This window comes from Advenella sp. FME57, from assembly GCF_014897675.1.
Classification (GTDB): Bacteria; Pseudomonadota; Gammaproteobacteria; order Burkholderiales; family Burkholderiaceae_B; genus Advenella.
Genome location: NZ_JABUXU010000002.1, coordinates 1 through 115,343, shown reverse-complemented (window position 1 = coordinate 115,343; position 115,343 = coordinate 1). Strand labels below are relative to the sequence as shown.

The window sequence follows — 115,343 nt, the reverse complement described above, 5'->3', positions numbered from 1 at the left end:
TTGCCTGATACTCCCGGTCACCGCATGCACCCCGTTCTCTGGTGCAGGCATCAATTCTCAGACCGGCCTTTCGGGAACACGCCAACCAAAACCTGACCCATTTACTGCAAGTGACTCATCGGCCGGCAGCACCAGCCCACCTGCTCCCGCATTCACGACATTTGGCAGCAGGCCTGCTGCCTGGCGCGCCGTCATTGACGGACCTTTGTTGCAGATAGAGCTGTCTGCGGTCGAACTGGTCACGCTCACGGCCGAACGGTTTAACGACAAACGTGGCATCAATGTCATTGCGACGGATTACACAGTCAAACAGCAAAACAGACGTCGCAAAAACAAGGTCAATCTGACGATCAACAGAAAACCCTGTGTAAATGCCCAGGGCGCCTACGACCTGAGCGCCATACTATTTTATAAGAAGAGGAAATATACCGGTTGCGCGGTCGCCGGCACATCCGGCACAGAACATTGACACGCTGCAATGCCGCAGGGCTTGGCGTTTGATCCGCATCCATGCCATCAGCCGTGTTGTTGCTGAAAATGCGGAAGCCGAGCAATGAATCCGGTCTCGTTCTATTGATGATTGATGGCTTCGCTTTGCTGCCTGCTACCACGCATCGTGTCCGACCTGAACAGGCGCCGCCTGGCGGTGCGCAGGTTTATCACAACCACATCTGTAATAAACCTGGCGCTCACCGCGTGACTACTGCTGTTCGTGGATCTCTACGCGGCGGTTTTGCGCACGCCCCGCTTCAGTGGTATTGTCGGCCACTGGCGCCTGCGTGCCCTGACCTTCGGTTTGGATCTGCTGCGCCGGCACACCGCGCAGGATCAGATAGGCTTTGACCGATTCCGCCCGACGTTTCGACAACGCTTCATTACCGGACTCGCTACCGGACTCATCCGCAAAACCAACCAGCCGCACCGATTTTCCACTCTCTTCCAATTGCTGCGCATACTGGTCAAGACCATCGTGGAAACGGCTGTCGACCTGTGCGCTACCAGAAGCAAATTGCACCTGAGGCAGCGTTGCTGGCGCGGCCGCGGCATCGGGCGCCACGGCTCCGGCCTGGACGCCGTCCGTAACGGGCTCGACGGCAACGGGAGTTTGGTCAGCACTGTCGGCTGTTGTTGTAGTGATGTCGGTCTGCGCTGCGCTGGCGCTTTCAGAACTGTCCTGTTCCGCTGCGCCAAATGTCGTGGTTTTACCAGAAGACTCCGTGGTCGTTGCAGACGGTGCTGCCCCGTCGCTGGCTGGCGCGATGCCGGACTGGGTATCGGCAGGTTCATCAGCATTTGCTTCTTGCGGCTGCGCTGGCTTGGACTGGTCGCCTGACGAATCGGGCCCGGCAAAGGTTGTGGTTTTGCCAGTGGCGCCCGCCGGTTCAGGTGTTGTAGCAGCAGGCGGTGTGTCCGGCTTGTCTGCAATGGGCGCGGGCTCGGCGAAAGTTGTTGTCTTGCCCGGTGCGGCATCATCAGTTGTGGTGCTGTCAGTTGTGGCGTCGCTTGTTGCAGCAGTATCAGTTGCGGCACTGCTTGATCCGGCTTGTTCGACCGTTGCGCTGGATGCCTCCGGCGCAGTGGTGGTCGTCGCCTCGTCCTCTGCTGCTGACGCTGGCTCCTGATCAGACTTGGTCTTGTCTGCGCCTGTCGCCTCTGTCTTGGCATTGTCTGTATTGACCTCTGGCGCAGACGACGTGGCTTTTTGCTCGGTCGTCTGAACAGCAGAACTGGCGGCATCTGCACTTGCGGCACCGGTAGATGCTTCGGACTGCGCTTCGGGCTCCATGGTGTCGCTGGCCTGGCCATAGGTCGGGCCATTAGTCGAATCGTTACTCGCCGTATCGGCGGCAGACTCGGACGCAGGCGTTGCTGCCGCATCCGGCTGGACGCTGCCTGTTGCCGGTACGACCGCCTGCCCGCTAGCAGATTGGGACTGCTCGCTTGCTGGCTGCTCGCTAGCCGGCGGGACAGTCTCTGTGCTCTCTGTGCTCTCTGTGCTCTCTGTGCTCTCTGTGCTCTCTGTGCTCTCTGTGCTCTCTGTGCTCTCTGTGCTCTCTGTGCTCTCTGTGGCAGCCGGCGCTGCGGATTTGTCCGCGTTCTCGGCCTGCGTGCTTTCCGGTTTTGTGCTGTCTGCCTGCATGCTATCTGTCTGCGCGCCCTCGGCGGCAGCTGGTGCTTCCGATTGCGTCGAATCCGGGGCAGGGAAATTGGCTGAAGGCGTTGTAGCGGCTCCCGGTTCTGTAGCCTTGCCATCATCGCCGGTCGTGGCAGCAGGAGTGTCAGCTTGCGGGTTGGCTGGCGTTGCAGCGGGAGCCGTTACCGCATCAGGTGCAGGCGCGTCGGTTGCAGACTGTTGCTGGTCTGCCGGTTTGGCGTTTTCGGTCTCTGTCGTATCCGATTGCGTGCAGCTCTTGACCCAGGCGGCACCAGCCAGCACCACGGCCAGCGTCAGCACCCATTTGAACCAGCCATTTGCTGGTTTTTCATTTGCCATTGTGTCCTGTGCCGACCCGTGCTTGCCGTTTTGCGACGAGGCAGCGGCATTGGCGTCCACGGCGGCCAGCGCATCCGGTCCGAACAGGCCTTCCAGGCTGTCTTCACCGAGCGCAGCAAGCGCCGGCGCATCCAGCTGGGCGCTCACGTGCGGCGCCTGGGCGGCCAGCAACACCGGCAGGCTTTGTGCCGGCGCGCTTTCAGTCGTAATATTGTTCTTCAGAAAGGATAGTACAAACGGCACGACAATAGACAATAGCGATCCAACAGCCTTGGTATCCAGGCCGGTTGTCACTTCCAGATGGGTAGTCACCGCTACCTGTTGCGGTCCCAGTATGGTTGCCTGCTCGCTTTCGCCTAGCGTCACAATCTGTGCGAACTGATCGTTGGTCAGCACCGTCGGCGACAGGGCGCTGGAGGTCAGGTTTGTCTGGGTCTGGCTGTTTTGAATGTGAGCTGCCAAGGCTTGCGCACCCTCGGGCTTGCCCGCCTGCCGCGCCATCGCACCGATCACCATTGCGACAGCCTTGTCGTAAGCGGTGGTCGCCTGCTGGCGGGAAATATCCAGATAACCGGAAACCTGCGCAATCAGGCTGTCACGAATCGGGCCATTAAAGAACTGACTGAAATCGACACTCATGGAATCCTCATACCTTTACTGGAACTGAACGGGCCGCTAGCCGGGCGCTTGCGGTTCCATAGTATCACTTTATTCAGCGTCAATTAAGTATGTTGACTTGACCCGGCAGGACAGGCCGAGCGATATCCGGCAAAGGCATTTGTCTGCCTGCTTGCACAGCCGCAAAAAATGCGTCCAAGCCCCGCGCCGAATCATCGAAAATGCATTGTTGGCCTTAGCCTTCAGCTCGCGCAGCCTTCTGGCGATGATAACGCAGCGTTCCGGCATGGAGCACGCGATCGTCGGGCAAAATCTGATCCGGCGTATAGGTGGATTGATTAATGATGCGTGCATATATCGGATCGAAATCTATCTGCGCCAGTTCGAAAAGATCATCCAGTTCGTTGATGACAAAATAGCTTTTCTGCAGATCGTCGATACGATAATCCGTACGCATGACCCGTTCCAGGTCAAAGCCGATGCGGTTGGGCGAATCATCTTCCAGACAGTACTGGCTTTCGGTAAATGAAGAGCTGATGCCTGCGCCATAGATGCGTATGCCATCCTTTTGCTGGACCAGGCCGAACTCAATGGTGTACCAGTACAGGCGAGAGATGAATGGCAGAATGCCGTGCTCGAGTGCTTTTAACCCGCCCTGGCCATAGGCCTGCATAAAGTCTGCAATGGCCGGGTTCATCAACATGGGCGCATGCCCGAAAATATCATGGAATACGTCTGGCTCCTGCAAGTAATCCAGCTTGTCTTTTGAGCGGATGAACTGGCCTGCCGGAAAGCGACGGTTGGCAATATGAGTGAAAAACACGTCATCGGGCACCAGGCCGGGGACAGCCACGATCTGCCATCCGGTGTGCTTCATCAGCAGATCGTTCACGCGACGAAAATCAGGAATTTCATCTGCGGTAATGGGCATTTGCTTCATGCAATCCAGATACTGGTCGCACACACGCCCGGGCAGCAATTTGCTTTGCCGTTCATAAAGCGTTTTCCAGACGCCATGCTCCTCTTGCGTATAGGCTTGCCAGTTTTGATCGATGGTCCAGTCAGCCGACGGCGCACTCGCCTGCGGATCGGCGCAACCGTGTTTTTCTACGGGACTCAAATTTAGCGTTTTCATAAGGTGTCTCCAGATGTCACTATTATTTGGAAACAATATCACGCACATCAAATCAGGGTGAATTCATGCTGAACTTTGGAAAATAACGCAATTTTTCATTTTTTATTTCTATTTTTATAGAATTTATTTTATTTTCTATTTCGAAATAAGGCCGCCCAGTACAGAAAATGCCAAGGCCAACGCGTAAGACCTGTCCGCAGTACACGGACAAGGTGGCAAAGCATGCCGCCACAGCCCACGGGGCAGCCTGTTGGTGCCATCCTCTACTGCGTATATCGAACGCCGCCGGACAAATGTCAGAGCGCATCAATTGCCTGGGCCAGTTTGACATCTCTTTCTGTCAAGCCATCGGCATCGTGCGTCGTCAGGCGAATATCCACCTTGTTGTAAACATTGCTCCATTCCGGATGGTGGTTCGCCTGTTCGGCCAGCAAAGCGACTTTTGTCATGAAGCCGAAGGCCTGGACAAACGAGTCAAAAGTAAATTGTCGACGCAACGCTTTGCCATCTTCATCCAGCCCCCACCCATCGAGCGAGGCCAGCGCAATGCCAATATCTGCGTCATTCAATGGTGTCATGACAAGCTCCTGTTGCCATCTGCATCCTGATGGCTTGATCGTTGATAAACTGTTTTTTCTTATAGTAATGCAAAGCGCCGGTCGCAACAAGAAGCCGGCCAGACCCACTTGCTCCCCCCGACTTGCGACCCCGCTCTCCCCCATTTGCAACCGCACTTTCTTGCCGGTATTACGCCTCATGTTGCCTCTGGTCACGCGACTGACGTTATCATCGTATGAAAGTAATAATGCAAAGGAACACCGATCATGGATGAACAGGTTCTGGGGGCCATGCAAAAGTGGCCCAATGTGCCGGCGGTATATGGCTGGCTGTCGCTCAATGCCCAGGGCGACTGGCTGCTGCATACCAACGGCGGTGCGCGCGAGGGACAAAGCGGCGAAAAAATTGCCAATGAACAGATCCGCCTTTTCATGAACCGCAACTACGCGACAAACGAGGCTGGCGAATGGTTCTTCCAGAACGGCCCGCAACGGGTATTTGTCGATCTTGCCTGCGCTCCCTATATTGTCCGCCTGGCCGACGATATGCAAACGCTGCTCACCCATAACGAACTGCCCGTCACCCGGATCAGCCAATGGCTGCTCGATGGGCAGGGCCGACTGTATATGCAGACCGAACACGGTGCAGCAATGCTGGTTGGCCGCGACATGGGCCTGTTGAGCACCCGCCTGCAGGTCATGCCCGAGGCCGGCACGCTGGCGGCACCAATACCGCTGGATCAGAATCATTTGCAAGCGCTGCAAGACGGCAGCACCTTGCGGGTGTCCCTGGACGGCACGGCCGATTGGACGGCGCCCATGCAATGGCTGGAAAGCGCACATATTCCGGCAAGACTGGGCTTTGCTCGTGAGCCGGCAGCCGGCTGATGCTTTTTGCCAATAATCGGGCATTATTGTTTACACTATGCCTGAATCCATCGCACCAGAAAAAACACCATGACGTTACCCAGCGCTTTGCACTATTTTCCTGCCCCCACGACCCAGGCTTTCTGCAGCCAGTGTGGCAATCCGCTGACGCGTCTGGTTCCGCCTGATGATAATCGCCAACGCGACGTCTGCAATCATTGCGGCGCCGTCCATTATCGCAACCCGTTGATCGTAGTTGGTACCGTTCCGATCTGGAACGATCAGATCCTGCTGTGCCGCCGGGCCATTGAGCCTCGTTACGACACCTGGACCCTGCCGGCAGGCTTTATGGAACTATCGGAGACGACCAGCCAGGGTGCCTTGCGCGAGACCGACGAGGAAGCCGGTGCAGATATCAGGCTGGGCAGCCTGTTTACCGTCCTGGATGTGCCGCGCGTCAATCAGGTGCATATGTATTTTCTTGCAACGGTCACAAGCGATCGCCTGAACCCGGGGCCCGAATCGCTGGAAGCCAGGTTTTTCAACCTGGATGAAATACCCTGGGATGAACTGTCGTTTCGCACCGTTACCCACACCTTGAAGGTCTACCTGCAGGACCGGGCCAGCGGCGTATTTACGACGCATTATCACAGCATAGAATAAGCAGTTGCACCCGGGTTCTTCGCCATTATGATTACACTGCCCTGCCTTGACAACGGCGAGCCATTCCCTCCGGCCTGCCAGGCATTGAAAGAGCCCGATGGCCTGCTGGCGTTTGGCGGTGATCTGTCCACGTCCCGCCTGTTGCAAGCCTACAGACTGGGTATTTTCCCCTGGTATTCGGCCGACCAGCCGGTACTGTGGTGGTCTCCTTCTGCGCGCATGGTGCTGCAGTGCGATGCCTTCAGGATTTCGCCAAGCCTGGGCAAGCTGCTCAAGCGCGTTGCCCGTCACGAGCGCCAGCAAGACGCCGCCATCAAGGTAACGACCGACACGTGCTTCGAAGCGGTGATGCGCGCCTGTGCGGCACCGCGCGGCGTGCAAGCCGGCACCTGGATTACAGATGAAATGATCGCTGCGTATACGCAATTGCATCGCCAGGGCTATGCCCATTCAATTGAAACCTGGCAGGACGGGCGGCTGGCCGGCGGTCTGTACGGCATTGGCATCGGCCGCATGTTTTATGGAGAATCCATGTTCTCCACCAGCAGCAACACCTCCAAAATCGCCCTGGCCTGGCTGGTGCGTTTTCTCAAAGCCAATCAGGTAACCTGGATCGACTGCCAGCAGGATACGCCCCATCTGGCCAGTATGGGCGCGCGCCCCCAGCCGCGGGCGGCGTTTCTACGCCATGTGTCAGAGGCAGTCAGCCAGCCAGCCGTGCTCTGGCCCGCTGGCCAGATGCTTGGTGACGGAACTATCGTTCCCCCGATGTGAGCAAATACATTTTTAAGGTATAGTTGGCAAAAACGCCCCACAGCCGGTAACCAGCCATGAGCGATATCCACGATCCATCCTTCAACGTCCTGCAGTTTTATCTGACCGCGCCCTATTCCTGCAGCTATCTGGACGGAAAAATGGCGCGCTCACAGGTCGTCGTGCCCGGGCACCTGATTCGCCCGCCGGTTTATGCCCAGCTGCTGCGCAATGGCTTTCGCCGCAGTGGCCTGTTTACCTACCGCCCCCGCTGCGACCAATGCCGCGCCTGTATTTCAGTCAGAATAAACTGCGCGCAGTTCGCGCCCAACCGCACCCAGCGCCGCATTCTGAAACGCCACGACAATTTGCGGGCCAGCATCCGCCCCCTGGAATGGGACGAAAGTCATTTTGACCTGTATAAGAAATACCAGGCTTCGCGCCACGCCGGTGGCGGCATGGACGACGACAGCGCCGAACAATATGAAGAGTTTCTGCTGACCAGCCGCATCGACTCGCAACTGGTGCAGTTCCATGACGAGGACCAGGTGCTCAGAATGGTGTCCATCATCGATGTGACCGATGACGGGTTATCCTCCGTATACACGTTTTACGATCCCGATTATGCTGGCAGCCTGGGTACGTATGGCATTTTGTGGCAAATCGGTCATTGCAAAGACCGGGGCCTGCCGTGGTTGTATCTGGGCTATTGGATCGCTCAAAGCCGCAAAATGGCGTACAAAATCAATTTCCGGCCTATCGAGCTTTATATTAACCACCGATGGATCGACAGTGCAAACATTGACCTGTCTGAACTATCCTCTTTTTGATTCGCCATGTCACTTGCCTATCGCCTTTATCCGCTGATCCGCCCGGTCCTGTTTTCCATGGACCCTGAACGGGCGCACGAACGTACCCTGGAAGGCTTGAACAAATTACATCAATGGGGCCTGCTGAAAAAGGTACTCGATGCCAGGCCCAGTGCCCCCTTGCGCATGCTGGGCCTGAATGTGCCCAACCCGGTCGGGCTGGCCGCCGGCCTGGACAAAAACGGCGCCTATATTGACGCGCTAAGCCATATGGGTTTCGGCTTCATAGAGGTAGGTACAGTAACGCCCAAGGCGCAACCGGGCAATCCAAAACCGCGCATGTTTCGCCTACCGCAAGCCAACGCCCTGATCAATCGCCTGGGTTTCAATAACCAGGGGCTGGAAGCCTTCCTGGCCAATGTGGCCCGCAGCGAATGGAAAAAACGCGGCGGCATTCTGGGCCTGAATATCGGGAAAAATGTGGCCACCCCTATAGAACAGGCAGCCGATGACTATCTGCTGGGGCTAGCCGGCGTATACGCGCACGCCGATTATGTGACCGTTAACATATCGTCGCCCAATACCCAGAACCTGCGCGCCCTGCAACAGGTAGACGAACTGACCGGTTTGCTGACCGCGTTACGCGAAAAACGCAAGGAACTGGCCGATAAACACGGGCGGGCCGTGCCCGTTGTGGTAAAAATCGCGCCCGATCTGGACGCCAACCAGATCGCCACCATTGCCGGGCTATTGTCGCAATACGAGATTGATGGCGTCATTGCCACCAATACAACCTTGTCACGCAAAGGCGTCAACGGGCTGTCCCATGCCAAGGAAAAAGGCGGCTTATCCGGCATGCCTGTGCATGAAGCATCACTCAAAGTCATTCGGGGTCTGCGGCGGGAACTGGCTGCCGACTATCCCATTATCGGCGTGGGCGGCATTATGGAAGGCGCTCAGGCAGCAGAAAAAGTGCAGGCGGGGGCCAATGCCATTCAGCTCTACACGGGACTGATCTATCGGGGTCCCGTGCTGGTGGACGAATGCGTCAGGGCAATTGCACAGATAAGCCAGCCCGGCGCAGCCTGACTGCTTTTCGAACATCCTTTTCGAATACGCAAAAAAATAGCCCCTCACAGTGAAAGGGCTATTTTTTCATCCCGGGCGCCGCCGAAGCGCTCGCCCGTTATTGGCGCAGATTAAGCCTGGCGGCGAGCAGTTGAACGGCTTGCCGTTGCTGCAGCTTTGGTGGCTGTCTCTGTTGCCTTGATGGTTGCATTGGTTGCCGCAGAGATATTGGACTCAGCAACTTCAGCAGCCTGCTTGGCAGCTTTGTTCATTGAATCATAGGCAGTAGATACCGTTGCCAGTGATGATTTCATCAACGCAACAGCACTTTCAGAACCTGTAGGCGCGTTTTTGGCCAGTTGGTCAATGGCTTCGGAAACCTGTTGCTGACCTTCGGCAACTTGCGCTTCTGTCAGTTTGATCAGTTCATTGTTGACGCCAGAAACGATGTCATACACGTGTTTGGTGTATGCGACGGCTTTTTCTGAGTTGGGCTGGGCCAGTGAAGACACGTAAGCAGCAGCTTCTTGTGGGTCTTTCAGTCCAGCAACTTGCTGAGTTTGTTCTGCAACTTCACCCAATGTCGCTTTGATTACTTTCAGGTTCAGGTCAACCAGCTTTTCAAAGCCGCTGAACAGGGAACTCTGAACGGCAACAGCCGCGTTCATTGTAGATTTTTGACGATCAAGAATTTGTTGTGGAATGGCGCTCATGATGATATATCCTCGGTAGATAGTACAGTGTTAAGTTACACAGGGCCTGGTGCTCGTGCACGATAGGTATCTGCTAAAACAGTTTGCTGCATCGGCGGCAATGTTCTTTTCACTTCCCGGGCTACGACCACCCACCCTTTTTATTGTTGCATTGCACAATTAAAATTATACACGTCATTTTCAGCAGGTCAAGCATTTTTTGTGCAATGCAACAAAATCCGCTTTGTCCATCTGTCAAACTGCGATACTTGATTGAATATTATATGAATGTTATGACTGCACCATGACACGCAAGAGATGCCTGACGGGATGTTCAAGTAGGCGTCATCGTCATGCTACAGGCTATTCGTAACCCAGGGCGGCAGATATTTTTGCTGCAGTGCCTACCAACATTTCCACCCATTCTTCCTGCAGACGCTCTGCCGGCGCGGAAATGGAAAGCCCGGCCACCAGTTTGCCCGAATCGTCGTAGATCCCGGCAGAGATGCAACGTACGCCCAGCTCGAGTTCTTCGTTATCACGGGCGTAGCCATGGCGACGTACAAAGCTCAAGTCGCGCTCAAGGCGATCCAGATCAGTCAGGCTGTTGCGGGTGTTGCCCGATAAGCCCGTGCGCGTAGCGTAAGCACGCACATAACGGGCGTCGGACGAAGCCAGAAAGAGTTTACCGACAGAGGTCAGGTGCAGTGGCGCCCGCCCGCCAATGGCCCGCACAACCTGCATGCCCGAGCGTTCGCTCCAGGCGCGATCAATATAGACAATGTCATCGCCCTGCTGGATGGACAGGTTCACGGTCTGCCCTGTCAGATGGTGCAGGGTTTGCAGATGATCGTGCGCCACATCGCGCACATTCAGCCGATCCTTGACCAGCGCACCCAGCTCCAGAAGCCGGATACCCAATTGATACATGCCGTTGTTGACACGCTCGACGTAGCGACCGACCGCCAGATCGTTCAGTATGCGATGGGCAGTTGAGGCGTGCAGCGCCGTAAGTGCCGCGATGTCCTTCAGGGAAACTGGATGCGGCTGGTCTGCCAGCACATCCAGCACTTTCATTGTGCGTTCCAGGACCTGGATACTGATGCCGGAGACAGCATTCGTCTTGTCGGAATCGGACGCAGCCTGCGTAGTTAAGAGCCGGTTAGCCATGATGGAGGGATTCAAAATATTGCGGTGCAATATATTTTATATCATATTGTGAAAAATGAAAACCCGACAATGTCGGATTTTCTTTCGAATACGACAATAAGGCCCTTTATACGGGTTTGTCCGCATGAAAACGGCCGCCCACGCGCAAGATCTCACCTTTCAAATAATCGAACGCTGCAGTGGCGGCCGGCTCTTCGCCTTTGACACCCAGATCGATATAAGCGCCCGCGCCCTTGCCCATGGTCGGCAGGCTGAAAGTGCTGATGCCGGCCCAATTCGTTTCGATATGCTCTAACGCCGGCGTGATCCGCGATTCGGGAACACCGTAGGCCAGGATGTTGTGCGAGACCAGTTGGCTCAGGTGCTGATAATCCGCATAACGGTTATCCAGGGTCCACTCGACCATGGGCCAGGCCATTTCCGGGAATCCCGGGACAAAAGTATGGTCCTGGATGAAAAAGCCCGGAATGCGATTATAGGGATTGGGCACAATCTGGGCGCCAACCGGGAACACCCCCATGGCCAGCCGGCGCTGGTTCTCTGGCGAGCCAGGATCATGCGTACCGCGCCCTTCCAACGCAAGTTGCTCAAAGCGTTCGGTGATCAGCCTTTCGGCTTCCGGATGCAGGGCCAGCGACACACCCAGCGCCTGCGCGACCGCCGTGCGGGTTTTGTCATCGGGCGTAGCGCCAATGCCGCCACTGGAAAAAACAATATCATTCGACGCGAAACTGCGTTTGTATGCAGCAATCAGGGTTTCAAGATCGTCCGGCAGGAATTCGGCGCGCGACAGTTGCATGCCTCGCGCGGCAAGCAACTCGATGATTTTGGACAGATGCTTGTCCTGACGCCGGCCGGAGAGGATTTCGTCTCCCACAATGATCAAACTGATTTTACGTGCTGCCTTATCGTTCATAATGCTCATCCTGTTGTTGGCCCGTCTCGGGATGACGCTATTCTAACGCTAAAGATTGGACTGTGACGACAATAGCGCCGGGCTGTTTCGACGTTGTTCGGCCAGTGCAGCCAGCCCATGGTGCGCATAGACCAGGGACGTAAAAACGGGCAATACAATCCAGGTCAGGGGAATCAGGTTGACCGTTGCACAGATTGTGCCGATCAGCCATCCGCCACCGCGCCGGCCGGCGATAATCTGCGCTCGCTCCTGCCGCGTGGCATGTTCGACCAGCGCATCAAACCGCAACATATGGGTAAATGCATAAGCCCACCAGAATACATGCAGCAGCACGGCGACCGGTGGGATAAGCCACAGCGGCAGCGTAATGACCCAGCCAACGATAAAAACCAGCATCACTTTGGTCGAATTCATCAGGCTTGAAACAAAGACCTGACCGCCGCGGCGATCCAGTTCCGGATAATCGGTGCGCGCCACATGGCCTACCACCATGGGCATGACCAGCACAGCGGCAATCAGCAGACCAATACTGCTGCCTATAGTGACCATGATCACAAACACCAGAATATGAACCAGATAGATAGTCATGGAAAGCAGCCCGACGCCAGCCATCCCGCTTTCGATGCCAGTCATCATTTCCGACTGCGTGACAAACAGATTCAACCAATCGGCCACCGGCTCCCACAGGAACCGCGCAAAAAACAGCATGACGATCAGCGCGGCGGCAAACGGCAGCAGCAGCGCCAGCAACATGCGTGGCTGCAGCTGTGAGACCATTGCACGTCCGAAAGCGCGGCCGACGCCTTCGTATGGCGATGGCACGCTTTCTGATTGCTGTCCGAATGGTGTACTATTTTGCATAACTTTCCCTTTTGCGCGATGGCGTAAATGGTTTCAGATCCAACCGTTACCTGTTACTTATTACTCGTTACCCGTCACCCGTTACTCATTTGCAGACCCATATGTTCATTCAAACCCCCGGCCAGCATGTTCCCCAGTTGCTCCAGGCGCTGGACAATCCCGACACATGGCTTATTGCCTGTTATTGCGCAGCCTGGTGCGATACTTGCGGCGACTACCACGAAGCCTTCCAGGCCATGAGTGAACGCTACCCCCAGCATCTGTTCCTGTGGATCGACGTTGAAGACAATCCCGAACTGCTGGATGATCTGGACGTTGAGAACTTCCCTACCCTGCTGATTCAGACCGACGGGCAAACCCGGTTTTTCGGTACCATGCTGCCCTACATCAGTCACCTGGAACGCATGCTGCAGGCCGTGGGCGACGATCCCGACACACGCGCCGACGGGCCGGCCGATATGCGCACGCTGTTGACCGCCTCGGCCTGAGACAAGGTCAGCCGAGCCAGGCGCAAGGCCAGGCAACACAGCGACAGCCGCGCAGCACCATCGATGCCCGCTTGCCGCAACCTTGATTTAAACAGGAATGTGGGAGTCGTGAGCCGCGGTTTCAAGTATTTGAACGCGGCTGAAACATGAGTTTGCCGATTAGTTTTCGGTATTGGGACGGCCGCCCAGCAAAACGGCCAGCATGGGTTTGGGACCATGGCCTTCAGCACGCCGATTTACCGAAGTATCGGATTCGATATTTTGCTTGGTCGGCTCGTAAGGGCGAAAGAAAAAGTCGTCAATGGGCGTAGCCCGGGCGGCAGGAAATGTTTTCTTGTAACGTTCGGGCTTGCCGGTTGTGGTCCGCGCCGGGTGATGTCCGCGTGCCAGAAAAACGCTGGGGATGGACAGTACGCCCCTTGGCACCGGCGTTTTGATCAGCTTTTCGATATCTTCCAGCAGGCGTTCTTCGGTTTGTGTGTAAAAGGCGATGGCCTCGCCCTTTGCGCCTGCCCTGCCGGTGCGGCCGATGCGGTGGACATAGTCTTCGGCGTTATACGGCAGGTCCATATTGATTACGCAAGGCAATCCGACCACGTCCAGCCCCCTGGCCGCCACATCGGTTGCCACCAGGACGGCAATCTCGCCAGACTTGAAGCCCTCAAGCGCCTTGATGCGCTCGGCCTGGGAGCGGTCGCCGTGAATGGACTCGGCATTGATGCCTTCACTGACCAGTTCCCGGGCGACACGGCTGGCGCCGATTTTGGTATTGACAAAAACAATGACCTGGCTCAGGTTGCGCGATTTAAGCGTATACAGCACCGCTGCTTTCTTTTCGTTTGGTGCAACCGGGTAGGCGATCTGCGTGACGGTTTCGGCCGTGGCATTGCGCGGCGCCACATTGATTTCCACAGGATTGTTCAGGAAATTGCGCGCCAGCTTGCGAATATCGTTACTGAACGTCGCCGAAAACAACAGGCTTTGGCGTGGTTTGGGCAGCAATCTGACGATCCGCTCCAGATCTGGCAGAAAACCCATATCCAGCATGCGGTCGGCTTCATCCAGCACCAGCACGCTGACCTGGCTCAGACTGACGTTTTTCTGTTCGATATGGTCCAGCAGCCGTCCCGGCGTGGCGATCAGCAGCTCACAGCCCTTGCGCAATTGGTCGCGTTGGGCATTCATATCTACCCCACCAAAAACAACAGCCACGCGCAAGGGTGAGCTGTGGCTGTAGCGTTTAACGCTTTCTGCGACCTGATCGGCCAGTTCGCGCGTGGGCGCCAGGATCAGGGCGCGTACCGGATGGCGGGCTGGCGACATGCTGCTGTTGGCCATGGGCATCAGCCGGTGCAGCAACGGCAACGTAAATGCCGCTGTTTTGCCGGTGCCGGTCTGGGCCGCGCCCATGATATCGCGCCCGTCCATAATCAGCGGCATGGCCTGTTCCTGGATGGGCGTTGGCTTGGTATAGCCACTGGCCATCACCGCCTTTAGCAGATCGGGGTGCAGGCCGACCTCGGTAAAGGATTCAAAGGTAGTGGTTTTGCCGGAGGTAGTCTTATTGGCGTCGGTCATTAAGTGTATGTGAAGGAACTGAAAATTGCGGCAAGCCGCGAAAACGTCATTTTACTCTACTCATGTACCCATCTATGCCCATCGGCCCGGAAATAGGGAGAAAGCCTTAGAAAATCCAGCGTAAAAGCCACAAGACGACCATACCGACAGCAATCATGAAAAGAATATTACGCACTCGCAAAAAAGCCAGCGCAGCGACGAGCGCCGCAAAAAACTCGGCCCCGACCTGCGGCCACTGCCCCACAGTCCAGGGCAACAGGCTAGGCACGATAATAGCCGTCAAGGCGGCAACCGGGGCGTAGCGCAGGCCACGGCTCACGGTCTTGCTCAAGGGGAAATACTGGCCCAGCATGAGGTAGCCAGCCCGGGTCAGCAGGCTACCAATGCCCAGCAGCACAATGATAAGCGCTATATAGGTGTCACTCATGTGCGTATTCCTTTGCTCATGGCTTTCTCGGACAGGATGCCGGCAGCGATCCCGGCCACAATGGCGATGAACAGCCCCATGCGCAGCGGCAGCGCCTGGCCCAGCCAGGCCACCGCACCGGCGACCAGCACAGTCACCAGCATGGGCCGGCCCTTGATGAGCGGGATGACAACGGCCATCAGCGTCAGTACTCCCGCAAACTCCAGTGACCATTCACGCGGCACGCGATCGCCGATCAGCACACCGGCCAGGGTACTTAACTGCCACGCTGCCGCAATCGCGGTCCCCATGGACAGATAGGTCCATACATATACCGTGCGCCGTTTCTGGCGGACATGACGGAACAGGCTGACAAACACCACATAATTGATATCGGTCAGCAGATACCCGAGCACCAGCCGCTTGAAATGGGAATATCGTTCGAAAAACGGATAAAGCGTCGCGCCGAATATGACAAACCGGATATTGACGATGAAGCCGGCCAGAAATACCATCCATACCGGGGCGCCAGCGGCCATCAGCGGCAACGCCGTGAGCTGAGCCGAACCGGCATACACCCACAGCGACATGATCATGGCCTGCCAGAAGGACAAGCCGTAATTGACCATGGCCACCCCGGACACGAACCCCCATGCGGACAACGCCAGCAGATGAGGAGCGACAGCCCGCATCCCCAGCTGGACGGCCTGTCGGCGCGCCAGCCGGTGCGCGTCGCTGGCGGCAGGCAAAACCCGCGCTAAAAGAGTAAACGGGGAAAACAAAATAGTTCCTTGTGCTGTACAATACGCTGTGCGACGGCGTATGAACGGATGCCCGGTAGCGGCGTAGACAATGAAGATATGTTGGGAATTCTAGCAAAAGCAACGCGCTCATCCTCATTGCACCCACCCCAGGGCAGAAATATAATACGTCAGCACCAATCGGCCAGAGCAAAGTGACGCTGCGCGGCAACACTCGGGCTGTTTACCATCAAATACACGTGCGCGCCGTTTGTACAGCGCGCATAACATGTCTTTCCGCATTTTTAGGAAGTAACTGATGTCTGCACAAGTACAAACGGCACCCATCGAGGTGTCTGCAAGCGATCTGCCTGTTTATTGCCCTGGCCCGAATGCCCCGACCTGGAGCCTGCATCCACGCGTTTTTCTGGAGGTAAGCAAAACCGGCTCGGCAGCCTGCCCTTATTGCGGCACCGTATACCGCCTCAAAGAAGGTGAGAAAGTGCATGGGCACTAAAAGCACTGCTGCGCCCAAGCGCGCGGTCTTCGCCAGCCCCGAGGAGGTCGAACAGGCCTTCTATGAAGCGCTGCGCCTGGGAGATGTCATGCGTGTCATGCATACCTGGGCCGATGATGAAGAAACCGTTTGCATTCATCCGGGCGGCGAGCGCCTGACGGGCACCAGCGCCATCCAGGCTTCCTGGCAGGAGCTGCTCAATAGCGGCCCGCTCCATATTCATGCCCATCATCCCGTGGTTATTACCTACGGCATGACCGTCATACATATTATGATCGAGGAAGTTCAGGCCAATACCCCGCGGGGCAATCGGGAACTGCTGTTTTATGCAACCAATGTGTACCATAAAGGTCGCACCGGCTGGCATATGGTTCATCATCATTCAGCCCCCGCCCCCTCTGACGTTCTGCTATCGGAAATGCACGACATTCCCAACGTGCTGCATTAATCCACCTGCAACACCGTCCTGTCGGGCGCACCCGCGATCGCAAAGGACAAGAATAACGCCTCTCACCCCTGGCCCGGCCATGCTTGCCTGCCTGAAATTTCATGTGCCTGACTCAACGGAATCACTGGACCTGCTGTGACTGCCCGACTCAAACTTGACGCCTGCCCTTCCCCGAACTGGCAATGTGAAGGCCATATCCAGACGATTGCCGCCATGCAGTGGGGACGCCGACCCCAACAGCGGTTCGTACGCCAGCGACTGGATACACCCGATGGTGATTTTCTGGATATCGACTGGGCCGGACCACAAGCGCATACCCATTGCGAATTCAATGGTCGGGCACTGGTCATTTTTCACGGACTGGAAGGCAGCAGCCAAAGCCATTACGCCCAGGCTATTGGCGCGTATTTTGTTGAACGCGGATGGATGGTTGCCGTGGCGCATTTTCGCGGCTGCTCGGGCGAGCCAAACCTGCGGGCCCGTTCTTATTTTTCCGGCGACTCCCAGGATATTGACTTCATCCTGAGCCAGATACGCCGCCAGTTACCCCAGGCGCAATGGCATGCAGCGGGCATTTCCCTGGGAGGCAACGCCCTGCTCAAATATACAGGGGAACAAGGCCAACATCTGAGCTGGCTCAATGCTGTAGCAGGCATTTCCGTACCGGTAGATCTGGTGGCCACCGGCATGCGGTTGCAAACCAGCCTGATGGGTCGCTATGTGTACACCCCTCATTTTCTGGCCTCCATGCGCGGCAAAATACAGCAAAAAGCCAGCGCCTTCCCGGACGCCGTCAACTGGAACAAAGCGCTGCAGGCACGCACGCTGCTAGAGTTCGATGACGCCTATACTGGGCCTGTGCACGGTTATCGCAGCGCACTGGATTACTGGTCGCGCTGTTCAAGCCAATATTATCTGCAGGATATTCGCGTACCGACGCTGCTATTGATTGCGCGCAATGATCCCTTTATTCCCGAAGCCAGCCTGCCCGGCCCTGCCCAGGGCAGCGATCACGTGCTGCTGCACTACCCATGCAGTGGCGGCCACGCCGGCTTTGCCAGCGGTTCGGGACGCGGCGAGCTGACCTGGCTGCCGCGCCGAATCGAACAGTTTTTTACGCAGAACCAATAAGGTCCTCGTGCGAGCCGTCTTGCCGCTACGCAACGCACCAACCCGGTAAGGACTGGCATTGAGTGCGCGTCGTGTATTGCCACGATCAGCACCGTCTCATCAGACAACGCGCCACAGCCCGCGTCACACGGTCCTGAGCTGCTGCTGCGCCAGGCGCATCTCACGCATCTGCCTGCCGGTTTTCTGACGCCCCTTGGCAGATAGGCGCATCATGGTGCTCAGGGCAAACAGCAGGCCGAAGGTTTCGACCATCGCCGCCGGAATCCACATGGTCAGGCCCCCAATACTCTGATCGGTTATCGCAGACATGGGCAGCGCCCGTCCACAAAGATCGAAGAGCGGATAGATATCGGTAGTAGTAAATGTGATGACTGCCCCCACGATCATTTGCGGCAACATGGTGATGATGGGCGACAGAATGCGCGCGCCCGGCGAGAGCACAGCCGGGGAGCCCGAAGCAATCGTCCATTGAAAGAAACGGCCGACCCATGTCTTGGCCGTGAGCATAGGCGCGACATAAGGGCGACGATCCAGGATCAGGTTCCAGTACATGAACCCACTGACCACAACCGACCAGTTCATGAGCCGGTACAGGCGCCAGTCGAGCATGGAGTAAAACTGGATGGTCGGCAACAGCCAGAACAACACCAGAAAGACGAACAGGAACGGGACCAGGATTTTATTGGTCAGCACACCGGTGATGAATCTGCCGGAAAAACTGCGACGATAATCGCGCAGCCAGACGCGCGCGCGCAGGGGAAGACCGGCACGCATCACCTGCCCGGGATAGGCGCCCATAATGAGCAAGGGGCCCAGGTGATGCAATACAAGATGCTGAATGCGGTGAATGAAAAACATGCGCTCGGCATAATAGTCAACATGCGTATGCAGCGACAGATAAAGCACCACAAAACCTGACCAGAACAGAAGCTGTCGCGCAAGCGTGACGCGATGCACGCGTGTGCCGCGCACAAACAGCCAGCCGGCAAGGAGAAACAGGGCAATCAGCGTAGGAGAAAACTCCCAGGGGGCAAGCCAATGCATCAAGTCCAGATCCATCGAATAAAACCTCTTGAAGATGTCGGCGCCGTATCATAAACGGCATCCCGGTCACTAGCAGGTCATGTGCAGGCAGGTGACGTGCGCCACAACCATGGACAGGGTGAACATGGAAACCATGCCTGCAATCAGCAAATTGAGCAGCGCCATCAGCCCTGGCGGCACACCCGACGGTTTGCGCCGCACCTGATTGACATTATAGAGCGCGTCGAATTTTTCATCGGCGCGCAGACAGTAAACAGCCGACTCAATGAAACCTGCCCAAAGCGGGATGAACAGGAAGAAAAACGGAATGGAGTCCCACCACACGGGCTGGGTGAACGACCATGCCAGCATTGCCAGACTGAACAGCGTAATGACAGGTGCAATGGGGCGCTTCAGATACCAGCCCTGCAGACTCAGCACGCCAAAAAAACAGGCCAGAAACCCGGCAACAGTTTTGGAACGAAAATGGTTTGCAGGCCTGGCCCGCCACAACTGATTCAACATTTCTGATTCAACATTTGCACTATGTCAGGCACGCTGCCAACTTTGAAGGCTATATTGTACGACAGGCGGGCTCACAGGTGCGTGTGCCGGATTTTTTCAGGCAAAAGGGTAAAATAGCGGCATGGAAAATGTTGACTTCGATATTGCAATCATCGGCGCCGGCCCCGTAGGGCTGGCGCTGGCTTGTGCCCTGGACAAACTGCCCGGCATCAGGCCAACGGTCGCCCTGTTCCAGGCCGACCATCCGGTCATGCATAACCCGGCCCGCGACACGCGCGTGCTTGCTCTCAATCACGGCAGCCGGGTCTTTCTGGAGCAATTGCAGGGTTGGCCCGGCCAATACGCTGCCATTGAAACCGTGCATGTCTCGCAAAAGGGCCGCCTGGGGCGAACGCTCATTACCCACACCGATTTTGACGTTGCTGCGCTAGGCTATGTGGTTCCCTATCGCGCGATTCACGCCAGCCTGCAGCAGGAGGTGAACGTCGGTCACACCTTGCGCCTGGCCGGCGCGCCGGCCACTGTCGCCAATGAACCAGACAGCGCCACAGCCAGCGTCAGCCAGAACGGTAAAACCTATCGGGCGCGCATTGTCGTGCAATGCGATGGCGCAAAGCCGGACACGCAACTGCGCGACTACAACCAGCATGCCATCATTACGTCCGCCCGCGCCGCCCTGCCCAGACCAGGCTGGGCCTGGGAGCGGTTTACCTGCGAAGGCCCGCTGGCGGTCCTGCCGCACCCGGTCTTTGCCGATGCCCAGTCGATCGTCTGGTGCACCAGCCCGGCGCGCGCCCGCGAACTGCTGACAGCAGACGACGCCAGCTTTTCCCGGGCACTCACCGACCACTTCGGTGACCGCCTGGGGCCCTTTTCCGTGCTGGAGTCGCGTCATATTTTCCCTCTGGCCCTCAGCGTTAGCAAGAACACCGTAAACGGCCGCATTGTGACCATAGGCAATGCGGCCCAGGCGCTGCATCCGGTGGCGGGCCAGGGGCTTAATCTCGGGCTGCGCGACGTTGCGGGGCTGTTGCGAGCACTGCAACCGTGGCTCATCGACCCTGCCCAGGATCCCCAGCCGGCATTGGCCGTCTTTGCTGGGGCGCGTCGTGCTGATCGCGGCATCACCCGTCAACTGACCGATTTCATGCCACGTATTTTCACCACCGGCAACCCGCTAATCGAACATGCCTGCGGGTTATCTTTGCTGGCGCTGGACCTGGCCAAACCGTTGCGGCGACCGCTGGCCCGCCACCTGTTGCAGGGTTATCGTAACTAGGCCAGCGGCTTTGCCGGCCCCGCGGGCCAACCTTGGTTAAAATGTGTCCATGCAAATTGGTAACTGGTCCCTTCCCAATCCTGTTTTTGTTGCTCCCATGGCGGGCGTGACCGACAGGCCTTTTCGTCAGCTGTGCAAGCAGTTGGGGGCCGGCTATGCCGTATCGGAAATGGCTGCAAGCAATCCGGCATTGTGGGAAAGCGTCAAGACATCCAGAAGGCTGAATCATGATGGCGAGATCGACCCGATCGCGGTACAAATCGCCGGTGCCGATCCGGCCATGCTTGCCGAGGCTGCCCTATTTAATATTGGCAAGGGGGCACGCATCATCGACATCAATATGGGATGCCCCGTAAAGAAAGTATGCCATGTCGCCTCGGGTTCGGCGCTGCTGCGCGACGAAGATCTGGTGGCGCGCATTCTGGAGGCGGTCGTGGCTGCCTGCCGGCCCTTTGACGTGCCGGTCACGCTCAAGACACGCACCGGTTGGGACCGGCAAAATCGCAATGCCTTGCGCATTGCCCGGCTGGCGGAAAACGCGGGCATTGCTGCGCTGACCCTGCACGGCCGAACCCGCTGTGATCTGTATACCGGTCAGGCCGAATACGATACGATCGCCGCAGTCAAGGCTGCCATTGGCATTCCGGTGATCGCCAACGGCGATATCACCGATCCGGTCAAGGCACGGTATGTGCTGGATTACACCGGCGCCGATGCCATTATGGTGGGCCGCGCCGCTCAGGGCAATCCGTGGATATTTCGCGAAATCAATCACTATCTGCAAACCGGAACCTTTCTGCCGCCGCCATCGTGGGAACATATGCGCGATGTGCTGCTTGCCCATCTTGACCATCACTATGGGTTCTATGGTGAATACACCGGCGTGCGCACCGCCCGCAAACATATCGGCTGGTATATAAGCAGTCTTCCGGATGCAGAATTGTTTCGGCAACAAATGAATCGCCTCGAAAGTTGTCAGGAGCAGTACAATGCAGTCAATCAGTGGTTCACCAAGCTGGTCAATGAATCGGCACCGCGGGTTCCACAAGCTGCAGTCCATTAAGTCAGAACAACAAGAACTTCCCCAATACCGCCACTATGAACAACACACAAGACCTTCAGGAATGTGTACGCACAAACCTTGAACTTTATTTTAAAGAACTGGGCGACGGCGAAGCCGGCAACCTTTGGAACATGGTCACAAGTTGCGTAGAGAAGCCGCTGCTTGAAGTGGTCATGCTCAAGGCCGGACATAACCAGTCGCGCGCTGCAGACATGCTGGGCATTACCCGCAACACGCTGCGCAAGAAACTGATTTCTCATCATTTACTGTAATTATTCTCTCATGACTATCAAGACCGCTTTGCTTTCCGTATCGGATAAAACCGGTATCGTGGACTTCGCCCGTGCGCTTCACGGCCGGGGTGTAAAACTTCTGTCAACAGGTGGCACCGCGGCGCTACTGAAAAAAGAAGGGCTGGACGTAACCGAGGTTGCAGAACATACCCAGTCTCCCGAAATTCTGGATGGCCGGGTCAAGACCCTGCACCCGCGCATCCATGGCGGGCTGCTGGCGCGACGCGACAGCCAGACGCACCTGGACACACTGAAAACGCACAATATCGATCCGATCGATCTGTTGGTGGTCAACCTGTACCCCTTTCGCGAAACCATCGCCAAGGCCGGCTGCACCTTTGCCGATGCCGTTGAAAATATCGATATCGGCGGACCGGCCATGTTGCGCGCAGCTGCCAAGAATCACGGCACGCGCGAAGGTGGCGTAACCGTTGTGATTGACCCGTCCGATTACGAAGCCGTGTTGCGCGAGCTTGACGAACAGGGCGGCACGTCATACGGATTGCGTCTGTCCCTGGCGAAAAAAGTGTATGCACATACCGCTGCCTATGATGGCGCCATTGCCAACTATCTGAGCGCGATTACCGAGGCCGAGCCTGAACAGGAAAACGAACCTGCCCGCCAAAGCTGGCCTGAGAACCTGACCATTCAATTGCGTCAACATCAGGCGCTGCGTTATGGCGAGAATCCGCATCAGTCCGCCGCGTTCTATCTGGACGCAAGCGTGCCGGCCGGTGTACTGGGCAACTATGTCCAATTGCAGGGCAAAGAACTGTCCTATAACAATATTGCCGATGCCGACGCAGCCTGGGAGTGCGTGCGCACCTTCGCAGCGCCCGCCTGCGTGATCGTCAAGCACGCCAACCCCTGCGGCGTTTCCGTCGCCGAAGACGCGGCCGGCGCCTATCGCAAGGCATTTAAGACCGATCCGACGTCTGCGTTTGGCGGCATCATCGCCTTCAACCGCATCGTAGATGCAGCGACCGCACAGGCCGTCAGCGAACAGTTCGTCGAGGTTCTGCTTGCACCCGAATACACGCCCGATGCGCTGGTCTTGCTGGCCAGCAAGAAAAATGTCCGCGTCCTGACCGTTGCCCTGGGCGATGGTCAGAACGCCTTTGACGTCAAACGTGTTGGCGGCGGCTGGCTGGTACAGAATCCCGATCACAAACCGCTGGCAGCGGCCGACTGCAAAGTTGTCACACGCAAGCAGCCTACAGCGCAGCAGATGAATGATCTGCTGTTTGCCTGGAATGTGGCTCAGTTCGTCAAATCCAACGCCATTGTCTTCTGCCGTGAAGGCATGACTTACGGCGTAGGCGCCGGCCAGATGAGCCGTATCGACTCTGCCCGCATCGCCTCGATCAAGGCCGAAAACGCCGGTCTGTCGCTGCAGAATACGGCAGCCGCATCCGATGCTTTCTTCCCGTTTCGCGACGGGCTTGATGTCATCGTCAAGGCGGGCGCCGATTGCGTCATTCAACCCGGCGGCAGCATGCGTGATGATGAAGTGATCGCCGCAGCCGACGAGCACGGCATTGCCATGGTACTGACAGGCACCCGGCACTTCCGTCACTAATTGCAGTTGTCATAAAGCCCCGGCCCGTGCCGGGGGCAACTCCAGGGAGTCATTGATGTTGCGGATTCTTGGCATTGACCCGGGCCTGCGTCGCACCGGTTTTGGTGTGATAGACGCTGCCGGCATGCGCATCTCCTACGTGGGCAGCGGCACCATTGTGGTCCCCTCGGATATCCCCCTACACGAACGCCTTAAAGTCATCCTCGATAGCATACGCGAGGTGGTCGATACCTATTCTCCCACCGAATCCGCGCTTGAAAAAGTCTTTGTCAACACCAACCCGGCCTCGACCCTGCTGCTGGGCCAGGCCCGTGGCGCAGCCATGTGCGCGCTGGCGGATCGGCACCTGGATGTGACTGAATACACCGCTCTGCAAATAAAAAAGGCAGTGGTCGGTAACGGCCATGCGCAAAAAGAGCAAGTCCAGCATATGGTGCAACGCCTGCTGACGCTCAACAACCTGCCCGCCCCGGATCCGGCTGACGCACTGGCCTGCGCCATCTGCCACGCGCACGCCGTGCCGCTGGCGTCGCGCTTGGCCGATCAGGATGCACTGCTGGGTGCCCGGCGTGGTCGAAGCCGCCTGCGCGCTGGCCGGCTGATAGATTAACAACGACAGCAACGCAAAGGGCGTTTTGCCAGCACCTTGCCGTGACAGGACCGTTTCAGGGGCGCACTCCCGTTTATCGCTCACCGCCTCTGTCCTGGTCCTTATATGTTGATATCTGCAAAACGTTGCACTATGACACTTATGAAAAAATCACAGCACTCGTAGCGCGAACCCACTGCACAACGACTGGTGTATCAGAAGCATGACAGCATTCTGATGTCGCTCGAACCAGCGGGGCGATCGATCGCCCTCGCCTGCGATGGTAGTGCTGATAACTGCCCGCAACGTTTGCCAAGCGTACTTGAGTAATCACTCTGTTTTTCAAGCGGGAGGCGACAAGGTTGTGTACCATAGCTCTTTGACTTTTTCTGATGATCCCTGCATAAAACAGGGTCTGTGGAGTTCCTGATGATCGGACGACTGACCGGCCTGCTGATTGAAAAACAACCACCGGGCCTGTGCCTGGATGTCAATGGCGTGGGCTACGATATCGATGTGCCCATGAGCACTTTCTATGACTTGCCCGAAGCGGGCGCCAAGGTCACGCTATACACCCATCTGGCCATCCGCGACGACGCGCATGTCCTTTATGGTTTTCTGCGACAGGACGAACGCGCCACCTTCCGGGCCCTGATCAAGGTCACCGGCATTGGCGCACGCACTGCCCTGGCGGTGCTCTCGGGCATGAGCAGCGCCGATCTGTCGGCAGCGATCGCCCAGCAGGACACCGCCCTGCTCACCCGGATACCGGGCATTGGCAAAAAAACGGCGGAACGCCTGCTGCTGGAGCTACGCGGCAAGCTCGATGCCGTTGCACCAGCCACGCCTGCGGCCACCAGTCAGAACGATGTGCTTAACGCGTTGCTGGCGCTTGGTTATTCCGATCGAGAAGCGCGAGCGACGGTCAAATCGTTGCCGGCTGATCTGGGCGTTTCCGAAGGCATCCGCGCCGCGCTCAAAGTACTGTCCAGCTAAGTATTGCCAACATGGCGTGCCATAAAGCCGCCATGATGGCGTCCTCAAAACCGTACATACAACTGCCCATAAGCGCAGCCCATAGACATCACTCATAGACGCCGGCATGAGAGACCACTGCCCCAGGTCGATGCCGTACCGGCACGATATCGACCCGCAAAGATAACCCTGCACATGATTACGCTGTCCTATACTGTATGCGATTACGCTGGTGCTGAACGCATGGGCGTGCGCCGTTGTTTTCCCCTGTGCCGTGTCCCAGCACGCTGACACCAACCGCGACCATTGACAGCCACCCAGCGGCCAGATTCCCTAGGGTTTGCACTAGTCGCAATCGAATTGCACTGTGCGCCGCAAATATTGCCGTAAAGTTACCCGATAATTTTATTTCGACCTATAACACCCACTTTGGGGGACAATATTATGCGCGCTCACTGGATCAAGAAAACCCTGGCAACCAGCCTGCTGTCAGCCGTTGTCATGGCGCCAGCCATGGCAGAACAAACACTGAAAATGGCCTATGCCCTGTCCAAGACTTCACACTATGGTGTCGCAGCAGATGCCTTTGAACAATCCCTTGGCAAAAGCACCAGTGGTCAGTTCAAAGTTCAGCAGTTTCCCAATAGCGCCCTGGGCGGCGAACGGGAAGTAATCGAAGGACTGCAGCTGGGCACCATTGACGCCGCCGTTGTGTCAACCGGAGCGACACTCAATTTCGTTCCTGAAACGGGGGTCATTGATATCCCTTTTCTGTTTCGCGACCTGGATCACGCCCGCAAAGTGCTGGACGGCCCGATCGGCCAGAAGCTGCTGGCCGATTTCCCGGCCAAAGGCCTGATCGCGCTTGCGTGGGGTGAGCAGGGCTTCCGCCACCTGACCAACAACGTGCGTGCAGTCAAAACGCCGGCTGATCTGAAGGGTTTGAAAATTCGCACAACGGAAAATCCGATCCACATAACGGCCTTCCGAAAGATCGGCATGCTGCCTACCCCCATGGCCTGGCCGGAAGTTGCCACCGCCTTGCAGCAAGGCACCATTGATGGCCAGGAAAACCCGATTTCCGTGATCGTATCGGCCAAACTGTCGCAGATGCAAAAACACCTGTCGCTGACAGCACACGTCTACGGTCCTGCCCTGATCCTGGTCTCTCCCTCGGTTTATGAAGGTCTGTCCGATGAAGACAAGGCCAAATTCAAAGAGGCCGGCCTGGCCGCAGCCAAAGCCATGCGTGCATTTGTCGACGACGTGGAAACCAGTGGCGTTGAAACACTGAAAAAAGAAGGCATGCAGGTGCAAGACAAGGTTGATCACGATGCCTTTGTCAAGGCGGTGGAGCCGGTCTATCCCGAGTTCTACAAAAAATTCGGCAAGGAACTGGTCGAATCCATCCGCAATACCAAGTGATTCTTTGCTTGATCACGGAGGCCTGAATGAACGCATTGACACGCTTGCTGGACAGTACCCTGTTTCGTCTAATTTCCATCATTGCCCAGCTATTTCTGGTGTCAGCAGTTTGCGCCTCTTTTTACCAGGTGATCGCGCGCTTTATCCTGCAGGAACCATCGGACTGGAGTGAGGGCTGGACCCGCACTGCCATGATCTGGCTGGTTCTGCTGGGCGTGGTGCTGGCCTGTCGGCAGGGCGCCATGCTCAAAGTGGAAATGCTTCATTCCTTGCTCAAAGATCCCTGGCAACGCCGTCTGGAGCATCTGGTCATGCTCATTATGGCAGTCTTTTTCGGATTGATGACCTGGATCGGCGTGCTCATGACCTATCGGGTGCGCTTTCAGACCATTCCAAGCCTGGGCATCTCCATTTCCTGGATTTATGCCGCCATTCCTGTCGGGATGGCGCTGGCCTTGCTGGCTGTCATTGTCCATTGGGCCAATGCCAGAAAAGAGTCCCAGGAAGAAGATCTGACGCTGCTGTAACGATCCTGGCCGTGATTCGGGGCCTGCATCCCGTAGCGGCCTGTCCGCAGGTACGTATAAACGGGCGCCTTCCCGGGCCCGGGTCCCGATACTGAATCGCAACATGATGTTGTTGTACCTCGGCTGGTGTTGCAGGCCATGACCGGTTTTTTGCTCCGCCCACATTTCCACCGCCTTCGAGACAGATTATGTCGCAATTGATGATTTTATCCATGCTGGTCTGTTTTGCACTGACCATCCCGGTCGCCGTTTCCATCGGGCTGGCCAGTCTGCTCGGCGTATATGTAGCCGGTATCAATTGGCTGGTGATTGCCCAGCAGATCTTTGCCTCGCTGGATAAATACCCTCTGGTGGCCATTCCTTTCTTTATTCTTGCCGGCAACCTGATGGAGGCCGGCGGCATTTCGGACCGACTGGTCAATTTTGCCAAGAGCCTGGTCGGTTCGGTACAGGGCGGGCTGGCCATGGCATGTATTATTACATGCATGATTTTTGCCGCAGTGGCCGGCTCCAGCGTGGCCACCACATTTGCGGTAGGCGCGATCCTTATACCAGCCATGGTACGCCACGGCTACCCCAAGCCGTTCTCGGCTTCGCTGCAGGCAACAGCCGCCGAACTGGGCGTGATCATCCCGCCTTCCATTCCCATGATTCTGTTTGCGGTCTCCACCGACACCTCGGTGGGCGAGCTGTTCATCGGCGGCATCCTCCCGGGCGTACTGATTGGCGCAGGGCTGATGCTGTATGTCTGGATTTATGCCAAACGTCATGGCTATGGCAAGCAGGATGCCGATGGGCGCTTACCCATATTCAAAGCTTTCCAGCAGTCGTTCCTGGCGCTGCTGATGCCGGTCATTATTCTGGGCGGTATCTATGGAGGCATATTCACGCCGACCGAAGCATCAGTGGTTGCCGTAGTATATGCGCTGATCGTTGGCACCCTGGTCTATCGCCGTATTTCATTTGGCATATTGACCGAAACACTGCACCGGACCGTTATTTCCACGGCGATTATTATGTTTGTCATTGCCAACGCCGGCCTGTTCGGATTCCTGCTCAATCGCGCCGGTGTACCGAATATGCTGGGCGAATGGCTTGGCCACATATTTACCGACAAAGTCGCTTTTCTGCTGGGCGTCAACGCCGCCCTGTTCATAATCGGCATGTTCATTGAAACCTCCGCATCCATTGTGGTGCTGGCGCCGTTACTGCTGCCAGTGGCCCAGCAATTTGGGATAGATCCGACGCATTTTGGCATTATCATGGTGGTCAATCTTGCCCTGGGCATGATTACGCCACCATTCGGCGTCAACCTGTTTGCCGCATGCGCCGTGGCAAAGCTGCCCATAGAACGACTGTTCAAGTCATTGATTCCGTTTGTCGGCGTCATTTTTCTGTGTCTGATCCTGATTACCTACGTGCCGTGGATCTCCCTGGTTCTGCGTGATCTGGCATACCGTTAACGAGATACCGCCAAGGATCGATCATCCCGGGCAGCGCAGCCCGGCGAATCAGGTAAAATAGGCCCAGACCCTCAGTCTTCAAGAAGATACCGCTGCCCCATGGCCATTCAAAACGACGCGCTCACCAGCGCTGCCCCTCGCATTGTCTCTCCGGAGCCCATGACCCCGAACGAAGAGTCCATTGAGCGCGCCCTGCGCCCCAAGGCATTGGACGAATATGTCGGCCAGGTCCGGGTGCGGGAACAACTGGAAATTTTCATTTCGGCTGCGCGCATGCGCAAGGAAGCGCTGGACCACGTGCTGCTGTTCGGCCCGCCCGGTCTGGGAAAAACCACGCTGGCCCACATCATTGCGCGGGAAATGGGTTCACAGCTGCGGCAGACATCCGGCCCCGTGCTGGAGCGACCCGGCGATCTGGCAGCCATGCTGACCAATCTGGAAAAAAACGACGTCCTGTTCATTGACGAAATTCACCGGCTTTCACCTGTTGTGGAAGAAATTCTGTACCCCGCACTGGAAGACTTCCAAATTGACATCATGATTGGCGAAGGCCCGGCCGCGCGCAGTGTCAAAATCGACTTGCAGCCGTTCACACTGGTGGGCGCCACGACCCGTGCAGGCATGCTGACCAATCCGCTACGCGATCGCTTCGGCATCGTCTCGCGCCTGGAATTCTATAACACCGAAGAATTGGCCCGCATTGTTTCACGCAGCGCCCATCTGCTCAATGCCGGCATCACGCCTGAGGGCGCCCACGAGATCGCGCGCCGTTCGCGCGGCACCCCGCGCATTGTCAACCGGTTGCTGCGCCGCGTGCGCGACTATGCCGACGTGCGCTCCAACGGTGTCATTGACAATGCCGCGGCAACGGCAGCCCTGGCCATGCTCGACGTCGATCCGATGGGGCTGGACCTGATGGATCGCAAGATTCTGGAAACCATTGTGCATAAATTTGATGGCGGACCGGTCGGCATTGACAATCTGTCGGCGGCCGTGGGCGAAGAGCGCGATACGATTGAAGATGTGATCGAGCCCTACCTGATCCAGCAGGGATACATTCAGCGCACATCCAAGGGGCGCGTGGCGACCCTGACTACCTGGCAGCATCTGGGTTGCACGCCGCCGGAAGGCCCGACCAAGCCGCTGTTCTGAACACCGGGACCGAGACCACCGGGGCTGCAACAGCCCCGGTCCTGCCGCGCAGCCTACCTCTCAGGTTATGCCTTCGTTTCAGCCTCCACTACTCTTGGTGATCTGCTAAGCCATGTTAATCTACCAGCGGCGTGGATTAACGCCAAAACGCCTTTTGAATGCCGTGGAAAAATTGCTGCTGTGCCGGTAACCGGCAAGCATGGCCACTTTTTCCACCGATTCGCCCTGCTCCAGATAGCGCTGCGCCATCTGCAACCGATATTCCTTGACGCATGCCATGATAGACGTATTGAATTTCAGTTGAAATTTCTTTCTGAGCGCACTCTCGCCCATGCCGGTAAATTGCGACATTGAGCGTATGGTGTGCAATTGCCAAGGCTCCCTGTGAATGTATTCGCGCAGCGCGCCCAGTCGCTCATGGTCCTGTCGGCTCAGTCTGTCATTGTTCTGCCATTCTGCCGGCGCGCTGGGCGCCGCCCTGACCCTGGCCAGCAATTGCAGGCCCAACGCCTCGTAAATCAACGAACTGACACTGTCGTCCTGCGCCATCTGCAATTGCAAGCGCACGTTGTCCAGAAACGCATCATCCTGTTCGGCTACCGCAAACGTGGGCGGTGCCGCATCCAGTATGGGTAGCAGTCTTTCGGTATAGGCGTTCTGCTCAATCTGCGTCTGGTCCACCAGCACATCCAGCGCCGCCAGCCGCATCCCAGGCAGGTAATGGGTCTGCATGCGCTCATTGCGATAGCTGGTGTTGATACCGCAAGCCGGTCCCACGGTTTGCAAGGGCGAACGTTCGCGCCCGATGCGCAACTGGCCGTTGAGCAGCATGGCAAAAGAATACGCCTCCTGCACGCGGGACTGGGCGTGATAGGGCACCAGAAAATGCATATCGGTATGCAGCAGCGTCACGCCCTGGCACAGCGCGTATTCGCGCACCTGCCCGTAAGCCAGGGTCTCCTGGTGGCGGCTCGGATCCTGCACAATGGCCTCGGGCAGGTAATGCGTTACCCCGTGCTGCTCGCCATATTGCACAAAATCGGCATACGTAAAGGTTCTGGTCATTGATTTGGGTACTCGTGTGTAGACAATTTTGCAACAAAAAAACTGTGCTTTCTAACATATTTAATATGAATTATGACATTATTTCTATAATTAACGAATTATAAATAACAATCATTCTTATTTGTGTTGCTTATTGTCTTTAAGGATATTTTTCTATCATGACCCCGTCCATGGTTCGCTTTTCAGCGGTACCTCGCACTCTGTATGCCGCAGTACTCGCTGTACTCTCTGTTTCCGGCGCCCATGCCCAGACGCAGCAGGAGCAGGTCAAAACGACGCCAGTCGCCCAATTGGGTATTATTCGTGCGACCAGCGACGCGACTTCAACCGAACCCACCATTGGTTTTCAATCTACGGTCAGCCGTGCGGCCAGCCGGGCCGACATGGACTGGATCGAAACACCGCACTCGGTTTCATCTCTGACACGGGATCGTATTGATGCCATTGGCGCTTCCACTGGAACCGATGCGCTGCGCTATACGCCCGGGGCCTTTACCGGGCTGGTGGGCGGCGCTACCCGCTACGATTACATCAGCCTGCGCGGCTTCAACGAAAACAGCACCGACAACCTGAATCTGGATGGGCAAAAGGTACTGAGCGACTCGGGCACCTATAGCTCGGTACAGATTGATCCATACACCCTGGAGCGTATCGACGTTTATCGCGGCCCCACAAGCGTACTGTACGGTCGCAACTCACCGGGCGGCCTGGTCTCCTACAGTTCAAAACGGCCGCTGGATGAGCCGTACCACGAAATCACAGCCGGCATCGGCAATATGGGGCAAACCCATCTTGGCTTTGACATGACCGGCCCGATAGACAAGGAAGGCAACGCTGCCTATCGCATAGTGGGCATCACACGCAACAGCAAGACCCAGTTCGACAACAACCGGGTCGAACGTTATACGTTGGCGCCGTCCCTGAAATTCAAACTGGGTGAAAACAGCCGCCTGCTGTTGCAGGGCTACTTCCAGAAAGACCCCAGCACTGGTTTTCATAGCGGCTTTCCGGCAGATGCAACAATCAATACCGATCATAATGGCCGCCGCATTTCCCCGGAATTCTCGGATGATGATGAAGGCGGAAAATTCAGCCGCACGCTGTCCATGCTGGGCTACCAGTTCGAACATGACTTCACGCCGAATCTGACATTCAAGAACTCGTTCCGGATGACCAGCCTGAAGTCCAAAATGGCCCAGTTCTATGGTTATGGCTGGTACGATGAAAACTCGCTGAACCGGTACTATTCCGGCGGCTATGAAGAACTCGAAGCCCACCAGTTCGACACCAGCCTGACGGCGGTGTTTCATACTGGCGCGGCCGCACATGAAGTGATCGCCGGCTTTGACTATCAGCATCGCAATGCCAGTGGTCAGTGGGATTCAGGCACGGCCAACCCGCTTGATGCGTTTGATCCGGTCTATGGAAACCCGGGTTTGAATATCAACTACAGCGAACCGTTTGACCGTACGCTGGAACAATTCGGCATGTATTTGCAGGACACAGTCCGCTATGGCGCGCTGACCGGCCTGTTCAGCATTCGTCATGATATTGTGGATCTGGACAACCGCAATTCCCTGCTCAATACCAAATCCGGCTACAAGGGCAGCAACACCACGTTTCGCGCCGGCTTAAGCTACGCCTTTGACAACGGCATTTCGCCATACGCCAGTTACAGCGAGTCTTTCAACCCCAACGGCTACACCGACATCAACAATCAGGTGCTGCCGCCAACCGAAGCCAGGCAATATGAAGCGGGCGTAAAATATCAGCCGACCGAACATGTCATGCTGTCTGCCGCCTACTATGACCTGAAACAGGAAAACGTCGCAGCACGGCATTCTTCGGCTACCAGTTACTACGTGCCGCTGGGCGTGGTGCATTCGCGTGGCATCGAGCTGGAAGCCAACGCCAATATCACCGACAACTTCACCGTCATGGCCAGCTATACCATGAACAACATGAAGCTGAAAAAAGGCGACAATGCCGGCAACCGGCCATTTCAGGCACCCAAGCAAATGGCCAGCCTATGGGGCCGCTACAGCATGAACAACGGGCTGGCCCTATCGGCAGGCGTTCGTTATGTTGGCAAGAGCTGGGCGGACAATGAAAACACAGTGCGGGTTCCCGCATATACCCTGCTTGACCTGGGTGCAGAATATGACCTTGGCCGCATGAATTCGAATCTGAAAGGGGCCACCGTGCGCCTGAATGTGAACAACGTCACCGATAAGACCTATGTGGCATCATGCGCCACCACCAACTTCTGCTACTATGGGGAAAAACGCAATATCAAGGCGACCTTCAGCTACAAATGGTAATCCAGGAAGACATCTCCTTCTATGAGCAATTGCAACAGGCACTTGGGCGCCTGTTGCCCGTTTCAACAACGCCGCTGTGCGGCCCCGCCGACCTGACCTTTGGCCAGGTGCGGCAGGATGTATTGCAATTGCTATTTGACGACGTAGCGCGGCTTCATCCCGAGGCCGGTCGCCACTATTGGAACGCCCATACCTGGCGCACCTGCATGTGGGTGCCTGTGTATACAACCATTCTTGCCTACGAACATCATCGCTGCCTGGTCGATTCTCGCCGGCTGCAGCTGCACTTTTCCGAAGGCCTGGCCCAACAGGCCTATTTACCCGAAGACGCAATTACGCTGAATATTGCGGATGAAACAGAGCCGGCCGCTACGCTGGCCGACAGTCTGGAACAGGTTCGCCTGGCCTTGTGCAATATCACGCCAGTGGCCGCCAAGCTGGCGGGGCGCCATACCGCAGACAGCGTGCTGGCTGCATTGCTGCTGTACTACCATGATCTGCCGCAATACAGCACTGCCCATATTCGTGCCCGTGGCCATGTCTGGCTGCAGGCTATCGGCCTGCCGGCAGAAAGTGGTTATCTGGATATTGATATGAGCCGCTACAGCCTGCCGGACCGGCTGTCGCTGAACCGTCGCGTCTGCTGCCAATACTTTCGCTGTCCGAATGCCAAACTGTGCAGCAATTGCCCCAAGATCCCCATGGAAGAGCGCCTGCCGCTATTGGCCAGCGAATGGGCAGAACACGATCGCGCGCACGCACAGGCAGCGTCAGAAACCTAAATTGCCGCAGACTGCGGCATTACTTTTGGTTATTTCTCGTTGTTTCTTTACGATTACTGTCATGCAGTGCCAGGCACGGATCCGGCAAGCGGCCACTCATTGCGATGTCCCCTTTACCAATGTCCCTTTACCAATGTCCCATTAACAACGTCCTTTACCGGTACACTTCTATCCGCGTGCCTTTGCCCGCATTCCTTTATTCGAGCTCGTCCAGGAACGTCAGTATCGCCTCGCCATAGGTATCCAGCTTGTGCTGCCCGACGCCATTGACGGCCGCCAAGTCGCTGAGTGTGCTCGGTTCCAGTTCGGCAATTTGCGCCAGCGTATCGTCCTTGAAAATCACGTAGGCCGGCACGCCGTGTTCCTTGGCAATATCACGCCGCCATTGCCGCAAGCTTTCAAATCGCGATTGCGCTGCCGCCGACAGCACGCGAACTTCGCGCTTACCACGGGGCATGATATTGCGCGATCGTGCCGCAGCGCGGGCAGACTCCTTGCGCATCATCAGCACCTGCTCGCCCTTGAGTACGCTGCGGCTTTTTTCGGTCAACGCCAGCGTCCCGTAACCATCACCATCGACCGTGACAACATTGGCCGCCATCAGCTGTCGCAACACACTGCGCCAGCCCTGCTCGGAAATATCCTCGCCAATACCGAAGACAGACAGGGTGTCATGCGAATGCTGCGCCACCTTATCGGTACGCTTGCCGCGCAGAATATCAATCAGATGCCCTGCCCCGTAACGCTGATCGCGTTCGCGATGCAGGCGATAAATAGCAGACAGAATCTTCTGGGCTGCCACGGTGCCATCCCAGGTTTGCGGCGGCGTCAGACAGACATCGCAATTGCCGCAGGGCTCTGATTGCTGCCCGAAATAGGCCAGCAAACGGGTGCGCCGACACTGCACGGTTTCGCACAGGGCCAGCATGCCATCCAGTTGCGCCCCCGAGCGACGCTTGAAAAATTCATCGCCCGTGGAGTCGTCAATCATTTTACGTTGCTGCACCACATCCTGCAGCCCATAGGCCATCCAGGCGGTGGCCGGCAAGCCATCCCGACCTGCCCTGCCGGTTTCCTGATAATAGCCTTCGACCGATTTGGGCAGATCGATATGTGCTACGAAACGCACATCGGGCTTGTTGATACCCATGCCAAATGCAATCGTAGCAACCATGACCACGCCGTCGTCCCGCAAAAAGCGTGCCTGTCGCTGCGCCCGCAACTCTGCCGGCAGGCCCGCATGATAGGCCATCGCGTCAATGCCCTCCCGACAGAGAAACTCTGCCGTGTCTTCGGTTTTATTGCGCGATAAGCAATACACGATACCCGAATCGCCCGCATGCTCTTCGCGAATAAAGCCCAGCAGCTGGCGGCGCACGTCATTTTTTTCGACAATGACATATCTGATATTGGGACGGTCAAATCCTGCCACGAAATGCCGTGCCTGCGTCAGGCCCAGCCGTTGTGCAATTTCATCGCGAGTCTGTGGCGTCGCTGTGGCGGTCAGCGCAATGCGGGGCACATCTGGCCATTGTTCCTGCAGGCGGGACAGGCCCAGGTATTCAGGACGGAAATCATGCCCCCATTGCGAGACGCAATGGGCTTCATCAATCGCAAACAGGGCAATGCGCCCCCGTTCCAGCAGGCGCATGCAGCGGTCGGTCAAGAGGCGTTCGGGGGCGACATAGAGAAAATCCAGTTCGCCACGCGCAAACGCGTTTTCCACCTCGCGAATGGTCTCCCATTCCTGGCTGGAGTTCAGAAAGGCCGCGCGTGCGCCCAGCTCGCGCAGGGCATCGACCTGGTCCTGCATCAGCGCAATAAGCGGAGAGACCACGATGGCGGTTCCCGGGCGGATAAGCGCAGGCACCTGATAGCACAGCGATTTGCCGGCGCCGGTTGGCATAAGCACGAGCGCATCGTGGCCTGCGACCAGATGTTCAACAATGGCCTGCTGCTCGCCACGAAAGGAATCGTAACCAAAAACACGTTTCAGGACAGACAGCGGGGTGGTGGAATCAGACACTAGAAATGAGACACAAAAAATATAAGCCGGTAATTAACTGACAAAGGTTTAAGCCGCAGCGACCATGGGTCCGCTGTCCGGCACAGGTATAAAGCTATTATAATCGTTATACCGCTACGGAGAGTTCGATATGAAAATCACACATGTGCTAACAGGGGCTATCGGTTGCCTACTTGCCGTTGCTGCGCAATCTGCGCTGGCAAAAATCCCGGTGTATGTCTTTGGCAATACGCCCAATGACCCGATCGGTACCTACATCACGGCGCAGATCCGCAACCAAATTGCCAGCTCGCCCACGCTTACCCTGGTCAACGATATGAACCAGGCGGTCGCCCGCTTAAATCTGCAAAGCGCAGACCCCACGCGCGAGGGCCGATTTACCGCCATTGCAGAAAATGTGGACATCGTCAATGCCGCCTCGCCCATCAATCCCTGGCTAAACATCCAGCAGCACATCCGTATCTGCCTGTCTGAATCCAGCGGCAGCTGCGCCACCACCATTGTAAATGACCTGACCTCCGTGGCCCTGCAATATGGCCCGCCCTTGCAGCAAAAGCTGGGCAGATAGGCGCGACAGTCAGCCGACAGGCTGACTTCACGGCCCTCCCAGACGCGGCCTCATGAGTCCAGATGCCGCGCAATTGCTATACCAGTTCTCTGTTGCCCTTGCGCCAGACAAGGACAGCGATATACTGTTGCATCGAATCGAACATCACAGGACCTGCGGGTCCGCAAGCGAATCACACCATGAATATTGGCATTGCCGGCGCCGGGCTGTTGGGGCGCATCCTCGCCTTGGTGCTCTCACGCCAGGGACACCAGGTTTCCGTATTTGACCCCGCCACGTCCGCACAGGCACGGGTAGCGGCCGGCTGGACTGCCGCCGGCATGCTCAGTCCCATTGCCGAACTCGAAAGCGGCGATGCAGACGTATTCGACATGGGCTTGCGCTCCATCGAGCTGTGGTCGGCACTGGTTCCCACGCTGCGCCTGCCGGTGCAATTTCATGTGCGGGGCAGCCTGCTGGTTGCGCATCGCGGCGATGAAGGGGCGGCAACGCGCCTGACCTCGCTGCTGGATGCCAAAGCGCCGCAACATGCGCGCCCGCAAATGCTCACACGCGATCAGTTGCAGTCACTGGAACCTTCGATCCAGGGCCCCAGCCACGCCTGGATGCTGCAAGGCGAAGGACAGATCCATACGGTCCAGGCCATGCAGGCGCTGGCCGAATCTGCTGACAACACCACCTGGCACTGGGGTACCCCGGTGATCAGCTTGAAACCCGGGAAGTTGCAGACAGCGCAAGGCGTGCATGCATTCGACTGGGTATTCGATGTGCGCGGCACCGGCGCCCGGGAGCGTCCTCACGCCAACAGCCATCAACTGAACTGTCGCAATGTGCGTGGCGTACGGGGTGAAATTTTCTGGCTGCAGGCCAGTGGCCTGACCCTTAGCCGGCCTGTTCGCCTGCTGCATCCGCGTTACCGTGTGTACATCGTGCCGCGCGCACCCGATACGGTTGTGGTGGGCGCCAGCGAAATCGAGAGCGAAGACCGCTCGCCGGTATCGCTGCGCAGCACCGTGGAATTGCTGACGGCCGCTCACAGTGTGCTGCCCGAGCTGGCCGAGGCGCGCCTGATCCACACCGAGGTCAATTTGCGGCCTGCCCTGCTAGACAATCTACCCCGTATCGAGAACGAACAGGGCCTGACACGCATCAATGGATTGTTCCGTCATGGTTGGCTGATTGCGCCCGCCGTCTTGGAAAAGGCCCTACAATCAATATTTGAACCCGATTTCAATCTGATTCAAACAGCATGAGCACTCTTCACATTTCCGTCAACGGAACCAAACACAACATCGCCAGCGGCACCACGCTGGCCCAGCTGATTGCGCATTTGCAAAGCACGGCCGGCCAGGCCGATGACCCCGCCGCCGTTGCCACTGCGGTCAATGAAGTTTTTATTCCCCGACCCAAGCGCGGCGACACCGTATTGTCCGAGGGCGATCAGGTATTTACTTTCAGCCCTATCACCGGCGGCTAACCCAGCTGCATCACGATTATGAAACCATTTGCTATCGCAGACACATTGCTGGAGAGTCGCTTCTTTCTGGGCACCGCGGGCTACCCGTCGCCCAAAGTATTGCAGGACGCAATCACTGCCTCGGGGGCCGCGGTCATTACCGTCGGGCTCAAGCGGCAGCTGACGCCCTCGGCAAGCGGCGGCGCCGGTGCGGCGCTGGACAATTCCTTTTTTCAGATGCTCAAAGACTCCGGCCTGCATCTGCTGCCCAATACCGCAGGCTGCAAAACGGGGCGTGAAGCGATTACGCTGGCGCAGATGGCGCGGGAAATTTTTGGAACGCACTGGATCAAACTGGAAGTGATCGGCGACGACTACACGCTGCAGCCCGATCCGATCGAATTGATTGGCGCGGCCGAAGAACTGGCCAAAGACGGTTTTGAAGTGTTTCCCTATTGCACGGACGATCTGGTGACCTGCCGTCGCCTGCTGGATGTCGGCTGCCGGCTGTTGATGCCCTGGGGAGCACCTATCGGCTCCGGGCAGGGTCTGACCAACCCGCATGGGCTACGCATCCTGCGTGCACGCCTGCCGGATGTCCCGCTCATTGTCGACGCCGGTATCGGCTCGCCCATGGACGCGGTGCAAGCCATGCAAATGGGCTACGATGCCGTCCTGCTTAACTCGGCCGTATCCCAGGCCCATGATCCGGTGAAAATGGCAGAAGCATTCAAACTGGCCGTGCAGGCCGGACGCATGGGCTTTGAGGCAGGCATCATGGCCAGGCAAGACATGGCTGTTCCTTCCACACAAGTCACCGGCCGGCCGTTTCTACTGTAACCGCGCCGATTATATCGGCAGCGCCAACAGCGCCGCCCCATAGGCCGCCATCCCGGCCAGTACTGCAAACCCCGCATTGCGGGTAAGCCGGGCGCACACGCCTGCCGCGACCAGACCGCAAAAATAACTCAGCACGCTGGTGGCGCCGGTGGCCTGCTGCAAGTCGGAGTACACCACGACCACAGTCATGGATACCAGCAGCGCCGGCCCCAGAATAACAAACCGGCCCGAGGCCAGGCGGCCAAAAATAGTCGACTTGCGCATCAGCACAAATGGCAAGGCACGCGTCAGCCAGGTCACCACGGCCATGACGACGATGGCCAGCCAGAATTCAGTCTGTCCCATGAGGTTCTCCATCCCTGTCTTTATGCTGTGCGCCACCATCGCTTGCGGCAGCAGCCTGGTCGCCGGGTACATAGCACAACCAGGCACTGACCGTTCCGGCCAGGATGGCAGGCGTTGCTCCGAAGTAGATAAGAAACAGCAAGGTCATCACAGACGCAATCAATAGTGCGCGCAGCATGGGACGTTTCACGCTAAGCAGTGCCAGCGAAAAAAACAGGGCCACAAGGGCAAAGCGCAATATCTGATCGACCTGCGGAAACTGGGCGGTCAGACCGGACCCGGCGACCAGCCCGATAATTGTCCCGCCAATCCAGGCCAGCCACGCGGTCAGGCCCAGCCCGACATACCAGGCAAATTGCGCATTGGCCGGCTGACGTCCCATCGCATGAAAAGCGGTAGCGAACACTTCATCGGTCAGCAAAAAGGCGGCCTGCAAACGCTTGTGCAAGGTATGTGGCAACCATTTGGCGATGAGCGGACCGTAGAGCAGATGGCGCGCGTTGAGTAATGAAACCATGGCGACGATGCCGGGCAGCGGTGTGCCCAGTTTGATGGCGGCAAGGATGAAAAACTGCGAAGCGCCCGCATAGACAAATACCGAGATAAGCACTGTTTCCCAGAACGACAGGCCCACGCCCTTGGCCGCGATCCCGTATGCCATGGCCACCGGCACATAACCGAGCAGCACCGGCACACCAGCCCGAACCCCCCGCCAACCATTGTTTAACACTGACATTCTGAGCGCCTCTCCTCTATCAGATCGCTATTACATCACAGGTATCGGGCTAAAATCCTGCGGTGACCTCAGGCTGCCGCAAATGGCCGACAACAATGCGGCCGGCGGCAAATGCGGGCAATAGCTTGTCAAGCAAAAACCGAACCGTGCGCGCACGATTCAAATGCAACAGCATGTAGACATGGCCGGCACACAGGACGTATCCGGAAGGCCTAGCGGTGCCGGCAGCCGCCGTACCGCGCGAGTTGGCAGGCGGCGCCACGCGTGGCGTAAAGCGACGGCAAGCAGTTTAGTTTTTATTTTCGGCCGCTACATAACTGAGTGTCCCAGCCAGCGATGCAACAGCCGGGTGGTCCAGTGGATGGCTTATCCCTTCTTCAACGGGCACAGATGGATAATCGAAAGGACTCACGCCTTCCAGGCATGCAACGTTCACGCTGATCTGCGACGGATCTGAGCGCCTTCGATGGTGGGTATAGATGCCGCAGCGCGAGCAAAAATAGTGCTCTGCAGTCATGGTATTGAACTGATAACGCGTGAGCCATTGCCCGCCGGACTCGTAGGCAATATCGCCAAGACCGGCCGTGACCACAACGGCCCCTCGCATAGCGCAATAGGAACAATTGCAGCGCCTGACATTGCGCAGCCCGTCTGCGATCAATACGGTAAACCGGACTGCACCACAATGACAGGCGCCGTTAAGCTTGATACCGTCATTCAATGCCCTCTCCTTTTTTCAAAGTTTTTCCGGATCACCCGTTGCGATCAGGTTCTGGCGTTGCGCAACGACGGCCGGCCAGCCGGCCCGTCTGCGAGGAGATAGCCGGCCGACGCATGACAGAAAAATCAGTCCAGCAAGCTACGCAGGACATATTGCATGATCCCGCCGTGACGATAGTAGGCTGCCTCGCTGGGCGTATCAATGCGCACGATCGCCTCGAACTGCACGCCATCGGCCTGCACCCGCACGGTTGCGGGTGTGATGTCCTGGTTCAATGTCACGATACCGGTAATGTCAAAGGTTTCTTTTCCTGTCAGGCCGAGCGTTGCCGCATTCTGTCCCTCTGGAAACTGCAGCGGCAGCACGCCCATGCCCAGCAAATTCGATCGGTGAATTCGCTCATACGATTCAGCAATCACAGCCCGCACGCCCAGCAATGCAGTCCCCTTTGCCGCCCAGTCGCGCGACGATCCCGAGCCGTATTCCTTGCCGGCAAGAATGACCAGGGGGATGCCCTTGTCGATATAGGATCGTGATGCGTCGAAAATGGTCGTCACCGGTTCGTCACTGCGCGTAAAGTCCCGAGTAAAGCCGCCTTCGGTGCCCGGAGCCAGTTGATTGCGAAGGCGTACATTGGCGAACGTGCCGCGTATCATGACCTCATGGTTGCCACGCCGCGACCCATACGAGTTGAAGTCTTTGGGATCCACGCCATGCTCAGTCAGGTAGGCTGCGGCCGGCGAGGTTTTAGCAATGGAGCCGGCCGGACTGATATGGTCCGTGGTGACCGAATCACCCAGCATGGCCAGTACCCGCGCGCCCTGTATGTCCGAGACCGGTTCCGGATGGCGCGGCATATTGTCGAAGTATGGCGGTTTGCGCGCATAGGTAGAGGCCTCGTTCCAGTCGAACCGCTCGCCTTCAGGCGTCGACAAAGCCCGCCAGCGTTCATCACCGGCAAAGACATCAGCGTAGCCTGCGGTGTACATGTCGGACATGATGGCGCCATCCACCACTTCCTGCACTTGCGCAGCTGTTGGCCAGATATCACGCAGATAAACATCTTTCCCGTCACTGCCCTGACCCAGCGGCTCGTTAAACAGATCAATGTCCATGGTGCCGGCCAGCGCATAAGCCACCACCAGCGGCGGCGACATCAGATAGTTCATCTTGACTTCAGCGTGGATGCGGCCTTCAAAATTCCGGTTGCCAGACAACACTGACACCACCGAGAGATCATGATCTGTGACCGCTTGGCTCACTTCGGGAATAAGCGGACCGGAGTTGCCGATACAGGTTGTGCATCCATACCCCACCAGGTTGAATCCCAATGCGTCAAGGTAGCGCGTCAAACCGGCGCGCTCGTAATAGTCGGTCACGACTCGGGAACCCGGAGCAAGACTGGTCTTGACCCAGGGCTTGCGCTGCAGGCCTTTTTCAACCGCCCGTTTAGCCAGCATCGCCGCCGCGATCATGACCGTCGGATTGGACGTGTTGGTACAGGACGTAATAGCGGCAATCACCACCGAGCCGTGATCGATCTGGCCTTGCGTGCCGTCGCCAAACGTGATGGGAATCGGCGCGCGCGGCTGGCTGTCGTCTGTCGATGCTTGTTCTACATGATCGGTGGGCAGGGCCGAAGACGATTGGGACTCCTCATGGGCCGGCGGATCCGATGCTGGAAAAGATTGATCGACAACCTTGTCATAGCCGTGAGGTTTCTGCTCCGGTTCCCCGATAGACGAGGCGAGCGCCCCGTGAAATGCCGGTTTCGCATCTGACAGCGCGATGCGATCTTGCGGGCGCATCGGACCGGCGATGGAGGGGACCACCTGCGACAAGTCCAGCTCCAGTTTTTCTGAATAGCGTGGTTCGGCTTGCGGATCATGCCAGAGTCCCTGCGCCTTGGCGTAGGCTTCGACCAGTGCAATCTGCTCCTCGGAGCGGCCCGTAAACGCAAGATAACGCAGGGTTTCTGCGTCAATGGGGAAAATGGAAATTGTCGAGCCATACTCCGGGCTCATATTGCCGATGGTCGCCCGGTTGGCCAGGGGCACCGCCGCAACACCAGGCCCATAAAACTCAACGAACTTGCCAACGACGCGATGCTTGCGCAACATTTCTGTAATCGTCAACACAAGATCGGTGGCGGTCGTTCCTTCTGGTAACGTTCCGGTAAGCTTAAAACCGACCACGCGCGGAATCAGCATGGAAATGGGCTGGCCCAGCATGGCCGCTTCGGCTTCGATTCCGCCCACGCCCCACGCAACAACACCCAGACCGTTGACCATCGGCGTATGGGAGTCGGTCCCAACACAGGTATCCGGATAGGCCACTTTCATACCATCGTCATCGGCGGTGAAGACCACGCGCGACAAGTGTTCCAAATTGACCTGATGAACAATGCCGGTGCCGGGGGGCACGACTTTGAAGGCCTGAAAAGCCTGTTGTCCCCAGCGCAAAAACTGATAGCGCTCCAGATTACGTTGATATTCGATCTCGACGTTGCGCTCGAACGCATTGGCCTGCCCGAAAACATCGACAATAACCGAGTGGTCAATGACCAGCTCTACCGGCGCCAGGGGATTAATGCGCTTCGGATCTCCACCCAGGGCATGCATTGCCTCGCGCATGGCAGCCAGATCGACGACTGCAGGAACACCGGTGAAGTCTTGCAACACCACGCGGGCCGGAGTAAAGGCGATCTCACGATCCGGTTGTGCCTGCGGGTCCCAGCCGGCAAGTGCTCGAATGTCTGCCGCCGTAATGTCCTTGCCATTTTCCGTACGCAGCAAATTCTCCAGCAGTATTTTCAGACCGTAAGGAAGCGAGGCAACATCCAGGCCTTCTTCCTTTAACGCATCAAGCCGGTAGATTCGATATGATTGCTCTCCCACTTCGAGTACGCTGCGAGCGCCAAAACTATCCATACTTTTCATGACGTTTTCTCCTTGATCATAAACTTGCCTGGTCTGCGTTCACATCGCAAATGTCGATTGCTGCGCGAGTGGGACGCGGCTGTCATTGCCGGTTTCCTGATACGGACTCACACATGGGAGGCACCTGCGGCGCGAACCATTGGTTCGGCTCTGCAGCTATTGCCTGCGACGACAACTGGTGCAAGACAGCGGACACATGCACCCCATCGGCCTGATACCGACGCACGCAAGCACACTGTCCGAATTGTCGTCATCAAAAAACTGATTTAATGCTTCCCCTGTTAAACCGCCTGTTAAGCCACAGCGGTTAAGTCACATCTGTTAAACCACGTCAGCGACGCTGTTTGCCCAAGCAGAAACGCTCTTGTTTCCGCCTGTCGCAAGCACGCGCTATGGGCACCATCCTGAAGCGGCACCCCATACAGGGATCATGCCATAACTTGGTGAGGTATACAAACCGGTCTGCCCTTTGGCGCATAATGCATGCGGTTGCTGTCCTTCTCACAGCGAGTACGGCGCCAGCAGACGTCAGATCACACACTTGACGACTGATCTGAGGATCAAATTAAGGAACTGGCCAAGAATCTGGCCAAGGATAACTTCTGAGGATATGACCAGGGAACAGACTGAAGTGCAGAGGATGGATCAGGCTATGCGCAGTGTACGGACCGGACCAGCGGTCCATGGCACGAGGATAGCAGCCTCGCCCCGGTGGCGTTATGCCAGACTCTCCGGGGCGACATGAACAGGCTGCTATTCCCAGACAACCAGCAACTTGCCCTGCTTGAATGGATGCGGCATGGTCTGGCTGTAAATGCCATAAGTGGCATACAGGTGCTCGCGCGTCAGCACCCGGTCGGGGGTATCACAAATGACCAGCTCGCCATCGGCCAGCAGCGCAATGCGATCACAATACTGTGCCGCCAGATTGATATCATGGACTATTACCATGACGCCCACTTCATCCTTGTGCGCCATGTCCGACACAATGCGAAAAAACGCATGCTGATGCTTCGGATCCAGAGCCGAGGTAGGCTCATCCATCAACAAATACCGCGTCTGTCCATCATGGCGCCGGGTCAGCAATTGCACCAGCACCCGGGCAAACTGTACCCGCTGTTTTTCACCGCCGGAAAGCGTCACCCATGACCGGTCAAGCAGATCCTGAACGCCGGCAGTGTGCGCCGCGCGCTGCAACAATGCATTTGCCTCGCCTGGATCCAGTTCCGGAAACGGATACAGACCCATCTGAATAATTTCCTGGATGCCCAGATCAAAGGTCAGGCCACTGCCCTGGGGCAGCACGGCCCGCTGGCGCGCCTGCTCTCGCGCCGTCTGCGAAGCGGCCTCATGACCGTTGATGTAAATAGTACCTGTGTCGCGGGTGCGAACCTCCTGGCTTTCCTGCGCCAGGATGGACAACAATGTCGATTTTCCAGCGCCATTGGCGCCAAGCAACGCCAGCACTTCACCCCGTCTAATTTCAATTGAAATATCACGCAGCACCTGGCGCTGGCCGCGTGTTGCGCAGATGTCGCTGCCGCGCATGCATTGCTCCATGACAGTCATCGCATATTCCTTTTTACCAGCAGCCAGAGAAAGAACGGGCCGCCGATGAGGCTGGTCACCAGGCCGATAGGCAATTCTGCGGGTATGACGACCACGCGCGCCAGCCAGTCTGCCATCACCAGGGCCAGGGCACCGCCCGCCATGGATGCCGGCAGCAGGTGACGATGATTCGCTCCCATGATCATGCGCAGGCAATGCGGCACGACCAGCCCGACAAAGCCGATGCCGCCGGTCATGGCCACCAGTGGGCCGACCAGCAGCGCAATGCCCACGATCAGACTGCGGCGCAGGTGCTTCATGGAAAATCCCAAATGTGATACTTCGCGCTCGCCAAGCAGCAATGCATTTAGCGCACGCCATTCCCGGCACAACAACACACAAATCACGAGCGCCCAGGGGCCGAGCAAGCCGATCGTACGCCAGTTCGCAGACGCCAGGCTGCCCATGCCCCAGAAGGTAAGATCACGCAGTTGGGTATCCGTCGCAATATAGGTAAGCAGACCGATCAGACTGCCGGAAATGGCATTGATGGCAATACCGGCCAGCAGCAATCCGGCCACACCGGCATAACGCCGTCCAACCAGATAGGCCAGCCAGGTACTGAGCAAGCTACCCGCGAACGCAGCAAAGGAAACGACCCAGAAACCTGCGGCCGTAAGCACAATGGCCGAGACCGCGCCCAACGCCGCACCGGCCGAGACCCCGATCAATCCGGGCTCGGCCAGTGGATTACGAAACAGCGCCTGCATGACCACGCCCGATAACGCCAGCGCCGCACCCGTGACAATACCGAAGACCACCCGCGGCAACCGGATATCCAGAAAGATCTGGCGTAGCAACTGGGTTTCATCACCCTGCCCGCCCGTGAGCACCGGCCACCATTGATGGACCGGAATGACCACCGCCCCGCTGACGCTGCCCAGAATAATGGCGGCCAGCAATATGAGCAGCAAGATGGTAAAGGATTTCCTGACCCTGCCCTGATCCGGCGCAGCGTTAATTTGCATAGCCGGCAGCAGCCTTCAATTGCGAAATCGCCAGACCGACCCGCGGTCCCATACCCAGCGCGAGCAAATCATCCATCACCACAATGCGATTATTTTTGACCGCAGGCGTAAAGGCGATGGCAGGGTCCGACTTGAATTTGTCGATGCCGCCCGCCGCTTGCAGCGAGCCGCTGGTGACGATGATCATTTCCGGTTTCAGCGCCAGCAAGCTCTCTGCAGACACCGGTTTATAGCCGCGCTGAGGCTTGAGCACGTTTTCCAGACCGGCCATTTCCATGATCGCACTGGCCGTTGTATCGCCACCGGCCATCAGCTTGGCCCCCGTACGATTCAGGATCAGCACGGTGCGCAGGCTGTCGCTGGGCCTGGCCTGCGCCTGCTTCACATTCGCCTGGATCTCGGCGGCAAGCGCCTTGCCTTTTTCCGGTACGTCCAGGGCCTGGGCAATCTGCTCGATCCGTTCGTACAAAGAATCAACTGTCGGTTTATCTGAAACGGTCACCACCTTGACGCCGACCGATCGGACTTTCTCCAGCGAGGCGGGCGGGCCGGCATTTTCAGAAGCGATCACCAGATCGGGCTTGAGCGACAGTACACCTTCGGCCGGCACAGCGCGATAATAGCCCACGCGCGGCAGTTTGGTGGCTGCCTCGGGATACAGGCTGGACTGATCATCGGCGACCAGCGTATGCTGCATTTTCAGATCGTAAATGATTTCCGTCACCGTGCCGCCCAGAGACACGATTCGCTGTGCCTGCTGCGCGCTGGCGCCACCACAGAAAAAGCTGGCGGCGGCCAGCACGGCAAGACAACGGGTGACGGCATTTTGTTTCATTGGGTGATTCCGTTTTGTTGGTTCGGCCATGCCATCAAGCGGCCAGCGGTTGCTTGCAAAGCGATTCAAGCAGCTCGCGCCATTGCCTGATCTCGGGCACGCCAGGCTTGCGCGCGCCAAAGAACTGCACAATTTGTTCACCGTCTTCGGAATACCCTTCCAGCGAAGTTACCCAGCCGTCTTCGGTGGGTTTGTTCACGATCCAGGTGCTGTGGATGGCCGTGGTGTTCAGATGCAGATTGAATTTCGGATCCAAAATATTGAACCAGGGGCCGGTACGCATGAGTTTTTTGATCGGACCCGAGTGAATCTGGATCATACCTTTATTGCCGACAAAGCACATAATGGGCAGATCCGATTCGGCCGCTTTTTGCAGCATGACTTCGACAGCGTCATTGTCTACGCGCTGCGCCAGATCTTCGCCTGCGCTCTCCAGCACCTGCACGCGAGGCAGATTCCATTTTTTCAACAGGCCCGCAAAATCGTGGGTATCGGTCATGCCCAGCCAATCTTCGCGCAAATGCGCGGGCACTTCGCTGGCATAGGCTTTTGGCGCCGCAGGGGTCCGGTCAACCGGTGTGGGCTCCTGATTGGCGGCACGGAATTTCTCCACCAGCGCGTCATATGCCGTCATGTCCGAATTTTCGGTGCAATACACCTTATGCAAGGCCATGCCTGCGCCGTCAAAAAACTGGATACTCTTGCGGCCATTTTGGGTCACGGCCCAGGCATATTTCCAGCTGGAGAAAAATACCCGCAAGTCAAGATCGGCGCCCAATACCAGACCGACCGGGCCATTGCCCACCTTGACCGATTCATAGCGCCCGTGGCGTTCGTGAACACACCATTCATTGCGAGTGAGCAGCATGACTTCGCCCAGCGTTTGCAGTTCCTTGAAAATGGTCTGCGCCGACCCGTCCAGCAGAGTGGCGTCAATATCGCCACATTGGGCGGCAACCAGTTCCATTTCACTGACGTTCAGTTTTTCTGCCGCATTGCGTACGCGCATTTTGGGCTCATCCTGCACTAATGCGTCATAACGGGCTTTCAAATCAGTGCTCTGTTGTGTCATGGGTATCTCTCTTGTAGTAGCTAAACGGTTTTGACCGGACAATCTTGCGATGGCCCGGCCAGTCTGAAAATCTTCGTCGGTCAATATTGATAGCTGACTGACACCCGCACATAGCGGCCTGCTTCGGAATAATAATCTACCGGACGAGGGATGGCTGCTGTGCCTGCGGTGGGCACGCTCAGTGCATTCCAGTATTTCTTGTCAAACAAATTGATCACGCTGAGCTGGAACTTGACACCCTTCAAGCTGGCAGGCGCCCACCAGCCGTGTACGTCAAGCGTACCATAACCGGGGGCCTGAAAATCCGCATTTCGGGCTTCTGCCGTGGGCTGCGGATATTGCACTTTATCGCGTTTGTTTGCCAGTGTCCATACCGTCTCCGCCCCCCACTGCGGCGTTCTGTAGCCCAGTGCCAGTGTGCCTTTGAGAGGCGCGACCGAATTCAGATGCTGGCCGGTTTCCAGGTCTTTGCCAACCGTCCATGCAACCGTCGCCCTGGTATACAGGTTGTCGTTGACGTTCCAGTAGCCCATGGCTTCTGCGCCGTAAATCCGGACGCGATCGCGATTGGCATAAGTGGTCACGCCCAGCGGATACAGCCCCTGTTGGCGCAATGCATAGAACGGCGAATCGGGACCGACGGGAACGTCTTTATCGATGAAATCCTTGTATCGTGTCTCAAATATATTCAAGGAACCGCCGACGATCTGCCCCCTGGCCTGAAAACCCAGTTCCCAGCCACGGCTGCGCTCGGCCTTCAGATTGGGATCGCCCTTGCGCATGTAGTTGGCGGCAGACCCATACTGCAAAAAGAGCTCCGGTGCCGTGGGCGCCCGGTAGCCATAACCATAGCGGGCTGTCACACGATAGATGTCCGACGCGTTCCAGGCGAACTCGAGCGAAGGAGAAATCTGATTGCCGCTACGATTTCGCAGTTCACTTTCATAGCCGTTCTGGTTGGATGCAAAACCGCCGCCGGTCTGCGGTTTGCGCGACCAGCCATCGTAACGCAGGGCCGGAGTCAGTTCGAACTGGCCGTCGTTCCATATGAATGCATGGCTGGCAAACAGCGACCAGTCGCGGCTTTTGACTTTGGGCGTATCACCCTGGTTGGAATGCAGGAAGTCGCAGGTGCGCGGCCCCATGGGCGCAGGCAGGCCAGCTGGAACGACAGGACAATTATCTACACCGGCCGAGTATTGTTCATAGGTGTCGTCAGCAAATGTACCGGCCACGGTCCAGTGACCGCGCAACGCGGCATCGCCCCAATAGCCGCCCGCACTCAGATTGAGGCCCCAGCCCTTTTGCTCGATGCTGTTATTGCGCTCGTACGGTCCGTAAGGATATCCGTAACGGAACGGATTCCCAGGAATTGCTACGGCACGCGGGTCAAACACTTTATTGCGAATGGCTTGTTGATTCTGCTCCAGGGTGGTCTTGCTCCAGTACAACTGGATTCCAGCCTGATCCAGGGCTGAGTAAGCCTGCGTTGCCTTGTAGTTATAGTCTGCCCAGATACGGTCGCGTTTCATCCTCTCGGTCAGCTCATTATTACCGATTGCATAGGCGGTGGTATTCTGGTCATGCATCTGGTCGATATCGCGATCCAGCCTGAACGTGCTCGCTCCCAGGCCAAGCGTGTGGCCAGGCGCCAATTCGTGCTCAAGCCGCAGCCCCACGTTCTTGCTGGTATAGTCGGCAGGATTCATTTTGGTGCGCGCCGCGCCGTAGCCACCAATATCGCCACCATTCTCGGCTTCGCTACCGGTACGGATGCCGTACTGGATCAGCATTTTGGTTGACGCGCCCAGCCGGGCTGCGAACGCGATATCGCCGCCAATGCTGTTATCCAGGCCATCATGCGTGCCCTTGACCAGCAAACCGATATCCTTGCCGTCGGCCAGCAGATCGTCCGGTCGCAGGCCGCGCAGCATCACCGTGCCCGTCAGGGCAGAAGTATTGCCAGCACCGGCGCCGCGCACCACATCAACGGAGGAAAGTGTATTGAAGTTGATGGTCTCCAGGCCTCCCTTGACATCGCGGCTGCCATCAAACAACCACGGCACCGGAATGCCGTCTTCCAGGATGCGGACCCGATTGCCGTCCAGGCCTCGCATATTGACGCTTTTATTGCTGCGATTGAAATTCAGCCCGGGAATCAGCCGCCCCAGGTCAGACCAGTTCTGAACCTGTCTGTCGGCAATCTCGGCCGCGCTGGTGGAGGTCTCCCAACTGGCGGCCGCAGCCTCTGCCTGCGCGTGGACCACGCCCAGCTTCGGGATGGCCGGATTCGAAAACGCAGCGGCGTTACCGCTCCCAGTCATGGCCTGTCCATGGGCAACGCCAGTGCAAAGCAACGATGCAAGTAGGGTCAGGCGAAAGGACGGAAAGGAGGCTGTTTTCATAGTTGCAAGATAGGTAAAGAAGATCCCGGCATACCGAATGCGCAAAGCCAGAAGCCGGGGATACATGTTGAAATAACTGAAACCGAATAATACTATGAATGATAATAGTTATCAATACCATTATTATTAAATAAATAAGATTACGCTCAATCAAGCTGCCTCCAGCACCCCGCTTACACAGTCGTCGCCATCTCTGATCGACAGAAAACAACAGCCGCGCTTTTATATTGTCATTGCGCAAAAATGCCCAATATACGAATATATTGGTAACCCGGAGCCGATCATGGACAAACCCCCGCTTATTCACCACGCCCCTGCCCCTCATTGGGTCGGCAATGCCTTTCACGTACGGTCCATGTTCTCCTATGGACAACGGAACGTGAATCCCGATCCGTTTCTGCTGCTCGATTATGCGCAACCGCGGCATTTTTCTCCCAGCCAGGAGCGGCGGGGTGTGGGCGAGCATCCGCATCGCGGCTTTGAAACCATCACTATCGCCTACAAGGGCGAAGTGGCGCACCGGGATTCTTCGGGTGGCGGCGGCATCATAGCGGCGGGCGACGTCCAGTGGATGACAGCCGGCGCAGGCATCATGCACGACGAATTCTTTTCCGAAGCGTATTCAAAAAAAGGGGGAGATTTCGAAATGGTGCAGCTGTGGCTGAATCTGCCGGCGCGCGACAAAATGACGCCGGCACGCTACCAGAGCATCACGGCCGACGATATCCCGACCGTCACCCTACCCGATGAGGCGGGCACACTGCGGGTCATTGCCGGTAGGTACAAAGATTATCAGGGGCCGGCAACCACGTTCACACCGGTCAGTTTATGGGATATCAGCCTGCAGGCGCGCAGCAGCACCACATTCGAGCTGCCGGCGAACCACACGGTCATACTGCTGGTGCGCCATGGCACCGTAAGTGTAAACGGCAGTGTCGACGCAGGGGCCAGCCAGCTGGTCACATTTGCCCAGGATGGCACGACCATCACCATCCAGGCAAAAGAGGCGGCCGCCCTGCTGCTGATGAGTGGCGAACCTATCGCCGAACCGATAGCCGGGTATGGTCCGTTTGTAATGAATACCGAAGAACAAATCCGTCAGGCGCTAGCCGATTTCAACGCCGGGCAGTTCGGACGTCTTGGGCAGGCCCAGGACCGCTCCGCGACCGAATAGCTGACCAACAGCGGGCCCGGCAATGGCGGGGCCCGCTGCGCGCCAGGAATGCGCCCGTTCACTGCCGCGCCGGGGCGCTGACAGGCAACCAACCGGCGCCACTGGTTTTTACAGCGACAGCGCCTGTTCAGAGACGACGATGCCATCGGCATCGCTATACAGATACTGCCCAGGGACAAAACGGACATTGCCGAAAGTGACCGGCACATCGATCAGGCCCATGCTATTTTTACCGCTTTTGCGCGGATTGGTGCCCAGCGCCTTCACGCAAAAATCCATGGCGTCAATCTGTTCACTGTCCCGGATGGCGCCATACACGATGATCCCTGACCAGCCATTGTCCTGCCCCAGCTTGGCGATCATATCGCCTACCACGGCACAATGCAGGGATGCGGCCGCATCCACCACCAAAACGGCTCCCTGACCTGGTTCGGACAGGACCTGACGAATGAAGGTATTGTCTTCGAACACTTTGACCGTACGAACCTGCCCCGCGATGGCGCGTTTACGGCCGAAGAGTCTGAACTGGGTATCGCAGGACGGCAGCGACGGGTGCTGATCCATAATATCGCAGGTGATCAGCGCAGCAAGGGGTGAGGCAGACATGGCAAACTCCGGTAATGAATAGACTTGGACAGCCATTGTTATACCAGATCGGCGCAACAAAACGCATCCCCTTTTGTCGAACCGGCGGCTTTCGGGATCTAGCGGGCGGTCCGACCGGCAACAAGGCAAACCGCTGCGCCGGCGCTAGCCTCCTGAATACAGGGCGTCAATCTCGCGGCTTGTGGCAGGATGCGGCGCCGAACTGGGTCCGCCCGGAGGCAAGTGGGCCGATGGCGCGGACCGTAGCGAACCGGCGGACGTGATTGGCGAGCCCGTTGCCACAGCCTGTTGTGGTATCCGGGCGTCCAGCTCCTGCAGTAGCGCCTGATACTCAGGATTCTGCCGCAGCGTCTGGCGGCCGGCCTCAATGAGCGCGTCCACATCCTTGCGGTTGACGGTGAACAGCGTGGGAATGCGCAGCAAATGCCGGCGTGGCACGGACAGTCCTGCTGGCGCTTCACGCAGGCTGACGGGCACAACGTGCAATTGCGCGTCGGGTGCCAGCAACGCCTGCAATTGGGGATTGAGCGATTTTCTCAACGTAGCCCAGTGCCTGCCGGTGTCCTGCACCATCTGCATGGTCTGCGTAGTGACCCGGCCAGACGTACTGAACATGATCGTGTCAAAGACATCCGACAGCGTGGGGACATTTTCGCTTTTGTCGATATTGACGCTGGGGTCGCGCTCGGCGTTGATCACCACAAAGGCCACTTTCCTGACGGTGCCCTTGCTGATCTGGCCACGGCGCAACTGGCCGATACCGAGCGTGACGCGATCCATCAGCCCGCGCACGCCCAGGTTATCCGATAGCCCCCCGTCCACCAAATGGATATAGGGCCGATTTTTGCTGTCCAGATAACCCAGGACATCCGATCGGTAGGCGCGCATCCGGTAATCGCCTTGCAGTCTGGATACCTGCTCGCGTTTTCGGGCAGAATACGCACATTGTCCGGCATAATTTTTCAGCGTCAGCGGCGACAGCACCATTGGCACGGCGGCCGAGGACGCCACCGCAAACGAGAGAGGAATCTTGCGGATATCGGCGCACATCGTAGCCAGTTGGTCTGGCGAAAATTCAAAACTCGTGCCCTGGGATAAATCGGTCGCCAGCACGATCAGGTCTGCATGCGGATTGCGATACAGGTCTTCGTAGGTTTTGCCTTCATAGAGCATATCCAGTTTCTGCGCCAGCACATGGCCACGGCCGACCGTAGGCGAGACCGCAGCGGCAAAATTTTGCGGACTGAATATGGCGGACACCAGACTCTGTTGGAAATCCTTGTACAGATATTCGTTTTTAAACGCCGGGAAGGTCTTGCTGCCATTGAGCGCATAATAGGCAGCAACGATACTGCCTCCCGATACGCCACGCACCACATCGACCTGGCTGAGCAGCGTTTGGGTATGGCCGTTCCACCGGATCTGTGTGTCGGCCAATTCCTTGAGCACCCCGTAGCCAAATGCGGCCGCGCGCGCCCCGCCCCCGGAAATGCTCAGAATGATGACAAAGGACGGATCGGTCCTCTCGGTAAGCCGCGCCGTGTCAACGCCGGTGTCAGGGGTGCCCGGCGGCAGCGGCGGATTACGCCACGGCGTCAGCGACGAGCAGGCAGAAAGCGCCGACAGCAAAACAATGAAAACAAGTTTAGGAATCCACATGGCAGCCTATTTATGTGCAATGCTCCAACCCGACACCATCAGGCCCATACCGACAAGCGCCAGCAGCAGCCCTGCCCACTCCAGCCCCGACAACGAACTGCGGTCTACCAGATTGAGCCATAGCACCGAGACCACCACATAGACGGCACCATACGCCGCATAAACACGGCCCGTGGCCACCGGATGCAAGGTCAGCAGCCAGGCAAACAGGATAAGCGAGGCCAGGGATGCAATCAACACCCACCAATGGCCATCGCGGCGCAGCCAGAAATAGAACAGATAGCAGCCGGCAATTTCCGCAATGGCAGTCAGCGTGAAAAGAAAGAAAACTCGCAGCACAACCGTCCCCTGATGGATTCGAAACTGTGCTGATCATACCGCGTAATACCCATTAGCGTCTGTCAATAAGGCGGCTGCACCAGCTGCGTCGCTGCTCGATCCAGCAAAGGTGATTACTCTGTCAGGTGCATGACTGCGTGGTGAGGCGCCTGCGGCTCCATACAGGCCTGACCTGCGACACCTGTTCTAACCGCCAGCAGTCGTGGCCGGCCGATCGTCCGCAGCGCGGCAATTGATCAATACCACGCGCTCACCCGCACGCAGCAAGCCGCAGCCCAGAAACCCCTCAGCAACGCCGGCCGCCCATGCCGTGGGGCAAACTTTATTTAATCACACCGCACACCATGCGCCCGCCCCCACCGCCGAGCGCCTTGGGATGGTCAGAATAGTTATCGCCGCCCTCATGAATCATGAGCGCGTGCTGCTGCACGTCGGACAAGGCTTTGAGTCGCGGAGCCAGCACCGGATATGTCGATGTGCCATCGGCCGCGACAACCAGCCCCGGCAGGTCACCCACATGGCCCTGGTCACTATACGGCCCTTCATGCTTGCCCGTTTTCTTCGGATCCAGATGGCCGCCGGCAGCCAGGGCAGGCACCGTTTTGCCGTCCTTTTCAGCAGCATCACAACTGGCATTCTCGTGAACGTGAAAACCGTGCACGCCGGGATCAAGCCCCTTGAGATCGGGCGTAAAGAGCAGACCAAAAGGCGTTTCGCTGATGATCACCTGACCCATCTGGTTGCCCGTTGCCGACGTGGTCGCCTCGTTCATGGTCACTTTCAGTTCGGCGGCACTTGCCGTGGATATCATGCCTGCACTTAACATAGTTGCCAGTAACAATTTTTCCAATCTCATGGCGTACTCCCTCAATGAAAATCAACAAAGTAAAAGGCTAACATCCAAAACGAAGCGATCAAATCAATGTTTCAATTGCTTATAACTGGATGCAAATCTGTCATGAACGCCGGCATCAATGATAGCGGCAATCGCTGGCAATCCATGTTCCGGTCCGCAAGCCAAAAGGCGGACCGAAGGCGCCCGTTCCTTGCCGCCGCCCAGAACTGTTCTCGCGCGACTATCAGAATAGAAAAGCCAGGGTTTCAAAAAGACAAAGCATGCGCTAAGGGTTTTACCTGTGTGGATTACTGTATATATCCTGTCTAATAGCTAAAAAAACGAGATGGGGACAACATGAATTCGGATTTAATCCTGATCGCTTTACTGGACGGTCTGTCATACGCCGGCCTGCTCTTTCTGGTATCGCTTGGACTCACGCTGATCTTTGGCGTGATGGGCATTCTTAACGTCGCCCACGGCGCATTCTATGCCTATGGCGGGTATGCTGCTGCAACACTCATCGCCGTTTATGCACCAACCACAGAGTCGGCGATCCTGCCATTGCTCTCACTGTTTCTGGTGGCCATTATTGTTGGCATCATACTGGGCTCGATTGTGGAATTTGTGCTGATACGCAGGACCCATGGCTACGATCCTATTCTGAAACTGCTGTTGACGTTCGGCGCCTTTCTTATCTTTGAGGATCTGCAAAAATTCATCTGGGGCGCGCAGCCCTATACCGCCAGCGAAGTGGTCGGGCGCCTGGGAAATATAGAGATAGGCAACATCACCTATACCACCTACCAGTTGTTGATCATCCCCGGCACGGCCCTGATTGCGTACGTGGTCCTGGTCTATTTTCTCAGGTATACAAGGCTTGGCAAACAGATTGTTGCCATTACCCATAACAGCGAAGTGGCTACCGCAATGGGAATCAATGCCAGGCGCATCAGCTATTTCACATTTGTCATAGGCACTATTCTGGGCGTGCTGGGCGGCGCGCTTGCATCGCCCACCACTTCCCTGGTCCCGGGCGTTGGTGCCGATATGGTGGTCTTGTCTTTTGCGGTGGTCGCCACCGCCGGGCTGGGGCAGATTACCGGCGCACTTATTGCCGCAATACTTATAGGCGTAATACGGTCGTTCTCTATCTATCTGGCGCCGGAAGTAGAAGTCGCTGTGCCTTACATCATCATGGTGCTGGTACTGGTATTCAGGCCTAACGGATTATTCAAAGTTGCACAGGCCAGAACAATATGAAAATTTATACACTCAGTTTGATGTCGGCACTGCTCGTGCTGCTCTGCGGCTACCTGGTGCCCTGGACCATTACTCCCCTGATCATCGGCCTGACCTATGCCATTGCGGCACTGGGCATTTCGGTGATGCTGCGCGCCGGCCAGGTGTCATTCGGCCATGCCATGTATGCATCGATCGCCGCGTACAGCATTGCTTTTATCTCCCGATTGCGTCCCGAGACCGATGTCATCGTGCTCATCTTGTGCAGCGTAGTGATCGCCACTTTGTTCAGCGCCTTAATCGGCATGTTTGTTGCCCGGTACCGGGGTATTTTCTTCGGCATGCTCAATCTTGCCTTAAGCATGGTGCTGTTTGCCCTCACCACCAAATTCTACGATATTACCGGTGGCACTGACGGCATTCGCGTCAGCAGGCCGACCGTGGCGGGCATTGTGCTTGACCGAAGCGCCTTCGAATTTACGCTGATGTGCATTGCCCTGGCCGGTTCGCTTCTCATAGCCTGGGCAGTGCAGCGCTATTTCCGCTCGGGCAATGGCCAGGCGCTGGCAGCAATCAAGACCAACGAAACCCGGCTTGAGTATCTGGGCATTTCACCCCGCCACGTGCTATGGAAGGGCTATATATTATCCGGCGCCGTGGTGGGGTTTTCCGGCGCCATCCTGGCCCTGATACAGGGACTGGTCACGCCGGAAATCGGCACCTGGCTGCGTTCAGCAGAGTACGTGTATATCACGATTCTGGGTGGCGCCGCCCATGTTGGCGGTGCATTTATCGGCGCCGCCATCTTTGAAACCGTCAAACTGCTTTCTTCGGCCTATTTCCCCGGTTTCTGGCAGGCCATTCTGGGGCTGACGCTGATCCTGGTTATTTTCGTCGTGCCTAACGGGGTGGTAGGTCAAATCATGCGAAAACGCAAACTGAAGCGAGCCTAGGAGAAGACAAGCGATGGAACCATTAGTAAAGACGCAAAATCTCAGTCTCGCATTTGGCGGTGTGGTCGCGGCCGACCAGATCAATTTTGAACTGCATGAAGGCGAAAAGCTGGCAGTCATCGGCCAGAACGGCGCCGGCAAGACCACTTTTATCAACATCTGCACTGGATATCTGAAGCCCGATTCTGGCAACGTCTACTTCGCCGGCAAGGAAATCACATCCCTGTTGCCCCGAAAGATTGTCCGGCTCGGCATGGGAAGATCCTTTCAGCTTCCTCAGCTGTTTACCGAACATACCGTGCGCGAATGCATTCAAATTGCGGCGGCGAGCAGAAATACCCGCCTGAGCTATTTTCAGCCATTGAGTCGTCTGGCCGACGCCCGTGAAGTGGATGAAACACTGGAACTGGTGGGTCTGTCGCAGGACGCCAGTGCGCTTTCGGTGGACCTGCCGGAGGGCAAGAAAAAACTTCTGGATGTGGCCATGGCCCTGTCGCTGCGTCCGCGCCTGCTGATCATGGATGAACCGACCAGTGGTGTGGCATCAGAAGATAAACACAGCCTGATGCAACTGGTCATGGACGCGCTTGAGCAGCGCAAGGTGACCAGCTGGTTTGTCGAACATGATGAGGACATCGTCGCCCGCTATGCCACCCGCGTTGCGGCCTGGATTTCCGGCAAAATCGCCGCCGACGGCAGCCCGTCCCAGGTGCTGAACAATCCGCTGGTCCGCAGCGCCGTGCTCGGAGACCATTGATGCTTAGCCTGAATAACGTAAGTGTGGATCTGGCCGGCAATCAGATCCTCAGAAATATCACAGCAACGTTCGATAGCGGGCTGACCATCGGCATTGTGGGACGCAATGGCGCAGGTAAAACCACCCTGCTGCGCGCCTTGATGGGTCTGGTCAAAGTGCGTAGCGGCGACATCCGGTTTGATGACGCCAACCTGACCGCGCTTGCGGGTCACGCCAGAGCAGCGCTGCACATTGGCTATGCGCCGGAAAACCGGGTTATTTTCCCGACATTGTCGGTAGAGCAGAATTTGCGCCTGCCCTGTGAAGTACAGAACATGAGTGCCAGCGCGATCAAAGCACGCCTGGAGTGTGTGCTGCAAGCCATACCACAACTGGTGCCCATGCTGGATCGCTCGGGATCGGCCTTATCGGGCGGTCAGGGCAAGATGGTGGCGCTGGGCCGCGCGGTGATGATCGGCACAAGGCTGCTGCTTCTGGACGAACCCTTTCAGGGCCTGGCGCCGCGATTGGGCGCCGAATATACCGAAGCCCTGAACCGGTTAAAGCAGCTTGAGCCCGAACTGAGCATCGTAATGACAGAATCAAATATCAAGCTGCTGGGAGATATTCCAAACCAGATATGGAATATTGAACGCGGAGAAATGAGCTTATATGGAAATCAAAGGACAACTGAAAATGCCGCAAATGATCATTAATGGACGCAAGACAAATGCAATATCCGGGCAAATGCTGGATGTAATTTCGCCGGTGGATGGCACCGTTTTTACCCAAATTCCACGAGGCGATGAGGCCGATGTCGACCTTGCGGTCAAGGCAGCCAGAATTGCGGCTGAAGGCCCCTGGAAAAAATTCACGGCACTCGAACGCGGTCGACTCCTGGTCAAATTAAGCGGATTGATTCTGGAGAACGCAGAGCAACTATCCCAGCTGGAAGCCAAGGATACCGGCAAGGCGATTTCCTCGGCACGAAACGATATTCAGGTGATGGCGCGCTATTTCGAGTTCTATGGCACCGCGGCCGACAAGGTGCACGGCGAGGTTATTCCCTTTTTGAACGGCTATTCGGTGCAAGCCATCAGGGAACCCCTGGGTGTGACTGCACATATCATTCCCTGGAATTATCCGGCGCAAATGGTCGGCAGAAGTGTTGCGCCCTCCCTGGCCATGGGCAATGCATGCGTTGTCAAACCGGCAGAAGACGCCTGCCTGTCGGTGATCCGGGTTGCCGAACTGGCGCTGGAGGCGGGCCTGCCTGCGGGGGTATTCAATGTGGTCACCGGTCTGGGCGAGGAAGCCGGCGCCAGCCTGTCGGCGCACGAAGACATCAACTTCGTTACCTTCACCGGCTCCAATGAAGTGGGCGTGCTGGTGCAGAAAGCCGCCGCAGAACATGCCGTCAAGTGCGTGCTGGAACTGGGCGGGAAATCCGCTCATGTGGTGTTTAACGATGTCAATATGAAGCTGGCCGTCCCGGCCATTGTCAAAGGCATTATCGCCAACACCGGCCAGACCTGCACGGCAGGCAGCCGTCTGTTGATTCAGCGCGATATTTTCAACGAATTCATCGGCCTTGTTGCCGAAGAATTTTCCAAAACCAAAGTGGGCACGCCAGACATGGATTTGCACTGCGGCCCGGTCATCAACAAGTCGCAGTTTGACCGCGTCAACCGGTATCTGGAACAAGGTAAAAAAGACGGCCTGAAAATACTTGCGCAGGGACAGATTGAAGCCGGTGTTCCGGACGGCGGCTATTACGTGACGCCAACCCTGTTTGTTGCCGACAATCATGACAGCGATCTGTTGATGCAGGAAATTTTTGGACCGGTTCTGGTCGCACTGGCTTTTGATACCGAAGAGCAAGCCGTACATCTGGCAAACATTACCGATTACGGCCTGATGGCCGCCGTCTGGAGCGAGAACGGGGGCATCCAGCAGCGGGTAGCCAAAGAAGTGAAATGCGGACAAGTGTATATCAACGGCTTTGGCGCCGGCGGCGGTGTCGAACTGCCCTTTGGCGGCGTCAAGCGCAGCGGACACGGGCGTGAGAAAGGTCTGGTTGCGCTCGAGGAAATGAGTACGACAAAAACCATCATTCACTATCACGGTTAATCCACATCACTCTATAAGGGAACTATACAACATGGCTGTTCTGGATAATAAAATCGCTATTGTCACCGGTGCCGGCAGCGGGTTTGGGCAAGGCATTGCCACTGCTTATATCGATGAAGGCGCAAAAGTCATTGTGGCCGATATCAACGAAGCGGCCGCCTTGCGCGTTGCCGGCGCGCTCGGAAACAATGCCAGTGCGTTTACCGTCGATGTCTCCAATGGCGAGCAAGTCCGGGCACTGGTCGCGCATTGCGTGGATACTTTCGGTGCTCCCGATATCGTGGTCAATAACGCCGCCATCACCCACAAGAACCAGCCCATGCTTGATGTGGACGAAGCGATGTTTGACCGAATGTTCGATGTCAACGTCAAGTCGATTTACCATATGGCCCAGGCAGTCGTTCCCGTTATGCGCCAGACGGGTGCCGGCGTCATCCTCAATATCGGCTCAACAGCAGGGATAAGGCCGCGTCCCGGCCTGAGCTGGTACAACGCGTCCAAGGGCGCTGTCAATGTGCTGTCCAAATCCATGGCGGTCGAATTGGGCCCTGACAATATCCGGGTCAATGCCATTTGCCCGGTCATGGGTATCACCGGCATGTTCGAACTGTTCATGGGCCTGCCCGACACGCCAGAGAACCGCGCCAAATTCATTTCATCCATTCCGCTGGGCCGGTTTTCCACGCCCAAAGATGTGGCCGCAGCCGCCGTCTTTTTGGCCAGCGATGCCGCTGCGTTTATGACCGGCGTCGAGTTGCCGGTCGATGGCGGCCGAACTGTATAAAGAAAACATGCGATGAAAATCAAAGCAGCCATATTAAGGGCAATGAGCACGCAGTTGCCTTATGCGCAAAGCCGGCCATTGAGTATTGAAGAGGTGGAACTGAGCGCGCCCGGCGACGGCGAACTGCTTGTCAAAATGCAGGCCAGCGGCCTTTGTCATTCGGACCTGTCGGTCATCAATGGCGATCGCCCAAGAGGTATGCCCATCGTGCTGGGCCATGAGGCCTCGGCCACCGTCATCGAATGCGGGCGTGCAGTCTCCGACCTGAAACCTGGCGACCATGTGGTGATGGTGTTCGTGCCCAGCTGTGGTTGCTGCGCACCCTGCGCCGAGGGGCGACCCGCATTATGCATACCCGGCGCCATCGCCAATACGGCCGGCACCCTGCTATCCGGCGATAAGCGCCTGTCCCAAGGTGGCCAGCCGCTAAACCACCATACAGGTGTTTCGTGCTTTGCAGAATACGCCGTGGTTTCCCGACGTTCCTGCGTCAAAGTCAATCGCGATCTTTCCCACAGGGAAGCGTCCCTTTTCGGATGCGCCGTTCTCACCGGCGCCGGCGCCGTCATCAACCGGGCCAGATTGCAGGCCGGTGATACCGCTGCCATCGTCGGCCTGGGCGGCGTCGGCCTGAGCGCACTGATCGCGGCGGTGGCCTCTGGCGCCAGACGGATCGTGGCTGTCGATCTGAGCGACGATAAGCTGGCGCTGGCAAAAACGCTGGGGGCAACACACTGCATCAATCCCAGAGTGATCAAGGACAATAGCGAGCTGATCGCGCAGGCCGGCGGTTGCGTAGACTACGGCTTTGACATGGCTGGCGCCGTGCAGGCATTCGAGACGGCCTATACGCTGACCAAAAGAGGCGGGGCGACCATTACATCCGGCCTGCCCAATCCCCGGGCCAGCTTTGCGCTGCCGCTGGCGCAAATGGTGGGCGAGGAAAGGACGGTGCAAGGCAGTTATCTGGGATCCGGCGTACCGTCGCGGGACATTGAAAAATATATAGACCTGTATGTCGCAGGAAAGCTTCCTGTGGACAAGCTGATGGGGCAGACCTTCACACTGGACCAGATCAATGAAGGTTTTGATCACCTTGCGTCAGGTAACGGACTGAGAGACACCATCCTTTTTTAGAGTGCAATAACAATCAGGAGACATAACCATGCTAAAAAAAACCATGCGACTTATGGCTACGGCGGCAATCGCCGGCATTGCCATGAGTACCAGTGCTTTTGCCCAGGAAAAACCAGCCGAGATCAAGCTGGGCATATCCACTTTTCTTTCCGGCTCTGCTTCGGTTTTCGGCGTACCGGCACGCCATGCGGCTGATCTGCTGATCAGCGACATCAATGCGGCCGGCGGCATTGACGGCGTCAAGATCGTGCCCACCTATATTGACGAAGGCGGCGGTGGCGAAAAGCTGCTTTCCGAGTATCGTCGCCTGGCAGAGAACGGAACCCGCGTCTTTCTTTCTGCCATTTCCAGCGGCAACTGCAACATCATTGCACCGGTGGCAGAAGACCTGAAGACACTCAATATCTTGTGGGACTGCGGCACCGAAAAGGTACTGGAAGAGAAAGAATACAAATACGTTGTACGGACCCAGGCCAATGCCACTGCTGAAATGATCGCCTCTGTCCTGTATCTGCTCAAGACAAAGCCGGACTTCAAGACACTGGCCATCGTCAATCAGGATTACGCCTGGGGCCGTGATTCCAGAGAGATTTTCCTGGCTACGCTAAAACGCTTCAAGCCTGACGTGCGTGTAGTCGCGGAAATGTTCCCGAAATTTGGCGCTGCCGATTTCTCTACGGAAATCAGCCGCCTGCAGGCATTACGGCCGGATGTCATTCTGTCCACATCCTGGGGCGGAGATCTGGATAACTTCGTGCGCCAGGCTTCGCAGCGTAATCTGTTCAAAAACTCCACGTTCGTGCTGCCGCTTGCAGAAAGCTCGCTGGAACGCCTGGGCAGTGCACTACCGGCAGGCGTGATTGTCGGCGCCCGTGGCGACCACTACTTCTTGCATCCGGAAACCAAAGATGATCCGAAGCACCAGGCCTTTATCAAGAAATTTCGTGAAAAAACCAATGCCTATCCGATTTACTCGGTCTACCACATGGTGCAGGCGATCCATGGCCTGAAAGCCGGTTACGAAAAAGCAATCAAGGATAACGGCGGCAAATGGCCGAGCACCGAACAAGTGGCCGCGGCTATGCACGATGTGCAATTTACCGGCTTTGGTCGCAGCCTGAAAATCGATCGTGCCGACGGCCAGGCTTACGAAGCGCAATTGCTCGGTATTACCAAGAAAGTGCCTGAGTACCCTTTCGCAGTGCTGGACAAGATGATTATCTATTCTGGCGACAAACTGATCGCGCCGGCCGGCAAAAAATCCATGGAATGGCTCAGCACCGTCGAACCGACAGCGCTCAAGGCTGAAGAAGGCAAGCAATACGATCACTGAAATCCGCAGCCGCAACTGTCAGGGCGCACCGAACTATTTTCCTGCTTAACGCTCTGACAGAAAATCGCTGCAAGCAACCTCGCTGCGCCCCATCGTCATGGATATCGACGCCGGGCCGCAGCGTTTTTTATGTCGTATCAGGCTCTTGAGGCATGACTAAAGGCATCGGCGCATGCTACATGGCAGAGGGCGTCGGCGCCGTGTGCGCGTTTACTGGTCGCGCACTTTCGCACCTCGTGCATGCGGCAGGAAATGCCAGAAAATCGCTGCAGAGATAAAGCCAAAGCCGCCTGTCAACGCGATACCGGCACCCAGTGATACCAGCGCAGTCATGCCCGACAACAGAAAAGGGCCGGCGCTGCTGCCCACGTCGCTGATCAGCCGCCAAAGCCCCAGAAACTCGGTGCGCCCGTGATCGGGAGAGGCGTCCGCCCCCAGCGTCATATTGATCCCTGAGCCAAAACCATTGCCCAACCCCAGCAGCATGGCAACCACGATAAAGGCGAACACGGTGGTGGTAAATGGCATGATCACAAGTGAAATACCCATGATCAGGGTGCAGGGCAAAGCCACCCACAGCCGTCCCCAGTCATCCATGATCTTGCCGGCAGGATAGAACATCAGCATATCCACCGCCGAGGACAATCCAAAAATGACCGAGGTTGCTGTCGGGCTCAGGCCGATATAATCGGCCCACAACGGGATCACAATCTGCCTTGCCGCGCGCATGGCGCTGATCAGCAAGACAGCCAGGCCCAGCGACATGAACACGCCGGCATGCTCGCGGGCAATACGCGCCATGCGAGGTTTGGCCGCCGACAGGCTTTGCACCCTGGGTTCGACCTTCAGATCCGGCATATAGTAGGTCAGCACCGTTGACGCGACCAGGGCAGCCAGCCCCACCCAGTAGGCGCCGGACAGCCCCACAAAATGCATCACTGCTGCCCCCGCGAATGGCCCGGCAAACATGCCGATGCGGTTCACCCCGCCCAGTACCGAGAGCGCCCGGGCGCGCATGTAAAAAGGCACGGCCTCGATCATATAGGTTTGCCGGGCAAGAAAGAAGACAGACGTTGACACGCCGATCAACAACGTCGCCAACGCCAGCAGCAACGCATGATTGGCAAAAATGCAGAGCAACAGGGCAATGATGGTAATCGCCGACGCACCCAGCAGCGCGCTTCGCTCGCCCACACGCGAGGTGATCAGCGCAGCGGGGATATTGGCCAGCAGTGAACCCAGACCGATCAGCGCAATGATCAAGCCCGCCAAGGCAGGTGTAGCGCCCAGATCGCGGGCGCTCAAGGCAATCACCGGCAAAATCGCACCGTTGGCAAATCCGAAAAGCAGCGAAGGGCCGTACGCAGGAATGGCAATACTTTTTAAACTGAAACTGCTGTCTGCCATGCGGCTGTCCTTCGTAAGGCTTGATGATATCCAGCATTTTACCCGGCGCAATGGCAACCGTTGCAGCAATGCACGTCTTTGGACGCATGACGCGCTTGCGTATTCTGCAAACGCCCGGACATACACCGGGACATCAATCCCTGTTGGTGACGCCGGCCGGGCATCAGCCGGTGATCCTGGCTGGCGATGTCTGGCATTCGTATGCAAATTTCAAACACAATCGTGTTCCCGGGTTCAATACCAGCCGCAAGCAACCACTTGCATCCATGCAAAGACTGCACGATCTGGCAAGAACCACGGGCAAGCGCATTGTTATCGGACATGCGCCGGAAGATTTTGCACCGATCAGCCAGAACCGCGAGTGATGCCCGAAAGGGTGAGATCGCGGCGTCATCAACAATGGCATTGATCAAATCGCACCCTATACTATTTTTGTTATCGCTTTTGTTCCCGTCTTCATCTGTATAAAAGGAAAAACACGAGGCCCGGATTAGCTGATATGGTCAAAAACATAAAAAACCGTCCATATCAGTGGCCTGTGGACACACTCTGACCATATGGCTAAAACATGGGCAAATTATTAAATTTTTGTCCATATCGGTTTATCTTGCCCGAAACGCAGAAAACGGGCGGTTTTCACAGAGCAAGACAATAAAACGAATACGCTGCAGGCATACAAGACCCGGCAATAGAAAACCGCTACTCTATTTCCGGGCCAGCGGCTACGCTGGTCTTTTAAGGGTTGATGAATCGCTCTTCAATCGTTGGCACGGAATGATGTTCATGCGTAATAAGCCATTGGTCATTGCGTTTTTCTAAACCGACGGTCAGGCGAAATTCAAGCGGACCGGCTGACGTACCATCGCAATGCATCTTGCACGTAACAAACGCAACATTCTCGCCGGCCGTTATACGCAGATCGGACGGTTCATAGGTGATTGGCCCCCTGGGATTGGCATAGAAAAAATCCCAAGTGCCGTCGTAGGCATTGATACCCTCGAATACATCTGGAAAATCGAACATTAACAGGTCTGCGGCATGATGCTTGAGAATTCCCTTGCGATCGCCGGTGCTGACCGAATGTGCCCAATCGCGGACAATGCGTTCGACTTGTTCAGTTTCAAGACTGGCCATTCTAGATTCTCCTCGCTGTTGGTCGGAAAACTTTCACTCATTGCAATTTTACGCTCATAAAGCGCGCGCTTATCGTGCATAAGCAATCAGACTGCCATCCTTCAGGCTTGCCCCGCCCTTACTGCTTTAGCTGGGCCCCACGGCATGTCTATGGCGTTGATCCCTCCGATAAAGCACTCGACTGCGGGATCGCTTGCTTTTCCCGACCCAGCATAAATAGCAGCACACTGACCAGCAACGCTGCTCCGAGGTTATAGCGCATTCCGGACACAAAGGCCGAGGCGTAGCGGTCTGCTTGTGCCACTTCACTATCGTGCACTGCCAATGCCATGCCAAACAAAATACTCACCACTGCCACACCCAGCGCGGCACCGACCTGCTGGACCGTTGATATTACGCCAGAGGCCATGCCTGCCTGCGCTTGTTCTACGAATCCCAATACCAAATTCAACAACGGCGTCATGATGACTCCCTGGCCGGCACCAACCACAATCAACACTGGAATCAATCGCACAGGTTCCAATGTCGACCCTGCCACCTGCACCTGGGCAATCAGCAACCCGATAGAAATTGCATAGACAATCGCACCCGCAACAATGGCGCTGGTTCCCCACCGCGCAACCAGGCGCGGCGCGGCCAACGAGGCGACAACAAAACCCACGCTACAAGGCGCGAAGATACTGCCTGCGACAAAGGGATCCAGTCCCAGTCCAGACTGCATGAGCAGCGCAAAACACAGGAAGAATGAACTGGAGGTTGAATAGACCAGCAGCACCAATAATGCACCCAAAGCGAAACGGCGCTGCGACAGTAAGCGCATATCCACCAACGGCAGGTGACCATCGGCGCGCCGTCGCTCCTGTTGTCGATAAAACAGAGCCAGTAGCACGCACGCTGCTGCCAGCGCCCACAGGCTCCAATCAGGCCAGTCGTGCCCCGGCCCTTCAATCAACGGCACCAGCAATAGCGTGAGCCCGGCGCTGACCAGCGCCACGCCGGTCCAGTCCAGCACCGCGCGCTGCGGTGCACGGGATTCTGGTATGTAGCGAGCCCCAATGATGGCAAACAAGCCAATCGGCACATTGATCAGAAAGATGCTGCGCCAACCCAGACCGAACAAATCAGCGTGCACCAGCCAGCCGCCCAGCACCTGGCCTGCGATAGCTGCAAGGCCCAAGGTCATGCCCAACAGTCCGAACGCACGGCGACTCTCGTTACCATCGAAATTGACGCGGATCGACGCATATACCTGCGGAAACAACAAGGCAGCCGTCAAACCCTGCAATACCCGCGCACCGATCAGAAAACCTGCAGTAGATGCCAGCCCGCACAACGCCGAGGCCAGCGTGAACCCGGCCATGCCGATAACGAAAAGACGGCGGCGGCCGAACAAGTCGCCCAGCCGCCCTCCGGTAATGAGCAATACGCCAAAGGCCAATTCGTACCCAGCCACGATATAACCGATCTGCGCGAAGCTGGCTCCGAGACCAACCTGTATGCGGGCAATAGCCACATTAACCACGAACAGATCGAAAATCGTAACGAAACCGGCTAACAGCAGCACGGACAGACCGAGCCATGGTGGCGTATCAACAGCGTTCGCCGACACTGTCGACAAAGGGGAATTCGAGTTCATCTTGCTTATCCAGAGTAACGATGCAATCATTGTCGATCTTCTGTTAAACAATTACAATTTAACTGTTTATACTATTACTTAAAGCAATGAGATAACCAATGCGAACCATGGAACGAACGCGTAGCGATCTAGCCGTTTTCCTGCGAACACGTCGTGAACGCCTGTCGCCCACCGATGTGGGACTGCCCAGCGGTGGACGGCGCCGCACACCGGGGCTTCGTCGCGAGGAAGTAGCCGCGCTTGCCGGTGTTGGCCTGACTTGGTATACCTGGCTGGAACAGGGCCGTGATATTGGCGTATCTGCCGGCTTTCTGGACAACCTTTCGCGAGTGCTGAAACTGGATGCCTCTGAGCGACGGCATCTGTTCCTGCTGGCACATGAAAGACCTCCTGCAGAACCGGGCAAAACCTGGTGTGTGGTGCCACCGCCTGTGCTGCGGCTAATGCATGACCTGGCGCCGCATGCGGCATACGTTCTAAATTTGCGCTGGGATGTACTGGCGTTCAATGCTGCGGCAGACCAGCTTTGGCAATTAGGATCACATTTGCCCGGACGCCGAAATCTGCTTTGGCTGCTCTTTACAGATCCCTTCGTACGCGAGCGGCTGGATGTTTGGGAAGACCAGGCACCACAGATGCTATCGAGCTTTCGTCGTGACTTTGCCCTCGCTACTCAGGAAGCGGACATTCATGAACTTGTAGATGAACTGAAACAGGTGTCGCCTGAGTTCAAAGCGTGGTGGCCAAAGCACGAGGTACACACCGGCTGCAACGGAACACGCAAGCTGATGATCGACGGCAAGGCCGAGTCGTTTGAGCAAACCTCGCTAACCATTGATGCAGATCGGCATTTGCGGTTAGTCGTTTATGCAAGGCAAAAAGTTGATGCTGCGACCGATCAGTGGCCGAAACAATGACACGTTGTAGATTCGAAAAATAAAAAAGCCGCTACTCCATTTTCAGGCTAGCGGCTAAGATATTCTTTCTACAAGATTTTCCTGGTGGGCTGGGCGAGACTCGAACTCGCGACCAATGGATTAAAAGTCCACTGCTCTACCGACTGAGCTACCAGCCCAGGAAAGAAAAAGATTATGAAGGAATTCGAACTTGCTGTCAATACTATTTGCATAATTGCGACAAAGAAATTAAATTTTTTCTTTGTCGCAACGGGCACAACGACTTTTAACGTTCGCGCGAGATACGCACTTCTGCGCCACGACGTTTTACTTCAAGACCATCAGACTGAAGAATCTTCAACCCTTCCAGGCCTTTGATATAACTGGAGCCCTGCATCTGCATGACACGAATCTTGTTGCGCATGACAACCGGGTTGTGCGTGGGCATGCCGAACATCCAGACCTCATCCAGGATGCGCGCCGAGTTGAACTCACCCATATGCCGCAGGACGGGCCCCAGACAGAGCATATGGCCTTCACGACCAAAGACCGGCACCGAGTCTAGCCCGCACTCAACCGTGAGCACCTGGCCGCCCTCATAGCGTTGGTTCAGGTTCAGGTCCCACCAGGCATCGCCTTCGGGCAGATAGACATTCACCGACGAGCCTGGCTGCAGCACCGGTGCCACAAGCAGTGCCGGACCCAGCATGTATTGCTGGTCCCAGGCACGTGCCTTGGCATCGTCAGGATACGCCAGCGCCATCATCCGCTGCACCGGCAGGCCGGTGCGTACGGCATCTTCAATGACGCCATTAATATATGGGATCAGGCGATAGCGCAGTTCAAGCAATGTCCGGATCTTTGTCTGGATGTCTTCCGGATAGGCACTGGGCAATAATGCCGGCGCGGCCTGAAAGGCGAACCCGGCAGAAAACACGCAAAGGCCCAGCATGCGCAGATACAGCGTCGCGTCCAGCGGGGTGTCGCCATCCAGTTGCTCGGGATTACCCAGATCGTGCGTGACCGCGATCACGCCGCTGGCCTGAATCGACAGCCCCTGGCGCAACCACTGCGTCAGCCCGTCCCAATCATTGGCCGATGCCGGCGTTTTTTGCCAGGCCACGCGCTGCACGGCCATAATCAGATCTGCAGAAGGCACTACGCCTTCTGTAGGCGTCTTGTTCATGGAAACAGCATCGAACAGTGCCCGGCGCAGCAACAGTGGATACAGCTCTCTGAGCAGCGCGCCCGATTCGCCATTGCGTGCACTGACCGCATCGGGGATCTCTACCGGAAACGAACTGTGGAAAGCGCTGACACCTTCGTCGACCAGTTGATGATGCCGCTCGACCCAGAACGCATAGGCATCCTTGTAGGTCAGGTCCAGCAGACCAAACGGCACATTGCCGTTTTCCGGTACACCGTCAAAAACAAACGCATTGCCATCGTCGCCGGTCAGCAGCCAGCCGCGATCTTCAAGATCGTCGAACAGAACCGATTCACGCGGTACGCCTGGGAAGGATGGAACACAGATTTCAAAAAACTTTTCGCGCAACGCGCCAAGCGTGCGGCGCGCATCGTCCATGCGGCTGCCATCCCATTCCAGCACCAGCTTGTCTGCCTGAAACTGCACCATGGAAGGCTGGGCAAAATCCAGGACATCCAATGGAAACTGGGACTGTCGCAGCGCTTCGGCCTGTGCAACAAAGTCTGGCGTAGACTGGCCCGGCTGCTGCTTGAGCCATGAACCCATGGCCCACAACGGCGGCTGGCCGGCACGACCGGTTAGCGCGGAATATTGATTGAAAATTTCGGGGACATCGCCAGCAAACAGAAACAGGTCAAAAACCGGACCATCCATAAAAATCTGATAGGTGCCCGGATTGTCTTCTGTGCCAGGATCGTGCATGACCCGCTCAAGCGAGTTCGCGTATATTCCCCAGCCCCTGGGATTCCAGGCCAGCGGCAAATAACGGAAGTCGTTCAGGTCGGACACCATTTCCACGCCGCGGCGGTTGAAGTCGCCAGCGGTTTCGCCAAGCCCGAAAACCGGTTCGTTGTCCGGCAGATCGAACATGACCGACCAATGGGCAGGCTGTCCGGCTTCGGACTCCATGACCAGCGGCGTCTCAAAGCCATCATCGGTGCGCAAAATACATGTATCGCCACGGAACAGCGAAATGTTCAGCGGACTGTTGCAGATCACCAGAGAGACGTCGCCCTGGGTGAAACGCCAGCCAGACTCATCAATCAGCGACTCGGTGAGCATGTCGCCGATGCACTCGTCGCGAGCGATGGTCAGTGCCTGGCGCTGCTTCTGGCGCGCGGTTTGTTTTTCTTCGGAGAGCCTGTCGGGCAACCCTGCCAGGATCCTGAATACGCCCGGGCCGTGGGCCTCGACGCGCAACAATAAATCAGTGTCCGTAGAAAACTCGGCATGCGTTGCATGAGCGGACTTGAATACAAGACGATCAAATTGAATCACGTGAGTTCTTTTCAGTGAGGGGGAATACCGGGGCATGGAAACGGGCAAGAGATTCCCTAAAAACGCTTATTTTGACTCATTTACCACACAAAATAAAATCAATTTCGGGTTTTGGCTAAAAAACAAAGCGGATGCGGCCGTTTTTCAAGCGATTTTTTCAGCGCGGCGCCACCGCCTGCAGCAAATCTCGCTCCAGCGGAACTGGCTCTGCATTGAGCATGGCGGCGATAACATCGCCGGCCAATGCCGACCAGGTCAGGCCATGGGATGCGTAGCCGCAAGCGAGCCACAGCCCGGGCGCGTGGCGCATTGGACCAAAAGCAGGCAACCGGCCCCGGATAACCGCCCGGCTTCCGGCCCACCCGGCAAACACCGGGGCATCGTCGTGCTGCGCTGCCTGCGCATGGGCTGGCAGTGCATTGCCCCCGTCGCCGCTACTTTCATCGCCTGCCTCACCGGACGAGGCCAATGGCGACAATCCGGCAATGGGCGCGTGCGCCGCCATTGCATCGACGACCGGCTGCAAGACGGCTGGCGCAAGCGCCGGCGCCAGTTTGCTCACGATTTGTTGCTGGCCGCGACGGGTACATCCCTGCCTGACCGGTTCCCGTTCGTAGGTGCTGCCCAATACGCATTGCCCCTGCACCGCCGGCAGAAAATAGCCTTCTGCGCCAATCACACTGACTGGCACCTGCGGCAGCATTGCCGCCGGCACATGCATGACCTGTCCGGCCAACGTATCCATGGACATGATCGCTGGTATGGTCGGCTGCCTGCGTCCTGAACGCAAGGTATGGTGATCCAGGCCGCTTTGGGCCAACAGTGCCGGCGTATGGGCGGCGGCCGCCAGGATAACGGTATCGCATTCGGCCACGACCACGGACTCCTTGTTCTGATGAGACCGCAACTGCCAGCCTTGCGCCCCTTTTTGCAGCGAATCAATCTGCACGCCATGGCAGACAATATTGGGATGGGACAACAACTTGCGGATCAGATTGGGGGGTGAAACCGTCATGCCTTTGACAAAGTACGCGCCGTGGCGAGTGACGCCGACGCCGGCGCGCGTGGCGGCCTGCGGCGGCGCTGTCAGGCTGACCCACCCTTCGGGGTAGGTCATGGCCTGCACAGCCTGTAGCAGGTCGCGCGCATGCCCTTTGCTGCGTGCCAGCTCCAGCGTACCGCTACGCGAGACGATGATATCGGCGTCAAAGTCCGCCCAGCGTTGATGGGCGCGATACACCCCGGCTCGGCTCAGTCGCGCCTTGAAATTATCATCAACGGAAATAAGCGGCGTGAGGGCCGCGGCAAGATGGCCTGCCTGGGGTCCCGACTGATCATGAGCCAGTGCCGGATCGGTCACGTGCACGTGCCAGCCGCGCAATGCCAGCGCATAGGCCACGCCCGCACCAGCAAGACTGCCGCCGACCACCCATGCGGTGCGTGCCGGCGCGACCAGTGGCTTGGCCGGTTTATGCAGCCGCGCCAGCAGTACCTGCCATGGCTGGCTCAATGGATGCAAAGCCAGGGCCCGCGACCCCTTGTTTCTGATCGCTTGTTGTAGTTGCTCAAGCACCGGCTGGGGTGCAACCACGGCCAGATCTGCCGCTGCAATACGCAACACACTGTCGGCATAGTGCGCAATTTCGGCGAGCCGGCGGGTCGAATCCACCAGCACCAGATCCACAACGGCAACCAACTGCGAGAAAGTCTGGCTTACCGGACCGATCAGGCGCGTCACCGTGAGCCGGTGCGCCGGCGCATCGAACCGATGCACCCCGGGCAGCAGCGGCACGCCTGCATCATCAGAGGCAGCCAGCAGCCCGTCCAGGGCTGCACATGCGTCATCGCTGTTTGCCGCAAGCGGGGTTCGCGCCGCCGAGGTAGACGCCAGTGCGCCTTCAGTCGTAACCTTCGTCTCTGACGAGGCGATGGCCGCGGCTTCAAAAAACACCAGATGCAACTGCGCCTGAGCTGGTGCGTGACGTTGCCAGTGCGCCAACAAGGTCGCTGCAACGTGAGCGCCATTAGCGGCCAGCACCAAGGCCGTAAAGGTGTTCTCCTGCTGCATGCTTTTTTGCAAATGCACCATCGCCTGCTCCAGCACCGCACTGAAATTGTCCAGCGCACCTTCCATCAACCCTTCTCCCTACCGATACTTAACAGACAGGCGCGCCCGCGGCGGCCTGCATTGGGCCACCATGCATCGCCGTCGCGCCATTTACACAAAGTACACAAAGAATACCCGGTTTTGCCGCAATGCGAACCCGGGCAAAGCTATTCATTTTATAATCGTCCGATTATCGGGATTTATCCCGGCTGCTGTTCCGATTCAAATCCAGACGGAGTATCACGCATGTCTTCTTCCCTCATCGACTTCGGTATTGCGCTTGATGCCGGCATCAAGGCAGCCCATGCGGGAGCCTCGGTACTGCAGGCCTATTCGCATCGCCGATCCGACCTGATCATCGATCACAAAGCCAGGAATGATCTGGTCTCCCAGGCCGACAAGGAAGCAGAACAGGCCATTCTGGATACCTTCGCCCAGTTGACGCCCCACTTTGGCATTGTTGCTGAAGAATCCGGCGGCAAACCGGAAGGCGTTGCCACCTGGTATATTGATCCGCTGGACGGCACAACCAATTATCTGCATGGCATTCCACACTATGCCGTCTCGCTCGGGCTTATCGCCCATGCCGGTACGGTGCTGCCTCAGGCATCCGAGCCGCTGACCCGCGATACCCCGGTCGTTGCGATTGTATATGACCCCAACCGCGAAGAGTTGTTTACGGCCGTGGCAGGCACCGGCGCCTGGCTTAACGGTCAGCGTATCTCCTGCTCAAAAACGGCCACGCTGGCCGATTCACTGCTTGCAACCGGATTCCCTTTCCGCGACTTTTCCTTCGAAGATCAATACACCCCCATCTTTGACACAGCGATTCACACCACTCGCGGCCTGCGCCGCAATGGGGCCGCTGCACTGGACCTGGCCTGGGTCGCTTGCGGACGCTTCGATGGCTATTTTGAAATGGGCCTGGCGCCGTGGGACGTCGCCGCCGGTGCATTGCTGGTGCGGGAAGCGCAAGGTCGCGCAGACGATATGTATGGCAATGACCCCTGGCCCATCAACGGGTTTGTGGTCGCCGCGGGCAACGGTCTGTTTCCGGCACTCTCGGCCATGATTACCCCTCATCTCAAACCGCGATAGCCTAACCGGTCGTTACAGTCATGGCGCAAAAAAATCAGCACCCCTCCGAAGCCGTCCTGGTCCATGTACCGCGCAGACTCGACACCGAGGATGCGCAGCTTGCGCTCGAGCGCATTCAGGAACTGCTGAAAAAGCACGCCATTGTCGAACAATTAGTGCACCGCCAGGAAGCCGGCGATGAGCAGTCGACGCTGGTCGAAGGCCTGATCCGGCGCCAGCATGAAGCCGAACTGAGCAATACCCTGAATGCCCTGCATCCGGCAGATATCGCATTCATTCTGGAATCGCTACCCACCGAAGAGCGCCAGCTTATCTGGGGCCTGGTCAACTCCAAGTACGACGGCGACATTCTGCTGGAAGTAGACGACTGGGTCCGGGAATCGCTGATTGCGTCCATGGATCGGGCCGATCTGCTGGCTGCAACCGAAGACCTGGATGCCGACGAGCTGGCCGATCTGGCCGCCGATCTGCCTCCGGACATTGTGGCCGAGGTACAGAAAGGCCTGACCGAAGCCGAACGGGCGCAACTGCTCGAAGCAATGGGTTACCCCGAGGGTACGGTCGGCGCCATCATGGACTTCGAAATGGTCCGGGTGCGCGAGGACGTCACCCTGGAAGTGGTCCTGCGCTATCTGCGCCGCCTCAGTGAACTGCCGGATCACACCGACCAGATTTTCGTGGTCGATCGCGGCGATCAGATTCTGGGCGTGCTGTCCGTTTCCCGCCTGCTGGTCAGCGACCCCGATACCATCGTGAAAGACGTCATGAACACCGACTACCTTTCATTGGGTCCTGATGACGAAGACCGTGAAGCGGCCAGCGCATTTGAACGTTACGATCTTGTTTCCGCACCAGTGGTGGACCAGCAAAACCGGCTGATTGGCCGACTGACCATTGCCGAGGTGGTGGACGTGATCCGCGAAGACTCGCAGGAACAGGATCTGTCACGTGCCGGTCTGCAGGAAGAGGATATTTTTGCGCCTGTCTCCAGCGCGATCCGCAACCGGGCGCCCTGGCTGTTTCTGAACCTGTGCACGGCGTCGGTCGCCGCCTATGTGGCTTCCCAGTTTGAAGACACCGTCAGCACCATTGTGATTCTGGCTTTTCTTATGTCCATTGTGGCGGGCATTGGCGGCAACTCAGGCAACCAGACCATGACACTTGTCATTCGCGCTCTTGCCATGGGCCGTATTACCTCCAATAACGTGAAATCGCTGCTGCGACGTGAATTTGTGGTGACATTCCTGGTAGGCATTTCAGGCAGTCTGGTCGCCGCCGCCTTTGCATGGCTTGTCTCGCGCAGCCTTTCCATTGCGGCAGTAATGATGGCGGCACTGGTCTGCAACATGCTGATCGGCGCCATGCTGGGCGTCCTGATTCCTTTGACGCGGGACCGCTTCGGCAAGGATCCGGCCATGGGGTCCTCGGTGCTGCTCACCTTTGCCACCGACTCGCTTGGCTTCTTTGTCTTTCTGGGACTGGCAAACCTGTTTCTTATCTAGCAAGCATCTGCCGTCGTTGTCCGGCATGACGCGCCGCCCAGATTATTCACCGCCATCCGCATAACAAAAAATCCCTCACCGCTTTTGAACTGTGAGGGATTTTTCATTTATGCCTGCCATCGGAAGACATGGCGTTTATTTGAGTCGACATCAATCGGTGCCGTCAATCTGTTGCGACATGGCTGTGTGACATTGAACGTTGATATCAACCTGCCATCGAATATTTTATACATCGTCATTCCCATCCCGATATATACAACTTCATGCACAACACTGCGCTTCCCACACCGCCCTGCACCGACACGCGCACGCGTGCTGTGCAGGAGCCAGGCCGGTGTTGATCAGCTCAGCTTGCCGTGGCAATGTTTATACTTTTTACCACTGCCACACGGACACGGATCGTTGCGGCCAACTCTGCCCACCATGTTTTTGACGGTGATACCACCGGCAGACACATCGCCCTCTTCATTGATTTCGGCATTGGCCAGCGCTTCATCGTAGTCAGAATGATGAAACTGCATATTGGACACATGAGACTGCGCGGCATCGGCCTCGGCCTCTTCAACCTGTTCTGGCGACTGGATCTGCACGGTCATGAGCACGCGCGCGGTTTCATTCCGAATGCGCTCCAGCATGCCTGAGAACAGCTCGAAGGCTTCGCGCTTGTATTCCTGTTTCGGGTCTTTTTGCGCATAACCGCGCAAATGAATACCCTGACGCAGGTGATCGAGTGAAGACAGATGCTCACGCCAGAGCGTATCGATGGTTTGCAGCAGGATGGCGCGCTCGAAAGAGACCCATTGTTCCTTGCCGACCAGCGCCACTTTGGTTTCGTAGTTCTCGCGAGCCTGTGCCAGCACCGCTTCGACGATATCCTCGTCGCCCATGCTGTCGTTTTTTTCGAGCATGTCGATCAGGGGCACGCTAACCTGCCATTCGGCTTCCAGCGCAGTCTGCAATGCAGGAATATCCCACTGCTCTTCCATACTTTCTACCGGCACATAAGTGCGCACAAAGTTGGTAATCGCCGCATCGCGCAGGTTGGCTACCAGCGGGCCGGAGTCGGCCTCTTCCAACACATCATTGCGCTGACCGTACAGTACCTTGCGCTGGTCGTTGGACACGTCGTCATACTCAAGCAACTGCTTGCGGATGTCGAAGTTGCGACCTTCCACCTTGCGCTGCGCCGATTCAATGGAACGCGATACCATCTTGGCTTCTATCGGTTCGCCATCGGTGCCCAGCCGGTCCATAATGGCGCGCACGCGATCGCCCGCGAAAATGCGCATGAGCGAATCATCCAGCGACAGATAGAAGCGAGATGAGCCGGGATCGCCCTGGCGTCCGGCACGGCCCCGCAATTGATTATCGATACGACGCGATTCGTGTCTTTCGGTACCGATAATGCGCAAGCCTCCGGCCTGCTTGACCTGTTCGTTGACCGGCAGCCATTTTTCACGAATGGCGGCAATACGCTCCTCTTTCTGGGCTGGCGTGAGCGTATCGTCTGCGCGCACCAGGGAAATGGCTTTCTCTATGCTGCCACCGAGCACAATGTCGGTACCGCGGCCAGCCATATTGGTCGCAATGGTGATTTTGCCCGGCTTGCCGGCTTCGGCAATAATCTCAGCTTCACGCGCATGCTGCTTGGCGTTGAGCACATCGTGCGGCAGATTTTCTTTGTTCAGCAGTTCGGACAGAACCTCAGAGTTTTCAATGCTCGTGGTACCGACCAGCACCGGCTGATTGCGTTCGTGACAATCGCGCACGTCCTTGATGATGGCAGCGAATTTTTCCTGATCGTTCTTGAAAATCTGGTCGTTCTGGTCATCCCTGACCATGGGCAAATTGGTCGGAATAATGACCGTTTCCAGGCCGTAGATTTCCTGGAATTCGTAGGCTTCGGTATCGGCCGTACCGGTCATGCCGGCAAGCTTTTTGTACATGCGGAAAAAGTTCTGGAACGTGATCGAAGCCAGGGTCTGGTTCTCGTTCTGGATCGCCACCCCTTCCTTGGCTTCCACGGCCTGATGCAGACCATCGGACCAGCGGCGCCCCGCCATGAAACGTCCGGTGAATTCATCCACGATCACGATTTCACCGTCATTGACCACATAATGCTGGTCACGGAAAAACAGATTGTGGGCGCGCAATGCCACCATCAAGTGGTGCATCAATGTGATATGACGCGGCTCGTACAGCGACTCACCCTGCGGCAGCATGCCCAGGCGAGTCAGAATTTCCTCGGCGTGTTCGTGCCCGGCTTCGGACAGGTAAATCTGCTGGGATTTTTCATCCACCCAGAAATCGCCTTCCGGTTCCGTTTCCTGCGGCTTGGGTTCGGACGCCATGCGCGTAAGCATGGCCGGAACCTGGTTCATCTTGACATACAGTTCGGTATTGTCATCGGCCTGGCCGGAAATGATCAGTGGCGTACGGGCTTCATCGATCAGGATCGAATCGACCTCGTCGACTATGGCGTAGCTCAATTCACGCTGGCGCCGGTCTTCAGCGCGATATTCCATATTGTCGCGCAGATAGTCAAAGCCGAATTCGTTATTGGTACCATAAGTTATATCGGCGCGATATGCAGCGACCTTTTCTGTGTTGTCCTGCTCTGGTACCACCACACCCACGGACAGGCCCAGAAAGTTATACAGTCGACCCATTTGCTGCGCATCACGGCGCGCCAGGTAGTCGTTGACGGTGACCACATGCACGCCCTTGCCCGACATGGCATTCAGATAGACAGGCAGCGTACTCATAAGCGTCTTACCTTCACCCGTGCGCATCTCGGCAATTTTACCGTAATGCAGGGTGATGCCGCCGATCAGCTGCACATCGAAGTGACGCATGCCCAGTACCCGGCGCGAGGCTTCGCGCACAACAGCGAAAGCTTCGGGCAACATGGCGTCCAGATCTCCGTCCTGCTGATAGCGAGCCTTGAATTCCTGGGTTTTCGCGGCCAGCGCTTCATCGGACAGGGCTTCGACGGTTTTTTCCAGACTGTTGATTCTGGAGACCAGTTTGCGATACTGCTTCAGAAGACGATCGTTACGGCTGCCAACAATTTTTTTGAGTAGAGAAATCATTCTGCTTTCAGAGTAATCAGGAAAACTTCAATGGGTGTTCTTCCTGACAGGTTAGTGAGTCATCACGAGAAAATCACGATAGTTTAACGCATACGAGGCCGGGTAGTGATTCCGGAAGGCAATCTGACGCGCTCTTTTGTATCCGTGACGATTTTGCTGCTGAGCGCTGCCGCCCCCACCTGTTCTGCCCGTTGAAGCAGACTGTCCGGCGCCGTGCTGGCCACAGCAGTAGACGAAGACATCTGGCTCAGAAAGGCGATCGGGTCTGTCGGCTCGCCATCGACCCGCACTTCGAAATGCACGTGAGCGCCGGTAGAGCGCCCGGTGCTGCCGACCTTGGCGATGACCTGTCTTTTGGCCACCAGATCACCCGGCTTGACCAGCAGCTTTGAATTGTGCGCGTAGCGCGTGACCACACCCTTACCATGATCGATGTCCACGACGTTGCCGTAAGCACTCATCCAGCCCGCGGCCACCACGATGCCGGCAGAGGCCGCATAAACGGAAGTGCCGGCAGGCGCGGCAAAATCAACCCCGCTGTGCAGCATATGACGCCCGGTAACCGGATTCTTGCGCCAGCCGTAAGTGGATGAAATTCTTGCATTGTTCATGGACACCGGGATGGCCGTTGGGGTGCGCTGTTGTTGTGCACCCTGCAGTTGCATCGCCAGATCGGCGGTTTTGAGCATATCATCGCCACGCGATAAGGCGGTCTTCAGACTATCGAGCTCACGCCCGAGCTCTTCGGCAGAGATCACGCTGTTGTTCTCCGACTCCAGATCTTCCATCGGCTCGTCACTGGCCAAGGCGTTCTGGCTGAGCAGCTTGTGCAATTCCGAGGTCTCGGCATCGGCACCGGTACTCACGGCCAGGCGCTCGCCCAACCGGGCGATGGTGTCTGCCTTGGCCCGTAACTGCCCGATCTGTGAAGCCATCACATTCAGATTATGATGGATTAAGGCCGCATCACGCAGCGCTTCGGGTGTAGACTCCACAGAAGCGACTTGTTCGTGCATGGGCAGCGATGGCAGCCCAAAATGGCGTTCCAGCAAGGCGCCGGCTGCAACCGCCAGGCCCAGGCTGAGCATGGACACACTAAACGTCCATACTTTCTTTGTCTTCACAGGAGTGGTATTCTGCGAAGCATGTTGCTCTTCTTTCAATTTCGTACCTGTTTAAAATAATGGCTCTGTTTTACAAAAAAAACGGTGCTTCGCGCCGCGATCGAGGCGAAGGTAAAACGGCCGCAAATTGGTTGGGTCATGACACCCGCCGGGGTCGGTTGCTGGAAACAGCTGAACAGTTCAACCTGATACAGGGACTGATTGCACAGGCCCTGCAACTTCCCGTGGGTCATGCATGTCGCGTGGTTGGGCTGGACAACGGCACACTGATTATTGCCGTTCCCAGTGCTGCCCACGCAGCAAAAATTCGACAATTGACTACAACTATACATCAGCTGCTGGTCGCCAAAGGGCAACGAGTGGATCAAATCCGCATAAAAATCCAGGCCGGGCTCAAGAGCGCCGCGATAACGGCGGCTTCAACACCCCCGGTCGTCAGTCAAGCGTTGGGCGAACAAGCGCGCGACGCCCTGCTTGAACTGCAACAAACCACAGACAACCAGCAATTGGCGGACACACTGGCCCGGATTCTTGAAAAAAATCAGGCCAAACGCCAGTCCTGACTGACGGCATCGGCGCCGGCGGCTGCCGAATCATAGGTAATAATTTCATAGGCATCCGGCTGCGACAGCAGCGTACGCGCCAGCTTGTTATTTAACGCATGGCCGGATTTGCAGGCCACATAACGGGCCAGCAACGGATGGCCGATCAGATACAGATCACCAATGGCGTCCAGAATCTTGTGTTTGACGAATTCGTCATCGTAACGCAGGCCGTCCGAATTCAGAATCCGGAATTCATCCATGACGATGGCATTGTCCAAACTGCCGCCACGCGCCAGACCGTGTGCGCGCATGGCTTCTACTTCCTGCGCAAAACCGAAGGTGCGCGCACGGGCTATTTCCCGCGTATAGGAGTCGCGTGCAAAATCCACCTCGGCAAAACTGGCCGTTGAATCAATGGCCGGGTGATGAAAGTTGATCGAAAAGGCCAGGGAGAAGCCAGCATAGGGCTCAAGGCGAGCCCATTTAGCGTTTTCTCCTTCGCCGTCCTGTACTTCAATGGTTTTCAGAACACGCAAAAAGCGCTTGGGCGCATCCTGCTCTTCGATACCGGCCGAGCGCAACAGGTACACAAAGGTCCCGGCGCTACCGTCCATAATAGGCACTTCTTCTGCGTTCAGATCGACGTGGATATTGTCAATGCCCAGGCCGGCCAATGCCGACATCAAATGTTCTACTGTTGACACGCGCACATTGCCATTTTGCAGCACCGAAGCCATTCGGGTATCACCCACTTTGTCCGCAAGGGCGGGCAAGTCAACGACCTCGGGGGTGTCTACCCGATGGAAAATAATGCCGGTATTGGCTTGAGCAGGCCGTAAGGTGATCTCAACCCTGCGACCTGAATGCATGCCGACGCCGGTGGTTTTCACCAGGTTCTTAATGGTTCTTTGTCGTAGCATCGTATTCTCAACTTACAAAAATGTAACAATATTCATGGGAGCATCCGTAAAAGGATGTCGTGGCTGGCGGTTCACCTTGACCAATTAAATGGGTAGCAAGCTGCCTGATGACGGAACCAGACACACATGTGACGCCGTCCTTTGAACGTGTAGCAAGCAAGGTGCGACGCGCAGAGAGTGGCGGCCTGTAACAAGTGGGGCGCCAATACTGCATTGCAGCCGGTTTGTTGCTTGCGCTGGGCTGCCAAAGCCAATCGTCAATACACGATGCCCGCAGACACGTGTCGTTTCCGAGTATTTTACTCTGATTTACGCTTAAAAGCCCCTGATTGACGGTGCAACTGTTTCAATCGGCATCTGAAGTCGGCTGGCTGCATCGACAAAAAAACGACCTCGAAGGGTCGTTTTTGCTGACTGGCGCCATATCAAAGGAGCGAACGGGTCCGGACCGGGCAGCAGCCCGGACGCCGTGTTGGGAAGAAAAACGGCAATCAGTCGGCTTGTTTGCGCAGGAACGCCGGAATGTCGAAACGCTCGACGCCCGAAGACTCCATTGCTCGAACCTGCTGTTCAAATTGCGCCTTGTTAGGTGCAGCGCCGCCACGACCAGAACGAATCACGGTAGGCGGCACGGGTGCGCGGCCACCGCTAGGCTGATTCAGGAAGCTGCCACCGTACAGATCGGTGTTGCCGCCATGCGTTCCGGTCAATGCTTCAAATTCAACATCGGAGCCGTTATTGACAACCAGTTCCGGCTGCTTGCGACCCAGACCCGTAGCGACAACGGTAACACGCAGCTCGTCGGCCATATCGTCATCATAGGCGCTACCAACGATAATAGTGGCATCTTTGGCAGCGTAACTGCTGATGATTTCGTTGATCAGACGGGTTTCGCTCATTTTGAGTGAACGGCTGGCGGTAATATTGACCAGCAGGCCACGTGCACCGTTCAGATCCACGCCTTCGAGCAGCGGGCACGCGATCGCATTTTCTGCGGCAATGCGAGCACGATCCGGACCGGAAGCGACAGCAGTACCCATCATTGCCTGGCCATGTTCACCCATGATGGTTTTCACGTCTTCGAAGTCGACGTTGATATTACCCTGAACATTGATGATTTCTGCAATGCCTGCGCAGGCGTTATACAGCACGTTGTCGGCTTCCTTGAAGCAGTCGTCCTGGGAAGCGTCGTCGCCCATCAGTTCATACAGCTTTTCGTTCAGCACCACGATCAGGGAATGAACGTGTTTGGACAAATCGGCAATGCCTTCTTCGGCAGCGCGCAGTCGTTTGGTTCCTTCGAACGAAAATGGTTTTGTAACGACACCAACGGTGAGAATACCCAGTTCCTTGGCCACTTCGGCCACAACAGGACCCGCTCCCGTCCCTGTACCACCACCCATACCGGCAGTAATGAACACCATGTTTGCGCCATTGAGCGCGGCGCGAATTTCTTCGCGTGCTGTTTCTGCTGCTGCACGACCCTGTTCAGGTTTGGCGCCTGCGCCCAAACCACTGCGGCCCAGACGAATCTGAACCGGTGCTTCGGTCCCGATCAGCGCCTGCATGTCTGTGTTTGCGCAGATAAAATCCACGCCCTTGAGGCCGGCCCGCATCATGTGTGAAATGGCATTGCCACCTGCACCACCCACGCCAATCACCTTGATTACGGTACCGCTGTTACTGCTATCGTCCAATAATTGAAAGTCCATATTCCCAACTCCTGTATTCCGAAACGTATTAACGAAAAGTGCCACTGCGTTTTTCGGAAACCGTCTCAAAAACAATGCCAGCGCCTGTCTCGCATCGTACTTGAACCGTCTCCATGGCCACCTGCCCGGCCATTGTCTGGCAGTTGATCCGCCCTGCCCGGCGGTATATCGACAACCTTCTGCTACTTTACTGCACTGCTGTCACGGTGTCATGCAAGCCGCTACACATCGCGTTAACAAAACACCATAAGGGACATGAAACACGCCCCTTTTTGCAACTACTGAAACAAACGTCTCAGCCTCTTGCGTATTCTAATTCATAAACCACTCTTTCATGCGGGAAATCATATCTTTTAGCGTTCCATTTTGTTGCTTAATCTTACCACCACGCAAACGCTGCACGCGCGCTTCTGTCAACAACCCCATGACTGTGGAAAACCGCGGGTTGCGGACCATGTCGGCAAGACTGCCGCGATAGTCGGGAACGGCAACGCGCACCGGCTTGAGAAAGACATCTTCGGCCAGTTCGACAATGCCTGGCATAAGCGCAGTGCCACCGGTCAATACAACGCCTGAGGCAATCAGATCTTCGTAGCCTGAGTCCCGCACAACCTGCTGCACCATCATGAACAGCTCCTCGATACGCGGCTCGATAACAGCCCCCAGGGTCTGTCGCTTGACGCGACGTACATCGCGATCGCCCAGGCCAGGCACTTCGATAAGCTCATCGGGATTGGCCAGCACCTGCTTGGCAATCCCGTAACGCAATTTGATCTCTTCGGCATCTGGTGTGGGCGTGCGCAGCATGGCCGCGATATCGCTGGTTACCTGATCACCCGATACCGGCAATACGGTGGTATGACGAATTGCGCCACCGGTAAAAATGGCGATGTCGGTCGTGCCCGCACCGATATCGACCAGCACGACACCCAGTTCCTTTTCATCGTTGGTCAGGCAAACCATGGACGAGGCCAACGGCTGCAGAATCAGGTCCTGTACTTCCAGACCACAACGACGCACGCACTTGACAATATTCTGTGCGGCGCTGACCGCACCGGTCACAATATGTACGCGCACTTCAAGCCGGATGCCGCTCATGCCTACCGGCTGGCGGATGTCTTCCTGCGAATCGACGATAAATTGCTGGGTCAGCACATGCAGCACCTGGTGATCGGTAGGGATGTTGACCGCCTTGGCTGTCTCGATCACGCGCGCCACATCGGCTTCCGACACTTCCTTGTCCTTTACCGCGACCATGCCGCTGGAGTTGAAGCTGGTAATGTGGTTGCCGGCAATGCCCGTATACACTTCACGGATTTTGCAATCGGCCATCAGCTCAGCCTCTTCAAGGGCGCGCTGAATGGAATTGACCGTGGATTCAATATTGACCACAACCCCTTTGCGCATACCCTTGGATTCATGCTGTCCAAGTCCGATTACTTCAAAGCGCCCTTCTTCAGGCAAAGCTTCAGCCACCACTGCCACCACTTTGCTGGTGCCTATGTCTAAAGCAACGATGAGGTCCTTTAGGTCACGAGTCATTTTTTCTCTTTACTATCCGATTGTGTTGTCGCTGCCGGCTCGAAGGTGATGGCAAAGCCTTTGGTATAACGCAAGTCCACCTGGGCTATCTGCCGGCCGGCTACCTTTTCTTTTAAAACAGGCCACGCCTGAACAAAACGTTCAATCGTAGATGCGAATGATACCGCACCCTGCCCGCCATGCGGGTTTAATGCATCGGCCCCGGGATCCCTGCCCAATACCAGTTTGGTATTATCGTTCAATTCTACACGCCAAGCATAGCGATCACTAAGCGTAATCTCATCTACACCCAAATTTAGCGGCGCCAGCCAGCGCACCAATTCGGCATAGCGCTGTACCACGAGCATTTCGGATCCGGACGGTCCGTTAAACTGTGGTAAATCCGCATCCTCGGGCAGCTCCGCCTGGTTTGCAGTAAATACTTCACCCCAGGTATTGATCATCTGCCGCTCGTTCCAATAGGCAAACGGCTCCTGCTCTTCGATCTTGAGCAGCAGACCGTCGGGCCAGACGCGGGTAATATCGGCATGACGCACCCAGGGCGACTGCTCGAACAGTCTTTTCGACTCAGGCAGATTGATGGTAAAGAAATTGCCCTGCAACTTGCCCGCAATGGTCTGCTGGATACTTGCCGGCGACACATATTCCAACTTGTTGCCTTTCATCGGCTCGATCACGATGCGGGTCAGATTGAACATGGGTCGGTGAATCAACCAGTAACCACCGGCGCCCAGCATTACCACTACCGCCAACAACATGACCAGGTTGGCGACAAAATTGGTAATACGGGCGCTTGGCGTAATCATTTACAGTCCTGGCTCCGTCACGGGTTTGGTGCGCTGGATCTTGCAACTGGCCTGCGCCAGGATCTTCACGCACAAGTCGGCATAACTGACGCCTTCGGCCTTGGCGCCCATGGGCACCAGCGAATGCGGCGTCATGCCCGGAGAGGTATTGACCTCCAGCAGAAAATAGCGATTGTCATTGTCCAGCATCACATCGACACGGCCCCAGCCCTCGCAGCCTACGGCGACAAACGCCTTTTCACATGTCTGCCGGATGCTGGCGGCCAGATCCTGCGGCAGGTCAGCCGGACAATGATATTGCGTCTCGTCCGAAACATACTTGTGTTCGAAATCGTATTTGCCATCGGGCGCCACGATTTCGATAATCGGAAACGCCCGCGCCGTGTCGCCCTTGCCCAGAATGGCAACGGTCAGTTCGCGCCCGACGACGAATTTTTCGGCCAGCAGTTCGCTGTCAAACTGGAACACCTCGTCAAAGGCGACAGTCAGCTCTTGCGGGCCGGCCACTTTGCTCAGTCCCAGCGTCGAGCCTTCATGCGGTGCCTTGAGAATAAAGGGGTAGCCCAGCATCTGACTGGCGCCATCCATATCTTGGCGGGTCCGCACTTTGCAATAAGGCGCCGTCGGAATGCCTTGTTCAATCCAGATGCGTTTGGTCATGATTTTGTCCATGGCCAGACCGGACGCCATCACGCCGCTTCCTGTGTAGGGAATGCGCAGCAGTTCCAGCGCCCCCTGCAGGGAGCCGTCTTCGCCATACCGGCCGTGCAGGGCAATGAAAACACGGTCAAAGCCGGCCGCAGCCAGTTCTGCCAGGGAATGCTCGGCAGTATCAAACAGGTGGGCGTCAATGCCCTTGCTGAGCAGGGCTTCATATACGCCCTTGCCTGAAACCAGCGACACAGGCCGTTCCGCGGACTGGCCGCCATACAGCACCCCTACCTTGCCAAATTCATTGCTCATTGCGCTCTCCCAACTGTCCGGGCACCTTGTTGATTGACCCGGCACCCATGACGATGACCACATCACCGTCGCGAACAAAGTTGATAATGGCCTGCGGCAGTTCGGCCACATCTTCGACAAAAACCGGTTCAACCTTGCCTGCCACGCGTAAAGCGCGCGACAGGGCCCGGCCATCGGCAGCCACAATGGGTTGCTCGCCTGCGGCATAGACTTCGCTTAGCAGTACGGCATCGGCCCGACTGAGCACATTGACAAAGTCTTCGAAACAATCGCGGGTGCGTGTATATCGATGAGGCTGGAAAGCCAGCACCAGCCGGCGTTCGGGCCAGGCACCGCGTGCCGCCTCGACCGTGGCGGCCATTTCGATGGGGTGATGCGCGTAGTCATCGATCAGCGTGTAGGTACCGCCGCCATGATCCTGCGGAACGGCAAAGTCTCCGGTGTAGGAAAAGCGGCGCCCAACGCCGTTAAAGCCGATCAGGGCGCTCACGATATCCTCGTCGGCCAGCTCCAGCTCTGTGGCCACCGCAATGGCGGCAAGCGAGTTCAGCACATTGTGGCGGCCGGGCAAATTGAGCACGATATCCAGGTCCGGCAGGCGTTTGGCCGGGGTGATCCGCCGCTCAACGGTAAACGCCATGCGCGTTTGTCGAGGCTGCACGTTGACCGCCCGGTACATCGCTTCTTCACCAAACCCATAAGTCACCAGCGGGCGCGAGATAAACGGAATAATGTTACGAACGTTGCTGTCGTCGACACATACGATGGCGCTGCCATAAAACGGCATGCGCTGGGTAAATTCGACAAAAGCGCTTTTTAACCGCGTCATGTCGTGGCCATACGTGTCCATATGGTCTGCATCGATATTGGTGATGATGGACATGACCGGCAACAGATTCAGAAACGAGGCGTCCGACTCGTCAGCCTCGACCACAATATATTCACCCTGGCCCAGCCGCGCATTGGCGCCGGCCGAATTCAGGCGGCCGCCAATCACAAAGGTAGGATCCAGGCCGGCAGCGGCCAGCACACTGGCCACCAGGCTGGTGGTCGTGGTTTTGCCGTGCGTGCCGGCAATGGCGATGCCGCGTTTAAGGCGCATCAGCTCTGCCAGCATAATGGCGCGAGGCACCACGGGAATCCGCTTGGCCCTGGCCGTGAGCACCTCGGGGTTGCTGTTGGCCACAGCCGTCGATGTAACAATGGCGTCGGCCTCGCCGACATTTTCGGCGTGATGGCCGATAAAAATCTGCGCGCCCAACTCTGCCAGGCGACGGGTCACCGCCGACTCCTGCAGATCCGAGCCGCTGACTTTATATCCGAGATTGACCAGAACTTCGGCAATACCGCTCATACCGGAGCCGCCGATACCGACAAAGTGAATGTGTCTAATCCGATGTTTCATGTTTTTCCTGCGCTCGCGCGCTCGCAAATATCTGCAATGGTCTGTGTGGCCTGCGTTCTGGCGCAGGCTCGGGCAGCCACTGCAGTCTGCATCAATTGATCACGAGTACGACTTTGTATCCATTCGGCCAGCCAGGCTGCGGTAAATTCGCGCTGGGGCTGTGCCCAGGCCGCATTGCGGCCGGTCAGCCATGCAGCATTTGCCGTCTGGTGGTCATCGATGGCATGCGGCAGCGGCACAAACAGCGCGGCCACCCCAACCGCTGCCACTTCGGCCACCGTCATGGCGCCGGCACGGCAGATAATCAGGTCGGCCGACATCATGGCCGTGACCATATCATCGATGAAAGGCAGGCATTCTGCGCTGACATTCGCCTGTTTATAGGTGTCCTGAAGGCTGGCAATATGCTGCTCGCCGGCCTGATGCATGATTTGCGGACGCTGCCCCGGTGCGATCAGCGCCATGGCGGCGGGCACCACAGTATTGAGGGCCTGCGCACCCAAACTGCCGCCCACCACCAGAATACGCAAGACACCCTCGCGCGCACCATAGCGCACACCCGGTTCCGGCGTATTGGCCAATTCACCGCGCACAGGATTGCCCACCATCTGCCCGCCAGGCAGCACGTCTGGAAAACCCGTCAATACGAAAGCCGATATTTTAGCAAGCCAATGGTTGGCTGTGCCGGCCACGGCATTCTGTTCATGAATTACCAGCGGAATATTGGACAGTCTTGCCATCAGGCCGCCAGGAACGGCCACATAGCCGCCCATGCCCAGTACGACCGCAGGCCGGCACTGCTTGAGGGCGCGTCGCGCCTGCAGGCATGCCTTGCCCAGCATGAATGGCAATTTCAACAGCGCCAACGGCCCCTTGCCTCGCAAACCGGCAAAGTGCAATGGCAGCAGAGGAATCGCCGCAGCCGGCACCAGACGCCCTTCCATTTTGTCCGGATTGCCCAGCCACATGACCTGCCAGCCCCGCGCACGCATTTGTGCGGCCACGGCCAGACCGGGCATGATATGCCCGCCGGTCCCGCCTGCCATCACCAGCAACGTACGTGAATCGGAATGAACGCTATTCATCGATATTCTCGCAAGGGCCTTCGGTCAGGGCGCTCTCCCCGCATCATCAGGCGACTCTCATAATCCACGCGCATCAAAATGGCAAGGGCCACCAGATTCATCACAATGGACGAGCCGCCATAACTGACCAGGGGCAATGTCAGACCCTTGGTCGGCAGCAATCCCAGGCACACGCCAAGGTTGACCAGTGCCTGCACGCCCATCCAGATGGACACGCCCTGCGCCACCAGGCCGCTGAATTCGCGATCCATGGCGATGGCCTGCCGGCCAATTTCAAAGCCACGATGCACAATAATCAGAAACAGCACCACCACGGAAATGATACCGACAAATCCCAGCTCTTCACCCACCACAGCCATAATGAAATCGGTATGTGCTTCGGGCAGGTAGTGCAGTTTTTCGACGCTGGACCCCAGCCCGACGCCGAACCATTCGCCACGCCCGATGGCTATCAGCGAATGAGCCAGCTGGTAACCGGTAGACTGCACCGTTTCGGGGTCGAACGGGTCCAGATAAGCGAAGATACGCTTCACACGCCACGGCGCCATCAGAATCAGCAAGGCAAAGCAGCCCAGCAGCACGACAACCAGCAGCAGAAACAACACCGCACTGATGCCGCCCAGAAAGAGAATACCCACTGCGATTGAGACGCTGACCATAAAGGCGCCCAGATCGGGTTCGAGCAACAGCAAAATACCGACCACGCCCAGGGCCACCATCATTGGCGCAAAGCCACGCCAGAAATCATGCATGTACTTTTGCTTGCGCACGGTGTAGTCGGCGGCAAAAAGCAACATGGCCAGCTTGGTCAGTTCGGACGGCTGAAAATTCAATGGCCCCAAGGGAATCCAGCGATACGCGCCGTTGACCTCATTACCGATATGCGGAATAAGCACCAGCACCAGCATGAAGAGTGACACGAAAAACAGCGGGAGGGTAAATTTCTCCCAGATATGCATGGGCAGGGAAACCGTAATCGCGAAACCCACCAGACCGATTACAATGAAAACGGCATGGCGTACAAAAAAATAATAGCGGGTGGAATTGGAATACTTGGGTCCGTCCACCAGGGCGATCGAGGCAGAAAACACCATCAGCAAGCCGAACATCAGAAGAGCAACAACTGCAGCTACCAGCAGCAGATCATAATTGCGCATTCTGGTGCGTCCAGGCTTGACCGCATTGACGCTTGCTCTCAGGTCGCCCAGCAGACTCATGCCACTTCTCCGTTATCAAGCGCCAGCTCATGCACGGCAGCAGAAAAGACCTGACCGCGATGCGCATAGCTTTTAAACATGTCGAAGCTGGAACATGCAGGAGACATCAATACCGCGTCGCCCTGTTGCGCCAGCTCTAGGGCCTGCCTGACCGCCGCTTCCATGGATTCGGCGCGATGGCAGGCTACGCCGGTCTGCGCCAGCGCCTGTTCAATGACTGCCGTCGCTTCACCAATCAGAATGACCGCACGGGCGCACCTTCGCACGGACGCAGCCAGCGGAGAAAAATCCTGGCCTTTGCCCACACCGCCGGCAATAAGCACGATATCGCGTCCCATGCCCTCGAGCGCAGCCACGGTTGCACCCACATTGGTGCCCTTGCTGTCGTTGAAAAAATCAACGCCACGGATACTGCGTTCAAATTGCGTCCGGTACAGACCGGCGGCAAATTCCCGCAGCGTATTGAGCATGGGCCCCCAGCCTACCCCCAGCTCGCGGCACAGAAGCATCGCGGCCTGGGCATTGAGCATATTGTGCTGCCCGCGAATCTGCATGGCGTCGGCTGGCATCAGGCGCTTGATCAGGCCCGGTTTGCGCCTGGGTTTTTCGACATTTTTCTTGCGCCTGGCGCCGGGCGTTTCCGGCAATTCGAAGTCATCCTTCTCGCTGGCGGTAATCCAGGTCACGCCGTGCGCGCCTTCCATACCGGTATCGCCCACCAGTACGGGGGCATCTGCACCAAAGCTGCGCATCTGGACATCATTGATATCGGCGATCATGGCCACGACGGCTGCATCGTTGCGATTGATAATCGCAACCCGGCTGGCAGCCAGCAGGCGCGCCTTGGCAGCGGCATATTCCTGCATATCGCGGTGCCAGTCAAGGTGGTCCTGCGTCAAATTCAGTACGGTGGCGGCATCCGGCGCCAGTGACTGCGTCGTCTGCATCTGGAAACTGGACAGTTCCAGCACCCAAACCTGCGGCAGCGACTGCGCGTCCAGCGCCTGCATGAGCGCGGTCAACGCCGACGGGCTGATATTGCCCGCGGCGATGGCCGTTTTGCCCGCCGTTTCCAGCATGGCTTGCGTCAGCGAGGTAACGGTGGTTTTGCCGTTGGTTCCGGTAATAGCCAGCACTTGCGGCTTATAGTCTTGCGCAGTTGCAAGATCGGCCAGGGCCAGCGCAAACAGTTCGATTTCGCCGATGACCGGGATCTGCCGTTGCTGCGCCTTTGCCAGAAAAGCTGCCAGCGCCGGCTCCGACGGTGCAAGGCCGGGACTCAGGATGATCTGCTCTACGCCTTCGAGCGCGGCATCGGTGAACGCCTGAGCACCCAGAAAACGCGTGATATCGCCCTGGCCCTGCTCGGCAAGCGTGGCAAGACCTGGCGGGCAGTCCCGCGTATCGACAATATGCAGTGCCGCATTCTGGCGCAGGCACCACAATGCCGAAGCCAGCCCGGTTTCACCCAGGCCAAGAATCAAGACACGAGATGGAAAAACGGCCACGCCGCCTGTATCGGTATTCATCGCAGTTTAAGTGTTGCCAGTCCCAGCAGAACCAGCATCATCGTAATAATCCAGAAACGCACCACAACCTGGGTTTCTTTCCAGCCACCCACTTCAAAATGATGATGCAGCGGCGCCATGCGCAATATTCGCCTGCCAGTACCGGTTTTTTTCTTTGTATATTTGAACCAGAACACCTGGATCATGACCGACAGCGTTTCGGCCACAAATACGCCGCCCATGATGAAAAGCACGATTTCCTGGCGCACGATCACGGCGATCGTACCCAGCATGCCGCCCAGTGCCAGCGCGCCCACATCGCCCATGAATACCTGGGCCGGATAGGCGTTGAACCATAAAAAGGCCAGACCGGCGCCGCCCAGTGCGGCGCATAGCACCAGCACTTCGGACGCGCCCGGAATATATGGAAAGAGCAGGTATTTGGAATAGTCCACACGGCCGACCACGTAGGCAAAAATGCCCAGCGCGCTGCCGACCATGACGGTTGGCATAATCGCCAGGCCATCGAGCCCGTCGGTCAGGTTCACGGCGTTGCTGGCCCCGACAATCACCATCCAGGTCAGAATCACAAAGCCGAAAACACCCAGCGGATAGCTCACGCTTTTGAAAAACGGCACGATCAGGTCAGCACGGGAAGGCAGCGGCATGGTGAAGCCGCTGCTCACCCAGGCCCACATGAGGCGGAAAATGTCGGCATTGGCGGGCGCCGAGACGGCAAACGTCAAGTACACAGAGGCAATCAGGCCAATAATAGCCTGCCACGCGAATTTTTCGCGCGAGGACATGCCTTCCGGATTACGATGAACCACCTTGCGGTAGTCATCGACCCAGCCGATGGCGCCAAAGCCGAAGGTGACCAGCAGCACAACCCAGACGAAACGGTTGCTCAGGTCTGCCCATAGCAGTGTCGCAACACCGATAGCAATCAGAATCAGCGCGCCACCCATGGTCGGTGTGCCGTTTTTGACCAGATGGGTCTCAGGACCGTAGCTGCGCACGGCCTGGCCGATTTTGAGTTCGGTTAGCTTGCGAATCACGTGCGGCCCGGCCATCAGCCCGATAAACAGCGCCGTTGCGCAGGCAAACATGGCCCGCAACGTAATGTATTCAAAAACACTCAGGACGGAAAATGTGGGCGAGAGCCACCGGGTCAGTTCATAGAGCATGACCGGCCTCGTTCTTTTTTGACCAGGACAGCAAGTCCTGCACTACCCGTTCCATCCGCATCGATCTAGAGCCCTTTACCAGTATGCTTGCGGGCTGTCTCGCAACGACCCTTTCTGCGATTTTATGTATATCTGTCATATGTTCTGCCGCCTGGCCACACGCCTGCGCAGCCAGCGCACTGGCATTCCCATATGTAAACACATATGAAATGCCTTTATTACGGGCGTATTGCCCCATTTCCTCATGCATTTGCGGCCCGTTCTCGCCTACTTCGGCCATATCGCCCAGAACCAGCACGGTTGGCGCAGGCAGCGCGGCCAGAACATCGATCGCTGCAATTACAGAGTCCGGATTCGCATTATACGAGTCATCGACCAGCGTCAGGCCGCCGGACAGCGTATGACTGCGCATTCGTCCCTTGACCGGGGCAAATGTCTGCAGGCCGTCACGGATATCCGCCAGACTAATGCCTGCTGCATGGGCGCAGGCCGCTGCCGCCAGACTATTGCGGACATTATGGGCGCCGGCGATGGCCAGGCGCACATCAATCTGCCCGACCGGGGTTTTCATGACAAACGAAATGCCAAGTGCATCGGAAACCACCGACTCGGCGTAAAAATCGGCATCGGCCGTCTGCCCAAAGGTCAGCACGCGACGCTCGCCGGCCAACTCCTGCCACAAATCGGCGTAAGGCTCATCGGCTGGAAAGATTGCGGTACCATCGGCCGGCAGGGACAAAAACACCTGTCCGTTTTCAATGGCCACGGCCTGGACCGTGTGCATGAATTCCTGGTGCTCGCGCTGCGCATTGGTCACGACTGCGATACTGGGTTCACATAGCGCGGCCAGTTGCTCGATTTCACCCGGATGGTTCATCCCCAGTTCCAGCACCGCCATCTGATGTTCCGATGTCAATTTAAGCAGGCTGCGCGGCACGCCCCATTGGTTATTCAAATTGCCTTCAGTCGCAAAGCGACGCTCAATGCCGACGCCAGCGGCCAGCACGCAAGAGATCATCTCTTTGGTCGTGGTTTTACCATTGCTGCCGGCCACGGCAATCAACGGCAGGCAATACTGGCGACGCCAGGCATGCCCCATACTCATCAAGGCAATCGTGGTATCGGCAACCAGAATTTGCGGCAGATCCACCGCCGGATCGCGGCGGCTGACCAGTGCAGCGGCAGCGCCAGCCTGCCCGGCAGCGCCAATAAATTCATGGCCATCATGCAGCTCGCCGCGAATGGCAACAAACAACCCGTTCTCCGGAACATGCCGGGAGTCAGTAGAAATCTCGGGTCGATCGCGCAACAGCAACCCCAGTCGCGACCACTCCAGATCGTCAAAAGGCTGGCGTTCGTGGTTGATTTCCTGATAGGTTTCGTGCCCCTTTCCGGCAACCAGCACCACGTCGGCAGCGGATGCCTTCAGGATCATTTCGATAATCGCGCAGCCGCGATCGGGCTCGGCGCGTGCGCCTTGCGGCATACCCTTGAGAATATCGTTCAGAATATCGCCGGGCGCTTCGGTGCGCGGATTATCACTGGTCACCAGTACCTGATCAGCCAGACGCGCGGCGATCTGCCCCATGATCGGGCGCTTGGACTTATCCCGATCGCCCCCGCAACCGAAAATGCATAAAAGCTGCCCACCACGGGCCGTGGCGACCGGCTGCAAGGCCTGTAATGCGCGTTCCAGCGAATCAGGAGTATGCGAGTAATCGACCACAACCAACGGGCGTTTGTGGCCCGCGTCGGCACCTGCCGGCGTAACGGTCTGCAACCGTCCGGGCACCGGAGTAAGCAACGATACCAGCCCGGCGCTTTGGCGCAAATGAATGCCCAGGGCATCCAGCACGGCAACGACAAGCAGAATATTGGCAATGGAATGCTCACCCAGCAGGCGCGTGGTCAACTGCGCATCGCCACCGGGCGTGCGCAACGTAAACACCAGGCCATAATCGCGAAACTCATGTTCGACTGCCGTGAATGTCGCCTGCGGCGCGGCCTTCAGTGAATAGCCCGCCCTGGCATGCGCCGTGGTTTTCGCAAATATGCGTTCGCCGGCCTCATCATCCATATTCACAATGGCATGACTGAGCCCCGGCCAGACAAACAACGCCCTCTTGGCCGCTTCATAGCGCGCCATGCTCTGATGATAGTCCAGATGATCCAGCGTTAGATTGGTAAATGCCGCCACCTTGACCTGCAGTCCGTCCATGCGACCCTGCTCGATACCGATGGAAGACGCTTCCATCGCCACATACTCAACGCCGGCAGCGCGCATTTGGGCAATTTGCCGGTGTAGCGTGAGCACGTCGGGCGTTGTCAGATAGCCGCCCAGATTGGTTCCGTCAGGCATCACCGTTCCCAGTGTGCCGATGGTGGCGCAGGATTTGCCGATAGCATTCAGCGCTTCGGCAATCCAGGTAACGCAAGAGGTTTTGCCATTGGTGCCTGTGACCGCAATGACCGAGACCGCTGCCGAAGGATGGTCATACCAGCTATCGGCAATCTCGCCCAAATGGGTTCGCAAGCCGACTACCGGCAATACCGGAACGGCATGCCCGGCATCCAGCAATGCCTGGCCCTGGTTCGTGCTGGCGACATCGGCAATCACTGCCACGGCGCCTTTTTTTATGGCATCGGGAATATACGCAAGGCCGTTGACTACGCTACCTGCACAAGCAACAAAGACATCCCCTTTCTGGATGTCTCTGGAGTCTAGCCGTAAATCCGCTTTATCCGTGACATGGCCGGCAAGCCATTGCGCTATCTGTCGGCCGTTCATCCCTGACTCCTCTTGGGTACGGTATTTCGCGCCTCAAGAGGAGCTGGCTCGATCGGCGCATCGGGTGGGACGGCCAGATACTTCAGCGTATCTTCAATGATGGAAGCCGCCACCGGCCCGGCAATCACGCTGCCGTAGTAACCGCCCTTGCGCGGTTGATCAAGCGTGACGGCCACGATAATCCGTGGCTTGGAAATGGGCGCCATGGCCACGAACGAGCCTCGATAGTCTTTGCGGCTATAGCGACCATCGACAATTTTACGGGCGGTGCCGCTCTTGCCACCGATCCGGTATCCCATGACCTTGCCCTGAATCTTGGTACCTTCCGAGCCGGCCGCATCCTCCAGCATCTGACGAACAGCGCGGGCGGTTTCCGGTTTATAAATCTGGATACTGGTCGGGTTAGCCCGGTTTTTCACCAGGGACAGCGAAATCATATCGCCGTTGCGGGCCAGCGCTGTGTACGCATGCGCCATTTGCAGCAACGAGACCGACAGGCCGTAGCCATATGCCATGGTCGCCCGCTCAATAGGACGCCAGCGCTCCCAGGGACGCACGCGTCCGGAAGCGGCGCCAGGAAAGCCCATATTGGGCGCCTGTCCGAAGCCCAGCGCATTGAAGACTGTCCACATTTGCTCTGAGCGCAAACGCTCGGAGATCATGGTCATGCCGATATTGCTAGAACGACGGATGATGCCGGCCACGTCCAGTACGCCATTGCGCGTGCTTACGTCTGTAATGGTTGCACCGTGATAACGATAGGTGCCGTGTCCGGTATTGAATTTGGTTTTCGTGGTCACCGCGCCGGCATCAAGCGCCAGCGCGGCCACCAGCGGCTTCACGATAGAGCCGGGCTCGAACGTATCGGTAATAGCCCGGTTGCGCAAGGCGGCGCCCCGCCGCTCCTGCTGATTGTTGGGATTGTATGTGGGCAGGCTGACCATTGAAAGGATTTCACCGTTCTGCGCGTCCACGACCACTGCCGCACCTGAAGATGCTTGATGATCGGCGATGGCCTTTTGCAGAGCCTTGGAAACCAGAAACTGCACGCGACTATCAACGGTTAACTCCAGATTCTGCCCATCGCGCGCAGGCTCTACTTCCTGCATGTCGCCAATGATTCGACCCAGGCGATCACGCAGCACTTTGCGCAATCCAGGCTGGCCCGACAACTGCTTGTTGAATTCCAACTCGACACCCTCAATACCGCGATCTTCGATATTGGTAAAGCCCACGATGTGCGCCATCAGTGAACCTTGCGGGTAGGAGCGACGGGTTTCAGACAGCAGTCCGATTCCCGGGATTTTCATTTTCTGAATTTCGGTAGCTGGCTCCATGGCGACCTGACGGCGCAGGTAAACAAAGGTTTTATCCGAACTGCTCAGGCGTGTCGTCAAATCTTTGAGCGACATATCCAGCAGCCGTGCCAGCCGCGCCAGCTGTTCAGGCGTGGCGCTGCGGGTCTCTTCAGGCGAAGCCCAGACCGCTTTTGCCGGAATACTGGTCGCAAGAAACTCGCCATTGCGATCCAGCACACGCCCGCGATTGGCCGGCAGTACCAGCGTGCGTTCATAACGCTTGCCACCCTCGGCCTGCAGAAAATCATTGTTCATCGTCTGCAGGTAAAGCGATTTGGCAATGACGGTGGTGAACCCCAGGCTGATCACGACAAACAGCAAACGCGCACGCCACTTGGGTATCTGCACGTGCAGCACCGGGCTGCTGCTGTAGTAGTGATGCTGGGACGGGCGCTTACCAGGCTGGTAACCGCCACGTGATGTTTTTTTTGATTTGAGCAAATCCAGATTCAGCTTCATTGCGCTCCCCTTGGCGCCGATGTGGCAGCAGATTTTTCCGTGGCTGTTGCCGCTCGGGCAGTGCCTGCATTCATTTCTGATTCTTTGATGAAAACGGTCTGATTAATCTGCGGGGTCTGCATACTGAGTTTATCGGACATCACCCGGTCTATATTGGCGCTGGTGGTCAGCTGCGCACGCTCAAGCAGCAGGTGACGCCAGTCCACTTCCAGTTCACGCTCGGCGGCCTGGGCTCGACCAATATCGATATAAAGTAAACGTTGCTGATAGCGGCTGGACACCAGGGAAATGGCACTGTACATGAAAAAACCGATCAGAAATATCAGTGCGAGGCGGGCCACGATCCTCTCCTTTTCTGTGTATCCATGCCAGGCAGCGTCGCGCGGACCGCATTTTCATGCGCCTGGTTCCAGGCCGCATCGGTGCGTTCGGCAACACGCAGCACAGCAGAGCGCGAGCGCGGATTACCGCGAACCTCACTCTCCTCGGCCAATACCCTGCCCAGATTCTTCAGAACCGGCTCGGGCATTTCACTCTCACGCAAAGGCATACGGGCAAGCTCGGGCGGCAGCGACGAGGCTGCGGCAAAACACTGCTTGACCATGCGGTCTTCAAGAGAATGAAAACTGATCACCGCCATTCTTCCTTGTGGAGCAAGTACCTTCAGAATTGACGCGAGGGTGTCCGCCAGTTCCTTGAGTTCTTCATTGATGTGAATCCGTATAGCCTGAAAGGTGCGTGTGGCCGGATGTTGACCTTTTTCCCGCGTACGGACGACGTTTGCGACGAGCTCGGCAAGTTCGAGCGTTGTGCACAAAGGGCTGGATTGGCGGCGAGCATCAATCGCCTTTGCAATCTGGAAAGCAAACCGTTCTTCGCCATAATATTTAATGACCTCCTTCATGTTGTCCACACTGGCCTGGGCCAGCCACTGTGCGGCCGTCTGACCGCGACTTGTATCCATCCGCATATCCAGTGGGCCGTCCCGCATGAACGAGAAACCCCTGGCAGCATCATCAATCTGTGGCGATGAAACGCCTAAATCCATCATGACGCCATCGATCTGCGTCACACCCTGCTCGGCCAGTGCCGGCACCATGGTGGCAAAACCATCATGAATCACCGTGACCCGGGCATCCTCGCGACTTAACTGCATTGCTGCTTCTATCGCGCGAGGGTCCTTGTCAAACACAAACAAACGGGCACTTTTGCTCAGGGCGGACAACAGCAGGCGACTGTGCCCACCCCGACCAAAAGTTCCATCTACGAACACACCATCGCGCTTTGCCGGTGGCGCCCACTGCCTGACTGCGGCAGATTTGGCGTAAAAATCGGCAAGTACCAGCGCGTTGACGGTTTCTTCATACAAAACCGGCTTGTGTTCGTACCCTGCTTCTGCCATCACAGTGAAAAATGCTCAAGACTGTCAGGCAGACCCTTGGCCAGATCCTGTGCCTGTTGCTGCGCAAAGATCGTGGCATCCCATAAATCAAAGTGCTTGCCCATGCCCACCAGCACTACATCTTTCACAATGCTGGTTGCCATGCGCAATTCCGGCGCAATCAAAATGCGGCCCGAACCGTCAATTTCGACGTCCTGGGCATTACCCAGCAACATGCGTTGCACGTGACGGGCCGACATGGGAAACGCCATGATGGCCTCGCGTTTCTCTTCCCATACCGGCCGCGGGTATATAAGCAAACCGCCGTCAAAGTTGCGGGTGACGGTCAGGGCGCCGTCTGCGGCCTCGGTCAGGGCGTCACGATACCGGGTTGGAATGGTCATCCTCCCCTTGGCATCCAGCGTGAGCGCACTGTTTCCCTGAAATATCACTTTTATCCCACAATTTTGCACAAAATCCTACTTTTTCCCACTTTAAGTGAATGCGCGCAAATGGTCAAGTTCTATTTAGTGACTTTTTCCAATCACAACAAAGACTTAGCCAACTTCGCCGAAAACGCGAAATTTTTGTTTATAAAAATCAGGGGGTTAAAATTAATTACAGGAAAATGTCAGAAACAGTCGCTAATTTCGGAATAATTATTAGCATTTATTAACATTAGCGACATGTGAGAAAAAGAAGACAGGAAAGGTCTGTAAGCCGGATTCTGTAAACCGGTTTCCCGGTTGGCAATCATTCCTCTGGCAACCTTATTACTAAGGCACTCAAGCCATCTACCCGCATGCTTGGACGAGCCGCCCTTCGTGACGAATCACACGCATGCCTATTTGATGTTGCTCCGGATAGAGGTTACCGCGTTTCACCCTGACGCGCTGTCACCCTTCTCGGATGACGTCGTACGGAAGTCGCCGTATCAGTGCGATTAAGCCCGCGCGCCAGTCTCGTCTCTGTGGCCCTGTTCCTCGGTGGCGCAAACCACCGGACGGCTGTTAGCCGCTATCCTGCCCTTCGGAGTCCGGACATTCCTCGATACTGATGTACCGCGATTGCCCAACCTTTCCTGCGGCCACTATTGTAACCGTGATAATGCCTTGCTAGCCAGCGATATCCACAAGTGGGTCCACGAATAATGCGACAATGTTGGTATTGTTCAATTTTCGGCTCTCTCAAGCTTTCTCTTTCAGGTTCGCAGTTTCCCTATGGCAGCAAATACGCTCATCACCCTTCTGAACGCACAATTGGCCTTCGGCCACCATGCCCTGCTCGATCACGCCTCGCTTACCATCAACGAAGGCGACCGCATCGGCCTGATCGGCCGCAACGGCGCCGGCAAGTCGTCGTTACTGCGCATCCTGGATGGCCGCGCCGACCCGGACGACGGGGAGGTCTCGCGCCTGAGTTCACTGCGCTCGATGACTGTCGAGCAGGAACCCGAGCTGCCTGAGGACAGTACGGTATACGACACTATTGTCGGAGATTTTCTAAGCACGGAAGATTGGCAACGCCCGACGCGTGCAAACATGATCATTGAAGAACTGGGCCTGTCGCCGGACAGCCAGATCGCAGGCCTGTCTGGCGGCACCCGCAAGCGGATTGCGCTGGCACGCGCCTTTGTGGAACAGCCCGATCTGCTGCTGCTGGACGAGCCCACGAACCATCTGGATTTCCAGGGTATCGCCTGGCTTGAAAAACGCATTCTGCAAAACCGTGGCGCCTGCGTTGTCATTACCCACGATCGACGCTTTCTGGATGCGGTCACCACCCGGATCGTAGAGCTTGACCGAGGCAAACTGCACAGCTATCCCGGCTCATTCAGCCAGTGGCAGGTGCACAAGGCAGAGTGGCTGGCTGCCGAAAGGTTGCAGAACGAGCGTTTTGACAAGGTATTGGCGCAGGAAGAAGTGTGGATACGCAAGGGCGTCGAAGCCCGCCGCACCCGCAACGAAGGCAGGGTCAAACGACTGGAGCAATTAAGACGCGATCGCAGTGAAAGACGCGAGCGTGTCGGCAACGTGAACTTTGCGGTGACCACCGGCGAGCGCTCGGGCAAACTGGTCGCTGAACTGGAAAACGTGGGCAAGACGTTCGGCGACAAAACCGTGATCCGCGACTACTCCACCACGATCATGCGCGGCGACCGGATCGGCATTATCGGCCCCAATGGCGCCGGCAAAACCACGCTTCTTAAAATCATTCTGGGCAAACTTGCGCCGGACAGCGGCAATGTCAGACTGGGCACCAACCTGTCGGTGGCCTATTTCGACCAGATGCGCGAGCAACTGGACGACAATGCCGTGCTGACCGAAGTGATCAATCCGGGCAGCGAATGGGTGGAAATCGGCAATCAGCGCAAGCACGTTATGAGTTATCTGGGCGACTTCCTGTTCTCGCCAGCCCGGGCCCAGTCTCCAGTCTCCAGCCTGTCGGGCGGTGAACGCGCCCGCCTGCTGCTGGCGCGCTTATTTGCTCGGCCGGCCAACGTGCTGGTCATGGACGAACCCACCAACGACCTGGACATTGAAACACTGGAATTGCTGGAAGAACTGCTGCAGGAGTTTTCCGGCACCGTATTGCTGGTCAGCCATGATCGCACATTCCTGAACAATGTGATCACCCAAACCATTGCCTGCGAAGGCAACGGCCAATGGCGCGATTACGTGGGTGGCTACGACGACTGGCTGGCCCAGCGGCCGGCATCCATACAGGAGCAGCAGGATAACGCGAACGCGTCAACATCGACAAAGAACGCCTCGGGCCAGACGCAGGCGAGCGCACGCAAGGATAGCAAATCGGGCCGCCTGAGCAACTGGGAACAACAGGAACTGGACCGCATCCCCAAGGAAATCGTTGCATTGGAAACGGAACAGAGCGAGCTGACCCAACATCTGTCGGAGCCTGATCTGTATGCCGATGGCCCGGAAAAAGCCGCCGGCATTCACGAGCGCTTGCTGGAAATTGAAGAAGCCCTGTTGGCAAAGCTGGAACGCTGGGAATTGCTCGATAGCAAGAAAGGCGGCTGATCAGCCGTTGACGATGGCAATCGACAGGCCATCCCAGCCTTTGCTGCCCACGGTCTGAAAGGCCGTGGCCGACAGCCGTTCATTGCCGGCCATGTCATCAAAGAAACGACGCAAACCCTTGATATTGCTGCCCTCCGAATGGGCGTCCACGATCTGCCCCTGGCGCACCACATTATCGGCCACGATAACCGTGCCCGGCGCCGACAGCTTTACCGCCAATTCCAGATAGCGAGGATTGTTTTCCTTGTCGGCATCCATAAAGATGAAATCGAACGGCGCAGCGCCTTCGTCAATGAGCGCCTGCATCAGATCGGCCGCGCGCCCCAGGCGGATCTCGACCCGGTCATCCACTGCGGCAATACGCAGGCTTTCCCGCGCCACTCTCACATAGTTTTCGTCAAAATCCAGCGTCAGCAGTCGACCGTCAGGCCCCATGCCCAGCGCCATCCAGACGGTGCTGTAGGCGCCCAGTGTGCCCAGTTCCAGAATACGCTTTGCTCCCTTGATACGCACCAGCAAGTTTAGCAGCTTGCCCTGATTGGGCGCCACCTGAATCGCCGGCATGGCGTGCGCCTCGCAATGCGCGAGCACCTTGGCAGGAATGGTATCGTCCGCCAGAAGCAGACTGTTGAAATAATCATCGACCGCAACGTAACGCTCGGGGGTAATCTGAATTTTCATAGCATTAAGACTCTAATAACAAAAGTAGCCGACAGCGGTGCCGGACAGGCAGGCGCATGCCCAAGACCGACCCCATTCTTGCGAACGCCGCTCGCATTGGTGCTGATGACCCAGGCCATCAGCCTATCTGATCAATCGGAAAACGACCAGTTCAACGTTTCACCAGCTGCCAGCGGCACCAATTCGGTGGCGCCATAGGCAAGCGTCAACGGAATCTCAAACGCCTTGCGCTCCAACGTTACCGTGCCCGTATTGGCTGGCAACCCGTAAAAGGCTGGCCCGTTCAGGCTGGCAAAGGCCTCCAGCCGGTCCAGACGCCCCGCCTGCTCAAATGCCGTGGCATACAACTCCAGCGCATGCAATGCCGTATAACAGCCGGCGCAGCCACAGGCATGCTCCTTAAGCCCCCGAGCGTGCGGTGCGCTATCGGTTCCCAGGAAAAAACGATCGCTGTCGCCAGTGGCTGCAGCCACCAGAGCCAGGCGATGCGTTTCACGCTTCAATACCGGCAAACAGTAATAGTGTGGCCGGATCCCACCGGTGAAAATGGCATTGCGGTTATACAGCAAATGATGAGCCGTAATCGTGGCCGCGACCGGCCCTTGCGCCTGCGTCACATAATCGACGCCTTCTTTGGTCGTAATGTGCTCGAACACCACTTTGAGCGATGGATAGCGCTGGCGCAGCGGGATCATTACCTGATCGATAAATACCGCCTCGCGATCGAACAGATCGACCGTCTGATCGGTGACCTCTCCGTGCACCAGCAAGGGCACGCCATGTTTTTCCATGGCTGCCAGCGCCTTGTCGCACTGATCCAGCAAATTGGTCACGCCGGCATCTGAATTTGTGGTGGCGCCGGCCGGATACAGCTTGACCGCGTGCACGAAATCAGAGGCTGCGACCTGCGCAATGTCCTGCGCCGTCGTGCCTTCGGTCAGATACAACGTCATCAGGGGGGTAAAGGTGGCGGAATCACGCCCTGCCTCGTGCAGCGCAGAGACAATACGGTCGCGATAGGCCCCGGCCTGTTCCACTGTCGTTACCGGCGGTCGCAAATTAGGCATGATGATGGCGCGCCGGAACTGGCGCGCAGAATGTGCGACCACGGCTCGCAGCGCCTCCTGGTCCCGCAGATGCAAATGCCAGTCGTCTGGCTGAATAAGGGTGATGGCAGTATCTGTAATCAGCATAATGGTGGATGTCCTTTTGATGACCAATACTATACAGAAAACCGAGGGGAAATTTCGTGCTGGCGTATCGGCCGCATATAGAAGCAAAGACAGTGGCCTGATCGGGCCGGCTGCATTTTGAGCAAATTTTGAGCAAATGGAGCTTTTCCACCGCCTGATACGAGCACAGCAGATCCAACCGACTGGCCCAGGCAGCGACGGTTACACTGACCGGCAGCTGAACATAACGCCGTGGAGCCCGCACAAAGCGGCTCGTGCACGACAATGCTAATAATTCTTAACAAATCGACCATTTTATAAAAAAACACAAAAATCACTTAAAACTCACCCTATTTCGTCTAATTTCTTTTATTTTGCTTTCAAAAAACAATATCTGTAATTTCCGCCAATTTCGCATAAAAAAAAACTATGCAAGAGGCAAATTACACGTTATTCTCTCCCATGTACGAATATACACACGCCTTTATGGAGATTTACAAATATGGCAACAACTTCAGAAAAACCAGCCCGTAAGCCAAACGCAGCTTTCATGAAACCGCTGACTCCCAGCGCTGAGCTGGCTCAAGTAATCGGCAGTGATCCGTTACCTCGTACAGAAGTGACCAAGAAAATCTGGGAATACATCAAAAAACACGATCTGCAGGATCCTAAAAACCGTCGCAACATTAATGCCGACGCAAAACTGCGGCCCATTTTCGGTAAAGATCAGGTCAGCATGTTCGAAATGACAAAACTGGTCAGCACACATCTGAAATAATCAGCTGTGCATTGCCGGTTAAAAAACGAATCCTGTGGGTTCGTTTTTTTTCGCCCTTTTTTAACGAACCCGTTGCATGACGCTGACTGCAGTCACTATGCCATTGCGGCCGGCAACCAAGGCATTATCATGAGCCGCTTTCGACACTGCGCATAAAAATCCGGATCACATTTGTCAGGTGGGCATGCATAGCCTGCCTGGCACCGTCTGCATCCTGCTTTTCCAGCGCAAGCAATATATGATGATGCTCCAATTGAGATCGCAAGGGCATATCGTCCGGTGTGTACAGCTGCTGTAATCTGCCAAACAGCTCGGTATACTGTTTACCCAGAAGATAGCGCACAAAAAAAGCGTAGGCACCATTTTCGGCCGCTTCGGCAATACGGATGTGGAACAGCCGGTCACCGATATGATCCTGCGAGCGATTGAGATTGTCCTGAACGTTCATCAGATACGCATCTTTAATGGCCTGCATTTGTTCGTCGCTGCGTCGCCCGGCTGCCAACGCTGCAATTTCCGGCTCCAGCAATAGACGTGCCTGCAACAACTCAAATGGCGTCACCTCAGTCGACATGGCAAGGTGAGGTAACAATTTGGGATGAACCGGCGGGTCTGCATGATTCACCTGAGCCGGGCCGCGTTGCCGCACATACACACCACTGCCCAGCCTGACCTCAACCCAACCGGACACCTCAAGCGCAATAATCGCTTCCCGCACAGAAGTGCGACTTACCCGTAACTGACTGGCCAGTTCTCTTTCAGGTGGGATACGACTGGACACCGGATAACTATTATTCAGGATTTTTTCGCGGATGCTTGCGGCAATCCGTTGGTAAACGCGATCACTTTCCATGTATGACTCTAATAATTGATCGAAAAAAACTTGCAAACCACCAAAATTTCGCCTAAATTGTACAGACCAATAAATTTGGTCCGACCAATTTAGACAAATTTAAAGGTTGGTCTGATCAGTGAAGCACATTATAGCGTCACAGGAGACACCATGACAAAGATCACCCAAATGCAAGTGCTGGACATCCGCTTTCCGACATCAACCTTGCTGGACGGATCCGATGCAATGAATCCCGACCCGGATTATTCAGCCGCTTACGTCATCCTGCACACCGACAGTCCATCTTTGGCCGGTCATGGTTTGACCTTCACCATAGGCAGGGGCAATGAGATTTGCTGCAAATCCATTGAAGCGATGCGTCATCTGGTTATCGGCCTTGATATGGATAGCGTCAGATCTTCCCCCGCCGATATGTGGCGCATGCTCACCGGCGACAGCCAGTTGCGCTGGATCGGCCCCGACAAAGGTGCAATGCATCTGGCCACCGGCGCAGTCGTCAACGCCGTCTGGGACCTCTGGGCAAAGATGGAAGGCAAACCGGTATGGAAGCTGGTTGCAGATATGAGTCCGGAACAACTGCTCGATTGCATTGACTTGCGCTACCTGACCGATGCCATTTGCCGTGATGAAGCTTTACAGTTGCTCCGCGACCGTGCTCAGGCCAAGGCAGAACGAGAAGCCTTGCTTCAGGCCGAAGGCTACCCCTGCTATACGACATCAGCCGGCTGGCTGGGCTACAGCGATGAAAAGCTCGCCCGTCTGTGTCAGGAAGCGATCGATCAGGGCTTCAATCACATCAAACTCAAAGTCGGACATGATCTGGAAGACGACAAGCGCCGTGTCCGCATTGCCAGGGACATTATCGGGCCGCAACGCAAGCTTATGATCGATGCCAACCAAATCTGGGAAACCGAACAGGCCATCGACTGGGTTCGGCAATTGGCTTTTGCCAACCCCTGGTTTATTGAAGAACCCACCAGTCCCGACGATATCGAAGCGCACCGTCAAATCCGGCAAGCCATTGCCCCAATACAGGTAGCCACAGGCGAAATGTGTCAGAACCGGATTATGTTCAAACAGTTTATGAGCCGCCAAGCGATTGACATAGTGCAGATTGACGCATGCCGCATGGGTGGAGTCAATGAAGTGCTCGCCGTACTGCTGCTGGCCGCGAAGTTCAAGCTTGCAGTATGCCCGCACGCCGGTGGCGTCGGGTTGTGCGAATACGTACAGCATTTATCCATGATTGACTATCTGTGCTTTTCCGGGACACGCGAAGGGCGCGTCACCGAATACGTGGATCATCTGCATGAGCACTTTGAGCATCCCTGCGTGATCCGTAATGCGGCATATATGCCACCCACTGCCCCCGGCTTCAGTATCGAGATGAAACCAGAATCTCGGCGCCAATATCTTTTCAAACCTGATCTGTGCGAATCGAAAAATACTTAAGGGGACAGTTTTATGATTGATACGCATGTTCACTTCTGGAATTACAACCGTGATGAGTTCTCCTGGATTGGTGACCATCAGGTATCGCTGAAACAAAACCGCCTTCCGTGCGATATAGCCGCGCTCACCGCTGAACGCATCTCAGGTCTCATTGCGGTGCAGGCCAGGCCCACGCTTAGCGAAAATCATTTTCTGCTGCAACTGGCACAGGACTTTCCCATAATCAAAGGTGTCATAGGCTGGTTTGATTTTGATGCCAGCATTGAGCCGCAACTGGAATCGGCTGCCAATCATGCCTTGGTTAAAGGCTTTCGCCACCTGATTCAGGATGAGCCCAAGCCCTCAGAGTATCTGCGTGAACACTCCGGCCTGCAACACGGCGTCCGATCGATGCAGCATCACAATTACGTTTATGAAGTACTTGCTCGCCAGGCCGATCTGCCCGCCGTAGTCAATTTCTGCATGCGCCACGACAAACACTGGCTTGTCATTGATCATCTGTGCAAGCCAGAGTTTGCGTGCCAATCAGCATTTGAATGGTGGCACCTGCATATGCGTAAGCTCGCCACTTTGCCTCATGTCGTAGTAAAAATATCGGGCCTGGTTACAGAAGCAGGAGCACACGCCACTGCCGCCAATCTGCAGCCTTATATCGACAGTGTCTGGACGCTATTCGGTCCGGAGCGCCTATTGTGGGGCTCCGATTGGCCCGTATCGTCTGCGACCCATTCATACGACACCCTGCTGGACTACTGGAAAGAAAACACAAGCCATCTCCCGGCAGCAGATACCAACCAGGTACAACTGGGCACCCCTGTAAAAACATACCAACTGTAATTGAAGGATGAGAGAGACAAATGGATTTGAATTTGAAAAACAAAGTCATTATCGTAACTGGGGGTGGATCGGGCATTGGCGAAGCCATCAGCCTGACGCTGGCAGAGGAAGGCGCCATTCCCGTCATCTTCGCGCGCTCGCCCTTGCCACAGTCGCTGCAGGAAAAACTGGCTGAGTCGGCGTCAGGATATGCCTTCCAACAACTGGATCTGATGGATGAGGCCGCGTGTCAAGCCGCGATCAACGCGACGGCAGCGCAATATGGTCGTATCGACGGTGTGGTCAACAACGCCGGCATCAACGATAATATTGCGCTCACAGCAAGCGTAGATGCGTTCCGTCAGTCGCTGGAAAAGAATCTGGTGCACTACTTTACAGTCGTTCACCATGCCCTGCCCTATCTGAAAAACAGTCAAGGCAGCATCGTCAATATCGGCTCCAAGACTGCCATCACCGGTCAAGGGCAAACCAGCGGCTATTGCGCTGCCAACGGTGGACGACTTGCGCTGACTCGCGAATGGGCTGTGGTGCTGCTGAACGATAAAATCCGGGTCAATGCCGTGATCCCTGCCGAGGTAATGACGCCACTATACGAATCGTGGATCGGCGGTTTTGATAACCCGCAGGAAAAGCTGGCAGCAATCACAGCCCGCATTCCACTGGAAAAGCGCATGACCACACCACGCGAGATCGCCAACACCGTGGTCTTCCTGCTGTCGGACCGGTCATCGCATACCACAGGCGAATGCCTATTCGTGGACGGCGGCTATACCCACCTTGATCGTGCCATTGCCTGATGCGGAGGTAATACATGACTCATCAGCGATATTGCCTGGCTCTGGATCTGGTAGACGATCCGGAAAAAATTCAAACTTATATAGCACACCACAGAAATATCTGGCCTGAAGTTCAAGCCAATATTTACGCTTGCGGTATCGTTGATATGCAGATCTGGCACATCGGCACCCGCCTGTTCATGGTCATGGAAGTTGACGACACATACAGTCCTCAGCACGCGGCCGCTATCGCAGCGACCGAGCCCAGAGTAAAGGAATGGGAAACCCTGATGTGGCAGTTTCAAATACCAACGCCGTGGACGCCTGCAGGCGAAAAATGGGTAGCTATGGAAAAAATATTTGACCTGAAAATGCAATAAGTCAGGTCGAAACATTACATATGAAATAGTCATTCAAACCATACCAACAAAAAAATCAAGATCAACAACGGAGATATCAATGAAACACGCCATCACCGATCCTCGCTACCGCACCGGATTCATTTTGGTTACTACACTTTTCTTTATGTGGGGGCTATCCTATGGACTACTGGATGTGCTCAACAAACACTTCCAGGATGCTTTGCATATTTCCAAGGCACAATCCGGGCTGCTGCAGGCCGCATACTTTGGCGCCTATTTCGTCATCGCGTTGCCCGCCGGGATGTTTATATCAAAAAAAGGATATAAGGCCGGCATCATTACCGGTCTCTCACTCTACGCGATTGGCGCATTGCTATTTGTGCCAGCATCCAATGCCATGACTTTTCCCTTTTTCCTGTTCGCATTGTTTGTACTGGCTTGCGGCCTGGGATTTTTGGAAACGGCAGCCAATCCCTACTCATCAGCACTGGGAGCACCGGAAACAGCGGAAACGCGGCTCAATCTATCCCAGTCCTTCAACGGTTTTGGCCAGTTCTGCGGTCCGCTCATTGGCGGTCTGTTTTTCTTCGAAGGCACGTCTGCCGAACAGCCAGCAGCCCAGAACGGCGCAGTTACTATCACGTATGTCGCCATTGCCGTTGTTGTCTTATTGTTGATCATTCTGTTTGCTCGCACCAAACTGCCTGATCTGCGCGAGGCAGAAAGCGCGCTCGACGAAAAAAACGCATCGGCCAACCAGCGCTCACTTACCTCACACCGGGAGTTTATCGGCGGTGTGATTACTCAATTCTTTTATGTTGCTGCTCAGGTGGGAGTAGGCGCATTCTTTATTAATCTCACCCTGGAGACTTGGAATGGATTTGAAGCCAAAGACGCCTCATATCTGCTCTCGATAGGCTTGCTGGCATTTATGATCGGCCGCTTTATCAGTACCGGTATCATGACACGCATTCCGGCTTCTCGCCTGTTGGCTATCTACGGGGTTATTAATATAGCGCTTTGCGGCGTTGTCATGACCGGCCTTCCTGGTGTGGCCAGCATCGCTTCCATCGGCATTTTCTTTTTCATGTCCATCATGTTTCCCACTATTTTCGCCATGGGCGTAAAAAATCTTGGATCCAAAACAAAAATTGGCAGCTCGTTTATGATTATGGCCATCGTGGGTGGCGCTGTAATGCCTTATTTTATGGGCAAAATTGCTGATGGCCATCATACCGCGCTATCCTACGGCCTGCCTTTAGTGTGCTTCATTATTGTGGCGGTCTACGCCGCACTGTATGACAGACTTAGCATCAAAGCCGCATAAGTGATTGGCGTATGCACATGCCTGGCAAAGTGGCCAGCACAAGCTGGCCTTATAGGCAGCACTTTACGGTGTAGGTGTCTCAAAATTAATTATGCGGCCCCGTTTACGCCCGGATGTACACCCATCCATCCTGCTGCAGCCGGGCAAGCTCAGCAATAGCACCATGCGGGAGCACCTGCAGCGGCGCTCTGTTCTGGCGAGCTGCGCGGTTCAGGGTGTTGGGACATAACCAGGTAATGGCATCAAGCTGCTCCTGCGGCTCATCCAGGGCAGCAATAACCGCCTGGGCATTGAGCACAATTTTAACGTGTGCGTCCGGCTGCTCGCGCAGCAAATTGCCGGCATTGCTGCGGGCACGCTGCAGCGCATCTGCGGTTGGCGCATGCAGCACCACTTTCAGAACAGCTTGATCAGTCATCACTATTTACCTTGAAAAAGGCCATTATCTCATCGTTCAACACCCGGTGCGAGTCGTGCCCGTTCGTACCCTGCTGCCCGCAATAATCAGGGCACATAGCAATACCAACTTCACCGGCAACCACGCTGACAGCACTCCAATGTTGAGCAGCCCAGGCTTAAAGGGCGGATGACGTCCGCCGACATCCACCTTCACATATGCGCAGACAATAAAAACAATAGAATTACTGATAATCATTATCATTATTGTTATATAATTTGCCCTTTCCAAATTGATTGAAGGTCAGTTCATGAGAACCACTCTGCCTGCGAGGCTCGTTCCCTGCGCCGAAACAACATCGCCGGTTTCGGCCTCGCTCATGAACCGGCTTGTGCTCAATACGCTTAGTATTTCTGTTATGGGATTGCCACTGGCCGCTTACGCTCAGAGCAGCGTGCTGCAGTTGGCCCCTATCATGGCAAGCGGCGCCGAGGATGCGCTTCCCTCTGCCTACGCCGGCGGCCAGGTCGCGCGCGGCGGCGGTCTGGGCGTGCTGGGCTCTTCAGATGTCATGGATACGCCTTTTAGCACCACCAATTACACATCACAATTTCTGAATGACCAGCAGGCCCGTACGCTGGCAGACGTGGTAGTCAACGAAGCCTCTGTTCGGGTGATGACGTCCACCGGCAGTTTCAGCGAAGACTTCCAGATCCGCGGCTTCAAAGTCGACAGCGGCGATGTCGGCTTGAACGGGCTATATGGCCTGGCCTCTTCCAACCGCATGCCGACGGCCATGATGGAACGGGTTGAAGTGCTCAAGGGGCCGGGTACGCTGATGTACGGCATCAGCCCTGCCGGCAGCATAGGCGGAAACATTAATATCGTTACCAAGCGTGCCGACGATGAACCGTTGACCCGCGTCACGACAACGTACGAAAGCAAATCAATCCTGGGCGCACACCTGGATATGGGACGCCGCTTCGGAGATGACAAGCAATGGGGTATTCGCTTTAACGGCGTATACCGCAATGGCCAAACAAGCCTGGACGAAGGTCGCCAGAAACTTGCCCTTGGCGCCCTGTCGCTGGACTACCGCTCGGAGAAACTGCGTTGGTCCCTGGACACCTACGCGCAACGTGAGAACGTTGACAACTTCCGTGCCCAGACCGGGTTCCATCCTGATATTGCAAACATTCCCGCAGCCCCTTCCGGTCACCGCGCCATCTATTCAGGCGCCGATCTGACGATTCGCGACTCGACCATCACCTCGCGATTGGAATACGATATCTCCGACCGGCTAATGGTATATGCCGCGGTAGGCTACCACTACGGCGCCAGCGAGCAGGATTTTCCTTCTGCGCGTACGACTGACGCCGTCGACGAGTTGGGAAACTTGCGGGTCATCAATTCATGGTACGACGCCTACTCGCGCAGCAAGACGGCTGAAATCGGCGCGCGTGCGAAATTCAATACCTTTGGTGTAAGCCACCTGGTCACCCTGTCCGGCTCCATTCTGAAATCAGAAGCGGGAAGCTTCTACCTGTCGGCGCCATTGAGTCAAAAGATCGACTCCAATATCTACGATCCGGTGCAGCTAGTCCCCATGACCGGCGATCGCCAGTCACCAATCAAGACGTCTGAAACCGAGCTCTCCAGCATTTCCCTGACTGACACGTTGTCGTTTGCCGACGACCGCATCCTGATTACCGGGGGCCTGCGCAGACAACAAGTGAAGTCTGAAAACTTCAATCCCACTGGCGCCGTCACGTCCTCCTATAACGAAAGCGCAGTCTCGCCGCTTTTCGGTATTGTCGTACGCCCGTTGGACAATGTGTCGATATACGGTAACTTTACATCAGGCCTGAGCACGGGTAGCACGGCCCCCGTCGATGCAGCCAATGCCGGCGAGGTGTTTGCGCCATATAAGTCCAAGCAGTACGAAGCCGGTGTCAAAGTCGACTGGGGTCGCGTCATGACCACGGTCTCGGTTTTCCAGGTAGATCGTCCAAACGCGATTACCGACCCGGACACCAATATCTACAGTTACGATGGCGAGCAGCGTAATCGCGGTGTGGAATTATCTGCTGTCGGTGAAGTGACCGATGGTCTGCGCGTTATGGCCAGTGCCACTTTTTATAATGCCAAACTGCGTCGCACCGCAGGCGGCGTCAATCAAGGCAACCAGGCCAATGGTGTGCCAAAGCGCACGTTCAACCTGGCAGCCGATTGGGACTTGCCCTGGGTACCCGGCTTGAGCGTGGGCGCACGCGCCATTCATACCGCAGCAACACCCTACAACGCTGAAAATACGCTCACCCTGCCATCGTGGACACGCTATGACCTGAGTGCACGTTATCGCACGACATTCCAGGGCCGCCCGCTCACATTGCGTGCCAGCGTGGAAAACGTACTTAACAAGAAGTATTGGCTATCGAGCAGCTCACGCCTCACCGTGGCCACTGCAGCAGCGCCGCGCACCGTTCTGCTCTCGGCAGAGATGGAGTTCTAGACGCAATCATCCCGATGAATTGGGCTCGCAGTGACACCTGTCCAATGCAGCGTGCTGCGCATTTCAAAGCCGCAATCGCCGCCCAGGCACTGAGCACAACGTCAATCCGCATCCCTGGTGCTTCGTGCTGCAGATTGCCGGCGTTATTTCGGGTACGTTGCGCAACGGCCGCAAGGGGCATCACGCACCACTAGCAGAATCGCCTGGTTGATCAATGCGGCAGCAATACCACTTTGCCCGAAGCGATGTTCCCCCGATCCAGCTCGGTAAATGCGGTCACCCCCTCATCAAGGGAACGCGTCTCTACCCAGGAAAGATCCCCAAAGGTTCCATTGTGCAAAGCATTGACGGTGGCATACATGTCAGCCATGGTATAGGTATAGGTTCCCAGCAAGGTGATTTCTGCAAGGGTCAGCTTGCGCATATCAATTTCGCTGCTCCAGTCCTGCAATCCGATATGCAATATCGTGCCGCCTGGTCGCACACTGCTTAGCGCAGTATTGCGTGTGGGTTTTGCCCCAACCGCATCCACAACCAGATCGTAGTAATCCTGCTCGGGCGTAGTCGCTATTGGGTCGATGGCGACGCATCCGGCATGTTGTTCGGCCGATGCCCGTCGCAATGCATTGGTTTCTGCCAGGTCCACCTGTTTGCAGCCGTATGCGCGCAGCAAAATTGCCGTCAGCAGTCCAATTGCCCCGCCTCCGATCACCAGCACCCGCCCCTCGGGCAACGGTCGATGCATTTTCTCCATTGCCAGATTCAGTGCATGCAACACCGTGGCGGCCGGCTCCGTCAAGGCCGCCACCACGGATGTCATATCGGCCGGAATGGGAACTACCGATTTGGCAGGCACGGACATAAATTGCGCAAACGCACCGGCGCGCGACATTCCCACCATGCCGCGATTGCTGCATAAATTATCTCTGCCCTGCAGGCAATATTGGCAAACCCCGCAGGTTATCAGCGGGTTGACCGTCACCTTCTGACCAACTTTGATTGCGTCCGTTGCGCTTTCTGCCACGGTGGCAGCCAGCTCATGCCCCAGAATAAGTCCAGGCTTGCGTCGGGGATCATGACCATGGTAGGCATGCATATCAGATCCGCAAATGCCTGCAGCTTCAATACGCAGCACCACTTCCCCTGCATGTAATTCGGGCAGGGGTCGCTCTTGTAGCGCCATTTCATTGGGTGCGGTGTAAACCAGTGCTTTCATTTGATAAAACTCCTTGTGTGCAGATCCGGCGCCTGCCGGATCTGGTACCGAATCAAGATATTGAAGTTTGCGCGGCGCCTGCCGGTTCCCTGCGTGCGTATGTGACCTGATCCGGCACATGCCGGGCAATCCACCGGGTGCATGCGACACTAAGCAGACCGGCTGCCAGTACATACAGGCACAATAACCATGGATCGCCGCCATTGATATCGGTCAGCACGGTAGCAACAATGGGCGTGAGACCACCAGCCACAACTCCGGCCAGTTGATACACAAATGAAATCGCGGTATAGCGCACCTTCGCATCAAAGCATGATGAGAAAAATGACGACATGGTGCCAAACACCGCAGCATGGAATATGCCAAACGGAATAATAATGGCAAGCCAGACCAGATAGATATTGTCAGAGAATGTCTGCATCACATAGAACGCAGGAAACGCCGACAGCGATGCAAACAGTGCGCCCAGCCCGTATACGCGGGCCTTGCCGACGCGATCAGCAACCGCGCCCCAGAACGGGATAAAGCAGGTCATCAATGCCGCGCTCATCATCACGCCCAGTAGTGCATGCGTACGTGGCAAATCCAATTCACGAGTCAGATAATTAAGTGAATAGACACCAAACACATTAAAAAATACACCGTCGATCATGCGCGCGCCCATGCATGCCATTATCATGCGAGGGTATCGGCGCAAAGTATCAACCAGTGGCAGCACGGGCTTTTCAGTGCTTTTTTCTGTGGTCGCCTTTTGTTTCATCGCTTCAAACTCAGGCGTCTCGGACACATGATTGCGGATATAACCGCCCACCAGCGCCATCAGGCCGCTTAACAGAAAAGCGACGCGCCAGCCCCAGGAAAGAAAAGCCTCGTTGCTCAGTTGCCATGACAACAATCCCACCACACCAGAGGCCAGCACCAGCCCCAGCGACATGCCAGTTTGGGGAATGCTGCTGAAAAATCCGCGTCGCGCTTGCGGCGCGGATTCATAAGTCATCAATACCGCCCCACCCCATTCTCCACCCAGGCCGATGCCCTGCACGATGCGAAAGAACAGCAATAGAATCGGCGCCCAGATACCGATCTGGGCATAGGTCGGAATAAAGCCGATCGCGACTGTGGCCCCGCCCATCAATAGCAGCGTGAGCATCAGCATTTTCTTG

The 115,343-nt window shown here is 56.6% G+C and carries 103 protein-coding genes, 1 tRNA gene and 1 other RNA gene (1 of these 105 running past the window's edge); 48 read left to right on the top strand and 57 right to left on the bottom strand.

Annotated elements, in window-relative coordinates; translation table 11 throughout:
* Positions 1–469 carry the 3' portion of a hypothetical protein gene (locus INT32_RS03520; RefSeq protein ID WP_193087348.1) on the top strand. Its footprint begins 32 nt before the window's first position, so the window shows 469 of its 501 coding nt (coding positions 33–501); its start codon lies beyond the left edge, outside the window; its stop codon occupies positions 467–469.
* A gap of 231 nt (positions 470–700) precedes the next feature.
* Here the strand turns inward: INT32_RS03520 and INT32_RS03515 are convergent, their stop codons facing one another.
* The 3 genes from INT32_RS03515 to INT32_RS03505 form a co-directional block, all read right to left on the bottom strand.
* Entirely contained in the window at positions 701–3,133 is a 2,433-nt protein-coding gene (locus tag INT32_RS03515) for an OmpA family protein (RefSeq protein ID WP_193087347.1), read from the bottom strand.
* A gap of 214 nt (positions 3,134–3,347) precedes the next feature.
* Complete coding sequence (phhA, locus tag INT32_RS03510; RefSeq protein WP_193087346.1) at positions 3,348–4,247, bottom strand: phenylalanine 4-monooxygenase; 900 nt, start codon at positions 4,245–4,247, stop codon at positions 3,348–3,350.
* A 296-nt stretch (positions 4,248–4,543) separates the two neighbouring features.
* The gene (locus tag INT32_RS03505) at positions 4,544–4,825 is read right to left on the bottom strand and encodes a 4a-hydroxytetrahydrobiopterin dehydratase (protein ID WP_193087345.1); all 282 of its coding nucleotides are present in this window, start codon (positions 4,823–4,825) and stop codon (positions 4,544–4,546) included.
* A gap of 246 nt (positions 4,826–5,071) precedes the next feature.
* On the opposite strand from INT32_RS03505, the gene INT32_RS03500 reads away from it, so the two are divergent.
* The 5 genes from INT32_RS03500 (at position 5,072) to INT32_RS03480 (ending at position 8,985) form a co-directional block, all read left to right on the top strand.
* Complete coding sequence (locus INT32_RS03500) at positions 5,072–5,692, top strand: DUF2946 family protein (RefSeq protein ID WP_193087344.1); 621 nt, start codon at positions 5,072–5,074, stop codon at positions 5,690–5,692.
* 69 nt (positions 5,693–5,761) lie between these two features.
* Positions 5,762–6,334, top strand: a complete 573-nt coding sequence (locus INT32_RS03495) for an NUDIX hydrolase (protein ID WP_193087343.1) — start codon at positions 5,762–5,764, stop codon at positions 6,332–6,334.
* Between the two features lie 27 nt (positions 6,335–6,361).
* Complete coding sequence (gene aat, locus INT32_RS03490) at positions 6,362–7,108, top strand: leucyl/phenylalanyl-tRNA--protein transferase (RefSeq protein WP_193087342.1); 747 nt, start codon at positions 6,362–6,364, stop codon at positions 7,106–7,108.
* A 56-nt stretch (positions 7,109–7,164) separates the two neighbouring features.
* Positions 7,165–7,917: an arginyltransferase gene (locus tag INT32_RS03485; protein ID WP_193087341.1), complete on the top strand. Its 753-nt coding sequence runs from the start codon at positions 7,165–7,167 to the stop codon at positions 7,915–7,917.
* 6 nt (positions 7,918–7,923) lie between these two features.
* Positions 7,924–8,985: a quinone-dependent dihydroorotate dehydrogenase gene (locus INT32_RS03480; protein WP_193087340.1), complete on the top strand. Its 1,062-nt coding sequence runs from the start codon at positions 7,924–7,926 to the stop codon at positions 8,983–8,985.
* Between the two features lie 110 nt (positions 8,986–9,095).
* Here the strand turns inward: INT32_RS03480 and phaP are convergent, their stop codons facing one another.
* The 4 genes from phaP to INT32_RS03460 form a co-directional block, all read right to left on the bottom strand.
* Positions 9,096–9,677, bottom strand: coding sequence for a TIGR01841 family phasin (gene phaP / locus INT32_RS03475; RefSeq protein ID WP_193087339.1), 582 nt, complete (start codon positions 9,675–9,677; stop codon positions 9,096–9,098).
* 342 nt (positions 9,678–10,019) lie between these two features.
* Entirely contained in the window at positions 10,020–10,826 is an 807-nt protein-coding gene (locus tag INT32_RS03470; protein WP_193087338.1) for an IclR family transcriptional regulator, read from the bottom strand.
* Positions 10,827–10,932: 106 nt separating this feature from the next.
* Positions 10,933–11,742 (bottom strand): molybdopterin-binding protein, encoded by an 810-nt coding sequence (locus INT32_RS03465; protein ID WP_193087337.1) that lies wholly within the window; start codon positions 11,740–11,742, stop codon positions 10,933–10,935.
* A 48-nt stretch (positions 11,743–11,790) separates the two neighbouring features.
* Positions 11,791–12,603, bottom strand: a complete 813-nt coding sequence (locus INT32_RS03460) for an EI24 domain-containing protein (RefSeq protein ID WP_193087336.1) — start codon at positions 12,601–12,603, stop codon at positions 11,791–11,793.
* Between the two features lie 101 nt (positions 12,604–12,704).
* Between INT32_RS03460 and INT32_RS03455 the strand changes: the two genes are divergently transcribed.
* Positions 12,705–13,091: a thioredoxin family protein gene (locus INT32_RS03455; RefSeq protein ID WP_193087335.1), complete on the top strand. Its 387-nt coding sequence runs from the start codon at positions 12,705–12,707 to the stop codon at positions 13,089–13,091.
* Positions 13,092–13,250: 159 nt separating this feature from the next.
* Here the strand turns inward: INT32_RS03455 and INT32_RS03450 are convergent, their stop codons facing one another.
* The 3 genes from INT32_RS03450 to INT32_RS03440 form a co-directional block, all read right to left on the bottom strand.
* Positions 13,251–14,669, bottom strand: coding sequence for a DEAD/DEAH box helicase (locus INT32_RS03450; protein ID WP_193087334.1), 1,419 nt, complete (start codon positions 14,667–14,669; stop codon positions 13,251–13,253).
* A 106-nt stretch (positions 14,670–14,775) separates the two neighbouring features.
* A complete protein-coding gene (locus INT32_RS03445) occupies positions 14,776–15,096 on the bottom strand; it encodes an AzlD domain-containing protein (RefSeq protein ID WP_193087333.1) in 321 nt (106 codons plus the stop codon).
* Positions 15,093–15,857, bottom strand: coding sequence for an AzlC family ABC transporter permease (locus INT32_RS03440; protein WP_193087332.1), 765 nt, complete (start codon positions 15,855–15,857; stop codon positions 15,093–15,095). The genes INT32_RS03445 and INT32_RS03440 overlap by 4 nt, the downstream gene beginning before the upstream one ends.
* 277 nt (positions 15,858–16,134) lie before the next feature.
* Here INT32_RS03440 and INT32_RS03435 point away from each other — a divergent pair, with 277 nt between their 5' ends.
* The 3 genes from INT32_RS03435 to INT32_RS03425 all read left to right on the top strand — a co-directional run bounded on the left by INT32_RS03435 (position 16,135) and on the right by INT32_RS03425 (position 17,911).
* Positions 16,135–16,332, top strand: coding sequence for a zinc-finger domain-containing protein (locus INT32_RS03435; protein WP_193087331.1), 198 nt, complete (start codon positions 16,135–16,137; stop codon positions 16,330–16,332).
* On the top strand, positions 16,322–16,780 hold the full coding sequence (locus tag INT32_RS03430; RefSeq protein ID WP_193087330.1) for a nuclear transport factor 2 family protein: 459 nt from the start codon (positions 16,322–16,324) through the stop codon (positions 16,778–16,780). The genes INT32_RS03435 and INT32_RS03430 overlap by 11 nt, the downstream gene beginning before the upstream one ends.
* A 135-nt stretch (positions 16,781–16,915) precedes the next feature.
* Positions 16,916–17,911: a YheT family hydrolase gene (locus INT32_RS03425; protein ID WP_370540167.1), complete on the top strand. Its 996-nt coding sequence runs from the start codon at positions 16,916–16,918 to the stop codon at positions 17,909–17,911.
* Positions 17,912–18,034: 123 nt separating this feature from the next.
* On the opposite strand, the gene INT32_RS03420 is transcribed toward INT32_RS03425, so the two are convergent.
* Positions 18,035–18,964, bottom strand: coding sequence for a cytochrome c oxidase assembly protein (locus tag INT32_RS03420; RefSeq protein ID WP_370540170.1), 930 nt, complete (start codon positions 18,962–18,964; stop codon positions 18,035–18,037).
* A 60-nt stretch (positions 18,965–19,024) separates the two neighbouring features.
* Positions 19,025–19,459, bottom strand: a complete 435-nt coding sequence (locus tag INT32_RS03415) for a hypothetical protein (RefSeq protein WP_226816467.1) — start codon at positions 19,457–19,459, stop codon at positions 19,025–19,027.
* A gap of 121 nt (positions 19,460–19,580) precedes the next feature.
* Between INT32_RS03415 and INT32_RS03410 the strand changes: the two genes are divergently transcribed.
* The 10 genes from INT32_RS03410 (at position 19,581) to ruvB (ending at position 29,804) form a co-directional block, all read left to right on the top strand.
* The gene (locus INT32_RS03410; protein ID WP_193087328.1) at positions 19,581–20,738 is read left to right on the top strand and encodes an FAD-dependent monooxygenase; all 1,158 of its coding nucleotides are present in this window, start codon (positions 19,581–19,583) and stop codon (positions 20,736–20,738) included.
* 49 nt (positions 20,739–20,787) lie between these two features.
* On the top strand, positions 20,788–21,801 hold the full coding sequence (gene dusB, locus INT32_RS03405) for a tRNA dihydrouridine synthase DusB (protein ID WP_193087552.1): 1,014 nt from the start codon (positions 20,788–20,790) through the stop codon (positions 21,799–21,801).
* 35 nt (positions 21,802–21,836) lie between these two features.
* On the top strand, positions 21,837–22,073 hold the full coding sequence (locus tag INT32_RS03400) for a helix-turn-helix domain-containing protein (protein ID WP_128395007.1): 237 nt from the start codon (positions 21,837–21,839) through the stop codon (positions 22,071–22,073).
* A 10-nt stretch (positions 22,074–22,083) separates the two neighbouring features.
* Complete coding sequence (purH, locus tag INT32_RS03395) at positions 22,084–23,673, top strand: bifunctional phosphoribosylaminoimidazolecarboxamide formyltransferase/IMP cyclohydrolase (RefSeq protein WP_193087327.1); 1,590 nt, start codon at positions 22,084–22,086, stop codon at positions 23,671–23,673.
* A gap of 58 nt (positions 23,674–23,731) precedes the next feature.
* Positions 23,732–24,283, top strand: coding sequence for a crossover junction endodeoxyribonuclease RuvC (ruvC, locus tag INT32_RS03390; RefSeq protein ID WP_193087551.1), 552 nt, complete (start codon positions 23,732–23,734; stop codon positions 24,281–24,283).
* A gap of 408 nt (positions 24,284–24,691) precedes the next feature.
* Positions 24,692–25,258 carry a Holliday junction branch migration protein RuvA gene (ruvA, locus tag INT32_RS03385; RefSeq protein WP_193087326.1) on the top strand — a complete coding sequence of 189 codons (567 nt, stop codon included), beginning with the start codon at positions 24,692–24,694 and terminating at the stop codon, positions 25,256–25,258.
* A 480-nt stretch (positions 25,259–25,738) separates the two neighbouring features.
* The gene (locus INT32_RS03380; RefSeq protein ID WP_370540169.1) at positions 25,739–26,662 is read left to right on the top strand and encodes a TRAP transporter substrate-binding protein; all 924 of its coding nucleotides are present in this window, start codon (positions 25,739–25,741) and stop codon (positions 26,660–26,662) included.
* A 26-nt stretch (positions 26,663–26,688) separates the two neighbouring features.
* A complete protein-coding gene (locus tag INT32_RS03375) occupies positions 26,689–27,189 on the top strand; it encodes a TRAP transporter small permease (protein ID WP_193087324.1) in 501 nt (166 codons plus the stop codon).
* 188 nt (positions 27,190–27,377) lie between these two features.
* On the top strand, positions 27,378–28,652 hold the full coding sequence (locus tag INT32_RS03370) for a TRAP transporter large permease (protein ID WP_193087323.1): 1,275 nt from the start codon (positions 27,378–27,380) through the stop codon (positions 28,650–28,652).
* Positions 28,653–28,751: 99 nt separating this feature from the next.
* On the top strand, positions 28,752–29,804 hold the full coding sequence (gene ruvB, locus INT32_RS03365; RefSeq protein WP_193087322.1) for a Holliday junction branch migration DNA helicase RuvB: 1,053 nt from the start codon (positions 28,752–28,754) through the stop codon (positions 29,802–29,804).
* Positions 29,805–29,924: 120 nt separating this feature from the next.
* Here the strand turns inward: ruvB and INT32_RS03360 are convergent, their stop codons facing one another.
* Positions 29,925–30,869 (bottom strand): AraC family transcriptional regulator, encoded by a 945-nt coding sequence (locus INT32_RS03360; RefSeq protein ID WP_193087321.1) that lies wholly within the window; start codon positions 30,867–30,869, stop codon positions 29,925–29,927.
* Between the two features lie 158 nt (positions 30,870–31,027).
* Between INT32_RS03360 and INT32_RS03355 the strand changes: the two genes are divergently transcribed.
* Positions 31,028–33,190, top strand: a complete 2,163-nt coding sequence (locus tag INT32_RS03355; RefSeq protein ID WP_226816465.1) for a TonB-dependent siderophore receptor — start codon at positions 31,028–31,030, stop codon at positions 33,188–33,190.
* On the top strand, positions 33,184–33,972 hold the full coding sequence (locus tag INT32_RS03350) for a (2Fe-2S)-binding protein (protein ID WP_193087320.1): 789 nt from the start codon (positions 33,184–33,186) through the stop codon (positions 33,970–33,972). The genes INT32_RS03355 and INT32_RS03350 overlap by 7 nt, the downstream gene beginning before the upstream one ends.
* A gap of 196 nt (positions 33,973–34,168) precedes the next feature.
* Here the strand turns inward: INT32_RS03350 and recQ are convergent, their stop codons facing one another.
* Positions 34,169–35,998 carry a DNA helicase RecQ gene (gene recQ / locus INT32_RS03345; RefSeq protein ID WP_193087319.1) on the bottom strand — a complete coding sequence of 610 codons (1,830 nt, stop codon included), beginning with the start codon at positions 35,996–35,998 and terminating at the stop codon, positions 34,169–34,171.
* Between the two features lie 130 nt (positions 35,999–36,128).
* Between recQ and INT32_RS03340 the strand changes: the two genes are divergently transcribed.
* From INT32_RS03340 to INT32_RS03325, 4 genes are all read left to right on the top strand, one after another.
* Positions 36,129–36,566, top strand: coding sequence for a hypothetical protein (locus INT32_RS03340; protein WP_128395018.1), 438 nt, complete (start codon positions 36,129–36,131; stop codon positions 36,564–36,566).
* 179 nt (positions 36,567–36,745) lie between these two features.
* Entirely contained in the window at positions 36,746–37,819 is a 1,074-nt protein-coding gene (locus INT32_RS03335; RefSeq protein WP_193087318.1) for an FAD-dependent oxidoreductase, read from the top strand.
* Complete coding sequence (gene thiS, locus INT32_RS03330; protein WP_193087317.1) at positions 37,816–38,043, top strand: sulfur carrier protein ThiS; 228 nt, start codon at positions 37,816–37,818, stop codon at positions 38,041–38,043. The genes INT32_RS03335 and thiS overlap by 4 nt, the downstream gene beginning before the upstream one ends.
* Before the next feature lie 18 nt (positions 38,044–38,061).
* Positions 38,062–38,862, top strand: coding sequence for a thiazole synthase (locus INT32_RS03325; RefSeq protein ID WP_193087316.1), 801 nt, complete (start codon positions 38,062–38,064; stop codon positions 38,860–38,862).
* Positions 38,863–38,871: 9 nt separating this feature from the next.
* Here INT32_RS03325 and INT32_RS03320 read toward each other — a convergent pair whose 3' ends face one another.
* From INT32_RS03320 to INT32_RS03280, 9 genes are all read right to left on the bottom strand, one after another.
* A complete protein-coding gene (locus INT32_RS03320) occupies positions 38,872–39,207 on the bottom strand; it encodes an AzlD domain-containing protein (protein WP_193087315.1) in 336 nt (111 codons plus the stop codon).
* Positions 39,194–39,943 (bottom strand): AzlC family ABC transporter permease, encoded by a 750-nt coding sequence (locus INT32_RS03315; protein ID WP_193087314.1) that lies wholly within the window; start codon positions 39,941–39,943, stop codon positions 39,194–39,196. The genes INT32_RS03320 and INT32_RS03315 overlap by 14 nt, the downstream gene beginning before the upstream one ends.
* A 289-nt stretch (positions 39,944–40,232) precedes the next feature.
* Entirely contained in the window at positions 40,233–40,664 is a 432-nt protein-coding gene (locus INT32_RS03310) for a GFA family protein (protein ID WP_193087313.1), read from the bottom strand.
* Positions 40,665–40,789: 125 nt separating this feature from the next.
* Positions 40,790–43,603: an aconitate hydratase gene (locus INT32_RS03305; protein WP_193087312.1), complete on the bottom strand. Its 2,814-nt coding sequence runs from the start codon at positions 43,601–43,603 to the stop codon at positions 40,790–40,792.
* A gap of 753 nt (positions 43,604–44,356) precedes the next feature.
* Entirely contained in the window at positions 44,357–45,172 is an 816-nt protein-coding gene (locus INT32_RS03300; protein ID WP_226816463.1) for a heme ABC transporter ATP-binding protein, read from the bottom strand.
* Positions 45,169–46,179 carry an iron ABC transporter permease gene (locus INT32_RS03295; protein ID WP_226816460.1) on the bottom strand — a complete coding sequence of 337 codons (1,011 nt, stop codon included), beginning with the start codon at positions 46,177–46,179 and terminating at the stop codon, positions 45,169–45,171. The genes INT32_RS03300 and INT32_RS03295 overlap by 4 nt, the downstream gene beginning before the upstream one ends.
* Positions 46,169–47,014, bottom strand: coding sequence for a hemin ABC transporter substrate-binding protein (locus tag INT32_RS03290; RefSeq protein ID WP_193087311.1), 846 nt, complete (start codon positions 47,012–47,014; stop codon positions 46,169–46,171). The genes INT32_RS03295 and INT32_RS03290 overlap by 11 nt, the downstream gene beginning before the upstream one ends.
* Positions 47,015–47,048: 34 nt before the next feature.
* Positions 47,049–48,086, bottom strand: coding sequence for a hemin-degrading factor (locus INT32_RS03285; RefSeq protein ID WP_193087310.1), 1,038 nt, complete (start codon positions 48,084–48,086; stop codon positions 47,049–47,051).
* Positions 48,087–48,166: 80 nt separating this feature from the next.
* A complete protein-coding gene (locus INT32_RS03280) occupies positions 48,167–50,410 on the bottom strand; it encodes a TonB-dependent hemoglobin/transferrin/lactoferrin family receptor (protein ID WP_193087309.1) in 2,244 nt (747 codons plus the stop codon).
* Positions 50,411–50,774: 364 nt separating this feature from the next.
* Here INT32_RS03280 and INT32_RS03275 point away from each other — a divergent pair, with 364 nt between their 5' ends.
* Positions 50,775–51,665 carry a pirin family protein gene (locus INT32_RS03275; RefSeq protein ID WP_193087308.1) on the top strand — a complete coding sequence of 297 codons (891 nt, stop codon included), beginning with the start codon at positions 50,775–50,777 and terminating at the stop codon, positions 51,663–51,665.
* A 108-nt stretch (positions 51,666–51,773) separates the two neighbouring features.
* On the opposite strand, the gene rraA is transcribed toward INT32_RS03275, so the two are convergent.
* The 4 genes from rraA to sodC form a co-directional block, all read right to left on the bottom strand.
* Positions 51,774–52,271, bottom strand: coding sequence for a ribonuclease E activity regulator RraA (rraA, locus tag INT32_RS03270; protein ID WP_193087307.1), 498 nt, complete (start codon positions 52,269–52,271; stop codon positions 51,774–51,776).
* A gap of 144 nt (positions 52,272–52,415) precedes the next feature.
* Positions 52,416–53,930 (bottom strand): patatin-like phospholipase family protein, encoded by a 1,515-nt coding sequence (locus INT32_RS03265; protein ID WP_193087306.1) that lies wholly within the window; start codon positions 53,928–53,930, stop codon positions 52,416–52,418.
* 6 nt (positions 53,931–53,936) lie between these two features.
* The gene (locus INT32_RS03260; protein ID WP_193087305.1) at positions 53,937–54,269 is read right to left on the bottom strand and encodes a YnfA family protein; all 333 of its coding nucleotides are present in this window, start codon (positions 54,267–54,269) and stop codon (positions 53,937–53,939) included.
* Positions 54,270–54,591: 322 nt separating this feature from the next.
* Positions 54,592–55,125, bottom strand: coding sequence for a superoxide dismutase family protein (sodC, locus tag INT32_RS03255; RefSeq protein ID WP_193087304.1), 534 nt, complete (start codon positions 55,123–55,125; stop codon positions 54,592–54,594).
* Between the two features lie 336 nt (positions 55,126–55,461).
* Between sodC and INT32_RS03250 the strand changes: the two genes are divergently transcribed.
* The 8 genes from INT32_RS03250 to INT32_RS03215 are packed head-to-tail and all read left to right on the top strand — an operon-like array spanning position 55,462 to position 63,419.
* Entirely contained in the window at positions 55,462–56,367 is a 906-nt protein-coding gene (locus INT32_RS03250) for a branched-chain amino acid ABC transporter permease (protein ID WP_193087303.1), read from the top strand.
* Positions 56,364–57,299: a branched-chain amino acid ABC transporter permease gene (locus INT32_RS03245; protein WP_193087302.1), complete on the top strand. Its 936-nt coding sequence runs from the start codon at positions 56,364–56,366 to the stop codon at positions 57,297–57,299. Before INT32_RS03250 ends, INT32_RS03245 begins: the two co-directional genes overlap by 4 nt.
* Positions 57,300–57,312: 13 nt before the next feature.
* A complete protein-coding gene (locus INT32_RS03240) occupies positions 57,313–58,056 on the top strand; it encodes an ABC transporter ATP-binding protein (RefSeq protein WP_193087301.1) in 744 nt (247 codons plus the stop codon).
* Positions 58,056–58,751: an ABC transporter ATP-binding protein gene (locus INT32_RS03235; RefSeq protein WP_193087300.1), complete on the top strand. Its 696-nt coding sequence runs from the start codon at positions 58,056–58,058 to the stop codon at positions 58,749–58,751. The genes INT32_RS03240 and INT32_RS03235 overlap by 1 nt, the downstream gene beginning before the upstream one ends.
* Entirely contained in the window at positions 58,732–60,165 is a 1,434-nt protein-coding gene (locus INT32_RS03230) for an aldehyde dehydrogenase family protein (protein ID WP_193087547.1), read from the top strand. The genes INT32_RS03235 and INT32_RS03230 overlap by 20 nt, the downstream gene beginning before the upstream one ends.
* Positions 60,166–60,196: 31 nt before the next feature.
* On the top strand, positions 60,197–60,949 hold the full coding sequence (locus INT32_RS03225) for an SDR family oxidoreductase (RefSeq protein WP_193087299.1): 753 nt from the start codon (positions 60,197–60,199) through the stop codon (positions 60,947–60,949).
* 12 nt (positions 60,950–60,961) lie between these two features.
* Positions 60,962–62,086 carry a zinc-dependent alcohol dehydrogenase family protein gene (locus INT32_RS03220; RefSeq protein ID WP_193087298.1) on the top strand — a complete coding sequence of 375 codons (1,125 nt, stop codon included), beginning with the start codon at positions 60,962–60,964 and terminating at the stop codon, positions 62,084–62,086.
* A 28-nt stretch (positions 62,087–62,114) separates the two neighbouring features.
* Positions 62,115–63,419: an ABC transporter substrate-binding protein gene (locus INT32_RS03215; RefSeq protein ID WP_370540165.1), complete on the top strand. Its 1,305-nt coding sequence runs from the start codon at positions 62,115–62,117 to the stop codon at positions 63,417–63,419.
* A 210-nt stretch (positions 63,420–63,629) separates the two neighbouring features.
* Here the strand turns inward: INT32_RS03215 and INT32_RS03210 are convergent, their stop codons facing one another.
* Positions 63,630–64,826: an MFS transporter gene (locus tag INT32_RS03210; protein WP_193087297.1), complete on the bottom strand. Its 1,197-nt coding sequence runs from the start codon at positions 64,824–64,826 to the stop codon at positions 63,630–63,632.
* Positions 64,827–64,849: 23 nt separating this feature from the next.
* On the opposite strand from INT32_RS03210, the gene INT32_RS03205 reads away from it, so the two are divergent.
* Positions 64,850–65,191: a hypothetical protein gene (locus tag INT32_RS03205; RefSeq protein ID WP_193087296.1), complete on the top strand. Its 342-nt coding sequence runs from the start codon at positions 64,850–64,852 to the stop codon at positions 65,189–65,191.
* Between the two features lie 370 nt (positions 65,192–65,561).
* Here the strand turns inward: INT32_RS03205 and INT32_RS03200 are convergent, their stop codons facing one another.
* Both INT32_RS03200 and INT32_RS03195 read right to left on the bottom strand, forming a co-directional pair.
* A complete protein-coding gene (locus INT32_RS03200; protein ID WP_193087295.1) occupies positions 65,562–65,960 on the bottom strand; it encodes a nuclear transport factor 2 family protein in 399 nt (132 codons plus the stop codon).
* 148 nt (positions 65,961–66,108) lie between these two features.
* A complete protein-coding gene (locus tag INT32_RS03195; RefSeq protein ID WP_193087294.1) occupies positions 66,109–67,596 on the bottom strand; it encodes an MFS transporter in 1,488 nt (495 codons plus the stop codon).
* Between the two features lie 98 nt (positions 67,597–67,694).
* On the opposite strand from INT32_RS03195, the gene INT32_RS03190 reads away from it, so the two are divergent.
* A complete protein-coding gene (locus INT32_RS03190) occupies positions 67,695–68,513 on the top strand; it encodes a helix-turn-helix transcriptional regulator (protein ID WP_193087293.1) in 819 nt (272 codons plus the stop codon).
* Between the two features lie 82 nt (positions 68,514–68,595).
* Here the strand turns inward: INT32_RS03190 and INT32_RS03185 are convergent.
* The 3 genes from INT32_RS03185 to INT32_RS03175 all read right to left on the bottom strand — a co-directional run bounded on the left by INT32_RS03185 (position 68,596) and on the right by INT32_RS03175 (position 73,111).
* Positions 68,596–68,671: transfer RNA gene (locus INT32_RS03185), tRNA-Lys, on the bottom strand.
* 107 nt (positions 68,672–68,778) lie between these two features.
* Positions 68,779–71,013: a glycoside hydrolase family 31 protein gene (locus tag INT32_RS03180; protein WP_193087545.1), complete on the bottom strand. Its 2,235-nt coding sequence runs from the start codon at positions 71,011–71,013 to the stop codon at positions 68,779–68,781.
* A 121-nt stretch (positions 71,014–71,134) separates the two neighbouring features.
* On the bottom strand, positions 71,135–73,111 hold the full coding sequence (locus tag INT32_RS03175) for an FAD-dependent oxidoreductase (protein WP_226816510.1): 1,977 nt from the start codon (positions 73,109–73,111) through the stop codon (positions 71,135–71,137).
* 219 nt (positions 73,112–73,330) lie between these two features.
* Here INT32_RS03175 and INT32_RS03170 point away from each other — a divergent pair, with 219 nt between their 5' ends.
* Together INT32_RS03170 and mgtE are read left to right on the top strand one after the other, a co-directional pair.
* Positions 73,331–74,182: an inositol monophosphatase family protein gene (locus INT32_RS03170; RefSeq protein ID WP_193087291.1), complete on the top strand. Its 852-nt coding sequence runs from the start codon at positions 73,331–73,333 to the stop codon at positions 74,180–74,182.
* Between the two features lie 20 nt (positions 74,183–74,202).
* Positions 74,203–75,684 carry a magnesium transporter gene (gene mgtE, locus INT32_RS03165; protein WP_193087290.1) on the top strand — a complete coding sequence of 494 codons (1,482 nt, stop codon included), beginning with the start codon at positions 74,203–74,205 and terminating at the stop codon, positions 75,682–75,684.
* A gap of 341 nt (positions 75,685–76,025) precedes the next feature.
* Here the strand turns inward: mgtE and secA are convergent, their stop codons facing one another.
* Both secA and INT32_RS22320 read right to left on the bottom strand, forming a co-directional pair.
* Positions 76,026–78,776, bottom strand: coding sequence for a preprotein translocase subunit SecA (secA, locus tag INT32_RS03160; RefSeq protein ID WP_193087289.1), 2,751 nt, complete (start codon positions 78,774–78,776; stop codon positions 76,026–76,028).
* Positions 78,777–78,859: 83 nt separating this feature from the next.
* Entirely contained in the window at positions 78,860–79,900 is a 1,041-nt protein-coding gene (locus INT32_RS22320; protein ID WP_193087288.1) for a M23 family metallopeptidase, read from the bottom strand.
* A 59-nt stretch (positions 79,901–79,959) separates the two neighbouring features.
* On the opposite strand from INT32_RS22320, the gene INT32_RS03150 reads away from it, so the two are divergent.
* A complete protein-coding gene (locus INT32_RS03150) occupies positions 79,960–80,463 on the top strand; it encodes a DciA family protein (protein ID WP_226816457.1) in 504 nt (167 codons plus the stop codon).
* Here the strand turns inward: INT32_RS03150 and lpxC are convergent.
* The 16 genes from lpxC to rnpB form a co-directional block, all read right to left on the bottom strand.
* Positions 80,442–81,365 (bottom strand): UDP-3-O-acyl-N-acetylglucosamine deacetylase, encoded by a 924-nt coding sequence (lpxC, locus tag INT32_RS03145; protein ID WP_193087286.1) that lies wholly within the window; start codon positions 81,363–81,365, stop codon positions 80,442–80,444. The genes INT32_RS03150 and lpxC overlap by 22 nt on opposite strands.
* 491 nt (positions 81,366–81,856) lie before the next feature.
* Positions 81,857–83,077, bottom strand: coding sequence for a cell division protein FtsZ (ftsZ, locus tag INT32_RS03140; protein WP_193087285.1), 1,221 nt, complete (start codon positions 83,075–83,077; stop codon positions 81,857–81,859).
* A 312-nt stretch (positions 83,078–83,389) separates the two neighbouring features.
* Positions 83,390–84,619 (bottom strand): cell division protein FtsA, encoded by a 1,230-nt coding sequence (gene ftsA, locus INT32_RS03135; protein WP_193087284.1) that lies wholly within the window; start codon positions 84,617–84,619, stop codon positions 83,390–83,392.
* Positions 84,616–85,425 (bottom strand): cell division protein FtsQ/DivIB, encoded by an 810-nt coding sequence (locus tag INT32_RS03130; protein ID WP_193087283.1) that lies wholly within the window; start codon positions 85,423–85,425, stop codon positions 84,616–84,618. The genes ftsA and INT32_RS03130 overlap by 4 nt, the downstream gene beginning before the upstream one ends.
* Positions 85,426–86,388 (bottom strand): D-alanine--D-alanine ligase, encoded by a 963-nt coding sequence (locus INT32_RS03125; RefSeq protein ID WP_193087282.1) that lies wholly within the window; start codon positions 86,386–86,388, stop codon positions 85,426–85,428.
* The gene (murC, locus tag INT32_RS03120; protein ID WP_193087281.1) at positions 86,378–87,793 is read right to left on the bottom strand and encodes a UDP-N-acetylmuramate--L-alanine ligase; all 1,416 of its coding nucleotides are present in this window, start codon (positions 87,791–87,793) and stop codon (positions 86,378–86,380) included. The genes INT32_RS03125 and murC overlap by 11 nt, the downstream gene beginning before the upstream one ends.
* Positions 87,790–88,878, bottom strand: a complete 1,089-nt coding sequence (murG, locus tag INT32_RS03115) for an undecaprenyldiphospho-muramoylpentapeptide beta-N-acetylglucosaminyltransferase (RefSeq protein ID WP_193087280.1) — start codon at positions 88,876–88,878, stop codon at positions 87,790–87,792. Before murG ends, murC begins: the two co-directional genes overlap by 4 nt.
* Positions 88,875–90,095 carry a putative lipid II flippase FtsW gene (gene ftsW, locus INT32_RS03110; protein WP_193087279.1) on the bottom strand — a complete coding sequence of 407 codons (1,221 nt, stop codon included), beginning with the start codon at positions 90,093–90,095 and terminating at the stop codon, positions 88,875–88,877. Before ftsW ends, murG begins: the two co-directional genes overlap by 4 nt.
* Entirely contained in the window at positions 90,092–91,624 is a 1,533-nt protein-coding gene (murD, locus tag INT32_RS03105; RefSeq protein ID WP_193087278.1) for a UDP-N-acetylmuramoyl-L-alanine--D-glutamate ligase, read from the bottom strand. The genes ftsW and murD overlap by 4 nt, the downstream gene beginning before the upstream one ends.
* Positions 91,621–92,790, bottom strand: coding sequence for a phospho-N-acetylmuramoyl-pentapeptide-transferase (gene mraY, locus INT32_RS03100; protein WP_193087277.1), 1,170 nt, complete (start codon positions 92,788–92,790; stop codon positions 91,621–91,623). Before mraY ends, murD begins: the two co-directional genes overlap by 4 nt.
* Positions 92,780–95,578 carry a bifunctional UDP-N-acetylmuramoyl-L-alanyl-D-glutamate--2,6-diaminopimelate ligase MurE/UDP-N-acetylmuramoyl-tripeptide--D-alanyl-D-alanine ligase MurF gene (gene murF, locus INT32_RS03095; protein WP_193087276.1) on the bottom strand — a complete coding sequence of 933 codons (2,799 nt, stop codon included), beginning with the start codon at positions 95,576–95,578 and terminating at the stop codon, positions 92,780–92,782. Before murF ends, mraY begins: the two co-directional genes overlap by 11 nt.
* Positions 95,575–97,395: a penicillin-binding protein 2 gene (locus INT32_RS03090; RefSeq protein ID WP_193087275.1), complete on the bottom strand. Its 1,821-nt coding sequence runs from the start codon at positions 97,393–97,395 to the stop codon at positions 95,575–95,577. The genes murF and INT32_RS03090 overlap by 4 nt, the downstream gene beginning before the upstream one ends.
* On the bottom strand, positions 97,392–97,736 hold the full coding sequence (gene ftsL, locus INT32_RS03085) for a cell division protein FtsL (RefSeq protein WP_370540164.1): 345 nt from the start codon (positions 97,734–97,736) through the stop codon (positions 97,392–97,394). Before ftsL ends, INT32_RS03090 begins: the two co-directional genes overlap by 4 nt.
* A complete protein-coding gene (gene rsmH, locus INT32_RS03080) occupies positions 97,718–98,797 on the bottom strand; it encodes a 16S rRNA (cytosine(1402)-N(4))-methyltransferase RsmH (RefSeq protein WP_193087274.1) in 1,080 nt (359 codons plus the stop codon). The genes ftsL and rsmH overlap by 19 nt, the downstream gene beginning before the upstream one ends.
* A complete protein-coding gene (gene mraZ, locus INT32_RS03075; RefSeq protein ID WP_041710370.1) occupies positions 98,797–99,225 on the bottom strand; it encodes a division/cell wall cluster transcriptional repressor MraZ in 429 nt (142 codons plus the stop codon). The genes rsmH and mraZ overlap by 1 nt, the downstream gene beginning before the upstream one ends.
* Positions 99,226–99,476: 251 nt before the next feature.
* An RNA gene (rnpB, locus tag INT32_RS03070) (RNase P RNA component class A) lies at positions 99,477–99,859 on the bottom strand.
* A gap of 137 nt (positions 99,860–99,996) precedes the next feature.
* On the opposite strand from rnpB, the gene INT32_RS03065 reads away from it, so the two are divergent.
* A complete protein-coding gene (locus INT32_RS03065; protein ID WP_193087273.1) occupies positions 99,997–101,817 on the top strand; it encodes an ATP-binding cassette domain-containing protein in 1,821 nt (606 codons plus the stop codon).
* Here the strand turns inward: INT32_RS03065 and INT32_RS03060 are convergent, their stop codons facing one another.
* The gene (locus tag INT32_RS03060) at positions 101,818–102,498 is read right to left on the bottom strand and encodes an O-methyltransferase (RefSeq protein WP_193087272.1); all 681 of its coding nucleotides are present in this window, start codon (positions 102,496–102,498) and stop codon (positions 101,818–101,820) included.
* Between the two features lie 131 nt (positions 102,499–102,629).
* On the bottom strand, positions 102,630–103,691 hold the full coding sequence (gene pyrC, locus INT32_RS03055; protein ID WP_193087271.1) for a dihydroorotase: 1,062 nt from the start codon (positions 103,689–103,691) through the stop codon (positions 102,630–102,632).
* 481 nt (positions 103,692–104,172) lie between these two features.
* On the opposite strand from pyrC, the gene INT32_RS03050 reads away from it, so the two are divergent.
* Positions 104,173–104,448 (top strand): SWIB/MDM2 domain-containing protein, encoded by a 276-nt coding sequence (locus INT32_RS03050; protein ID WP_014751679.1) that lies wholly within the window; start codon positions 104,173–104,175, stop codon positions 104,446–104,448.
* 127 nt (positions 104,449–104,575) lie between these two features.
* On the opposite strand, the gene INT32_RS03045 is transcribed toward INT32_RS03050, so the two are convergent.
* Positions 104,576–105,301, bottom strand: a complete 726-nt coding sequence (locus INT32_RS03045; RefSeq protein WP_193087270.1) for a FadR/GntR family transcriptional regulator — start codon at positions 105,299–105,301, stop codon at positions 104,576–104,578.
* A 150-nt stretch (positions 105,302–105,451) separates the two neighbouring features.
* Between INT32_RS03045 and INT32_RS03040 the strand changes: the two genes are divergently transcribed.
* The 5 genes from INT32_RS03040 to fucP all read left to right on the top strand — a co-directional run bounded on the left by INT32_RS03040 (position 105,452) and on the right by fucP (position 110,055).
* Positions 105,452–106,753 (top strand): L-fuconate dehydratase, encoded by a 1,302-nt coding sequence (locus INT32_RS03040; RefSeq protein ID WP_193087269.1) that lies wholly within the window; start codon positions 105,452–105,454, stop codon positions 106,751–106,753.
* Between the two features lie 12 nt (positions 106,754–106,765).
* A complete protein-coding gene (locus INT32_RS03035; protein ID WP_193087268.1) occupies positions 106,766–107,590 on the top strand; it encodes an amidohydrolase in 825 nt (274 codons plus the stop codon).
* Between the two features lie 20 nt (positions 107,591–107,610).
* Entirely contained in the window at positions 107,611–108,387 is a 777-nt protein-coding gene (locus INT32_RS03030) for an SDR family oxidoreductase (RefSeq protein ID WP_193087267.1), read from the top strand.
* Between the two features lie 14 nt (positions 108,388–108,401).
* Positions 108,402–108,746: an L-rhamnose mutarotase gene (locus INT32_RS03025; protein ID WP_193087266.1), complete on the top strand. Its 345-nt coding sequence runs from the start codon at positions 108,402–108,404 to the stop codon at positions 108,744–108,746.
* Positions 108,747–108,825: 79 nt separating this feature from the next.
* Positions 108,826–110,055: an L-fucose:H+ symporter permease gene (gene fucP, locus INT32_RS03020; RefSeq protein ID WP_193087265.1), complete on the top strand. Its 1,230-nt coding sequence runs from the start codon at positions 108,826–108,828 to the stop codon at positions 110,053–110,055.
* A gap of 103 nt (positions 110,056–110,158) precedes the next feature.
* Here the strand turns inward: fucP and INT32_RS03015 are convergent, their stop codons facing one another.
* Positions 110,159–110,473: a hypothetical protein gene (locus INT32_RS03015; RefSeq protein WP_193087264.1), complete on the bottom strand. Its 315-nt coding sequence runs from the start codon at positions 110,471–110,473 to the stop codon at positions 110,159–110,161.
* A 289-nt stretch (positions 110,474–110,762) separates the two neighbouring features.
* On the opposite strand from INT32_RS03015, the gene INT32_RS03010 reads away from it, so the two are divergent.
* Complete coding sequence (locus INT32_RS03010) at positions 110,763–112,964, top strand: TonB-dependent siderophore receptor (RefSeq protein ID WP_226816455.1); 2,202 nt, start codon at positions 110,763–110,765, stop codon at positions 112,962–112,964.
* 211 nt (positions 112,965–113,175) lie between these two features.
* Here the strand turns inward: INT32_RS03010 and INT32_RS03005 are convergent, their stop codons facing one another.
* Entirely contained in the window at positions 113,176–114,180 is a 1,005-nt protein-coding gene (locus INT32_RS03005) for a galactitol-1-phosphate 5-dehydrogenase (protein WP_193087263.1), read from the bottom strand.
* Positions 114,181–114,232: 52 nt separating this feature from the next.
* On the bottom strand, positions 114,233–115,343 hold a 1,111-nt coding region (locus INT32_RS03000; protein ID WP_193087262.1), incomplete at its 5' end, for an MFS transporter.

Coding starts and splice junctions, on each gene's coding strand:
- INT32_RS03355 (WP_226816465.1), top strand. CDS start 31,028: ATGACCCCGTCCATGGTTCGCTTTTCAGCGGTACCTCGCACTCTGTAT.
- INT32_RS03170 (WP_193087291.1), top strand. CDS start 73,331: ATGTCTTCTTCCCTCATCGACTTCGGTATTGCGCTTGATGCCGGCATC.
- INT32_RS03505 (WP_193087345.1), bottom strand. CDS start 4,825: ATGACACCATTGAATGACGCAGATATTGGCATTGCGCTGGCCTCGCTC.
- INT32_RS03370 (WP_193087323.1), top strand. CDS start 27,378: ATGTCGCAATTGATGATTTTATCCATGCTGGTCTGTTTTGCACTGACC.
- INT32_RS03360 (WP_193087321.1), bottom strand. CDS start 30,869: ATGACCAGAACCTTTACGTATGCCGATTTTGTGCAATATGGCGAGCAG.
- INT32_RS03005 (WP_193087263.1), bottom strand. CDS start 114,180: ATGAAAGCACTGGTTTACACCGCACCCAATGAAATGGCGCTACAAGAG.
- INT32_RS03015 (WP_193087264.1), bottom strand. CDS start 110,473: ATGACTGATCAAGCTGTTCTGAAAGTGGTGCTGCATGCGCCAACCGCA.
- INT32_RS03465 (WP_193087337.1), bottom strand. CDS start 11,742: ATGAACGATAAGGCAGCACGTAAAATCAGTTTGATCATTGTGGGAGAC.
- INT32_RS03285 (WP_193087310.1), bottom strand. CDS start 48,086: ATGACACAACAGAGCACTGATTTGAAAGCCCGTTATGACGCATTAGTG.
- INT32_RS03195 (WP_193087294.1), bottom strand. CDS start 67,596: ATGAACTCGAATTCCCCTTTGTCGACAGTGTCGGCGAACGCTGTTGAT.
- purH (WP_193087327.1), top strand. CDS start 22,084: ATGACTATCAAGACCGCTTTGCTTTCCGTATCGGATAAAACCGGTATC.
- INT32_RS03500 (WP_193087344.1), top strand. CDS start 5,072: ATGGATGAACAGGTTCTGGGGGCCATGCAAAAGTGGCCCAATGTGCCG.
- sodC (WP_193087304.1), bottom strand. CDS start 55,125: ATGAGATTGGAAAAATTGTTACTGGCAACTATGTTAAGTGCAGGCATG.
- INT32_RS03380 (WP_370540169.1), top strand. CDS start 25,739: ATGGCGCCAGCCATGGCAGAACAAACACTGAAAATGGCCTATGCCCTG.
- INT32_RS03335 (WP_193087318.1), top strand. CDS start 36,746: ATGAATATTGGCATTGCCGGCGCCGGGCTGTTGGGGCGCATCCTCGCC.
- INT32_RS03435 (WP_193087331.1), top strand. CDS start 16,135: ATGTCTGCACAAGTACAAACGGCACCCATCGAGGTGTCTGCAAGCGAT.
- INT32_RS03065 (WP_193087273.1), top strand. CDS start 99,997: ATGGCAGCAAATACGCTCATCACCCTTCTGAACGCACAATTGGCCTTC.
- INT32_RS03480 (WP_193087340.1), top strand. CDS start 7,924: ATGTCACTTGCCTATCGCCTTTATCCGCTGATCCGCCCGGTCCTGTTT.
- INT32_RS03125 (WP_193087282.1), bottom strand. CDS start 86,388: ATGAGCAATGAATTTGGCAAGGTAGGGGTGCTGTATGGCGGCCAGTCC.
- lpxC (WP_193087286.1), bottom strand. CDS start 81,365: ATGCTACGACAAAGAACCATTAAGAACCTGGTGAAAACCACCGGCGTC.
- INT32_RS03315 (WP_193087314.1), bottom strand. CDS start 39,943: ATGTCAGTGTTAAACAATGGTTGGCGGGGGGTTCGGGCTGGTGTGCCG.
- INT32_RS03485 (WP_193087341.1), top strand. CDS start 7,165: ATGAGCGATATCCACGATCCATCCTTCAACGTCCTGCAGTTTTATCTG.
- ftsA (WP_193087284.1), bottom strand. CDS start 84,619: ATGACTCGTGACCTAAAGGACCTCATCGTTGCTTTAGACATAGGCACC.
- INT32_RS03190 (WP_193087293.1), top strand. CDS start 67,695: ATGCGAACCATGGAACGAACGCGTAGCGATCTAGCCGTTTTCCTGCGA.
- INT32_RS03230 (WP_193087547.1), top strand. CDS start 58,732: ATGCCGCAAATGATCATTAATGGACGCAAGACAAATGCAATATCCGGG.
- INT32_RS03245 (WP_193087302.1), top strand. CDS start 56,364: ATGAAAATTTATACACTCAGTTTGATGTCGGCACTGCTCGTGCTGCTC.
- INT32_RS03265 (WP_193087306.1), bottom strand. CDS start 53,930: ATGTGGATTCCTAAACTTGTTTTCATTGTTTTGCTGTCGGCGCTTTCT.
- ftsW (WP_193087279.1), bottom strand. CDS start 90,095: ATGAGTCTGCTGGGCGACCTGAGAGCAAGCGTCAATGCGGTCAAGCCT.
- INT32_RS03060 (WP_193087272.1), bottom strand. CDS start 102,498: ATGAAAATTCAGATTACCCCCGAGCGTTACGTTGCGGTCGATGATTAT.
- INT32_RS03495 (WP_193087343.1), top strand. CDS start 5,762: ATGACGTTACCCAGCGCTTTGCACTATTTTCCTGCCCCCACGACCCAG.
- INT32_RS03010 (WP_226816455.1), top strand. CDS start 110,763: ATGAGAACCACTCTGCCTGCGAGGCTCGTTCCCTGCGCCGAAACAACA.
- INT32_RS03215 (WP_370540165.1), top strand. CDS start 62,115: ATGCTAAAAAAAACCATGCGACTTATGGCTACGGCGGCAATCGCCGGC.
- INT32_RS03295 (WP_226816460.1), bottom strand. CDS start 46,179: ATGCAAATTAACGCTGCGCCGGATCAGGGCAGGGTCAGGAAATCCTTT.
- INT32_RS03325 (WP_193087316.1), top strand. CDS start 38,062: ATGAAACCATTTGCTATCGCAGACACATTGCTGGAGAGTCGCTTCTTT.
- INT32_RS03035 (WP_193087268.1), top strand. CDS start 106,766: ATGATTGATACGCATGTTCACTTCTGGAATTACAACCGTGATGAGTTC.
- thiS (WP_193087317.1), top strand. CDS start 37,816: ATGAGCACTCTTCACATTTCCGTCAACGGAACCAAACACAACATCGCC.
- ruvA (WP_193087326.1), top strand. CDS start 24,692: ATGATCGGACGACTGACCGGCCTGCTGATTGAAAAACAACCACCGGGC.
- aat (WP_193087342.1), top strand. CDS start 6,362: ATGATTACACTGCCCTGCCTTGACAACGGCGAGCCATTCCCTCCGGCC.
- murC (WP_193087281.1), bottom strand. CDS start 87,793: ATGAAACATCGGATTAGACACATTCACTTTGTCGGTATCGGCGGCTCC.
- rsmH (WP_193087274.1), bottom strand. CDS start 98,797: ATGGCAGAAGCAGGGTACGAACACAAGCCGGTTTTGTATGAAGAAACC.
- phaP (WP_193087339.1), bottom strand. CDS start 9,677: ATGAGCGCCATTCCACAACAAATTCTTGATCGTCAAAAATCTACAATG.
- INT32_RS03430 (WP_193087330.1), top strand. CDS start 16,322: ATGGGCACTAAAAGCACTGCTGCGCCCAAGCGCGCGGTCTTCGCCAGC.
- INT32_RS03275 (WP_193087308.1), top strand. CDS start 50,775: ATGGACAAACCCCCGCTTATTCACCACGCCCCTGCCCCTCATTGGGTC.
- mraY (WP_193087277.1), bottom strand. CDS start 92,790: ATGCTCTATGAACTGACCCGGTGGCTCTCGCCCACATTTTCCGTCCTG.
- INT32_RS03415 (WP_226816467.1), bottom strand. CDS start 19,459: ATGTTGAATCAGTTGTGGCGGGCCAGGCCTGCAAACCATTTTCGTTCC.
- INT32_RS03300 (WP_226816463.1), bottom strand. CDS start 45,172: ATGACTGTCATGGAGCAATGCATGCGCGGCAGCGACATCTGCGCAACA.
- INT32_RS03470 (WP_193087338.1), bottom strand. CDS start 10,826: ATGGCTAACCGGCTCTTAACTACGCAGGCTGCGTCCGATTCCGACAAG.
- ftsZ (WP_193087285.1), bottom strand. CDS start 83,077: ATGGACTTTCAATTATTGGACGATAGCAGTAACAGCGGTACCGTAATC.
- pyrC (WP_193087271.1), bottom strand. CDS start 103,691: ATGCTGATTACAGATACTGCCATCACCCTTATTCAGCCAGACGACTGG.
- murD (WP_193087278.1), bottom strand. CDS start 91,624: ATGAATACCGATACAGGCGGCGTGGCCGTTTTTCCATCTCGTGTCTTG.
- ruvB (WP_193087322.1), top strand. CDS start 28,752: ATGGCCATTCAAAACGACGCGCTCACCAGCGCTGCCCCTCGCATTGTC.
- INT32_RS03205 (WP_193087296.1), top strand. CDS start 64,850: ATGATATCCAGCATTTTACCCGGCGCAATGGCAACCGTTGCAGCAATG.
- INT32_RS03175 (WP_226816510.1), bottom strand. CDS start 73,111: ATGGAAGGTGCGCTGGACAATTTCAGTGCGGTGCTGGAGCAGGCGATG.
- INT32_RS03225 (WP_193087299.1), top strand. CDS start 60,197: ATGGCTGTTCTGGATAATAAAATCGCTATTGTCACCGGTGCCGGCAGC.
- INT32_RS03445 (WP_193087333.1), bottom strand. CDS start 15,096: ATGAGTGACACCTATATAGCGCTTATCATTGTGCTGCTGGGCATTGGT.
- INT32_RS03090 (WP_193087275.1), bottom strand. CDS start 97,395: ATGAAGCTGAATCTGGATTTGCTCAAATCAAAAAAAACATCACGTGGC.
- INT32_RS03455 (WP_193087335.1), top strand. CDS start 12,705: ATGTTCATTCAAACCCCCGGCCAGCATGTTCCCCAGTTGCTCCAGGCG.
- INT32_RS03025 (WP_193087266.1), top strand. CDS start 108,402: ATGACTCATCAGCGATATTGCCTGGCTCTGGATCTGGTAGACGATCCG.
- INT32_RS03045 (WP_193087270.1), bottom strand. CDS start 105,301: ATGGAAAGTGATCGCGTTTACCAACGGATTGCCGCAAGCATCCGCGAA.
- secA (WP_193087289.1), bottom strand. CDS start 78,776: ATGATTTCTCTACTCAAAAAAATTGTTGGCAGCCGTAACGATCGTCTT.
- INT32_RS03350 (WP_193087320.1), top strand. CDS start 33,184: ATGGTAATCCAGGAAGACATCTCCTTCTATGAGCAATTGCAACAGGCA.
- INT32_RS03515 (WP_193087347.1), bottom strand. CDS start 3,133: ATGAGTGTCGATTTCAGTCAGTTCTTTAATGGCCCGATTCGTGACAGC.
- murF (WP_193087276.1), bottom strand. CDS start 95,578: ATGAACGGCCGACAGATAGCGCAATGGCTTGCCGGCCATGTCACGGAT.
- INT32_RS03250 (WP_193087303.1), top strand. CDS start 55,462: ATGAATTCGGATTTAATCCTGATCGCTTTACTGGACGGTCTGTCATAC.
- rraA (WP_193087307.1), bottom strand. CDS start 52,271: ATGTCTGCCTCACCCCTTGCTGCGCTGATCACCTGCGATATTATGGAT.
- INT32_RS03150 (WP_226816457.1), top strand. CDS start 79,960: ATGGCTCTGTTTTACAAAAAAAACGGTGCTTCGCGCCGCGATCGAGGC.
- INT32_RS03050 (WP_014751679.1), top strand. CDS start 104,173: ATGGCAACAACTTCAGAAAAACCAGCCCGTAAGCCAAACGCAGCTTTC.
- phhA (WP_193087346.1), bottom strand. CDS start 4,247: ATGAAAACGCTAAATTTGAGTCCCGTAGAAAAACACGGTTGCGCCGAT.
- INT32_RS03305 (WP_193087312.1), bottom strand. CDS start 43,603: ATGAAAAGTATGGATAGTTTTGGCGCTCGCAGCGTACTCGAAGTGGGA.
- INT32_RS03235 (WP_193087300.1), top strand. CDS start 58,056: ATGCTTAGCCTGAATAACGTAAGTGTGGATCTGGCCGGCAATCAGATC.
- murG (WP_193087280.1), bottom strand. CDS start 88,878: ATGAATAGCGTTCATTCCGATTCACGTACGTTGCTGGTGATGGCAGGC.
- INT32_RS03240 (WP_193087301.1), top strand. CDS start 57,313: ATGGAACCATTAGTAAAGACGCAAAATCTCAGTCTCGCATTTGGCGGT.
- INT32_RS03290 (WP_193087311.1), bottom strand. CDS start 47,014: ATGAAACAAAATGCCGTCACCCGTTGTCTTGCCGTGCTGGCCGCCGCC.
- INT32_RS03180 (WP_193087545.1), bottom strand. CDS start 71,013: ATGCCCCGGTATTCCCCCTCACTGAAAAGAACTCACGTGATTCAATTT.
- INT32_RS03410 (WP_193087328.1), top strand. CDS start 19,581: ATGGAAAATGTTGACTTCGATATTGCAATCATCGGCGCCGGCCCCGTA.
- INT32_RS03040 (WP_193087269.1), top strand. CDS start 105,452: ATGACAAAGATCACCCAAATGCAAGTGCTGGACATCCGCTTTCCGACA.
- dusB (WP_193087552.1), top strand. CDS start 20,788: ATGCAAATTGGTAACTGGTCCCTTCCCAATCCTGTTTTTGTTGCTCCC.
- INT32_RS03030 (WP_193087267.1), top strand. CDS start 107,611: ATGGATTTGAATTTGAAAAACAAAGTCATTATCGTAACTGGGGGTGGA.
- INT32_RS03220 (WP_193087298.1), top strand. CDS start 60,962: ATGAAAATCAAAGCAGCCATATTAAGGGCAATGAGCACGCAGTTGCCT.
- INT32_RS03130 (WP_193087283.1), bottom strand. CDS start 85,425: ATGATTACGCCAAGCGCCCGTATTACCAATTTTGTCGCCAACCTGGTC.
- INT32_RS03400 (WP_128395007.1), top strand. CDS start 21,837: ATGAACAACACACAAGACCTTCAGGAATGTGTACGCACAAACCTTGAA.
- INT32_RS03375 (WP_193087324.1), top strand. CDS start 26,689: ATGAACGCATTGACACGCTTGCTGGACAGTACCCTGTTTCGTCTAATT.
- INT32_RS03200 (WP_193087295.1), bottom strand. CDS start 65,960: ATGGCCAGTCTTGAAACTGAACAAGTCGAACGCATTGTCCGCGATTGG.
- INT32_RS03340 (WP_128395018.1), top strand. CDS start 36,129: ATGAAAATCACACATGTGCTAACAGGGGCTATCGGTTGCCTACTTGCC.
- INT32_RS03280 (WP_193087309.1), bottom strand. CDS start 50,410: ATGACTGGGAGCGGTAACGCCGCTGCGTTTTCGAATCCGGCCATCCCG.
- INT32_RS03210 (WP_193087297.1), bottom strand. CDS start 64,826: ATGGCAGACAGCAGTTTCAGTTTAAAAAGTATTGCCATTCCTGCGTAC.
- fucP (WP_193087265.1), top strand. CDS start 108,826: ATGAAACACGCCATCACCGATCCTCGCTACCGCACCGGATTCATTTTG.
- INT32_RS03450 (WP_193087334.1), bottom strand. CDS start 14,669: ATGACCGACGCCAATAAGACTACCTCCGGCAAAACCACTACCTTTGAA.
- INT32_RS03320 (WP_193087315.1), bottom strand. CDS start 39,207: ATGGGACAGACTGAATTCTGGCTGGCCATCGTCGTCATGGCCGTGGTG.
- INT32_RS03460 (WP_193087336.1), bottom strand. CDS start 12,603: ATGCAAAATAGTACACCATTCGGACAGCAATCAGAAAGCGTGCCATCG.
- mgtE (WP_193087290.1), top strand. CDS start 74,203: ATGGCGCAAAAAAATCAGCACCCCTCCGAAGCCGTCCTGGTCCATGTA.